We start from the raw sequence: 114,118 nt of genomic DNA on the forward strand, positions 1-114,118 counted from the left end.
CTGCCGAAGGATGCGCACAAGCTGGCGCACTTCTGCTCGATGTGCGGCCCGCACTTCTGCTCGATGAAGATCACCCAGGACGTGCGCGACTACGCCGAGGCCGGCATGAAGGAGAAGTCGGAAGAGTTCCGCGCGGCCGGCGCCGAGGTCTATCACCAGGGCTGACGTGTAACGGGTAGTGCCGGCCGCTGGCCGGCATTCCGTCGTGCGTGGGACCGGGGAGAGTGCCGGCCAGTGGCCGGCACTACCGCTCATCACGTCGCTCCCGGCTATCCTCCGCCCATCACCCTGGGGAAGGACGCCATGCCCGTTGCCATCACCACCCGCTGGCTGGCCATTGCCCGCCGCCATCCTTCGGCCTGGCTGCTGGGTGCCCAGTTGATCGCGGTGCTGCTGTATCCCGCACTTGATGACACCGCCGGCGGCCGTGCGGCACTGGGCATGTTCGGCATGGCGGTACTCGGCCTGGCGCTGTGGGTGGTCCAGCGCAGTCCGCTGGGCACCTGGCTGGCACTGCTGCTGGCCATTCCTTCGGTGGTGTTCTCGCTGGCCGGCGCACTGCTGGATCGCAGTGCGCTGCTGACCACCGCGCAACTGCTGGAAAGCCTGCTGTACTTCTATACGGCCGGTGCGCTCATCGCCTACATGCTCCAGGACCATAAAGTCACCCGCGATGAACTGTTCGCAGCAGGTGCGACATTCACGTTGCTGGCGTGGGCCTTCGCGTTTGCTTTCGCTGTGTGCCAGCAATGGTATCCGGGCAGTTTCCAGGGCACCGGTGGCGGCGCGCAGCGCACCTGGATGGAGCTTCTTTATCTGAGCTTCAGTTTGCTCTCGGGTGTTGGCTTGAGCGACGTTGTGCCACTGCATCCGCAGGCGCGCGCCTTGGTCATGCTGGAGCAGTTTTCAGGCGTGATGTACGTAGCTTTGGTGGTTTCGCGACTGGTTGGATTGACCATGCTGCGGCGCATGTGAAAATGAACGCCAGATAAAAATTTCGCGCCCCGAAGGGCGCGAATGGTGCTGCAGATTATGTGAATTCGTCGGCGAGAGAGAGCCTGGATGTCGACCACGCGATAGGCGAGGTAACCCGCATAGGCTAGTATTCGCCCGCTTCATTGTTTTTGCGGTATGCGCCGATGCTTTGTGCGGAGTCTGGCTTTTTGCTGTTCCCAGGACGGAAGGGTATCGAAGGCAAACGCTGCCCCGGACCTGTCTCTACTGTGTAGCGGAAAATGAACAGCAGTGAAAACCAGCCCCCCGGATTTGATCGGATCCGGATAGGAGAGTGCACTGTCACTCTGTCCTCGCGCGAAGTCGAGGTCGTGGGTGCGCGTCGCCCGCGTCGGCTGACGCCGAAGGCGCTGGGCGTGCTGCGTGTGCTGCTGCGCCAGCCGGGGCGTGTTGTCACCCGCGATGAACTGTTCGCGGAAGTCTGGCCGGACACGCTGCCGACCAATGATGTGCTTACCCAGGCCGTCACCCAGCTGCGCAAGGCGTTCAGCAACGACGACGACAACGGCCAGGCCTATATCGAGACCATCGCCAAGACCGGCTATCGCCTGCTGGTGCCGGTGCAGGTACTGGACGATGTCGAGCCGGCGCCGCCCGCGGGAGCCGATGACGAAATCGTGGACATGCAACCGGCGATGGCCATCGCCGAGATGATGCCGCCACACGTGCAGGCATCGCGCCGCCGCTGGCGCCACGTCCGCCGGCGCGTACTGCTGGTGCTGGGCGTGCTGATGCTGGCCACGGTGGTGGTGCTGACCGCGCTGCTGCTGCGGCGGGCACCGGCCAGCAGTTCAGCTGTGGACGCGGCCGTGGAGAACGGCACGCGCGTGATCGGCAGCCCGCAGCGTCCCTATCGGTTGATCACCGCGACCAGCGGCTTTGAAACCTATCCCACGCTTTCACCCGATGGTTCATTGGTGGCCTATGAGGGCGCCAACGAAGACGGGCAGGGCGGTGGCGCGATCAAGGTGCAGACCTCCGGCAACGCGCCTGCGCGGCAGCTGCTGGCTCCGCCGGCCGGCTCGGTCGATCGCTTCCCGAGCTGGTCGCCGGATGGACGCGAGATCGCCTTCGCGCGGTTCAGCAACAACGGCGGTTGCCAGGTGCTGATCGCCAGCGCGACCGGTGGTGCCCTGCGCCAGGCCACACGGTGCGATGGCACCGAGCTGCTCAGTTTCGACTGGACGCCGGACGGCCGTGGCCTGGTGTTCGGCAGCATGGTGGGGCGCTATGCCCATCGCGGCATCCGCAAGCTTGATCTGGCCAGTGGCCAATGGGAGGCGCTGGACTACGGTGTCGCCGAGGATGACTTCGACTATGCGCCGCGCTACTCGCCTGATGGCAAGTGGCTGGTATTCGTGCGCAATCCGCAGCTGGGCGACCTGTGGCGCATGCCGGCCGCAGGTGGCACGCCCGAGCAGCTGACCAACGAGGCCGCTGAACTGCGTGGCTGGGCCTGGTTGCGTGATGGCCGGACGATCGTGTTTGGACGCCGTGTCGACAGTGAGGTGCGCCTGTACTACCTGGACGTCGAGAGCCGCACGCTGCGCGACGCCGGGCTCGACGACGCACAATGGCCGGCGACGGCGCGCCGCGCGGGCATGCTGGCCTTCGTTCACCGCCGCGCGCAGTTCGGCATCTTCAAGGTGCCGATGGAGGGCGGTTCACCCCCGCAGCGCTTGTTTGCGTCCAGCGGCCGGGATGGGCAGCCGATGGCGGCGCCGGATGGACGCCAACTGGTGTTCACGTCCGATCGTTCAGGCAGCTTCGCGCTGTGGTGGGCGGACATGGAGCGCCCCGATTCGCTGCGGCCTATCGAAGGATTGCGGCCGGAGGCACGTCAGGCACCGGACTGGTCGGCCGACAGCCGGCGGTTGCTGGTGGTCGGGCGCGACGAACACGGACGCACGGTGGTCTATGAGATCGCCCCGCGTGACGAACGCGTCCAGCCGTTGCCGGTACCGTCGGAGCAGCCGCTGCAGGCACTGTACGGCGCAAACCCGGATCAGCTGCTGGTAGTCGAGCGCGATGACCAGCAACAGACCCGGCTGAGCCTGTTTGATCGAAGCGTGCAGCCTTGGCGCCGCCTTGCCAGCATCGAGGGCGTGTCTCAGGCGCGGTTCGATCGCAGCAGCGGGCGTGTGCTGTTCACCCGCCTGGCGGCAGGTGGCCTGTGGTCGGTGGATGCGGCGCTGGCGCCAGGCAGCGTGCAGCAGATCAGCGATGACCAGCCCAGCCGGTGGCGGTACCGGGCCTGGACCGTGGCCGGCAACAGTGCGATCGGCTATCTCGGTACGTCCACCCGCTGCGGTACGACACTGGTGCTGATCCAGGCCGGGCGCGAGGAACCGGAACGCTGCCTGGATGCGGAACGCCTCAGTGCCGGCAACGGGCTGAGTGCCGGCGCCGATGGGCGCACCCTGTTCGTGGCAATGGCGGTCAGCGACGGTGCCGACATCGGTGTGATGCGTTTGCCCGAGCGCTCGCCGACGCTGCTTCCGGCGTTCTCCAAGTTGTTGTTGTTCAACGGAAATGGGCCTTCGTAATTTCTTCGTGGCGACCTCGCCGCGAATTCGTGGCGATCTCGTCTGACTTTCCTGACGTGGTGCCGCCTGATTTGGCAAAACGGAGGCCTGTACTAGGCAAATCCGTGGTGCCCCCATGCGTCAACTCTCGCTGGCCGATCGCGGCCAAACCGTCTCTCTGGACCGGTCGCTCGACGATGCTGCGCCGACCTGCCTGGGCGTGGCCCGGCTCGGCAGCCTGCAGACCGCAGGCAGCAGCTTCACTGTGTGGATGCAGGTGCGCGGCAGCTCCTGGGTGGAAGCCAAGGAAGGACGCTTCCGCTTGCGCCAGGGCGAGTGGATCGCCTTCGAGAAGGAGTCGCGGCCGCTGGTGCAGGCCGGTCGCAACGGCTTGTGCGTTGGCCTGAACCTGACGGTCGAAGCGCTGCGCGTGCTGGCCGAGATGGCCGATTGCGGTCTGTATGCCGGGCGTGGCCGCATGAACCGTGGCGATGCCCGCGTTGCGCTGCGCCTGTGGCGCGATGCGCTTGCCAGTGGCCAGCCGGCACAGGCACTGCGCCCGCTGCTGCTGCACCTGGCAGGCCTGCAGCGTGGGCTGGCCGACAACGTGCAGCGTTGCCCGGGGCGCTCGCGCAGCCGCAAGCGCCAGGTGTTCGGCCGCATGCAGCGCGCCCGCCTGTACCTGGAAGGCAACAGCCACCGCGTGGTGCGCGTCGGAGAACTGGCCGAGCTGACCAACTTCTCCAGCTGGTATCTCTCCAAGACCTTCCAGAGCCTGTACGAGGAAAGCCCGCAGTCGCTTTCGGCGCGGCTGCGCCTTGAACGCGCTGCCGACCTGCTGCGTGACACTGACATGATGGTCGGCGAAGTTGCTGCAGCCAGTGGCTTCGACAACTGCTGCAGCTTCGCGCGTGCGTTCCGCGCCCGCTACGGCCAGTCCGCATCGCGCTTCAGGGAGAACGGCGGCTTGCTGCCGCCACAATCTGCAAAGTCTCCGGTTGGTTCGCGCAAATACAGCGCTGCAACGCAATCGTAACGTGCTGGGGTGTTTTAACACGCTGCTAACACGTACCTTGGAGAGATAGATGAACGTTCGTAATCCCGCAGTGCGGCTGGGCCTTCTGCCGGCTGGCATTGCGTTGGCGCTGACGCCCGCCTTTGCTTCTGCACAGGAAGCAAAGGATGCGACCACCCTGGATCGCATCGAAATCACGGGCTCGCGCATCCGCGGCGCCTCGATGGAGACCCAGCAGCCGGTCCTCACCCTGAGCCGTGAGAACCTGGAAAAGCAGGGCTACACCACCGTCGCCGATGTCCTGCAGAACCTGACCTCGGCAGGTTCGCCGGCCATTTCCCGTGCGGACTCGCTGTCCTCCGGCGAAAACGTTGGCGGCTACTACGTCGACCTGCGCAACCTGGGCGCGCAGCGCACCCTGGTGCTGATGAACGGCAAGCGCCTGGGCGCGACCACTGCCGGCTACCAGGATCTGAGCCAGATTCCGATGGCCGCCGTCGAGCGCATCGAAGTGCTGAAGGATGGCGCCTCCGCCATCTACGGTTCGGACGCCATCGCTGGCGTGGTCAATGTGATCACCCGCAAGCGCTTCGACGGTGCTGAAGCCAGCGTCTACGTCGGCCAGTACGGCCGCGGCGACGGCGACACCAACACCTACTCGTTCACCCTCGGCTCCGAAGGCGAGCGTGGCGGCGTGACCCTGTCGGCCGAATACTCCAAGCAGGATCCGGTGTGGGCGAAGGATCGTTGGTTCAGCCGCGACGGCGGCCTGGGCCCGAACACCACCTCCGGTGATTGGAGCCCGCTGAGCCAGAACAGCACCTGGTGCGACCCGCGCGTGTGGGGCGACTGCAAGCCGCGCGCTGCAGGCCAGCCGCAGCCGGAGTGGATGACCCTGAATCCGGGCGGTGACCCGAAGAATGCGGCCGACTACCACCAGCTGACCCCGGCCGAGTACTCCAATGCCAACCAGCAGATGATGGTGCAGACCGGCATCGAGCGTAAGTCCGTGTACGTCAACGGCAGCTATGATCTGGCCGACTCGATCACCTTCAATGCTGACGTGCTGTACAACCAGCGCACCACCGACCAGCAGATCGCGGGTTACCCGTACCAGTCGCTGTCGTTCGGTACCCCGCTGTCGAAGGACAGCGCGTTCAACCCGATCGGTCAGGACGTCGAGTTCCGTCGCCGCCTGTGGGAAGTGCCGCGTACCACCAAGAGCGACCTCAAGACCCTGCGCTTTGCGCCGAGCCTGAGCGGCTTCTTCGAATTCGCCGGCAAGACCTGGGATTGGGACGTCGGTGCGCTGTGGAACCGCAATGAGCTGACCAAGACCGGCTACGGCGACATGAGCCTGATCGCATCCGAGCAGGCACTTGGCAAGTCGTTCATCAACGGCCAGGGTGTTGCCCAGTGCGGCACCGCCGCCAACCCGATCCCGCTGAGCCAGTGCCGTCCGTGGAACCCGCTGCTGCCGTATGGCGTCAACGGCCAGGGCTCGCTTGCCGACCGTGATCTGCAGAACTTCCTGTTCCCGACCTACACCGACACCGGTGTGACCAAGACCACCAGCTACACCGCCAACCTGTCCGGTTCGCTGTTCGAGCTGCCGGCCGGTGACCTGGGCGTGGCCATGGGCTACGAGCACCGCAAGGAAGAAGGCCGCTTCGTGCCGGACGCCTTCCGTCAGTCGGGCCAGTCGACCGGCCTGGCGTCGACCACCACCTCGGGCAACTACTCGCTGGATGAGTTCTACCTGGAACTGAACGTGCCGATCCTGTCGGACCTGCCGTTTGCCAAGGAACTGACCTTCAACGTCGCCAGCCGCTACTCCGACTACAGCAACTTCGGTGACACGATCAACTCGAAGTTCGGCCTGGTGTGGCGCCCGATCGAAGAGCTGCTGGTCCGCGGTACCTACGCAGAAGGCTTCCGCGCGCCGACCGTCGACGATCTGTACGGCGGCACCAACTCGAGCTTCGAGCGTTACACCGATCCGTGCGGTTCGACCTCGCCGGGCAACGTCGCTGGCAATGCTGCCTGCGCCGGGGCTGGCGTGCCGGCCAACTACGTGCAGGTCGGCCAGGGCTTCGCGCCTTGCAGCACCTTCCCGTGCGCGACCCCGGACCAGTTCGTCAGCGGTTCGAATTCGGCTCTGAAGCCGGAAACCTCCAAGAGCAAGACGGTTGGCCTGGTCTGGAGCCCGCGTTGGGTGCAGGGCCTGGACATCTCGCTCGACTGGTACCGCTACGAGCTGAAGAACATGATCATCGCTGACAGCGTTGATCGCATCCTGCGTGACTGCTACGTGCTGGGCAACGCAGCTCGCTGCGAAGGCGTCACCCGTGCCGCCGATGGCCATATCGAGGCGCTGACCTACGGCCTGGCCAACCTCGGCTCGATGGAGACCGAAGGCTACGACCTGGGTGTCAAGTACCGCCTGCCGGAACTGTCGATCGGCAAGTTCAGCATCGACTGGCAGACCAGCTACCTGGCCAAGTACGACGAAGCCGGCCAGAACAAGAAGGGTGAGAACATCACCATCGGTCGCGTTGGTGAGCCGGGCCTGTTCCGCGTCCGTTCGAACCTGGGCGTGAACTGGGAGCTGGGTGACTTCGGTGTCAACTGGACTGCTCGTTACTACTCGGGCATGAAGGAAAGCTGCATTGACGACGCATGGTGCGACGCCCCGAACCACTACGCCAATGGTGAGCCGGATCCGCTGCGCCACACCGGCTCCAACACCTTCCACGACGTGCAGGTCAGCTGGAAGGCTCCGTGGGATGCCACCATCGCCCTGGGTGCGAACAACGTGTTCGATCACCGCGGTGCGCTGCAGTACTCGGCGCCGAACTCGAGCTTCGCCTACTACGGTGGCTTCGACGTCGGTCGCTTCCTGTACATGAAGTACACCCAGCGCTTCTGATCGTTCGAAGTGCGATAGCAATACCGGGAGGGCGGACCGCAAGGTCCGCCCTCTTTTTTTGTAGGGGAATTCCGAAATGTCGTGGAAGGTGAGCAGAGTCACGTTCCTGTCGTGTCGTAATCAACACAGTTGCTGGGTCCACTTGCGGACACTTGCACATGGAGAGAGCGATGAAGAGCACGCTGTTGCACAAACTGTCTGCTGCTGCACTGATCTATGCAACATTGGTGGGTGCGGTGTTCGCCCAGACCGGTGGCGTCTGTGGGGGCGGGCTGTACTGCGAAGAGCTGCGCCAGCAATGCCTGGCTGCAGGCAATTCGAAGGTCATGTGCGATCTGCAGTATCGCCACTGCGTGCAGGACGCCTGCGGCGCGCGCTGATGCAAAAAAAAGGCGCGCCTTTGGGCGCGCCTTCGAGGTTGTTCCTGCGTTGACAGCTCAGGCCTCGCTGGGTACCAGTCCCATCAACGCATTGGCATGCTCGCGCCACTGCGGCAGCCTGTTGAGTACACCTGCGCGCTGCAGGTAGTCCTCATCCACCGGATCGCCGTTGACCAGCGCCAGCGCCACATGCACCGCACCGGTCACCCAGAAGCTGCGCGTATTGGCGCGCTGCGGCTGCAGGTGGAAGGCAACCGCTTCGATGATCGGCATCGGCAGGCCCCACAGGCCCAGCAGGTAGGCGCCGGCCTCGGCATGGCCGGGGCGGGTGTCACCGGCCAGCGACGGTTCGCTGCGCTCGTTGCGTACGCCGGGCAGCAGCAGGCCGATGTCGGCCAGCAGAGCGGCGGTCGCGCCCAGTTCGGCACTGGATTCGGGCAGCAGGCGCGCGGCCAGGCGCGAGGCGAGCAGGGCGCGCTGCTGCAGCGAATTGCGTTCGGCGGTGGACAGCGTGGGTGCGGAAAACACCTCGCTGGCCAGCACCAGGTCGCGCAGCGTCGACAGGCCCAGGCGGGTCACGGCCGTGCGCAGGTCAGCGATGGTGCGTCCCTGGCTGAAGAACGCCGAGTTCGACAGCTGCAGCACCTTCGCGGCAATGGCCGGGTCGGCCGCCACCAGCTTGGCGACGTCGGCGCTGTCGGCGTCGTCGTCATGCTCCAGCGCCTGGGTCAGGCTCAGGTACAGGTGCGGCGGCGAGGGCAGCTTCTCGATACGGCCGATGGCATCGCGCAGGCGTGGGCTGTCCAGTACTTCGCGCAGCTCTTCCAGGCTGGTCAGCGCTTCCAGCAGCACTTCCGGTGCCAGTGGCAACGGCAGGAAACGGTGAGCGACACCGATCAGGCGTGCCGGCGGCGGCCGGTTGCCGTGCTGGGCATCGATCAGCGCGATGCGGATGGTTTCCGGGCGCAAGGTCCGGATCTGGCCCAGCAGCGTGGTGGCATTGAGATCCGGCAGCTGCGGGCAGACGATCACCGCATCCACGCCCTGCGTGGCCACCGCAGTCATCGCGGTCTGGCCATCGGTGGCGGTCAGCGGCTGCCAGTCTTCCCCAAGATCGGCAATGAATTCGGTCAGCTCGGCCGGCAGGCTGGCTGCATCCCCAACAAGCAGAATACGCACGACACATTCCCCTGGCTGTCTCGACGATGGATGTCGACGACGTGTGAAGTGACGCAATTTACCTAATACGGCGGCACGTGTGATGTGCCGTCGTCATGAAACGTGACCCGCATCGCTCCGGCGGGGTGCCGCCGGAGCGATCCGGTTCAGGCTCAGGCCTTGCTGTCGAGATGGCGCTGGTGCGCCTCGATCAGGATCTGCTTGGCCTCAGCGGCGCCGCCCCAGCCGTCGAGCTTGACCCACTTGCCCTTCTCCAGGTCCTTGTAGTGCTCGAAGAAGTGGCCGATGCGCTCCAGCCAGTGGCTGGACACCTGGGCGATGTCTTCGACGTGGGCATAGCCACTGAAGATCTTCGACACCGGCACGGCCAGGATCTTCTCGTCGCTGCCCGCCTCATCGCTCATCTTCAGCACGCCGACCGGACGGCAGCGCACGACCGAGCCCGGCACCAGCGGCAGCGGCAGCACCACCAGCACGTCGGCCGGATCGCCGTCGCCGCACAGGGTGCTCGGCACGTAGCCGTAGTTGCAGGGGTAGCGCATCGGGGTGGACAGGATACGGTCGACGAAGATCGCGCCGGTTTCCTTGTCCACTTCGTACTTCACCGGCTCCGAGTCCTTCGGGATCTCGATGATGACGTTGATTTCTTCCGGCGGGTTCTTGCCGGGCGAGACGAGTTCCAGACCCATGGTCGTGCTCCAGGTGGGGGATATAGACGGATAGCCCCCCATTTTATGCCTTTGCCGGGCGCTGTGCAGAGGGAGGGGCCGACGGCGCTGTGGGGCGGGGGCCTACCCGGCAGGCCGGTATTGGCTGATGGGGGCGGCCGGCATGGGAGCGCAGGCTGGTCCAACCTTCCCAAGGAGTCTGCCCATGAACGTGTCTGCCCTGCCGTTTGGCCTGACCTGCATGCTGCTGGTTGCGCCTTTGGCCCAGGCGTCCCCTTATGTCGACCTGATCGACTACCCGCATCAGGAGGCCAACTGGGACCGCTTCTTTGCCCTGGAAGGCCGTTTGCAGCATGGCTTCGATGCCATCTGTGGCGACACCTTCTGCGAGGGCGAATACAGCGATATCCGCGCCCTGCGCCTGCGCTGTTCGGTGGATGCGGTGCGGGGAACCGTGCATGAATGCCTGTGGGCATTCGCCGCCAGCGATCTGGAGGTGTCCCGCAACGATGGCGCGATCGTGGCCCGGCAACCGACCTGGTTGTGCCGCCTGCCGCTGGTGGCGGGAACCCCGGTGGAAGCCTTCCATGCCGCGCTCGCCGCGCGCAATCCACTGCATGACCCGCTGCCGGGGACCTGGCAGAGCGTCTATGACGGGCTGACCGGGTGCATCCATTGATGCGAACGTGACTGATTCTCATTAACGGAGTAGCATGCGCGGCGCCTTCCGTCTGTCGTCCCGGTTCCGCGCATGTCCTCCAATGCCGCCTCCCTCACCGAACTGCTGATCCGCGAGCGGCCCGCGCTGCTGCGCCGGGTGCAACGCATCCTGGGGGGCGACAACGGCGCCGAAGACGTGATCCAGGCGGTGTGGTTCAAGGCGCGCGGGGTCGACGACAGCCAGGCCATCGACAACCCGCGAGCCTATCTGTACCGGCTGGCCGCCAACCTGGCCACCGACCATGGCCGCGAATCGACCCGGCGCAACCGTCTGCTGGCCGACCACTACCTGTGGGGGCCGGACGAGGTGATCTCGACCGAGGAGCAGGCGATGGCACAGGACGAGCTGCAGCGGGTGCTCGACGCGGCGGGACACCTGCCGGAGCCGACCCGCACCATCTTCCGGCTCAACCGCCTGCAGGGCCTGACCCAGGCCGAGATCGCACGCCGTCTGGGTGTGTCGGTGACTACCGTCGAGAACCATGTGCGCACCGCGCTGCAACGCCTGGCCTGGGCGCGCAGCGGCCGATGATCGCCCCGGCTTGGGGCTGGCCCTCGCTGAAACGTCTTGATCACTGGACCGTGGATGCGGTCTAGTTCCTCCGCCCGCGCTTGAATGCGCCTGTCCGCCAGCCGATGAGCCCGCCGAACACGCTGCCCGCCGCCAATGACGATGCCCTGGCCGAACAGGCCCGGGGCTGGATCGCGTGGCTGGCCTCGGGTGACATCGGCGAGGGGCGCATGCATGAGTTCGAACGCTGGCTGGCACAGCCGGGGCACCGTCGGGCCTTCGAGCACGAGCGCGCGCTGTGGCGCAGCGTCGGACCACGCCCGCAGGCCCGGCCCGCCGAACGCCGGCGCCCGCGGCGGCTGCGCTGGGCAATGGCCGCTGCAGCTGCGCTGGCGATGCTGGTGGCATGGCCGGAGGCCTGGTTGCGGCTGCAGGCCGACCATCGCAGTACGCATGTCGTGCAGAACGTGCAACTGCCCGATGGCAGTCGCGCCGTGCTGGATGCGGACAGCGCGATCGCCGTGCGGTTTGATGCCGATGCACGCCGGATCGAGCTGCTGCGCGGGCGCGCCTGGTTCGAGGTCAGCCCGGATGCCCAGCGGCGTTTCAGCGTGCGCGCGGGCAATGGCGTGGTCGAGGACATCTCGACCGCGTTCTCCGTCGCACGCGACAACGATCAGGTGGAAACCCAGGTCGGACAGGGCAGGGTGCGCGTGGCCAGCCCGGCCGACGGTGGCTGGACCTACCTGCAGGTGGGACAGCGCGCGGTCTATGGCGAGCGCAGTGGCGTGACGCGTCTGCAGGATGTGGCGGCCGACAGTGTGGGCGCGTGGCGGCAGGGTGAACTGCTGCTGGAGCAGGCCAGCGTCGCCGAGGCCGTGCAATGGGTCGGGCGCTATCGCGCTGGCCCGACCTTCGTGCGTGGCGATCTGTCGCAGCTGCCGGCCGTCAGTGCAGCATTGCGCATCGATCGCCCGGAGCAGGCGCTGGATGCGTTGGCGGCAACAGCAGGTCTTCGGGTTACTCGTCTTCCATTCGGCGTCGCCATCGTGCAGTAGATCCACGCCATGCGTGGATGACCGTCCCTGTGCCGACCAACGGTCGGCACCCACCGCAGCAAGCAGCCGACCCACGGTCGGCACCTGCCGCGGCCGCAAATCGCTCTTGGGGTTGCCGCGCTTTCATCCGTCTTACTCCGCGAACGTACCCGCCGCCGCCAGTACGTCGCCGTGTCCGCCCGTGTTGCGGATGTCGCCGCGCCCGCGGCACCGATTACCTGACAGGTTCCCCCATGTTCGATCTCCATCGTCCGGGCCGCATGCCGCGCCCGTCCCGCCTGTGCATCGCCCTGCTGGCGGCCGGCCTGGCCAGCGCCGCGCCCTCCGTACTCGCGCAGGATGCCAGCGGTGACCACGCTGCCGTGCAGCGCTTCGATATCCCCGCGCAGCCACTGGACGAGGCGCTGCGCAGCTACATGCGCCAGTCCGGCGTGCAGGTCGTGTACCCGGCCACCCTGGCCCGGGGTGTGACCTCGCGTGCGGTCAGCGGCAGCCTGTCGGCCAGCGAGGCTTTGCAGCACCTGCTGCAGGGCAGTGGCCTGGCGGTGCGCCGGGTCAGTGCCGATGCGGTGACCCTGGAAGCGGCAGCGTCGGCGCAGGCCGACAGCGGTGTGATCGTCACCGATACGCTGAGCGTGGCCGGCGACCGTATCGACAGCGGCGCAACCAGCGACGAGGCGCGCCTGCTCGACGGCTATCGCAGCGTCGGCTCCACCGCCACGCTCAACCGCACGCACCTGGAGCGATTCCGCGGTACGTCCAACGGCGACATCGTCAAGGGCGTGGCTGGCGTCACCGCCGGTGATCCGCGCGTGGGCAACGGCTTTGACGTCAACATCCGTGGCATCCAGGGCCAGGGCCGTGTGCCGGTGATCATCGACGGTGGCCAGTCCAGCATGGATACCTACCGTGGTTATGCCGGCCAGTCGCAGCGCACCTACCTCGACCCGGACCTGATCTCCAGCCTGACCATCACCAAGGGCCCGAGCCTGCAGGCCAACGCCTCCGGTGGCATCGGCGGCGTGGTCGAGATGGAGACGCTGAAGATCGGTGACGTGCTGCGCGAAGGCCGGGACTTCGGCGTGCGCGTGCGTGGCGGCCTGGCCAACAACAGCGCCAACAACCTGCCGTCCTACAGCGCCGCGCCGCGTACCGACCGCACCGCCACCGGCAGCCAGTTCTTCAACGTGGCCGCTGCGGGACACTGGGATCGCTTCGATCTGGTTGCCGCCTACGCCTACCGCGACAACGGCAACTACTTCTCCGGCAAGCATGGCTACGATGACTTCCCGCAGACCCGGCGCACGCTGGCACCGCTGAATCCGCCGCGTACCGAGGTGTTCAATACCTCGGCGCGCTCGAAGTCGGCGCTGCTCAAGGGCACCTGGCGCATCGACGATGCACAGACCCTGGAAGCGGGCTACCGCCGCTACGAGGGCACCGCCGGCGAGATAATGGCCTCGCAGATCATCCGTGTGGATCGTGACCGCATTCCGCAATGGGACCCGGGCCACGTCGACATGGACAGCTACACCCTGCGCTATCGCTTCAACCCGGACAGCGAGCTGGTCGACCTGCGCGTCAACGCCACGTACACCGACACCGACAGCGTGATGTACAACAGCTTGACCGGCATCACCCCCTGGTACTTCGATCGCCGCACCGAGTGGTACGACGCGCCCAGCTTCAGTGGCGACCCCGGTTACAAGGATGCCTACCGCAATCCGCTGCGGCAGAAGCGCTTCGGCCTGGATGCCAGCAACACCTCGAAGTTCGATACACACGCCGGTGCATTCACCCTCGACTACGGCCTGTCCTACAGCGATGAGGACATTGCACCTGGCAGCTCGGGGCCGGTCATGCACGATGACCTGATCAACAACCGCTTCCTGCGCAACGCCGAGCGCAAGGAATACAGTGCCGTGGCCTCGCTGAAGTGGCAGCCCGATGAGCATTGGGAACTGCTGGCCGGCGGCCGCTGGAACCGCGTGGATGTGCATGACCGCAACCGCCTGGCCACGCCCGATGCCTACGAGGTGCAGGGCCAGTACCGCTACACCGAGCTGCTCAATGGCAACCCGGCGCTGCCGTCGTGGCGGGCCAAGCGCATCGCGCTGCTGAACTGGTATCCGGATGCCAACGGCAATTTCACCCAGGAATCGCTGCTGGCTTCACCGTACAAGAAGGGTACGGTGGGCGACATCGGTGGCTGGAACTTCTACGACGCCGGCAAGGCGCAGGACCTGGAGGTGCCGGTCAGCTGGAGCTGGTCGCAGCCGATCCGTCGCCGCGACACCGCGTTCTCGCCGACCGCCAGCGTGGCCTACCGCTTCAGCGAAGACACCATGGTCTACGTGAAGTATGCCGAAGGCACCAAGCTGCCGAGCCTGTTCGAGACCACGCTGGGCCTGTTTACCGCCGCCAAGCCGGTGGGCGAGCTGAAGCCGGAGCGTGCGCGCAGCTGGGAGATCGGTGCCAGCACCATCCGCTATGACCTGTTCACCGCCGGCGACCGCCTGGCGCTGAAGCTGGCGTACTTCGATACCCGCATCGACGACCTGATCACCCGTGACTACCGCACGCTCTCGGCCGGCCTGATCCGCAACGTCGACCAGTTCAAGGTCTCGGGCATGGAGTTCCAGTCCAGCTATGACAGCGGCAAGGTATTTGCTGATCTGTCCGCGCACTATTACTTCAAGGCCAAGACCTGCGCGCCGGACATCGCAGCCGAGCGCCGTGCCTATGGTGCACAGCGCAGGAACGATGAACTGGCCAACACGCCGAACTGCGTGGACGGCGGCTTCGAGGGCTCGTACACCAATACCCAGAACCCGCCGCGCTACATGGTCAACCTGACCCTGGGCTCGCGCCTGTTCGACGAGCGCCTGACCTTCGGTACCCGCGTGGTCCACAACGCCGGTCCGATCAGCAAGCTGGACAAGGATTGGAACGTGGGTCTGTCGGCGATCCAGCAGCTGTACCGGCCGACCACCCTGGTCGACCTGTTCGCCAGCTGGAGCTTCAACGACCAGCTGTCGGTGGAAGCCGGCGTGGACAACCTGACCGACCGCTACTACCTGGATCCGCTGGCCCTGGGCGTGATGCCGGCCCCGGGCCGCACCGCGCGCCTGGCGTTGACCTGGAAGTACTGATCGTCGGGGTCGGATCCCTTTCCTGCAGAAAGGGCTCTGACCCCAGCGGGAGACAACGGTAGCGCCGGGCCATGCCCGGCGCCTTCCTCCAGCCAGTTACAGCCCGGTCGCCGCCTTCACGGCATCTTCGTGCAGCGACTCGTTCAGCTCATCCACCACCGTGGTCCATGCCGCATCGGCCTGCAGCGACTCGGACAGGAACTGGCGCTGGGCATCGTTCCAGTACGGCGCTTCGACTACTTCCACATCGGTGGCCAGCTGGTGTTCGCGGATGAAGCGGGCGATGCCCTCGGCGCTGGCGTCCAGGCCCAGCTGCAGGAACAGGTTGGTCATGCGCGGTTCGGTGGTGATCATCGTCGGTTCCTGCGGGAAGAAGGGATACGCCATTATCGGTGCACATGGCCTTGGGGAAAGCCCCATGGCGGACGTCTACAGCAGGACGATCCCCTTGGCATCCCCCATGAACGCACACATCGCCCCTGAAGACAGCCGCAGCCTGCGGCTCAAGGCCGCCACCCGCGACAGCCATGGCGCGCTGGACAAGCGCATCATGGCCGGCGACATCTTCGCCGATCGCAGCAACTTCGCCCGTTTCCTGCGCGTGCAGTATCGCTTCCACCGCAGTATCGATGCGCTGTATGCCAACCCTGCGCTGGATGCACTGCTGCCGGACCTGGGCGAGCGCCGCCGCCTGACCCAGGTGGCGCGCGACCTGCAGGATCTGGAGCAGACCCTGCCGGGGGCCGACATCGCGGCGTTGCCGTCCGATCTGGAGCTACCCGCCGCATTGGGGTGGCTGTATGTGGCCGAAGGCTCCAATCTCGGCGGCACCATTCTGTACAAGATGGCTGCCAAGCTCGGCCTGGACCGCGATTTTGGTGCCCGCCACCTGGCCGCACACTCGGATGGCGCGGCGCGCCACTGGCGTGAATTCACTGCTGCGCTGGATGCGGTGCCGCTGAGCGCCGAGCAGGAGCAGCAGGTGATCGATGCGGCGGACGCCGCCTTCCGCAGCGTGCACGGCCACGTCGAAGTGGAATTCGCCTGATGCACGCCTCCCGCCTATCGGCGCAACGCTGATGCGCTGGCTCTGGTTCGCGCTGGGCTGGGTGATGGTCGGCCTCGGGGTGATCGGCGCGCTGCTGCCGGTGATGCCGACCACCATCTTCCTGATCCTGGCCGTGGGTTGCTTCGCGCGCAGCTCGCCGAAGTTCGAGCAGCGCCTGCTGGCGCATCCACGCTACGGCCCGTCGTTGCGGCTGTGGCGCGAACAGGGCGCGGTGTCACGCAAGGGCAAGGCGTTCGCCAGCGCCGGCATGGCCGTGGGCTTCGCGCTGTTCTGCTGGGGCGCGCACCCGTCCTGGCGCCTGCTGCTGGGCGTGGGCCTGTTCTTCGCGGTCAGCGCCGGCTACGTGCTCAGTCGGCCCGCACCGCGGCTGGAGCCCAATCCGGTCGTGGAAGTGGACGACGCCAATGATCCGCGCGCGGCCCGCCGCCGCGCAGCGACACCTGATGCTGATGGAAACCGAGACGATGCTGCCTGCTGACCTGGCCCCCGTGGCCGCCCCCGCATTGACCCCGTGGGGCATGTACCTGGCCGCCGACGTGGTGGTGAAGACGGTGATGATCGCGCTGGCACTTGCCTCGCTGGCCACCTGGACCGTGCTGCTGTCCAAGGGCTGGGAGCTGGCCCGGCAGGGCCGGCAGCTGCGTGCAGCGCGCGCGCTGTTGCTGCAGGCGCCGAGCCTGCCCGGCGGGAGCGCAGAGGCCAGCCTGCAGCAGGGCACCGCACTCACCATGCTGGACGCGGCGCGAACCGAGCTGCGCCTGTCGCAGGATCTGGACAGCCGCGATGGCATCAAGGAACGCGTTGCCTCGCGCCTGGACCGCATCGAACTGGAAACCGCGCGCGTGCAACGGCGCGGCATCGGCGTGCTGGCCAGCATCGGCGCGGTGGCGCCGTTCGTCGGCCTGTTCGGCACGGTGTGGGGCATCATGAACAGTTTCATCGGCATCGCCCACAGCAACACCACCAACCTGGCGGTGGTCGCGCCCGGCATCGCCGAGGCTCTGCTGGCGACCGCGCTGGGTCTGGTCGCAGCGATTCCCGCCGTGCTGGTCTACAACCACTTCAGCCGTGTACTGGCCGGCCTGCGGGGCCTGCTCGGTGATCTGTCGGCGGCCGTGCAGCAGCTGGTCTCGCGCGATCTCGATCGTGCCGTGCTGCGTACCGCAGCGGCACCGCTGCGTGCGGTTCACTGAGGCACGACGATGGCGATCAGGACCGCGTCCGACCGTGACGATGCACCGGAAGAAGCGCACGAGATCAACGTCACGCCCTTCATCGACGTGATGCTGGTACTGCTGATCATCTTCATGGTGGCCGCACCGCTGGCCACCGTGTCGGTGCCGGTCCAGCTGCCGGCCAGCAATGCCAGCGCCACGCCGCCGGAACAGGCGCCGGTGTACGTGACCGTGCAGGCCGATCTGTCGGTGCGCGTTGGTGAACAGGCCGTGGCGCGCGACAGCCTGGCGGCTGCATTGCAGGCGGCCACTCACAGTGACACCACGCAGCGCATCTTCCTGCGTGCCGATACCCGTGTGCCCTATGGCGAACTGATGGCCACGCTGGATGCGCTGCGAGCGGCCGGCTACCTGAAGGTGGCACTGGTCGGCCTGGAGCAGGGCGCACGATGAGTGGACTGCGGCGCTGGGCGACCAGCCTGGCGATCGTGCTGCTGGTGCATGCGCTGTTGATCGGCGCGGCCTGCTGGTGGGCGGCCCGTGCGCCAGCGCTGACGGCTGCGGTTCCGCCTGCGGCGCTGATGCTGGAACTGGCGCCGATGGCACAGGCACCGCCGGTGCCGCCGCGCGAGGTCGCGACCGGGCCGCTGCAGCAGCAACAACAGCGGCAGGCGCCGACGCCGGCCGTGCGTGAACAACCCAAGGCGCCGGTGCAGCCGCAGGGTGACCTGCCGCCGCCGCGTACACCGGAGCCGACGCCGTCGCCGGACACCGCTGACGTCAATGTCGCGCAGACCAGCGCACCGCCGCAGGTGGCGGCTGATGCGGCCACACGCTACACCGCACCGCAGACCACGGCGGGTGAGCGCAGTCGTGCCGAGGCGACCTGGGAAGGACGCCTGCTCGGGCACCTGCAGAAACACCGCCGCTATCCGCGCCAGGCCGAGCGGCTGCGCCAGCAGGGTGTGGTCTACGTGCGCTTTGCGGTTGCCCGCGATGGCGCGGTCTCGGGGTTGAAACTGGGCCGCAGCAGTGGCTTCGCGCTGCTCGACCAGGAGACGCTGGACACCGTGCAGCGGGCCAGCCCGGTACCGGCGCCGCCGGCCGAAGTGGCCGGCGACCCGGTGGAAGTGATGGTGCCGGTGTCGTTCTTCCTGCGCGGGCGGTGACCGCTTTGGTAGACCCGGCCCCATGCTCGACTGCTCTGCTCTTGCTGGCCTTGTAGAGTCGAGCTTGCTCGACTGCTCCTGCGGTGCGGGCCAGAAGCAGTCGAGCAAGCTCGACTCTACGGGTTTGCGCATGGTGTGGATCTACAGCAGCGGCACCAGCAGCAGCGCCACGATGTTGATGATCTTGATCAGCGGATTGATCGCCGGACCGGCGGTGTCCTTGTAGGGATCGCCAACGGTATCGCCGGTCACTGCCGCCTTGTGCGCCTCGCTGCCCTTGCCGCCGAAGTGGCCGTCTTCGATGTACTTCTTGGCGTTGTCCCAGGCGCCGCCGCCGGTGGTCATCGAAATGGCCACGAACAGGCCGGTCACGATCGTGCCGATCAGCAGGCCGCCCAGTGCGCGCGGCCCCAGCAGCAGGCCGACCACCACCGGCACCGCCACCGGCAGCAGCGAGGGCACGATCATTTCGCGGATCGCCGAGCGGGTCAGCATGTCCACCGCCTTGTCGTACTGCGGCTTGCCGGTGCCCTGCATGATGCCGGGGATCTCGCGGAACTGGCGGCGCACTTCTTCCACCACCGCACCGGCGGCGCGGCCGACCGCTTCCATCGCCATCGCACCGAACAGGTACGGAATCAGGCCGCCGATCAGCAGGCCGATGATCACCGTGTGGTCGCTGAGGTCGAAGCGGAATTCCTGCCCCGGATGTGCCGCCTGCAGGTTGTGGGTGTAGTCGGCGAACAGCACCAGTGCCGCCAGCGCCGCTGAGCCGATCGCGTAACCCTTGGTCACTGCCTTGGTGGTGTTGCCCACCGCATCCAGCGGGTCGGTGATGTCGCGGATCTCCGAGGGCAGCTCGGCCATCTCGGCGATGCCACCGGCGTTGTCGGTGATCGGTCCATAGGCATCGAGGGCGACGATCATGCCGGCCATCGACAGCATCGCGGTGGCGGCGATGGCGATGCCGTACAGGCCAGCCAGCGCGAACGCGCCCCAGATTGCCGCACACACCGCCACCACCGGTAGCGCGGTGGACTTCATGGAAATGCCAAGGCCGGCGATGATGTTGGTGCCATGCCCAGTGGTCGAGGCCTGTGCCACGTGCTGCACCGGCTTGTACTGGGTGCCGGTGTAGTACTCGGTGATCCACACGATCAGGCCGGTCAGCACCAGCCCGATCAATGCGCAGCCATACAGCGCCATCGGCCCATGCACGTTGTCACTCATCAACCCGGTGGTGATCGGGTAGAAGGCGATGGCGGCCAGAACGCCGGAGACGATCACGCCCTTGTACAGCGCCCCCATGATCGAGCTGCCCCGGCCACTACCCGGTTCGCCCACCTTGACGAACAGCGCGCCGATGATCGAGGCGATGATCGATACGCCGCCCAGCACCAGCGGATACAGCACTGCATTGGCGCCGGCCTCGGCCAGCATCAGGCTGCCCAGCAGCATGGTGGCGATGACGGTGACCGCATAGGTCTCGAACAGGTCGGCGGCCATGCCGGCGCAGTCGCCGACGTTGTCACCGACGTTGTCGGCGATCACCGCCGGGTTGCGCGGGTCATCCTCGGGAATCCCGGCTTCGACCTTGCCGACCAGGTCGGCACCGACGTCCGCGCCCTTGGTGAAGATGCCGCCGCCCAGGCGCGCGAAGATCGAGATCAGCGACGAGCCGAACGCCAGCCCGACCAGTGCATGCAGCGCCTGGTCCATCTGCAGGCCCATCCGCAGCAGCAGCGCGTAATAGCCGGCCACACCCAGCAGGCCCAGCCCTACCACCAGCATGCCGGTGATCGCGCCGCCGCGGAAGGCGACATCCATCGCCGCGCTGATGCCGTGGCGTGCAGCTTCGGCAGTGCGTACGTTGGCGCGTACCGACACGTTCATGCCGATGTAGCCGGCCGCGCCGGACAGCACCGCACCGATGGCGAAGCCGATCGCGGTGTACCAGCTGAGGAAGATGCCGACCAGCACGAACAGCACCACGCCGGCGACGCCGATGGTCAGGTACTGGCGGTTGAGGTAGGCACGCGCACCTTCCTGGATCGCGGTGGCGATCGCGATCATGCGTTCATTGCCGGTGGGTTGGCGCAGGATCCAGCGCGCCGAGACGATTCCGAACAGGATCGCGAGAATGGCGCAGCCCAGCGCCAGTGACAGCCCGTGACGTTCCAGCATTAGACCCCTCCGCAGAATGGATGTAGGCATCCAGTGGCGATGAACGGCACCACGAGGGGGACGACGGGCTGCAGCCTGGAACCAACCCGTACCGACCTTGATGGTCGTCCGACGTATGGCGGTGTTCAGCATTCCCTGGTGCCCGCAGTATGCGTGCCGCGCACTGTAGAGTCGAGCCGTGCTCGACTGGTTTTTACGAGCCCCGCCGCATGCCGCCAGTCCATGGGCGTGATTCGAAAGCCACAGGCCTTTGCACCCCGTTAAGCCAGCCTCTGCAAGCCTGCGCTCAGTCCTGTAGGAGATTCCCCATGCGCCTGTCCCTGTTGATGCTTGCCGCCCTGGTCCCGGCCGTACCGGCACTCGCCGCGGAAACCCCGGAGCTGCAGCGCGCCGTGGGTGCCCCCCAGGCCGTGGGCGCGGTGCACACCCTGCGGCAGATTCCCGAGGCCTGCGCGCGCCTGGAAGGTGCCTTCACCGGTCAGGCGGCCGAGCCGTATCGCTTCGCGCCGGTGCGGACCAGCGAGCAGTGCCAGCCGCGCGCGCGTTTCGTCGACTATGCCAAGGCGCAGCCGAGTGTGGACAAGGGCTGGAAGCTCAATGATGTGATCCGCGTGCCCAGCGCCGCCTGCCCGGCACAGCAGGCCGTGGTGCGCGTGTGGCGCCTGCCGTCGAGCAACAAGGTCGAGCTGGACGGGCAGGGCCAGTCGCGCATCTATCTGGAAGAGGCCAAGAAGCAGGCCGCCGCCGGCCAGATTCCGCAGGTGACGATGTTCGCCGCGCAGCTGCAGATGGAAGGCAAGGCCTGCAATTGAGGCCGTCCAGCAGCGCGCATCAACGCATGGCGTGGATCTACTGACGTGCCCGGCGCTGCGCATCCACGCACGGCGTGGATCTACTTCGCTGCGCACCGGTAGTGCCGGGCCATGCCCGGCGGGCAACCTGGTAGTTCCGGCCGCTGGCCGGCAACCCTGCAATCATCACTCCGCCAGCGTCGCCCCGCGCGCCACCAGCAGCTCTCGCAGGGCCCTGCGATGGCAATGCGCTTCATCCTCGCAGTAGCACCCCACGCTGATGTCGCTGTGCTGTGACATCGCGGCCAGAAGATCCAGCGCGTGGGCCGCGTCCGGCGCCTTCATCTCGGCCTTGTAGTGGCGGAAGAACGCATTCCAGTCGGCCGCGGTTTTCGCTTCGTGCGCCCGCTTTACCAGTTCCGCGCTGGGTGACAGGGTCGGGAACCAGACGTCGTACCAGTCCTGTTCCGCGAACTCACTGCGCGGCACGCCGCGTGGCGGCCGCCGCACGGTACCGATGCGCAGCCCTTCGCCGGGGTGGCGCGGCGTACCCAGTCGAACAACACGCAGTGCCATGATGACCTCCGGGCGGGGCATCCATCATCCTGCGATGCACGTGCGCCAGGTGTGAACCGCTGTGGAAACGAAAAGGCCCGGGCGCCTGCGCACCCGGGCCTTTTCCCATGCTGGCAACGATCAGTTGCCGCGGCAGTCCTTCAACCACAACACACGACCAATCTGGTCGTAGCTGTCGACCACGCCGGTCAGCGTCACCTTCTCGCGCGGGCGCAGGGCCAGCGCATACGCGGCCTGGTTGGCTGCAAACGAGCAGGAAATGGCCACGCGCTCAAAGTCGATGCTGCCATCGCTGGGCAGGTCAAAGCTGGTGTTGTAGGTGCCGCCACTGCGCAGCACGGAGGTGATGCGACCGGTGATGGCGTAGGTCTTGCCCTTGTAGCGCGGCTCGACCGCGGCCGGGTTGTCCTTGTTCTGGTTGCGCAGCTGGAAGCCGAAGCGGTCGGCGGCAATCGTTACCACCGACGCCTGCGGAGTGGCCTTGGCTGCCTGTTCGCCAGCCTTGCCCGGCTTGATCTGGTTGAGCAGCTTGCACATTTCTTCGCGCACGCCATCGGCCGAGGCAATGGCGCCCTTGTTGACCTTCACCACCATGCCGACGGTGCCCTGGCCGCCTTCGGAGGTGGCACTGATGATCATCGGAATCGGCTTGTGGGCCATGGATTCCGGCTCTTCGATCAGCATCGAGCCGCCTTCCACGTCCTCGCTGAGGACGTCCATGTTGGCGTTCTTGGCGATCACCCGCATCTGGCCGATGGCACTGGCCACGGTCAGGTCCGGATGGGTGACCGATGAGGTGAAGGTCGTGCCGACGAAGGGATTGCCCTTCTTCTGGAAGTTGCTTTCGCAGGTCGCAGCGAAGGCCGGCGCGGCGGCACCGCACAGCAGCGCGGCGATCAGGATCGGGTGCTTCATGGTTACAGTCCTTGTGAAATGGCAGCACAGGCCCGGGCCTTGAAGGCCGGGCAGCGTCGAATCTGGCTTGCGGCGGCCCCTTTGCCCCGGGCCGGAGCCCGATTGTGGGGTGCTTCGGCGGCCGCCGCAATGTGCCCTGCGCTCCGCACAGGGCTCAGCACAGAGGGGCGTATACGACTTAATCCCCTCCGTCCCCTTTTTCGGCTCAGCCCTCGAAGGCCGGCAGCTTCTGCTTCACGGCCACGTTCTTCAGCGTCACGTACTTCGGCAGGCCGTCGGTGCCGTACGGCAGCGGTGCTTCGCCCTTGATCAGCGGCGACAGGTAGGCCCGCGCCTTGGCGGTGATGCCGAAGCCGTCGCGGCGGATGAAGCCGGCGGGCATCTTCTTTTCATGATTGGCGATCTTCGACAGCGGCGCCGCTTCGATCTTCCAGCGATAGGGCGCATCGGTGCTGCGCACGATCACCGGCATCACGCCGTTCTGGCCCTTCAGTGCCAGCTGCACGGCGGCCTTGCCGACCGCCTGCGCCTGCTCCCAGTCGGTCTTGCTGGCCAGGTGGCGGGCCGAGCGCTGCAGGTAATCGGGCAGCGCCCAGTGCACCTTCAGGCCCAGCTGGTCCTTGACCCGGCCGGCCAGGTGCGCGGCCACGCCGCCCAGCTGCGAGTGACCGAACGAGTCCTTGCCGCCACCGGCGTCGGCGACGAAGCGGCCATCGGCGGCGGCGATGCCTTCCGACGCCACCACCACGCAGTAGCCGACGCGCTCGACCACCGCCTTGACCTTGGCCAGGAACGCCGCTTCGTCATAGGCGCGTTCGGGCAGCAGGATGATGTGCGGGGCCTCGTCATCGCCATTGCCGGCCAGGCCGGCGGCCGCAGCCAGCCAGCCGGCGTGGCGGCCCATGGCCTCGTAGATGAAGACTCGGGTGGAGGTCTCGGCCATTGCCGCCACGTCCAGCGCCGCCTCGCGCACCGACACGGCGGTGTATTTGGCCGCCGAGCCGAAGCCCGGACAGGTATCGGTCACCGCCAGATCGTTGTCGATGGTCTTGGGTACGCCGATGCAGGTCAGGTCGTAGCCGGAGGCCTTGGCCAGCTGCGAGACTTTCAGCGCGGTATCGGCCGAGTCATTGCCGCCGTTGTAGAGGAACCAGCGCACGTCGTGGGCCTGCAGCACCTGCAGCAGCCGGTCGTAGCGGGCGCGGTCGGCATCCAGCGATTTCAGCTTGACCCGGCACGAGCCGAAGGCGCCGCCCGGGGTATGGGCCAGCGCGCGGATCGCGGCGGCACTCTCTTTGCTGGTGTCGATCAGCTCCTCGCGCAGGGCGCCGAGGATGCCGTTGCGGGCGGCCAGAACCTTGATGCCCTTGGCCCGGGCCTGCTCGATCACCGCCGCCGCCGTGGCGTTGATGACCGCGGTGACACCGCCGGACTGGGCGTAGAGGAGAGTACCGTTGCGCATGCTTCTACCTGCTCGGGGGAGGGGACATTGCAGGGACATTACCCGGATGCGGTAAAGTGGCGCTATTGCGGTGCAGCGATACCGGTCCGTCCGGGACGCGAACCTTCTTTGTTTTCAACACGTTGGAGTCAGGTCAATGCGATTGGTTCTGTTGGGACCGCCCGGTTCGGGCAAGGGGACACAGGCGACGCGCCTGAAGGAAAAGCTGGGGATCGCCCACATTTCGACCGGTGACATGCTGCGCGCGGAAATCGCCGCGGGCACGGAGCTGGGCAAGCAGGCCAAGACGGTGATGGATGCCGGCAACCTGGTGTCGGACGACATCCTGCTGGGCATGCTGGAGTCGCGCCTGACCCAGGCCGATGTCGCCAAGGGCTTCATCCTCGATGGCTACCCGCGCAATGTGGCCCAGGCCAATGCGATGGACGGCCTGCTGGCCAAGATCGGCCAGCCGCTGGATGCCGTGGTGCAGCTGGACGTGGCCACCGAGCTGCTGGTCGAGCGCATCGCCGGTCGTGCCAAGGAACAGGGCCGCGCCGATGACACGCCGGAAGCGGTGCGCCAGCGCCTGCAGGTCTACAACGACCAGACCGCCCCGGTGGTCGACTTCTACGCCGGCCGTGGCACCCTGGCCCGCGTCGACGGCGTCGGTGAGCTGGACGAGATCGAAGCCCGCATCCTGGCGGCGATCAAGGGTTGATCCTGCAGGGCCGGTGCACTGCCGGTCCTTCGGGCGCAAAAAGCACAGGCCTGGTCCGCGAGGACCAGGCCTGTGTCGTTTGATAGGCGCCAGCAGAGGGCTTGCTCAGGGCCCCGCAGCATGAGCTCCCTTGGGGATGGCCTCTTGGGGAGTAGGACCGGTTCGGGTACTGCGGCTGGCAGTTCGAATTGTGTCCGGGTTCACAGAACATCGCTATCGGGATTTCCCTGACAGATGATTGGAGTTTTCTCACATCCTGTGTAGGACTTGTCTTACCCCGGATCGGACATTGGCCCTATACAGCCGTCATCGGTCACAATCCTCGGTCATGAGCAGCGTACATATCCTTGCAATTGCCGGCACCTTCATGGGCGGCGTGGCCGCCCTGGCGCGGGAACTGGGCCATACGGTCAGCGGCAGCGACCAGGCCATCTATCCGCCGATGTCGACCCAGCTCGAACAGCTGGGCATCACCCTGGACCAGGGTTACCGCGCCGACAGCGTGCCGGCCGGCACCAATGAGGTGGTGATCGGCAACGCGCTCTCGCGCGGCAACCCGGCCGTGGAGGCCGTGCTCGACGCCGGCCAGCGCTACATCTCCGGCGCCCAGTGGCTGTCCGAACAGGTGCTGCCGGGCCGCGACACCCTGGCCGTGGCCGGTACCCACGGCAAGACCACCACCACCACCATCCTCACCTGGCTGCTGGAAAGCGCCGGTCGTTCGCCCGGTTTCCTGATCGGCGGCGTCGCCGAGGATTTCGGCGTCTCCGCCCGCCTGGGCCAGGGCCGCGAGTTCGTGGTCGAGGCCGACGAGTACGACACCGCCTTCTTCGACAAGCGCAGCAAGTTCGTGCACTACCGGCCGCTGGTGGCCATCCTCAACAACCTTGAATACGACCACGCTGATATCTTCCCCGACGTGGCCGCGATCCAGCGCCAGTTCCACCATCTGGTGCGCACGGTGCCGGCGCGTGGCCGACTGATCGTCAACGGCGAGGATCAGCATCTGGCCGAAGTGCTGGCGATGGGCTGCTGGACGCCGGTCGAACGCTTCGGATTCGATCCGTCGCTGGAATGGCATGCCGAGCTGCTGGCCGCCGATGGCAGCGCCTTCCGCGTGCATCACCGCGGGCAGGCAATGGGCGACGTGCAGTGGTCGTTGCTGGGCCGCCACAACGTGCTCAACGGCTTGGCTGCGCTGGCCGCCGCGCATGCGGTGGGCGTGGCACCGGCCGACGTGATTCCTGCGTTGTCACGCTTCCGCAGCGTCAAGCGCCGCATGGAAGTGATCGGCCAGCATGACGGCATCACCATTTACGACGATTTCGCCCATCACCCGACCGCGATCGCCACCACATTGGAAGGCCTGCGTGCCAAGGTGGGTGATGCGCGCATCGTGGTCGCGATGGAGCCGCGCAGCAATTCGATGCGACTGGGCGCACACGCGCAGGCGCTGGCTCCGTCGCTGGCGCTGGCCGATGAAGTGGTGTTCCTGCATCGCCCGGAACTGGCCTGGGATGCCGCTGCGGTGATCGCCGCGGTGCGTGGCGAAGCGCACGCGGTGCCCGATACCGACGCGTTGCTGGCGCAATTGCAGGCCAGCGCGCGCAGTGGTGACCACGTGGTGTTCATGTCCAACGGTGGCTTCGACGGCGCGCCGCGTCGCTTCCTCGCCGCGCTGCAGGCCCGATGAGCGTCGACGGTTCGCTGCCGCTGTTTCCTCTGCACACCACGCTGGTGCCGGGTGCGGCGGTAGGCCTGCGCGTGTTCGAGCGCCGCTACCTGGATCTGGTCCGCGACAGCGGCCGCAGTGGTGAGGGGTTTGGTGTCTGTCTGATCCTCGATGGCGAGGAAGTCGGCGCACCAGCGACGCCGGCCGCCTATGGCGTGCAGGTACGCATCGAAGACTTCGATGTCGGCGCAGACGGCGTGCTGCAGTTGCGCCTGCGTGGCACCCGCCGCTTCCATGTCGAGCGCACCCGCGTACGCGACAACGGCCTGGTGGTGGCCGACGTGCGTTGGTGTGATGAAGACCCGGACGATGAGCTACGGCCGCAGCATGCGCTGCTGGCCACGGTGCTGGGGCACATCATCGAACAGGCCGGCGAGGCCTATGCGCCGGCCAACCCGGCGTTGCTGGACCAGGCCAGCTGGGTCGGCTGGCGGCTGGCCGAACTGCTGCCGCTGAGCGAGCAGCAGCGCCTGCAGCTGCTGCAGATGGATGACCCGCACCAGCGATTGCAGCAATTGCTGGGCTGGATGCCGTAACCGATAACCGCCAACCAAGGTTGGCCACTACCAGAGCGCAGCGGAACCGGGAAACGCCAACCAGGGTTGGCGACAGCCAGAGCGCGCCGGAACCGGGAAACGCCAACCAGGGTTGGCGACGGCCAGGGCGCAGCGGAACCGGGAAACGCCAACCAGGGTTGGCGACGGCCAGAGCGCGGCGGAACCGGGAAACGCCAACCAGGGTTGGCGACAGCCAGAGCGCGCCGGAACCGGGAAACGCCAACCAGGGTTGGCGACGGCCAGAGCGCGCCGGAACCGGTAGATGCCAACCTTGGTTGGCGGCCTTTTCCCGAAGAGCCAACCAAGGTTGGCATCTACCAGAGCGGGCGGTAGCGCCGGGCCGTGCCCGGCGGCGCCATCACGGCATGGTCTTCAACCGCAGCACCGGCAGCCCGGTTTCGCTGTGCACGTCTTCGCGCTGCGGCAGGTCCTGCACGGCGTCCTTCACCGCGTTCAACGCCGGGTCGACACCACGCAGCGGGTGCCACATGCCGATCCATTCGAAGTGGCGCTCGTAACGCAGAGTCTGTGCACTGCCCAGCCACAGCGGCGTGTTGCCCGGCTGCAGCTGCGCGGGTGCCGGCCACAGGCGCAGCACATAGCGCTCATCCGGCTTCGCACCCTGGCGCACCATCAGCAGTGCTTCCACGCGGGTATCCAGCGTGGCCGGCAACACCGGCAGCTCGTCGGCACCGGTGTTCTTGTCCAGCATCAGCAGCGCCTGCTGCCAGCCGGCCTGCTCTTGCCGCTTCCAGCCGCGGGCTTCCAGCTGCGCCTGCAGCGGCGCCAGCGGGCCCGCCACCTGCACGTCCAGCGGCCAGCGCTGGTCGTCGTCGAACTCGTTGCGGCGCGCCGGCAGCGTGGCCCAGTCGTGCTGCCACCAGGCTTGCGCATCCATCGCCTGCGGTGCCGGCAGGGTCGGCTCGAACCGCTCCAGCTTCACCGGAATGTGGCGCGGTGCGTACCACATCGCCGCCACGGCGAAGACGCCGTAGAACAGCCAGGCCACCGGCTTCACCCAGAACGAGCGGTTGAAGCGGCGGCGATAGGCGATGCCCAGCACCAGCAGCCAGAACGTGCCGAACAGCATGCCGCCGATCACATCGCTCAGCCAATGCGCGCCCAGGTACAGGCGCGAGAAGCCGATCAGGCTGACCACGATGCCCGACACCAGGTACGGCCAGACGCGGGTGCGACCGGGCATCTCGCGGGCGATCAGCACCGCGAAGAAACCGAAGGTGATGGTGGCCATGGTCACCGACACCGACGGGAAGCCAAAGCCGCTGCTGGCATCGACCGGGCGCACCACATCCACGGTGGCGCCGAGCAGCATGGTCAGGGCCAGGCCGAAGGCAAGCGCGGCCAGCCAGTGCGCGGCGGCCATCCAGCGCCGGCGCCAGATCAGATAGCCCATCGCCGCCGCGGTGGCCGGCAGCAGTACCTGCCAGGCGCCCAGCGATGCCAGCGCGGCCATCGGGTAGTCGGCCAGCGGATTGCGCAGCGCCAGCATGGCCTGGTGCACCAGCAGGTCGATCGCCAACGGTTCGCCATGGGCGACCACCACAGTCAGCAGCGCGAACCAGCCCCAGCCCAGTACCAGCAGCATCAACGCCAGCATTGCCAGCGGCACGGACTCACGCCGCTTCGGGTCCAGCACGCCAACGGTGTAGCGGCCCAGCGTCGGGTGACGGTTGGACCAGTCCAGCAGGCGCGCCAGCCAGTTGTCCATGCGCGCGGCCGACCAGCGATAGCCGTACAGAACGATGGCCCAGACCAGGCCGAGGATCACCGCCAGCAGGCCGACCACCACCACCAGTCGTCCGGCCACGGCGGCCACGGCGTCATACGCCTCGCCAAGAATCCAGCCCGGCGCCAGGAACAGCACGGCCCAGGAGATGCTGGCGATGCCGCTGGCCTGCACGTAGCGGCTGGCCGGCATCTTCATCATGCCGGCGATGGCCGGCACGAACGGGCGGATCGCGCCCACGTAGCGTGCGATCAGGATGCTCTTGAAGGCGTTGCGGCGGAACAGGTTCTCGCCGCGGTCGAGCAGCTGCGGGTAGCGGCTGAACGGCCAGATGCCGCGCAGGCGGTCGCCCCAGCGTCGGCCGATCCAGTAACTGATACCGTCGCCGGCAAATGCGCCCAGGGCTGCAGCCGCCACCGCGTACGGCCCGGAGATCTGGCCCAGGCCGATGAACACGCCCACCGCGAACAGCAGCGGCAGCGCCGGCACGATGGCGCCAAGAATGATCACCGCATCGCAGAAGGCGATGAGGAAGATAACGGCACCCGCCAGCACGGGGTGAGCGGCAATCCACGCGAGCGTGGCGTCGATCCATGAAGAGTCCATTGCCCGATTATAGGGGCGTGAAGGTGACTGGTTCCCAGCCGCTTCGTGACCGTTTGCAACCGGCGCCTTCGCCTAGAATGGCCCCATGCCGCATACGCCAGACGCTCCATCGCATGCTTTGAAGGCCGACAGCTTCGGCCAGATCCTTCTTGTGAAAGGGCCCGATGGCCCCTTCGTGCGCCGTGATCTGGGCGCCACGCCGCTGTGGCTGCGGCTGCCGGCCTGGTGGCTGGCCCGCCGCGAAGCACGCGCGTTGCAGCACATCCACGGCATGGCCGATGTGCCGCAGCTGCTGGCGTGGGATGGCCGTCACCTCGACCGCAGCTTCATGGCCGGCGATGCCATGTACCAGCGTCCACCACGCGGTGACCTGGCCTGGTTCCGCTCGGCGCGTCGGCTGCTGCAGCAGCTGCACCGCAATGGCGTGGCCCACAACGATCTGGCCAAGGAAGCCAACTGGCTGGTCACCGAAGACGGTCGTCCAGCGCTGATCGACTTCCAGCTGGCGGTGATAGGCAACCCGCGCTCGCGCTGGATGCGGCTGCTGGCCCGCGAGGACCTGCGCCACCTGCTCAAGCACAAGCGCATGTATTGCCGCGAGTCGCTCACCCCGGTGGAGAAGCGCGTGCTCAAGCGCACCTCGTGGGTGCGCGAACTGTGGTTCGCTACCGGCAAGCCGGTCTATCGCTTCGTGACCCGCCGCATCCTGCATTGGGAAGACAACGAAGGGCAGGGGCCGAAGCCGTGAGCAGTGCGTCCGTCGTGAGCAGGCCGCCAACTGCCTGCAGCGTGCTGCGTGCGCAGTTGCCCGGTGCCGACTTCGTGCACGCCTGCCAGGCGACGACCCGTCGCGATGGGCGCTCGGCCCTGCAGGCCTATCGCGATATGGCGGCGACCATTCCCGGCTGGTTCGATGGGCTGATGGCACTGCGCAATCGCGGCATGCGCCTGCTCGGCATGAAGCACCTGGGCTCGTTGCGTGCGGTGCAGGATGTTGAGGATCCTCAACCAGGCCAGCGGCTGGGCATCTTCACCCTGCAGTCGCTGGACGACGATGCCATCGTGCTGGAAGACGACGACCGCCACCTGCGTGTGCAGCTGGCGCTGCAGTGGCAGGGCGATGTGCTGGAAGTGGCGACCGTGGTGCATACGCACAACGCGTTCGGGCGTGTGTACATGCTGCCGGTCGCCCCGGTGCATCGGTTGATCGTGCCGCATCTGTTGAAAAAGCAGGTGCAGGCGTACCGGTAGATCCACGCCATGCGTGGATGCTGTTCGCAATTCAATGATTGCGCACAGACGCCAGATAATTGGCGCTGAAAACATCTTTCATCTGCTCGTGGTACTCACCTAGAATCGAGAGCGAGAGAGTCGCATGGAAGCGTCGTCGCGCCGCCCTGGCGCGGGTTCGCATGCGGACGCGAGGGGAATGCTGTGAGTCGATTTTCTACTTGGCAGTACCGCGCAGTTGCGGTACTGGTGCTGTGTGTGGGTGCGGGAACGGTCTCGGCGGTCCAGCCGTATCAGGAGTATCGCAAGCTCATCGAGTCCGCACAGAATCTGACCGCGCTGAAGGACGATCTCTTTGGTGAGAGTGTCAGCCTCTACAACGGCAAGACCGAATTTGCCGTGACCGATGTCAGCCTGCCCGGCAACAACGCACTGCCTGTGCAGATGCGGCGTCGCTTCAGCGTCGAGATGGATCTGGTGGGGGCTGGAAGCTTCAACGCCAACATCGAGGGAGTCGGCGGTTGGGAGGTGGACGTTCCCTACATTGTGGCGATGCTGCCGGGAGCCAACTCATGGGCCAATGATCGCTGCAGTGTAAATATGGTCCCGCGCGGTCCCATTACCTTCCGTCTCAACGAAGTCTGGCAAGGAAACGTCGTGCACGTGCCTGAGGGCGGCGATCGGACGATGCTGGGAATCTGGCAGAATCAGCCAGTGCCGAGTGATGGCATTGCCAGGAAATGGACCACGTCGCAACGGGACGCGATCGATTGCATACCGATGAAGTCAGGTCTGGCTGGTGAAGGATACCGGGTCAAGACCACTGCAGGGGTGAGCTATTTCTTCGATACTGCGTTCAGTCGTTACGGCGGGACGCTGGTGAAATCCGGCGGTCTGGGTGACCGCAGCCAGATCGCACGCATGCGGATGTATCTGATGGCAAGCCGCGTGGAGGATCGTTCCGGTAACTGGGTGCAGTACCAGTACAACGGCAATGGGCATCCTGTACGTATCTGGTCCAGCGATGGGCGCGAGATATCACTTTCCTATAATGGCTCGCTGTTGGCCTCTGTGACGGCAGCGTGGCGCACGTGGACTTATGCCTATGGGCAGGTTGAAGGGCAGAACCGCCTCAATCATGTCGCGCTGCCGGATGGAAGTGCATGGCGCTACTCGTATTCGAGTGCGTTGAAGGCGTTCGATGATATCGCATGGGATGGCAACAGCCGACCCGATTGCCTCGAACAGCCGCCGCCGCGCGATGGCCGGCTGATCATGACCATCCAGCATCCATCTGGTGCGACAGGGGAGTTCAGCTTCTCCAATGGGCGCCAGTACCGAAGCGGTCTGCACGCAAGCGAGTGTGTCCGGCGAATCTCCAACTCGCAGTACTACTACGAAGTCGCTATGCCCTACTTCTTCGATGTTGTCTCGCTTTATTCGAAGAAGATCTGGGGGCCAGGGCTGTCGAAAACCCTCCAGTGGCAATATGGCTATGGGGATGGATTCGAGGCGCTCTGGGGTGGGGCCGGAGGGCCGGCAATCTATCCGTGCACGAACTGCAAGCAGGAAAAGCAGGTTTCTGTAGTTAATCCTGACGGAACCCGCACGCTCTATCGCTATGGCTCGCAGTACGCCCTCAATGAGGGCCGCCTGCTGGGCAGTAGCGTAGTTGATGCGACCGGAAAAACGCTCAGAACATCGACGTCGGTTTACATGTCGAGCGATGAAGCCAAGAGTCAACCGTTTGTTCCGCTGTATGGAATCATCTACAGCGGTGACGAGCCCAGTACAGCCCAGGTGCGTCCAGTGGTGGCCGAAGCCATTCAGCAGGACGGCGTCAACTATCAGACCAGCATATTGTCCTTCGACGACCTGGCTCGCCCGTTGCGTGTCAACAGTTCCAGTCCTTTGGGAAACAGGACCGACGCGACCCAGTACGCGGACGACCGCAACAGGTGGATACTGGGGGCGACGGCGAAGATCACCAACGAAAACACTGGCGTGGTGGTTGAACAAACGGCGTTTGATGGTCTGATGCGGCCGGCCGAAGTGCGCTCCTATGGGGCTCTGAAGCAGATACTGACCTACAACGCGGACGGAACTATTGCCACGGTTGCCGATGGTCGCGGCAACCGCACCACGCTTTCCGGCTGGAAGCGCGGCACGCCACAGCAGATCCAGTTTGCCGACGGCGCTACGCAGTCGGCGGTGGTGGACGATAACGGCTGGGTCGCCAGCATCACCGATGAAAATGGTGCGGCTACCCAGTACAGCTACGATGCAATGGGGCGCGTCGCAGCCATTGATTGGCCAGCAGGTGATAGCGTTGCCTGGGCGCGTACGACGCAGCAGTTTGCTCCCATCAATGGTGATGAGTACGGTATTGCGGCAGGTCACTGGAGACAGGTCGTTGCGACCGGGAATTCCCGCCGCAGTGTCTTCTTCGATGCCTTCTGGCGACCGCTGCTGACGGAGGAATATGACGATTCCGCCCGTAGCACCACCCAGCGCTATCAGCGGTTCGCCTATGACGAAGCGGGAAGGCAGGTGTTCGCTTCGCACGTTGGTGGATCCGCGTCACTGAGCACGGGTACCTGGACGGGCTACGATGCGCTGGGGCGGCAAACCTCGGTTTCGGTCGACGGTGAGACAGGGATTTTGACCTCCCTGACCAGCTATCTGAACGGTGGTGGTTTGAAGGTGGTTGACCCGAAGGGCAACGCCACGGTGACCACATTCCAGGCCTTCGGTGCACCCTCGACAGAGGCGCCGGTATCGATCACCCACCCTGCGGGCACCTTTACCGAGATCGGGCGCGACATCTTCGGCAAGCCGCGCTCGATCGCGCGCCGCAGCCAGGACAGCAGCACCAAGATTGTCCGTAGCTACGTGTATGACGGTAATCAGCAGCTTTGCAAGAGCATAGAGCCGGAAACCGGTGCGACCGTCATGGGTTATGACGCAGCAGGCAATCTCGCGTGGAGTGCGGCAGGCCTGGATCTACCCAGTGCCACTGCTTGCGATTCCGGGGCGGCGAGCGTGGCGGCGCGTAAGGTCGTGCGTGGGTATGATGCTCGCAATCGGCTGTCGACGTTGGGTTTCCCTGACAAGAATGGCAACCAGAGCTGGATCTATACCAAGGACGGAAGGCCCGCGACCGTGACCACCGTCAACGATGGTGGGGCCACTCAGTCGATCAACACCTTTACGTATAACAAGCGTGGTCTGTTGACGGCGGAAACATCCAGTGACAGCACGCTTGGCATACAGGCGCTCGGGTATGCCTACGACACCAATGGTGCCTTGTCCGCACTTACCTATCCGAGCGGTCGCTTCGTTGACTATGCGCCCAACGCATTTGGCCAGCCCACCAAGGCGGGTAGCTTTGCATCCAGCGTCACCTACTATCCCAATGGCGGCATGAAGCAGTTCACCTATGGCAATGGCATCGTCCACACGATGGCTCAGAACCAGCGGCAGCTTCCCACCCGCGTCACCGACAGCAAGGGAGCCCTCGATAGCACATACGAGTACGACGCGAACGGCAATGTCGCTCGTATTGTCGACAATCTGGACGCCAAGCGGACCCGGACCATGGCATACGATGGCCTGGACCGATTGATCCAGGCTACGTCGCCGTCGTTCGGGGGCGACGGCGTCTATCGCTACACCTACGATGCTGTGGATAATCTGCGCTCGGCCAAGTTGGCTGGCGTCAAGGACCATGTCTACTGGTATGACGCCAAGAATCGATTGACCAATGTACAGAATAGTGGTGGTGCAACCACACTTGGCCTGAGCTACGACGTGCAAGGCAATCTGTCCAATCGTAGCGGCGTAGCCTACAGCTTCGACTTCGGCAATCGTCTGCGAACCGTGGCCAGTGCCGAGCGATATCGCTACGACGCTCACGGTCGACGCATTCTATCCACGGGGGCTGGCGAAAACTCGAACATCCGTTCGTTGTATGGCAACGATGGCGTGTTGCGTCGCCAGGAGAATGCCAGGGAAGGCCGCAACACCGAGTACATTCACCTCAACGGCAGCTTGATTGCTCAGGCTATCCAGATTGTGGCGCCGACTACACCGGTGCTGACCGCACCCGTCTTCAGCAGCAATGGTGCCTATGCATTGCAATGGACGGCGGTATCCTATGCTACGCGCTATGAGCTGCGTGAACAGAGCGGTTCGGGGGCTTGGGCTACTGCCTACACCGGTGCTGACCGCAGTTGGAATGTATCGGCGAAGGCAGAGGGGACCTTTGGCTACGCCGTTAGGGCCTGTCAGCAGAACAGTTGCAGTGGTTGGTCTGCTACGGCCAGCGTGGTGGTGCAGCGTGCTCCCACGGGAAAGGCCGTGGCCTCGGTGCCGGCAACCGCCTTCAACGGGAGCTATGTGGTGAGTTGGACGGAGGTGGCTGGCGCCGCCACCTATCGCTTGCAGGAGCGTGTCGGTTCGGGGGCTTGGCAGAGTGTGCAGGAAAGCGCTGTACGTAGCCGTGCAGTTTCAGGTAAGGCGGCCGGCAGTTATGGTTACCGCATCTATGGCTGCAATCCGGCTGGATGCGGTCCTGAATCAGCCATCGCTTCGACCACGGTGATCTATCCACCCGCTGCGGCTACATCAATCACTGTTCCGGCACAAAGCCTCAATGGCAGCTACACGATTTCATGGGGCAGCGTTGCAGGCGCAGCCCGCTATTCGCTTGAGGAGAACGTCAATGGCGGCGCATGGAAAGCCGTGGCTTCGGTCAGCAGTACAAGCCAGGGGTTCAGTGGCAAGGGGACCGGAAACTATGGATATCGGGTTCGCGCGGGCAACGATGCTGGCTGGGGCGTCTACTCGGCTTCTGCTGTCGTTTCTGTAATCCGACCGCCGGCCTCTCCCGTGATCAGCGCGCCAGCAGCGACGGCATCAGGTACTGCCGTGGTGAGTTGGAGTGCTGTTTCCATGGCAATCAACTACATGCTTGAAGAGCGTATCAACAGTGGCGCTTGGTCACTGGTCCAGAACGATGGATCGACACAGTCGAATCGCAGCGGTCTTGGCTATGGGGTTTACGGCTACAGGGTCAAGGCCTGCAATGTCTCGGGTTGCAGCGGGTACTCTGCGGTTGCCAGCATCAACTCCACACCGCCGCCAGCGACCCCGAAGATTACCCACTCGCTGCAGACCACGTGGCGACTCAAGCGTCTGCGACAACAGCGTTGTGAGGTTACATGGACCGCCAGCGCGGGCGCAGCCAGCTATCAGTTGCAAGTGCCTGGCGGTATGAAGCAGTACGACGGTCCCGCGACCGAAGTGTCGTCCAACGTCTCCTCATCGGCCTATTGCGCGCCTTCGCATGTCGTGCGGGCCTGCAACGCGAGTGGATGTTCTGCGTGGTCTGACCCGCCGTACGCACAGCCCATCTACGACCTGGGCGATCTGGATGAAGACGGCGGCGGGGTGCCGCGGTGATGAGGCGCAATGGAATGAAGATATTTGCTTCGTGTTTTATGTGGCTTGGCCTGATCCTGAGCGGACAAGTCGCTGCGCAGGAAATCATCCAGTACGTGCATACCGATGCGCTGGGCTCCCCGGTTGCCATTTCCGACGCGAGCGGCGCGATCATCGAGCGCACTGTGTACGAGCCCTATGGTGCGGTCGTAGGTGACGCGAAGGGAGACCTGCCGGGGTTCACAGGGCATGTGTCGGACTCGGCGACGGGGCTGACGTATATGCAGCAGCGGTACTATGATCCGTTGATCGGGATATTCCTATCGACAGATCCGGTCGACGTGGGCTTGAACAACGGGGCGCTGTTTAACCGATACATGTATTCGGCGTTGAATCCCTATACTTTCTTTGATCCAGATGGTCGCTGTACTGGGTCTAGAATCACGAATAGCGATGGTACATGTAAGAGTACAGGTGGGAATACGACGGCCACTGGGCCTACATCATCTGAATCGCCGATTCCGAGGGCGCCATCCTCAGGTTCATATCCGGGCTCAGTATCTGGAGGAGAATCAAATTCCAGCTGGCAGGAGATGAAATCGCGTCTTGGCTTGTCGGGAGATCTGACAAAGAATGGAAACATCTTTGATATCGGCGCCCTCTTTCATGATATCGCGATACCTGCAATGTACTCGCGAGGTGGTGGAGGGCTGGCTTCTGCTCCTGTTGCAATTCCAATGCTTGCTCGATTCAACTTTGCGGTACGAACAGGGCATGTATTTAGAAGCGCCACGGGACATGTAAACCCCGGCACACTTGCTTCACAGATGAGATTTGTTGGCCTTTTTCAGCGTGTTAGCGCAAACCCAGCGAACCTAAGGGTGGATGCCGTTGCCGCGCGGCTAATGACGCAAGATGCAGCCTCGGCTGGCGTCAGTACGTACACTCAGACGATGAGAGGAGGGGCGCAGGTTTGGGTTCATGTGCGGAACGGTGAGATAGTCAATGCAGGCGTTAATGTCGCCGGAAAGGTGAGATGATGATTGATTCTGATGAATTGGCTGATGTGGCTAAAACTATTGCTTGGTATAAGAGCAATTTCTTCGAAGGTTGTGAAGAGGACTTTGTTGCAGACTTTATGGTTTTTTGTTGGCAGGCGGTTGATCCCGGTCGCGTCGCTTTCCTGGATTTGGATGACGAAACTGTAGATGCATGCGCCAATATGCTCTCTGAGTTGAAGCTCTTTGTTGATGAGAAACGCGGGAAATGGGGGGTTTCTGCTTTCTGGAGGCGCTACATCGATTGGGCGGATTACGCCATAGATTTTCCGCTTGATGAGTGCAGGCGATTCATGCGAGAGACTGTTGGTTATCTTGAGCCCTCATTTTTCGTATTTACGGCCACCGGTGGTGCCGAGATGAGGTCCGAGGCAATGGCGATTTTTGCCGAGTACTCACAGTCCGGCAAGGCGCGGGCTACCTATGTTAGATCGGTAATTGAAAGCCGGTTGGCGACTGAATCATTCTATCGACGATCCCTTTGATTCTCTCCGTCGCGAAATATGAGGTACTGCCGCTCTGGTCGTCGTTCGGCTTTTGGTCAGGGGAAAGCCAATATCCACGGTCCGCTGGGTGTTGGGCGCGGGGCAGGCCCCGCCCACCACAGCATCGCGACGCTCAACGCCTTACGGCGTCGCCGGCACCACCTGCTGGCCAATGAAGTTGCGCTTGGCATCGAAGTCATAGGCGATCTGCAGCTGCCCCACGTCCGGGCAGGCGTGGCAGTCGCGCAGCGGCGTGCGGTACAGCAGGCGGATGCCGCCGTTATCCAATGGCGAAGCGCCGGCCGACTGCGCCGGTGCGAACGGCGTGGCTTGCGGGTTGGCCTTCAGCAGCTCCTGCACAGTGGGGTCGGCACGCAGGGTGTCGTCCAACTGCACGGCATCCACATCGATGCGCTTGCCGCTGGCATCGACCAGGCGGGTGCCTTCATTGGTGTTGGCGCGGAACGGATACTCGACCGTGGCAATGCCCAGTCCTTCGTTCTCGTGCCAGGCGGTCACATAGGCCAGCTCGCCGCCGCTGGACAACTGCTCGGCGGCGGTGATGGCATCGGCGCTGGCGCCACCCGCGCGCATCGCATCGCGCAGACAATCGCGGGTCGCGGCGTTCTCACCCTGGCGGCAGGCGTTGAGATCGCCATCCCAGACCACCGCCTCGCTCCAGCGCATCTTGCCGTCGGCGGCGGCCTTCTCCGCGCTGGGCGCGTCACCGGCGGGCGGCTCCTTTCCGGGTTCCGGCGAACGGCCCTGGCAGGCGGTCAGCAGGACAAGCCCCAGGGCAGGCAGCAACAGGCGGGAACGGCGCATGGCGTGGACCTCGTGCGTTGTCTGGAGGCCCAAGTATCGTCAAGGGCGGGTGAACTCCGCGTCGGCGCGGCATACTAGCGGCTCATTGCATACGCTGGAGTGTGGAACGTGGGCAGTCTGCAGGGCAAAACCCTTTTCATCACCGGTGCCTCGCGTGGCATCGGCCTGGCCATCGCACTGCGCGCTGCGCGCGACGGCGCCAACGTGGCCATCGCGGCCAAGTCGTCGGTGCCGAATCCGAAGCTGCCGGGCACGATCCATAGCGCGGCCGAAGCGGTAACGGCAGCCGGTGGCCAGGGCCTGGCCCTGAAGTGCGACATCCGCGAGGAAGAGCAGGTGCAGGCGGCGGTGGCGGCCACGGTCGATACCTTCGGTGGCATCGACATCCTGATCAACAACGCCAGCGCGATCTGGTTGCGCGGCACGCTGGATACGCCGATGAAGCGCTTCGACCTGATGCAGCAGGTCAATTCGCGTGGCAGCTTCCTGTGTGCGCAGGCCTGCCTGCCGTACCTGCTGCAGGCGCCGAACCCGCACATCCTCACCCTGGCGCCGCCGCCGAGCCTGGCGCCGAAGTGGTGGGCACCGCACACCGGCTACACGCTGGCGAAGATGGGCATGAGCTTCGTCACCCTGGGCCTGGCCGCCGAATTCGGTCCGCAGGGCGTGGCGGTGAATGCGCTGTGGCCGCGCACGGTGATCGCCACCGATGCGATCAACATGATTCCGGGCGTGGATGCGGCTGGCTGCCGCACGCCGCAGATCATGGCCGATGCCGCACATGCGGTGCTGGTGCGTGAAGCGGCCGGCTTCCACGGCCAGTTCCTGATCGACGATGAAGTGCTGGCACAGGCCGGTATCACCGATCTTTCCGGATACGCGGTGGATCCGTCGCGGCCGTTGTTGCCGGATCTGTTCCTGGATTGACCGCGCGTCGCTGGAAGAGGCCGAGGGCTGCGACCCTCGGCCTGCTGCGCTAGAATGCGTGGCTGTAATCGTTTTCAACAAGGATGTGAGCACATGTCACGCACTCTTTCCGTGGCGGCGCTGGCCGCTTCGCTGTCGTTGATCCTGACCGCCTGCGGTGGCAAGGCACCCGCAGCTGCGGGCGCCGCCGCTGCCTCCGGCACGCTGGACGCCAGCACGGCCCCGTCCGATACACAGCAGCAGTTGACCGCCAAGCTCAACGCCTACATCGGCTGCTTCAACGCGCTGGATTCGAAAACCCACGGCAGCATCCAGTCCTACACGCGCTGGATCAAGGATGTCGACGCTGGCCCGACCGGACGCGAGACGCACGTGTACGGCCCGTTCGAGATCAGCGACTACGACATGAAGCAGTGCGACGCTCCGGTGACCGAGGCGATTGCTGCCAAGCCGGCGCTGGCCGAACTCGATGCGGCTGCAGGTCACTACCAGCAGGCGCTGAAGGCACTGGTGCCGGTCAGCAAGGACGCGCATGACTACTACGATCGCCAGGACTACGAAGACGACCAGTTCGCCAAGGGCAAGCAGCTGCACGCGCCCTTGATGGCCGCCTTCAAGGATTTCGTGGCTGCCAGCGAAACGTTCAATGCCGAGCTGGAGCGCCAGAACGACGCTGCCCAGCGCGAGCAGCTCAAGGCGCTGGAACAGGCCGAGGGGCGCACGCGCGAGTACTACCGTCTGGCGATGATGCTGGAAGCCAAGGCCATCATGGATCTGATGAGCGAGGATGATTTCGATCAGGCCAAGGCCCGCGAACGCCTGGATGCCTTCAACCGCATTTCCGATGAAGCGCACGCCAAGGTTGCCGACCAGGAACCGGGCAAGTCGGACTGGGAAGGCTTCGAGCGTGGGGCCGAGAATTTCCGGCGCGAAGGCAAGGAGCGGCTGCAGCGCGTCAGCGAGAAAAAGCCTTACACCGATTTCGAACGACGCATGCTTGATTCGCCGTCGATGGCGCCGCGTGGCTCTGCCAGCAAGCTCATGCAGGAATACAACACGCTCGTTTTCCAGAGCAACCGCCAGTGACCGGCGCGCCAGCACCCATGCGAGAGACCATGACGACTTCCTGTCTGCGTATCGCGCCGCTGCTGCTGATCGGCGCTGTGGCTGGCCTGAGCGGCTGCAACAAACCGGCAGGGTTGTCGCTGGCCGACCCCAGCCTGGAGAAGGTGAACGCCTACATCGAGTGCTACAACGGCGTTGAACAACCCATTCACGAGGGTTTCCAGACCTACACCAGCTGGATGAAGGACCCTGAAGCCGGCCCGACCGGCAATGAAGCGCAACCGCGTTCGCCCGGGAAGGTGCTGTCGCACCGCGTCGAGTACTGCGGCCAGCCACTGACCGACGCGCTGGCGAAGACCCCGGCCTTGCCGATGGATGGCCCCGCGCGTGACTATCAGCAGGCCTTCCAGGCATTGAACACCCTGGTCGAGCGCACCGATGGATACTTCACCCGCGAGGATTATCGTCGTGATGGCGGTGAAGGGATGCGCAGCCAGCATGCCCCGCTGATGCAGGCCTATGCTGATTTCTTCAAGGCCAGCGAAGCGATGGATGTGGCGCTGGAAAAAAACGAGAACGATCGCCGTGCCGCGCAACTGAAGCAGATCGAGGAGAGCGAAGGGCGCTCGCTGGCCTACTATCACCTTCGCCTGCTGGGCGACGGCAAGCTACTGGCCACGGCGTTCCAGGACGACGCACCGGATGTTGCGGCGCTGCGCGTGCAGCTGGCTGACTATCAGGCACTGGTGACGGAAATCCAGAACGGCGGCGTCGGCAAGGACGACCCGATGTGGGGCCACGTGCAGCGTTCGGCGGACAAGCTGGTGCGTACTGCGGGACGTGGCGTCGAGCGCCTGGAGCAGCACAAGCCGATCACCGCCGAAGCACTGGCGGCAGAGCGGAAGGCGTCGGGCAGTTGGCTCACCACCGACCCGGAAGGAGCGCAGTCAACGATCCTCGCCGCATACAATGATCTGGTGACCACCAGCAACCGCATGCGGTGAGCAACGGCACACGCATCCATGCGTAACCGCCGAGAGGTAGTGCCGGCCGCTGGCCGGCATGTGCCTCAATGGTTGAACGCATCCGGCAGCTTGCCGCCGCACTTGCGGCAGTGCAGTGCATCCGGTTCATGGCCTTCCAGCCCACAGTCCGGGCAGCCGCGCGCATCGCGGCGCGCGGCCTGCTCGGCTTCACGCATGGTGCTGGCCAGTTCGGCGGTATAGATGCCGGTGGGCACGGCGATGATGCTGTAGCCGATCAGGATCAGCACCGAGGTGACGAAGCGGCCAAGCACGGTCTGCGGCACGATGTCGCCGAAACCGACCGTGGCCATGGTCACCACCGCCCAGTACATGCTGGCCGGGATGTTGGTGAAGCCGTGTTCGGGGCCCTCGATCACGTACATCAGAGCACCGGCGATGATGGTGATGGTGATCACCGTGAACAGGAACACCAGCACCTTGCGCCGGCTGCGCCACAGTGACGTCATCAATACGCCGCTTTCCTCGATGTAGCGGGTCAGCTTGAGGATGCGGAACACACGCAGGATGCGCAGCGCGCGCACCACCAGCAGGCTCTGCGCGCCGGGGATGAACATCGACAGGTAGGCGGGCAGGATCGACAGCAGGTCGATGATGCCCCAGATGCTCACCGCGTAGCGCAGCGGGCGCTTGACCACCGCCAGCCGCAGCAGGTACTCGGCGGTGAAGATGATCGTGAAGCCCCATTCCAGGATGTACAGGCCGGTGGACCATTCGGCATGCAGGTGCTGCACGCTGTCGATCATCACCACCAGGATGCTGGCGATGATCGCCACCACCAGGATCAGGTCGAAATTGCGCGAAGGCCGGGTGTCGTGGCGGTAGATGATGTCGAACCACCGACGGCGCCAGCCGGTCTCGGTGGCGGGGTTCAGCTGGGGGGCGGAAAACGGTCGCATGGGCGCATTGTGCCGCAGGGGTTCCGGCGCGAGAATGGGGATTCCTGAACCCTGCCGACTGCCATGACCGCCGCTACCGATCCGCTGATCTCCCTTTCGCACTATTACCTGCCGGTCTACAAGCCCCGCCAGGTGGTACTGGAGCGCGGCCAGGGCGCCCGCGTGTGGGACAGCCAGGGCCGTGAGTTCATCGACCTGGCCGCCGGCATCGCCGTGTGTGGCCTGGGCCACAACGACCCGGACCTGGTCGCCGCGCTGGTCGAGCAGGCCGGCAAGCTCTGGCACACCAGCAACGTGTTCTACAGCGCGCCGCCGTTGCACCTGGCCGAGGAGCTGGTGAAGGCCAGCCGCTTCGCCGAGCGCGTGTTCCTGTGCAATTCCGGCGCCGAAGCCAACGAAGTGGCGATCAAGATGGTCCGCAAGTGGGCCTCCAGCCAGGGCCGCCCGGCCGACAAGCGCGTCATCATCACCTTCCGCGGCAGCTTCCACGGCCGCACCATGGGCGCGGTGACCGCCACCGCTCAGCCGAAGTACCAGGAAGGCTACGAGCCGCTGCCCGGTGGCTTCCGCTACATCGATTTCAACGATGAGGTGCAGCTGGAAACCGCGATGGCCGCCGGCGACGTGGCCGCAGTGATGCTGGAGCCGATCCAGGGCGAGGGCGGCGTGATGCCGGCCAAGTCCGGTTTCCTCAAGCGCGTGCGCGAACTGTGCGACCAGCACAACGCACTGCTGGTGCTGGATGAAATCCAGGCCGGCATGGGCCGCACCGGCACGCTGTTCGCGCACTGGCAGGACGATGTGGTACCGGACATGGTCACCCTGGCCAAGGCGCTCGGCGGTGGCTTCCCGATCGGCGCGATGCTGGCCGGCCCGAAGGTGGCTGAGACCATGCAGTTCGGCGCGCACGGCACCACCTTCGGTGGCAACCCGCTGGCGGCCGCAGTCGCGCGCGTGGCGCTGCGCAAGTTGGCCTCGGCGGAGATCGCCGCCAACGTCAGCCGCCAGTCGAAGGCGCTGCGCGATGGCTTCGCCCGCATCAACGACGAGTTCGGTGTGTTCAGCGACGTGCGTGGCCGTGGCCTGATGCTGGGCGCGGTGCTGAGCAAGGACTTCGCCGGCCAGGCCGGTGCGATCCTCGACCACGCCGCCGAGCAGGGCCTGCTGACCCTGCAGGCCGGCCCGGACGTGCTGCGCTTCGTGCCGTCGCTGAACATCACTGACGAAGAAGTGGCCGAAGGCCTGAAGCGCCTGCGCGCAGCGATTGCTGCGTTCATCGCCGCGCGCTGACGCCGCGGCGCTGGGGTCGGATCCCTCTCCTGCGGAGAGGGCTCTGACCCCGATCAGCTCACCGCGTAACGCTTCAACACCTTGCCCAGCCCACGGCCATCACGCACGGTTTCCGCGTGCAGGCCGGCGGCGCGTGCGCCGCGCACATTGGCGAACAGGTCATCGACGAACAGCGTGCGCGCAGGTGCCACGCCGAGTACCTCAAGCGTGCGCAGGAAGACTTCCGGCGCCGGTTTGCGCAGGCCGAAATCGGCGCTGCAGAACACGCGGTCCTGCAGGGCAGGGAACAGTTCCGGCAGCAGGGTGGGCAAGGCCTGTTGCATCAGCGCGCCGTTGTTGGTCAGCACTGCCATCGGCAACTGCAGGGCCTGCAGCCGCTGCAACACGGCAGCCTGCGGATGGCTGGCGGCCCGCCGCGCCGCGGTCCAAGCAGTCACATCGACCGTCGTGCCTAGAAGCTCTCCCAGCTGCGCCAGATAGGCCGGGCCATCCAGCGTGCCATTGTCATGTGCCGCTTCCAGCCCGCTGTCGTACAGCGCGGCCTGCACGGTTTCCGGCACGACATCCAGCGCCTGCGCAAGGTACAGCACGCGCTGCGCGCGCTGGTACTGCACCAGCACGCCATCCACATCGAGCAGCAACAGGTCGATCCGCATTGGCCGAGCATGCCACTGCAGTGAGTGCGCGGGAAACCCTGGAGTTGGCATGCGACAGACGGTCGCAGACGCGGCCGCAGGGGCCTGCCTAGAATGGCGCTTGAATCCGCAGGAGATGCAACAATGAAGGCTTGGATGGTGGCAGTGGGACTGGGCGCGCTGATGCTGGCGCCGTCGGCGATGGCGCGGGTGTGTGCGGTGAGCATCGACAGCACCGACCAGATGAGCTTCAGCAGCCGCGAGATCAAGGTGGCCGGTGATTGCACCGCCGTGGATCTGACCCTGCGCCACACCGGCAAGCTGGCCGCTACCGCGATGGGCCATAACTGGGTGCTGACCCGCAGCGCGGATTACCAGCCGGTGGCGATGGCCGGCATGCGCATGACCCTGGCCGACAGCTACCTGCCGAAGGCCGACAAGCGCGTGCTGGCGCACACCAAGGTGATCGGCGGTGGCGAGACCACGCGCGTGCGCTTCTCTACCCAGGGCCTGCAGAAGGGTGGGGATTACACCTTCTTCTGCTCGTTCCCCGGCCACTTCGCGATGATGAAGGGCAAGTTCGTCTTCGGTTGAGCAGCCACGCATGGCGTGGCTCTACCAGGAAAAAAAGGGGACGGAGGGGATTAAGTCGTTTGTGCACAAACGACTTAATCCCCTCCGTCCCCTTTTTCGTGCAGAGCGGGCTCAGCCCTTGGCGGCCTTGAACGCCACGCGTGCGGCGGCCAGCGTGGCCTCGATCACGGCATCGTCGTGCGCACTGGACAGGAAGCCGGCCTCGTACGCCGACGGTGCCAGGAACACGCCCTGGTCCAGCATCGCGTGGAAGAAGCGGTTGAACGCCGGGATGTCACAGGCGGTGGCCTGCGCATAGGTCTCCACCTTCTCGCTGGTGAAGAACAGGCCGAACATGGCGCCCACGTGGGTGGTGGTCACCGCCACGCCGGCGTCGGCGGCGGCCGCTTCCAGGCCGGCACACAGGCGCGCGGTGCGCTCGGCCAGGTCGGCGTGGAAGCCCGGCTGCTGGATCAGTTCCAGCATCGCCAGGCCGGCGGCCATCGCCACCGGGTTGCCGCTCAGCGTGCCGGCCTGGTAGATCGGGCCGGCCGGGGCGATCTGCTGCATCAGCTCGCGGCGGCCGCCGTAGGCACCCACCGGCATGCCGCCGCCGATGATCTTGCCGAAGGTGGTCAGGTCCGGGGTGATGCCGTAGTGCGCCTGTGCACCGCCAAGGGCAACGCGGAAACCGGTCATCACTTCGTCGAAGATCAGCAGCGCGCCATGCTTCGTGCACAGGTCGCGCAGGTGCTGCAGGTAGCCTTCACGTGGCGGAATGCAGTTGGCGTTGCCGACCACCGGTTCGATGATCAGGCCGGCGATGTCGTCGCCCTGCTGTTCGAACAGGGCAGTAGCCGCTTCGAAGTCGTTGTAGGGCAGGGTCAGGGTCAGTTCGCTCAGGCCGGCCGGCACGCCCGGCGAGGTCGGCACGCCCAGCGTCAGCATGCCGCTGCCGGCCTTGACCAGGAACGAGTCGCCATGGCCGTGGTAGCAGCCTTCGAACTTGACGATGCGGTTGCGGCCGGTGGCGCCGCGCGCCAGCCGGATCGCCGACAGCGTGGCTTCAGTGCCGGAGTTGACCATGCGCACCATCTCGCACGACGGCACCAGTCGGGTGATGGTCTCGGCCATGGTCACTTCGGCCGCGCAGGGCGCGCCGAAGGACAGGCCATTGTCGATCGCCTTCTTCACCGCCTGGCGCACCGCCGTGTGGTTGTGGCCGACGATCATCGGGCCCCAGGAACCGACATAGTCGATGTAGCGGTTTCCATCGACGTCGTACAGGTAGGCGCCATCGGCGCGCTCGACGAAGAACGGTTCGCCGCCGACCGATTTGAACGCGCGCACCGGCGAATTGACGCCGCCCGGCAGCAACTGCTGGGCGCGGGAGAACAGGGCGTGGGACTGGTCGTGGTTCATGGGGCTTTCCTGGGCGTTACGCGAACTGGGCGAGGTAGGCGCGCTGGACCGCAACCGGGTCTTCGGCGGCGAACACGCTGCTGACCACGGCGACCAGATCGGCGCCGGCGTCGATGATGGGACCGACATTGTCCGGCGTCAGGCCGCCGATCGCCACCCGCGGCACGCCCAGTGCGGCGCTTTGCCGCAGCAGGTCGGTATGGGCGCGGCTGTTGGTGACCTTGGTGGTGGTCGGGAAGAACGCGCCGAAGGCCACGTAGCTGGCGCCGGCGGCAACGGCCTGCTCGGCATTGGCCAGCTGGTCGTAGCAGGAGGCGCCGATGATGGCCTCGGCACCAAGCAGCGCGCGCGCGCTGGGGATGTCACCGTCGGTGCCGCCCAGATGCACGCCGGCGGCGCCGACCGCCTTGGCCAGCGCCGGGTCGTCGTTGACGATCAGCGGCACGCCGTGTTCCGCGCACAGCGCCTGCAGGGCGAAGGCCTGCTCGCGCCGCAGCGAGTCGCTGGCGGTCTTGTTGCGGTACTGCAGCCAGGTGGCGCCGGCGGCCAGCAGCGGCGCGGTACGGGCCAGCAGGCGCGCGGTATCCGGCTCGTCCGGGGTGATCAGGTAGACGCCGCGGGGCGCCGGGGAAGCAGAAGTCATCGATGGCTACCGGTGAGTGGACCGCGATGGGACAATGGCGGCCCGTGAATCCAGCCTTGATTATCCGATGAGCGATGCCACCCCCACCACCTTGCGTACCTGGATGTGCGTGGTCTGCGGCTTCCTTTACAGCGAAGCGGAAGGCTTGCCGGAAGAGGGCATCGCGCCGGGGACGCGCTGGGAAGACATTCCCGAGACCTGGACCTGCCCGGATTGCGGGGTGACCAAGGCCGATTTCGAGATGGTCGAGGTCGATTGATGGCGGGGCCTGCAGGCCCTTCTGTGGGTGCGGACCGTTGGTCCGCACACCGGACAACCTCAATGCAGCCGCGGCACCGGCCCGCCGAGGTCGATCAGCTTCTCGCGCAGCCACTGCGCATCGCTGGCTTCCGGGTTGCGCTTCAGATACTGCCCCAGGTCGTGGCGGGCACCGGCCAGATACTCCAGCTGCAGGTAGGCCAGGCCACGGTCACGCAGCGCGTCGTCCTGCTCCGGGGCCAGCTTCAGCAGGCGGTCGGCACTGCGTGCGGCACGGTCCCATTCGCCCGCTTCGGCATACACACCGTGCAGGTTGCGCAGCATCCGCATCAGGATCGCGCGCGCAGGGGCCGGGTCGAGGATCTGCGCCAGCACCTGGTCGTCGGGCATCTGCCCGCCCAGGTGTGACTTGGCCCGCTCGCGCAGTTCGTCCACGTCCAGCGGGCGGCCGCCATTGAAAGGATCCATCACCAGCACGCCGTCGTCCACCGGCAGGCGCACCAGGAAATGGCCGGGGAAGGACACGCCGTCGAGCGGAATGCCCAGCCGGCGCGCGACTTCCATCTGCACCAGCGCCAGCGAGATCGGGTTGCCCAGGCGGCGCTCGAATACCTGGTTGAGGTAGCTGTTGCGCGGGTCGTAGTACTCGTCGTGGTCGCCGCTGTAGCCCAGCTCGTCGAACAGATGGCGATTGATCGCTGCCATCTTCAATGGGCTGTTGTCGATGCTGTCCACTTCCGAACGGAGGTGGTCGACATGGCTCTGGATCAGCGCGTCGTAGGTGGACGGCTGCAGATCGGGGTATTCATCGCGCGCGATCAGCAGCGCGGTCGGCAACAGTGGCAGCGCCTCGTCTTCGAGGTCGGCCAGTGCATCCCAGTCGGGGAGTGAGATCCGGTCCTGCATGACCACAGACTGGCGTCATTCGCAGGCGGTTTCAAGCGGTGCCGCGTGAAAAGAACATCGTCTTGGAAATGTCGTGTCGACCAAGGTCGACACCTACCAACAGCCGCCGGCCAACTGGCAGAGGTGGGGCGGTGTGGGCTTGCAGGACCGCAGGCGCCATGGATGGCGCCTACGAGCCCCCAGGGACGGGTTTACGGCGTGTCCTGCAAGTCCACACCGCCCCGCCATCCCTCGGTAACCCAGCTTTTGCCTTTGATGTTGATTCGGCGGGTGCCGGCCGCTGGCCGGCCGCATCGTTTACTACTCGATGCCCGGGCCGAAGGTCAGCTGGGTGCCGTCCTTCAACTGCAGCTTCTCGGCCTGGCCGGCGTTGAGCTCCAGCACATAGCGCGCCGGTCCACCGCTGGGGTAGGGCGGGCACATGTCGCCGGCCGAGCACGGCGGTACGTCGCGCTGCTGGCTGACCAGCTTGCGCTGGCTGTCGAAGTAAAGGATGTCCAGCGCGATCTTGGTGTTCTTCATCCAGTACGCCTGCATTTCCTCGCGGTCGTGGATGAACAGCATGCCGTGGTCGGCCGCCATCTGGTCGCGGAACATCAGCCCGCGCGCGCGGGTTTCATCGTTGGTGGCCAGCTCCACCTGGTAGCGGGCGCCGTCCAGCTCGACCCAATGGCGGGCCGCGTCGGTGGCGCAGCCGGCCAGGGCCAGCAGCGGAAGCATCAGCAGCGAACGCAACAGCGACATCGTCAGGATCCTTCGAAAGGGTCAGAGCACGACCGGCGGCTCACCACCGACGATCACCACATCGGCGCGACGGCGCGCGAACAGGCCGACGCAGACCACGCCGGGCAGCTGGTTGAGCTCGCGCTCCAGCTTTTCCGGATCGGTGATCTGCAGGTTGTGGATGTCCAGGATCTGGTTGCCGTTGTCGGTGACCACGCCTTCGCGCCAGGTCGGCTGGCCGCCGGTCATGTCGCGGATCTGGCGGGCGACCAGGCTGCGCGCCATCGGGATCACTTCCACCGGCAGCGGGAACTTGCCCAGCACCGGCACCTGCTTGCTCGGGTCGACGATGCAGATGAAGCGCTCGCTGGCCTCGGCGATGATCTTCTCGCGGGTCAGTGCGGCGCCGCCGCCCTTGATCAGGCACTTGTTGGCATCGCACTCATCGGCGCCGTCCACGTACAGCGACAGGTTGCCGCTGTGGTTCAGCTCGATCACCTCGATGCCGTGCTGCTTCAGGCGCGCGGTGCTCTGTTCGGAGCTGGACACGGCGCCCTTGATACGGTGCTGGATGCGGGCCAGGGCATCGATGAAATAGGCCACGGTGGAACCGGTGCCGACACCGACGATCATGCCGTCTTCTACGTACTCGATGGCTTTCTCGGCGGCCAGGCGCTTGGCTTCGGACATGGGAGAACTCTCAGGCAGGGAATCAGGATTTCTTTTCCAGCGACAGCAGCAGCTTCCACTGCGCGGCGGTCACCGGGAACACCGACAGGCGGTTGCCCTTGGCAACCAGCGGGAAGCCCTCGCCGAGTTCTTCGGCGTGCAGCTTGATCTCGTCCAGCGCGATCACCTGCTTGAGCTTGCGGTCGAAGGCCACGTCCACCAGCATCCAGCGCGGGTTCTCGCGCGTGCTCTTGGGGTCGTGGTAGTCGGATTTCGGGTCGAACTGGGTGTCGTCCGGATAGGCCGGGCTGGCGACCGTGGCCAGGCCGACGATGCCGGGCACCTTGGTATTGGAGTGGTAGAACAGGATGCCGTCGCCCACCTGCATGCCATCGCGCATGAAATTGCGCGCCTGGTAGTTGCGCACCCCGTTCCAGGGTTCGACCTTGACCTTGGCCAGGTCATCGATGGAGAAGGCGTCCGGTTCGGACTTCATCAGCCAGTAGTGCTTGCGGGCGGTCATGCGTTCACGGGGGCAGCGGAGGGGAACAGGGTGCCGTCTTCGGTGCAGATCGCATCCACCGGCACGTCCCACGACGCCACCGGCAAGGACTCGACCTGCTGCACCGCGAATGCAGCGCCGACCAGCCAGGGCGGCGCCGGCCGGTCGTGGCGGAAGGCGAAGCTGCGATCATACCAGCCGCCCCCCATGCCCAGCCGCCGGCACTGTGTGTCGAAACCCACCAGCGGGGTCACTACCAGCGCCATCTGCGCCGGTTCCAGGGTGTCTTCCACCGCCACGTCCGGCTCGGGAATGCCATAGCGGTTGCTGGTCAGCGGCTGCCCGGGGCGCCACGGTGCGAAGCGCAGCACGTCACCCGCCAGTACCGGCAGGCAGTAGGTCAGTGTGTCGGGTAGCTGCAACTGCCAGCGGTGCAGGGCGATTTCGCCATCCAGCGCCCAGTAGCCGGCCACGGCGCCTTCGCGCGGGGCGAACGGCAGGGCCAGCAGGGCATCGGCAAGCGATTCGGCGGCGGCAATGCGCTCAGCGGCGGAAAGGTCGCGGCGGCGTTGCCGCAGGTCGTGGCGCAGGGCCTGGCGCGGGTCGGTCATGGCAGCGTGCGGCAAGGATCAGCCGTCATTGTGCCGGAAAGAACAAGGGCGACGCCCGAAAACGCCGCCCTTGCTGGAATATTGCATTCTCCGCAATGTCGATGCATGCGAAACGACCTTGAACCCGGGGGCTCAAGTGGGAACGCTGGAGAACCATCGGGCTTCCCGCTACAAGGCGGACCTGCACTCCCGGCGCTGTCGCGCTCCCGGTGTCGTTCTTAAGGGACAAGGCGAATGTTTGCACATGCCGTCGAGTACCGCAGAGAACGCGTGGCCATTATAGCCAGCACGCAGGATCTGGATAGGCCGTTCGTCGGCAACAGTCCGTGCCAATTCAGATATGAGAAAAGGGGACGGAGGGGATTAAGACGTTTCCGGCACGGAAGGGGCGAATGCGCCTTGATTCCCTCCGTCCCCTCTTCTACGGGGTGCCGTCGATCGCGCGGTCCAGGCGCCGGTTCAGGTCGGCCAGCGTCTGCTGCAGGGCGACTGCCTGGCGGGCGTTCTCGTCGCGCAGCAGTTGCAGTTCATGGGCCAGGTTCAACGCCGCCAGCACGGCGACGCGGTCGACCGCGGCCATGCGGTTGCTGCCGCGGATTTCGCGCATGCGCGCATCGAGCAGGCGCGCGGCCGCCATCAGGCTGTCGCGTTCATCGCCGCCGACACCCACGGTGTATTCACGATCGAGGATGCGGACACTGACCGGTTCGGCGCTCATGTGTGCTGCTCCAGGGATTTGAGCCGGCTGATCATTGCTTCCACCCGCGAGCGTGCCTGCTCGTTCTTGGCCAGCAGCGTGGAACGCTCGGCCACCAGCTGTTCCTGCTGGTGGCGCAGGCTGCGGTTCTCCTCGGCCAGGCGCTGGTTGCGTTCAAGCAACGCTTCCACGCGGGCAGCGAAGTCCTGCAGCTGGGCAAGGGGATCGGCGGGTTCCATACGGGCACGATAGGCAAGCCGGGTAAGGGCGGTCAAGCGTTGTCGCAGCAAGGCCTGACGGTCGCAGAGAGGATGCCGTCGGGTTGCTACACTACGGGGTCTCACGGGCGCGCGCGTGCGCGCCCGGGTTTCCTTTCCGAACGAGCCGCACGATGACCGAACTTCCCTCCGTCGACGACGTTACCCGCGCCAGCCAGGAGCTGGGCCTGGGCGCCACCGCTGCCGAGCTGCACGGCGCACTGTGCGGCTGGCTGGCCGCCGGTGGTGCCCCCGGCAATGATTGGCCGGCGCGTGTGCTGGCCGACGACAACCTGCCGCCGGTGGCCGCCGACAGCGTGCTGGGGCAGCTGCTGCAGGTCACCATCAAGCAACTGGAAGACCGCGATTTCGCCTTCGAACTGCTGCTGACCGATGGCGACGACGTGTCCGCGCAGGCTGATGCCATGTTCAGCTGGACCCGTTCCTTCCTGGGCGGCTTCGGCCTGGGCAGCGGCGGCCGCCGCCCGACCCTGTCCGAAGAGGGCGAAGAAGCGCTGACCGACATGGCCAGCCTGGCGCGTGCCTCCAGCGAGGATTTCGAGGCCGGTGGCGATGACGATGACGAAGCCCTGTCCGAGATCGAGGAATTCATCCGCGTGGCGGTACTGCTGCTGCACGGTGACGTGGTGCTGGCCTCGCGCCATCGGCAGCGCCTGAACTGATGGACATCAAGCAGCGCACCGGCATCGCGGCCGGCGAATACAAGCGTCGGCGCCGCCAGCTGATGGACATGGCCGGCGAGGATGCGATCCTGGTGCTCCCCGCCGCGGCCGAGAAGGTGCGCAGCCTCGATACCCATTACCCGTTCCGGCAGGATTCGGACTTCCAGTACCTGAGCGGCTTCCCGGAACCGGAGGCGGTGCTGGTGCTGATCCCGGGGCGACGCCACGGTGAGGCCATCCTGTTCTGCCGTGAGCGCGACGCCGAGCGCGAAGCCTGGGACGGCAGCCGCGCCGGCCAGGAAGGTGCGGTGGCGCAGTACGGCATGGACGATGCGTACCCGATCGACGATCTGGACGACATCCTGCCGGGCCTGCTGGAAGGGCGTTCGCGCGTCTATTACCACTTCGGCCGCGACGCCGATTTCGACCTGAAGCTGATCGGCTGGGTCAACCGCGTGCGTTCGCAGGTGCGCCACGGCGCGCAGCCGCCGCATGAGTTCCTGGAGCTGGGCCACCTGCTGCATGAGCAGCGCCTGTTCAAGTCCGGCGCCGAAGTGGCGCTGATGCACCACGCCGCGCAGATCAGTGTACGTGCGCATCTGGCAGCGATGAAGGCGGCCAAGGCAGGCATCCACGAGTACGAACTGCAGGCGGAGCTGGAACGCGTGTTCCGCGCCAACGACGCGGTGCCGGCCTATTGCAGCATCGTCGGTGCAGGTCGCAACGGCTGCATCCTGCATTACCGCGACAACAACGCACGTTCGCGCGATGGTGAGCTGGTGCTGATCGACGCCGGTGCCGAATACCGCGGCTATGCCAGCGACATCACCCGCACGTTCCCGGTGAACGGCCGCTTCAGCGCCGAGCAGCGCGCGCTGCACGACCTGGTCGGTGACGCGCAGGCCGCGGCACTGGCCCAGGCCAAGCCGGGCGTGGCCTACGAGATGGGTCACCTGGCGGCGGTGCAGACCCTGACCGAAGGCCTGCTGCGGCTGGGCCTGCTGAAGGGCACGCTGGAAAAGAACCTGTCCGAGGGCCTGTACCAGCGTTTCTACCGGCACAAGACCGGGCACTGGATCGGCATGGACGTGCACGACGTGGGTGACTATCGCCTGGCCGGCGATTCGCGCCTGCTGGAGCCGGGCATGGCGTTCACCATCGAGCCGGGGCTCTACATCGGCGTGGACGATACGACGGTGGAACCGCGCTGGCGCGGTATCGGCATCCGTACCGAGGATGACGTGCTGATCACCGATGACGGGCATCGCGTGCTGACCGAAGGCCTGGCGCGCAGCGCCGACGAGATTGAAGCGGTGATGGCGGGGTAAGGGGTTTCGGCAGGGCTTGCAGCCCTGCACCTGCTGCAATCAACGGCAACGTCAAAAACCGAAGCGGCATTCCGTGGGAGGGCGGGGCACTGTGGGTTTGCGGGGACGCCGCAAGTACGTCCCTGTAGGCTTGGTCGCCGCATCCATGCGGCTCACACCCCGCAAACCCACAGTGCCCCGCCTTTGACAGGTTCAGGCGGCTGTTGGTGGGTGCCGACCGTTGGTCGGCACATCTGTCAGATATCGAATGAATCATCCACGCATGGCGTGGATCTACTGGCCACTGCGGCCGTTGGAACGCGCGGCTGTTGGTAGGTGTCGACCTTGGTCGACACAGAGCGAGCGCAGCGAGCGACCCGCTTCTGCTTTTCTTTTTTCTTTTCTGTGGTTGAACGCGGCAGGAAACTGTCAAAGGCCGGCTTTAGCTCCAAGCGCCCAACCACGAGGGGCTCAGCCGTTCGCCGCCGCAAACGCCGGCCGCGTCAGGTTGTCCGCCTCGCCTTCAGTGCACAGCACTTCGTCTTCAATGCGGATGCCGCCATACGGACGGAAGAAATCCACGCGGTCCCAGTTGATCGCATCGCCATGGCCGGCATCCTTCACTTCATTCAACAGCATGTCGATGAAGTACAGGCCCGGTTCGATGGTCACCACCATGCCGGGCTCCAGCACGCGGGTCAGGCGCAGGTACGGGTGGCCCGCCGGGCGCTCGATGCGGCCACCCTCGTCGCTGGCCGCGAAACCGGCCACGTCGTGCACCTGCAGGCCGATCAGGTGGCCGATGCCATGCGGGAAGAACGCGGCGCTGACGCCGGTTTCCACTGCGGTCTGCGGCGACACCTTGATCACGCCGAAGTCCTTCAGCACGCCCATCAGCGAAAGATGCGCGTCCACGTGCAGCTGCTTGTAGTCGAAGCCCGGGCGCACCGCTGCGCACATCTGCTGCTGGGCAGCGTCGACGGCGGCGATCATCGCCGCGAATTCGTCGTGGCCCTGTGCGGCGTAGGTGCGGGTGATGTCGCTGGCGTAGCCGTGCGCGCTGGCACCAGCATCGATCAGGAAGCTGCGCAGCGGCTGCGGCGCCTTGCGGCCCAGCTCGGTGTAATGCAGCACGGCGGCATGTTCGTTCAACGCCACGATGTTGCCGTAGGGCAGCTCGTTGGCGTCCTGGCCGACGGCCTGGCAGTACGCCATGTGGATGCTGAACTCGTCGGCGCCGTTGCGGAACGCGGCTTCGGCGGCGCGGTGGCCGCGCACGCCCAGCACCTGCGCCTGGCGCATCAGCGCGATTTCATACGGCGTCTTGCTGCCGCGGTGCCATTCCAGGTAGTTCACCACCGGCGCCGGGTTGTTCGGCACGTAGTTGCCCAGCGTGCTCTGCGGCTCGCCGAGGATCGCGCAGCGCGACGGGTCGGCCGGCAGCAGGGCCAGTGCCTCTTCGGGCTTGCGGATGATGTGGATGTCGAAGTGCTCCACCCACCAGCCACTCGGTGCGTCCGGTACCACGTGCCAGTAATCGAACGGCTGGTGGAAGATCACCGCCGGACGCTTGCCGGGGGTGAACACGATCCAGCTGTTGGGCACGCGGGTCAGCGGCAGCCAGGCCTTGAACTGCGGATTCACCGCATACGGGTAGTCGCGGTCGTCGAACACCTGGTAGTGCAGGGTGCCGCTGGGCACCACCAGGTGATCGAAGCCGCCGCGGGCCAGCGCCTGTTCGGCGCGTCGGCACAGCACGGCCAGGTGGTCGGGATACAGGGCGCCGGGGTCTTGCTGGATCATTGCGGTGGCTCGACACGGAAAACGGCCCTAGATTCTGCCGCATACCGCGAAAAACCGCTGTGCCGGAACCGGCACTCAGGCCGTCGAAACCGGTCCCTCGTCGCTGTCCTCGCCCACCCATTGGCGCAGCAGCTGCCGATGTTCGCGTGACAGGGTCAGGAAGCGGAAGCCGGTCCAGCTCTGGCCGGGTGCATGTGCGGGCTCGCTCCACAGCAGGTGCACGCCCACATCGATGGCCTGCTGACGGCCATCACCCAGTGGCAACGGGAAGCGCAGCTGGTACAACGCATCCTCGCGCAGCGGCACGCTGGCCAGCATCAGCATGCCGGTTTCGGAGACATTGCCGAGGCGCCCGACCACGCACTCGCGCATCTGGTCGGTGACCGGCACCAGGTCCGAGACCTGGCGGCGCGGCGCGCGGCGGGTGTCCTGCGGCGGTACGGCTTTCATGCGGGGGTCTCCTGTGCGCGGCCCGTGGCCAGTGCGCGCAGCGCACCAAGGCTGGCTTCCCAGGCACGGTCGACCAGCCGGCCCTTGTCTTCGGTGACCAGTTGCGCGCGCCCGGCACTGATCTGCCGTGCCAGCGTATCCAGGTCGGTATCGGTGATCTTCTGCCCGCGTGGATTGACGAACAGGGCGTGGCCGGTCAGCAGGCTGTACCAGGACAGGCGCTGGCGGCGCAGCGTGCCATCACCGGTATCGATGTCGAACCAGCTGCCGAACGGCAGCGTGGACAGCTGCTGGTAGGCGGCTTCTTCGGCACTGCTGCGGGGCGTTGCAGGCGCCGTGCCGGTGGGCGCGCCGGCGTGTTCGCCCAGTCGCGCACGTGCCTTCAGGCGGGCACTGAGTTCGGTACGCGAGGTGCTTTCATCCTCGCCACCGGGCGTGGCCAGCCTGCGCGCGACGGCGGCGGCTTCCTCTGCGTGGTAGCCGACCTGCAGCAGTGCGGCCTCCACGTCCGCTGCCAACGCGGTATCGGTGCCGCCGGGGGCGTCGATGGCCTGTGCGGTGATGGCAGCGATGCGCTCGGTCTGTTGCAGGCGTTCCTGCCACTGTGGTGAATCATCGCCATGACGCAGGCGGGTGAGGGTCAGTGCATCGGCCCAGGCCTGGCGCAACAGGGTCTGCACGAAGCGCGGTGGCGACTGCGTGTCGCAGCACTGGTCGATCTGTGCGGTGGCCTGGCGACGGGCCAGTTCCAATCGTTCCTTGCCGCGCGCGGCCTCCACGTGGCGGCGCTCGGCCAGTTCGGCACGATGGGCCGCCGCGCGCTGGTGCTGCTGCACGTCTTCGTTGGCAGCGGCGAAGGCTTCCGGCGCGCGTGCATCCTGGCCGAGCAGGCCCTGCACGCTCTGCGCCATGCGCTGCAGCAGCTGCGGGTCGACATCATCGTCGCCCAGCCAGTTGGCACCGACTTCGGCAATCTGGTTGAGCAGCTCACGCGCGGGATGTTCGTCGCGCACGAAGAAGCCCGGGTCGGCCATGGCCGCGCGTGCCAGGGGCACCTGCAGGCGGGCCAGCAGGGCGGCCGGCACCGGATCGGGACGTTGCTGCTGTTGCACCTGCTGCATCAGCATGCGCAGCAGGTCCAGGTTGTCCCGATCGTGACTGCCCAGCTGGGCCTGCGCACCATGCTCGCTGCGCAGTTGCGCGACCACGGCCGCCTGCAGGTCGGCCACGCCGGTTGCCGCGCTGGACTGAGCCTGCAGACGCGCGAGTACCGCGTCGACTGCCGCACTGGGCACTGCGCCGCTGTCCGCCGGGGCAGGGTTGGCGTGCCGGGCCTGCTGCAGCAGCTCATGCAAAGCACTGCCGGTGGATGTGGTCACGCCCGGCGTGGCGGGGCCGGCTGCGCCACCCTCGTGGAAGGCGTCCTGTACCAGGCTGGACCAGGAGCCGGCCGGTGCCGAACCGTTCCAGCCGGTCAGTGGGGCCGCGCTGCGCTTGGCCGGCTGCGTGGTGCGGCCGCCACCCACCGACTGGGTGATGATCCGCCGCGTGCTCGACGAGCGTGCCAGGTAGGGGGTGTAGACCAGCCCCGGCAGTACGCCGGACTGGGCCAGCAGGGCATTGGCACGGTCAAGGATATCGCCCAGCCGTTCCAGCACCTGTCGTTCGAAACTGCGATACAGCGCCAGCTGTACCTCGACGCTCAGCGCGTCCTGTTCGGCAATCCGGCGCACCATCGCGCACAGTGCCTGCGGTGCCAGCGGCAGGGTGTCGGCCTCGAAGGCCGGCGCCGCCGCCAGTACCCCCAGGCGTTGGCCGAGCAGGTTCAGTGTGTTGGTTGAACGCAAGGTTTCGCGCCGCACCATCTCGGTCAGCAGCAGGTCGCGATCCACTTCGTGCTCATCAACCAGCGACAGCCCGAGCATGCCCGGCAGCGCTGGCGGCGTAGCACTGGTGCTTACACCGTTGGCCGGTTCGCGCAACCGTGCGAGGGCGTCGGCAACGGCATCAAGCATGCGGTCGGCGAAGTGGCCGGCGAAGGCGTGCAGCTGTCCACGCTGGGCCATCAGCTCGGCCTGCTGCTGCGGATTGCGTGCGCGATCGGCGTCGTGCAGCAGGGTCTGCTCCAGCGCTTCGACAGTCAGGATCAGGGGCGCGGCCAGCGTCTGCCGGCACAGGCCGATCAGCGCGCCCAGCAGCTCACGTACCCGCGGTGGCAGGTCGCTGGCGGCCAGGCGGTTCTTGTCGGCAGGAGTGATGGAAAAGACAGCTGACATCGGCAGGCGGTATCCGGATTCCCGCGGATCGATCTGGTGAATCTACCGTGTCGGCCGCTGTCGGCGCTACTTTAGGGCGAATGTGCATCCCGTTCGCCAGGCATGGCCCGACCGATGAACGGTAGTGCCGGCCGCTGGCCGGCAATCCGCGCCGATCGAGCTGCCGGCCAGCGGCCGGCACTACCCCCTGTCAGGCGAGGATCACTCCTCCAGGAACAGGCTCACCACATCGTTGGTGAAACGGCGGCCCAGTTCGGTCGGATGCACATGGCCATCGGTCACGTCCAGCCAGCCGCGCTGCACGGCCTCGGCCAGCGGTGCATCCAGCACGCTGCGCGACAGCCCGGTACGCGACTCGAAATCGCGCAGGCCGAAGCCTTCGTGCAGGCGCAGCAGATTCAGCATGTACTCGAAGGGCAGGCGCTCCGGCGCGATCACATCGTCGCCGCCGAACGAGGCGGGCGTGCCGGCGCTGTCCAGGTAGGCCTGCGGGTGCTTCAGCTTCCAACGGCGCAGCACGTGTTCTTCGGCACCCGAGCTGATCTTGCCGTGCGCGCCAGCACCGATGCCCAGGTAGTCACCGAAACGCCAGTAGTTCAGGTTGTGCGCGCTCTGCCGGCCGGGGCGCGCATAAGCGCTGACCTCGTACTGGCCGAAACCAGCCTGTGCCAGCAATGCCTGGCAGTGTTCCTGCATGTCCCAGGCGTTGTCTTCATCGGGAATGCCCTGCGGTGGCCGCGCGAAGAACACCGTGTTCGGTTCCAGGGTCAGCTGGTAGTGGGAGATGTGTGCCGGCTGCAGCGCGAACGCGCGTTCCAGGTCGGCCTCGGCACCGGCCAGGGTCTGTTCCGGCAGCGCGTACATCAGGTCGATGTTGAAGTTGTCGTAGCCCGCGTCCTGCGCCATCTTCACCGCGCGCTCGGCTTCGCCACTGTCGTGGATGCGGCCCAGGCGCTTGAGCATGGCGTCGTCGAAACTCTGGATGCCGAAGCTGAGGCGGTTCACGCCGGCCGCGCGATAGCGGTCGAAGCGGCCATGTTCGGCGGTGCCCGGGTTGGTTTCCAGGGTGATTTCGGCGTTGGGCGCGAAACGCAGGCGTGCGCTGGCCTGTTGCAGGAAGCGGTCGATCGCCTCCGGCGGGAACAGGCTGGGCGTGCCGCCACCGAAGAACACGCTGTGCACCACCCGGCCCCAGACCAGCGGCAGGTCCTGGTCGAGGTCGCGCAGCAGCGCATCGATATAAGCGTCGAACGGCAGCTCGCCCTTGGCCTGGTGCGAATTGAAATCGCAGTACGGGCATTTGCGCACGCACCACGGCAGGTGCACGTACAACGACAGCGGTGGCGGCACCAGCCGCGGCGGGTTGTCGTGGTCGGCGGAGCAGGCTTCGCCGGGCAGGTGGTTGCAGTGGTCGTGGGCGTGCGGCATGGGCTTCATCGGTAGTGCCGGCCGCTGGCCGGCTTCCCTGGTTCGATCGGGTGGCGTCAGTACAGCGTCGCCAGTTGCTGCTTGAGCTGGTGCAGGGCAATGGCACGGTGGCTGATGGCATTCTTCAGTGCCGGCTCCATTTCCGCGGCGGTCAGGCCGTGGGTGGTGTCCAGGAACACCGGGTTGTAGCCGAAACCATTCGTGCCGCGCAGTTCGCGGATGATCTGGCCTTCCCAGCGGCCTTCGCAGATCAGCGGCTGCGGGTCGGTGGCGTGGCGCAGCAGCACGATCACCGCATAGAAGCGGGCGCTGCGCTGGCCGTCGGGAACATCGGCCATCGCGTCCAGCAGCTTGGCGTTGTTGGCCGCGGCGTTGGTCGGGTGACCGGCATAGCGCGCGCTGTACAGGCCCGGCGCACCGCCGAGTGCGTCGACGATCAGGCCCGAATCATCGGCCAGTGCCGGCAGGCCGGTCGCTTCGCAGGCCGCGCGTGCCTTCAGCAGCGCATTCTCGACGAAGGTCAGGCCGGTCTCTTCCACGTCGCCCAGGCCCAGTTCGGCGGCCGAGGTGATCTGCAGCGGCAGGTCGGCGAGGATCTCCTGCATCTCCACCAGCTTGCCGGCGTTGTGGCTGGCCAGTACCAGTTTCTTCATTGACGGGGCTCCAGCAGGTCCCAGGTGTTGCCATACAGATCGCGGAACACGGCGACCGTTGCATAGGGTTCTTCGCGCGGCGCTTCCAGGAACTCGACTCCCGCAGCAAGCATCGCCGCGTGGTCACGGTGGAAGTCGTCGGTGTTGAGGAAGAAGGCGACGCGGCCACCGGTCTGGTTGCCGATGCGGCTGCGCTGCGCCTCGTCGCTGGCACGGGCCAGCAGCAGGGCGGCGGCGCTGCCGTCGGTCGGGCCGACCACCACCCAGCGCTTGTGGCCCTGGTCGATGTCCTCCAGCAGTGCGAAGCCGAGCTTGCCGGTGTACCAGGCAATGGCTTCGTCATAGTCGGCCACCACCAGGGTGGTCAGGGCGATGCGCCGGTTCATGCCGACAGCGCCGCCTGCTGTGCGTCCAGCAGCTCGCGCACGCCCTTCTCGGCCAGGCCCAGCAGCGCGTCCAGCTCGTCGCGACGGAAGGCATGCCCTTCGGCGGTGCCCTGCAGCTCGATGAAGCCGCCACCGTCGTTCATCACCACGTTCATGTCGGTGTCGCAGTCGCTGTCTTCGGCGTAGTCCAGGTCCAGCACCGGGGTGCCGCGGTACACGCCCACCGACACCGCGGCCACTGCGCCCAGGATCGGGTTGCGCTTGATGTCGCCACGCTTCATCAGCACGTTCACCGCATCGACCAGGGCCACGTAGGCGCCGGTGATGGCAGCGGTGCGGGTGCCGCCGTCGGCCTGCAGCACGTCGCAGTCGAGGGTGATGGTGCGCTCGCCCAGCGCGTTGCGGTCCACGCACGCGCGCAGGCTGCGGCCGATCAGGCGCTGGATCTCCAGGGTGCGGCCGCCCTGCTTGCCACGGGCCGCTTCGCGGTCGCTGCGGGTGTGGGTAGCGCGCGGCAGCATGCCGTATTCGGCGGTCACCCAGCCTTCGCCCTTGCCGCGCAGGAAGCCCGGCACGCGGTTCTCGACGCTGGCGGTGCACAGCACACGGGTTTCACCGAAGCACACCAGCACCGAACCTTCGGCGTGGCGGGTGAAGCCGCGTTGGATGACGACCGGGCGGAGCTGGTCGGGCTGGCGGCCGCTGGGGCGGGAATCGGACATGGTGCGGGTTCCGTAATGGCGAGGGAGTACGCCGCCACGCCCGCGGCCTTCACGGGGCGGGCAAGGGGGCTCTGGTGAGGGCGCTAGGGTACCATTCCCCCTTTGCACGCACCGGACACAATCCATGATTCGAAGCATGACCGCCTACGCCGGCGGCGAGCGGGTCACCCCGTGGGGCACGCTGGGCTGCGAGCTGCGCTCGGTCAACCACCGCTTCCTGGAGGTCGGCACCCGCCTGCCCGAGGAACTGCGGGCGCTCGAGCCGCAGCTGCGCGAGCGTATCGCCGCGCGCCTGAGCCGCGGCAAGCTGGATCTGGTGATGCGCCTGCGCGCGCCGGAAGCGGCCGCCAACCTGCAGGTGGACGAGGCCCTGCTGGGCCAGCTGGGCCGCCTGGCGCACCGCCTGACCTCCGATTTCCCCAATCTGCAGGTCAGCTTCACCGATCTGCTGCAGCTGCCGGGCGTCACCCGTGGCGAGGCCACCGATGCCGCCGCCCTGCAGGTCGAGGCACTGGCCCTGCTGGACCAGGTGCTGGATGGCTTCGTCGAGGCCCGTGAGCGCGAAGGCGGCAAGTTGTCCGCGGCCATCAGCGAGCGCGTGGACGGCATCGAACGCATCGCTACCGAAGTGCGCACCTTGATTCCGGCCATTCGCGACGGCCAGCGCGCCAAGCTGGCCGCCCGCCTGGCTGACCTGCCGCACCCGGTCGACCCCGGCCGCGCCGAGCAGGAGCTGGTGCTGTGGCTGCAGAAGCTGGACGTGGATGAAGAGCTGGACCGCCTCGGCAGCCACATCGTCGAGATCCGCCGCGTGCTCAAGCAGCGTGAGCCGGTTGGCCGCCGCCTGGACTTCCTGCTGCAGGAGTTCAACCGCGAAGCCAACACGCTGGGGTCGAAGTCGGTGGACAGCCGTACGTCCAATGCGGCAGTGGAACTGAAGGTGCTGATCGACCAGATCCGCGAACAGGTGCAGAACATCGAGTGATAGGGCGTGGCCGGGCGTGCCGTCAGGTCATCGAAGATGCGTGCCCTGGCGGTTGGGACGAGCGCGTGATGGGTGATCATTGATCCGCCTGGGTACGCATTTGGGGGATATTCAACGTCTCCCCTTCGATGCGCGGGCTGCGCCTACCTCCCTAGCGCTGCAGCAGTTCGGTGTATTGCTTGTAGCTGAACTGCTGGTTCCGTTTCTGATTCCCGGTACCGACAAGGACGTCAACGCTTTGCAGGACTTTGACAGCCGCGCTGGCGGTGGGAAATGTCACCCCCAGCCTTTCAGCTGCAAATGTAATGGTGAAGCGCGGCATCGTAGGCAGCATTTCGAACAAGCGGATCGCCTGCACCGTGCCGTCTTTCGCAGCCATGACCTTTCTCCGGTCGGCTGCGATGAGTGAGGCGATGTCGATGATGTTTCTTTGGGCGTTCTCGGCGGCTTCGGTCGTGCAGTCGAGGAAGAAGCGGATCCAACTCTCCCAGTCGCCATCGGCGCGGATGGCCGACAGAAGCCGGTAGTACTCGTCTTGATGTTTCTTGAGTTCGCCAGAGACATAGAGCAGTGGCTCCGGCAGCAGCTTCCAGTCTTCCAGCAATGCTGCAATCAGCAAGCGGCCTATGCGCCCATTGCCATCAAGGAACGGGTGGATCGTTTCGAACTGTGCATGGATCAAGGCAATGCGGACCAGAGGAGGAAGGTCTGTCGTAGGCTCGTGGATATAGCGCTCCATCTCACCCAGCAACCGTCCGACTTCCATGTGAGGAGGGGGGACGTAAAGAGCATTGCCTGGCCGGGTACCTGCGATCCAGTTCTGGGAGCGGCGCACTTCACCAGGTAACTTCTGCTCGCCGCGCGCACTGTTCAAAAGGATGCTATGTGCTTCGCACAACAGGCGCGTTGAGATCGGCAGGCCCCAATCGTGTTTCAGCTGGTCTCGCACATACGCGAACGCTTGCAGGTAATTCGTCACGTCGCTGACGTCCGTGGTACTGGCCACGTCGATTCCGGATTCTTGATCCAGCAGATCCGTCAGTGTCGCCTGAGTTCCCTCCATCTGGGAGGTCAACAAGGCCTCCTTGCGGATGGAGCTGTAGATCAGCCATTCAGCAGAAGCGACCAAACCTGACATGGCGGAGAGCCGTCCCAGCGCCGCCTCGGCTGCCGCATTGGCCATGTAGCAAGCAGGATCAAGGGGCGGCATCGTGGGCGGCAATGGATGGGGCACGAAGGCCTTGACAAGCTCGCCGCCCGAATCGGTGGTGGTGTAAGTGCCGGTGGTCCTGGGCATTTGCGCTCCTGGCGAGGCGTTGTTAAAGGGATCTTTAAGAATCCCGGCCGCTATTAAAGCATGCTTTAATAGTGCTGAGGTTGCTCCCAGTGGCACGTTATCCGAGCAAACCGATGAAGTGGTGCCGCCGCCATGGCTGCGGATCTCAACGACGGGGGGTGCGCGCCCGAGGCAAGAACATCTCAAACCACCCTGACGCCCGCCGCTCCCTCGCTCAAGCGCCCCAGCACGGCCGCCTGGCCGAACCCCGCATCGTTGAAGCAGGCCAGCACCGCATCCAACGCTTCCGGCGCACAGGACACCAGCAGGCCGCCGCTGGTCTGCGGGTCGGTCAGCAGTGGCTGCCAGTGGGCGGCCAAGCCCTCGGCGAAGCGCACCTCGGCGCCATACGAGGCCCAGTTGCGGTTGGAGGCGCCGGTTACGCAGCCACGTTGCAGCAGGTCCAGGGTCTGCGGCAGCAGCGGCACCTGTGCACTGTCCACCTCGGCGGCCACGCCACTGGCGCGGCACACTTCCAGCAGGTGGCCGAGCAGGCCGAAACCGGTGACGTCGGTCATGGCATGCACGCCGTCCAGCGCGGCAAGGGGCATGCCCACGCTGTTCAGGCGGGTGGTCGACTCGATCATCTGCCGGTAGCCCTCGGCATCCAGCACTTCTTTCTTCAGTGCCGACGAATACACGCCCACCCCCAGTGGTTTGCCCAGCACCAGTACGTCACCGGCGCGTGCATCGGCATTGCGCTTGAGCCGTTGCGGATCGAGCACGCCGATCGCGGCCAGGCCGTAGATGGGTTCCACCGAATCGATGCTGTGGCCACCAGCCACCACGATGCCGGCATCAGCACAGGCGCGTTCGCCACCCTGCAGGATGCCGCGGATGGTGTCCTGCGGCAGGCTGTTGATCGGCATGCCGACGATGGCCAGTGCGAACAGCGGGCGCGCGCCCATCGCGTACAGGTCCGACAGCGCATTGGTGGCGGCGATGCGGCCGAAGTCGAACGGGTCGTCGACAATCGGCATGAAGAAGTCGGTGGTGGCGACGATTGCCTGCCGGTCATCGAGGCGATACACCGCGGCGTCGTCGCTGGTCTCGCGGCCGACCAGCAGCTCGGCCGGTGCCGGAAGCGCTGGAACGCCACGCAGCAGTTCGGTCAGCACGCCGGGCGCGATCTTGCAGCCGCAGCCACCGCCATGCGCGAGAGACGTCAGTCGTTGCGGGGCATCGGCCGTTGAAGGAGCGGGGGACTGCGCGTGCGTGGCCATGCCGACATCTCCTGCGGAAACACGAATGGCGGAAGGCAGCAGGAGTCGAACCTACCAGGGAACGATCGACGCTCCCTACTGGGTTTGAAGCCCAGCCGCATGCCCGGATGCGCATGCCTTCCGAAAGTACGGCGGTACCGGTGGGCTCAGTCGCGGGCCGCGTTCCACTGCAGGTCGCCGCGCGGCCGATGTTGGTCACCGACGCGTCGAGTGTAGCCAACGCGATTGAAGAACTCCAAGATCTGGATGCTGCGTTTGCGGCCCAGGCTGATGGCATCGCGGAACGCCGCCGCATCCACCGTGCCGCTGGCCTGTGACAGCTGCGCGACGATAGCAGCGAGTTCCGCAATGCGCGCGGGTGAATAAAACAAGTCCGGTACCACCTGGAACAGTTCACCACGTGCGGCGGCGCGGCGCAGGACGGCGCGGACCTCGTCTTCGGCCAGTCCGGCGTCGGCGGCCAGGGTGCGCACCCACGGTGGATCGAAGCCACCGGCATGCAGTTGCGGCAGCACGCGTTCCAGCAGAAGGCGTTCGCGTTCCGGAGGCGCATGGTCATGGCCGGGCAGGCGCCACCATGCGCCCACGCGCTGCACCGTGCCATCGGCCAGCAGGTCCTGCAGCAGTGCATTCCAGAGGCTCGCTGCAAGCGAGGGCAGGGTACTGCGCTGCAGGCGTCCGCTGTCGACGCCGGGTTCGTCGGGGCGTCGCTCGTGCCAGCCGCGCAGCGAGGTGATCACCTGCTCGCGCAGTGCTTGCCAGTGCGGTGCGAGGATGATCACCGTGTCATCGCGGGTAGCGATGCGTCGCGCGTCCTCGGGCAGGTCGATGCGGTCGGCGGCGCGTCGGCAATAGCGTTGCAACGCGGTGAGGGGAATGCCGGCAGGTGCCTGCTGCAGCAGCGGGACAACACCGGCACCGGCCGCCAGCTGCTCCAGTGCCCCCAGCCAGGCCAGCCGCGCAGGACTGCGCCGACGCCGCTGCGGAGGATCCGGATCGAGCACGACGCCACCGCCCAGTGTGTGGGTGGCTGCTGAATCACGGGCGATGAAACGATCGCCACACATCGCGCAGACCTCTGCATCGAACACCAGCTGCACCAACTGCCCATCGCCGTGGTCGTGGTCTTCCAGCAGCACTACATGGGCCTGCCGGTGCATCGTGCCCCAGTGGATGTGCAGCGGTGACCAGTCGCGCAACGGTGCGGCCAACGCGGGCAGCCGCAGTCGCACATCAACGCGGGTAGTGGCCAGCAGTGCGCGCGCGTCGGCAATCCAGTCGCCACGGCGGATGTCGTCGCGGGCGATGGCGGCCAGGTTCAGCGCGCAGCGTTGCCCAGCCATCGCGTGCTCGCTGGCCTGGTTCTGCGCATGGATGCTGCGCACGCGCACGCCGGTGGCGGTTGGCATCAGCTGCAGATGCTCACCCACTGCGGCGATGCCGCCATGTACCGCGCCGGTCACCAGCGTGCCGTGGCCGGGCAGCGAGAACACGCGATCCACCGGCATGCGGAACAGTTCGCTGCGCAGTTCGGCCTGGCGTGTGCTGGCATCGTCCGCCGCCCATGCGTGCAGCTGGGTACGCAGTGCGCTGATGCCGGCATCGTCGGGTGCGGTGCTGTTGCAGGCGAACAGAGGAGAATCCTGCAGCGGTGTCGCGGCCAGCAGCGCGGCAATCTCGATCTCGACCCGGGCGAGGCGTGCCGCATCCACACGGTCGATCTTGGTCAGCGCCACCGCGCCGCGATCCACGCCCAGCAGCTGCAGGATGGCCAGATGCTCGCGGGTCTGTGGCATCACGCCGTCGTCGGCAGCGATCACCAGCAGGGCGACATCGATACCCGTGGCGCCGGCCACCATCGTGTGCACGAAGCGCTCATGGCCAGGCACGTCGACGAAACCCAGCGTCGCAGCCGGGCCTTCGGCGTCCCTGCTTTCCACCGGGACATAGGCGTAGCCCAGTTCGATCGATATACCGCGCGTTCGCTCTTCCTGCAGGCGATCGGTTTCGATGCCGGTCAGTGCGCGTACCAGGCTGGTTTTGCCATGGTCGATATGCCCGGCGGTGCCGACGATCATGCCTGCAGCGTGCTCCACTGGGTGAGGAAGTGGGCTTCGTCGGCCGGTTCCAGGCAGCGCAGGTCCAGCCACAGCGCGTCATCGGCAATGCGGCCCAGCACGGGCCGCGGCAGCTGACGCAAGCGCTTGGCCAGGCGATCCAGTCCGCCACGGCGCGCGCTGGTAATGCGCAGTCCGGCGCTGGCCAGCTGCGCCTGTGGCTGGGCGCCGCTGCCGATCTGGCTCTGCATTGGTGACCGTTCAAGATCGTAGTCGGCCGCGAGCACGGAACGCATCGGCTGCAGCAGGCGCTGAGCCTGCACGTCGAGGTCCTCCTGCGTGCGTGACAGGGTGCGCAGGGTCGGCAGTCGCTGTGCCAGCAGCTCCGGCTCGCGGTACAGGGCCAGCACCGCTTCCAGTGCGGCCAGGCCCATCTTGTCCATGCGCAGTGCCCGCTTCAGCGGGTTGCGGTTGATCCGCGCGATCAGGTCGGCGCGGCCGGCGATGATGCCGGCCTGCGGACCACCCAGCAGCTTGTCGCCGCTGAACGAAACCAGATCTGCGCCGGCCGCCAGCGTTTCCTGCACGGTGGGCTCGTGCGGCAGGCCGAAGACCGCCAGATCGCACAGACTGCCGCTACCCAGGTCCACCACCAGCGGCAGGCCGTGCTCGTGCGCGATCGCGGCCATCGCCGCGGTGTCGACCTTGGCGGTGAAGCCGGTGATCGCGTAGTTGCTGGCGTGCACCTCCATCAGCAGCGCGGTGCGCGTGCCGATGGCATTGGCGAAGTCAGCCGGATGGGTACGGTTGGTGGTGCCGACTTCCAGAAGCCGCGCACCGGCACTGCGCATCACGTCGGGAATGCGGAAGGCGCCACCGATCTCCACCAGCTCGCCGCGTGACACCACCACGTCGCGGCGGTTGGCCAGGCTGTTGAGCAGCAGCAGGACCGCCGCCGCATTGTTGTTGACCACAGTGGCGGCTTCAGCGCCGGTCAGTTCGCAGATCAATGCCTGCACCCGTGCATCGCGGTCGCCGCGACGGCCGCGGCTGATGTCGAATTCAAGATCCACCGGCGCGGTCATCGCGCGGGTGACCGCGTGCACGGCGGCATCCGGCAGCAAGGCGCGGCCGAGATTGGTGTGCAGCACGGTGCCGGTCAGATTGAACATCGGCTGCAGATCCTGCCGTGCGTCAGCGGCCAGTGCGGCCTCGACTGCTGCCACCAGCGCCGGGCCGTCAACCGCTTCCTGCAGCTGCGTGGCCGAGAGCTGGCCGGCGCTGATACGGTCGCGCAGCACCTGCAGGTGCGAACGCAGCAGCTGGGTGATACGGCTGCGGCCGTGGCCCTCGATCAGTGCTGCCAAGGCAGGCAGACGCAGCAACCGGTCCAGCGAGGGCAGGGCGGAAACCGATGCCGGGGTGGGGGGCGTGGCTGTCATCGCCTCACTCGCCGTCGGATTGCCACAGCAGCGGATTCTGGCTGGCACGCGCATAGCCCTCCTCTGCCAGCAGCAGATCCAGCGCCAGCGTGCCGAGGTCATCGGCCACCGGCTCCAGCGACGGGTCTTTCTCCAGATACAGGATCTTGCGATAGCTGTGGCAGTGGTCGCAGGTCTCGGCACGGACCGCGCTCTCGCGCACCGCCTCGCCGCTGTCGCCGTCCACATCGGCCAGGGCGCGATAGGCGATGTCCTTGCCGGCGGCACCACACTGGCTGCACTGCACGCGGACGTAGTGCCACTGGCAGGCACACAGCGAGCACGACAGGTAGCGGTAGGAGGCATAGGGCGGCCGCGCCTGCACCACGCTGACCACCGGCAGGGTGCCGCACAGCGGGCACAGCCCCGGTGCATCGGCCAGCGGCTTCAGCTCGGTGGGCCGGAAGCTGTCCGCCAGCACCGTCCAGTAGACCTGCAGCGCGTTCATCACCAGCAGCGCAGCCACCGCATCCACCGACGGCGCGTCATCACGCTCCAGTACCGCATGCGCCTGCGCATCCAGCCACCCGTCATCGGCAGCAGCAACGCGCTGCAGTTCCTGGCGGGTTTCCGCCGGCAGGCCGGCTTCTTCAGCGCAGTGCTGGCATAGCGTGCGCAGCCAGCCGCGCCAGCGTCCATCCAGCTGAAGTGTGTTGGCGGGCCGCAACGGCATCCCGGCGCCGGCCGCCGCACTCGACTGCTGTGCACGCGCCTGTGCCTGAAGTTCCTCGCGTTGCTGCGGTGTCAGATCCTCCAGCAGCGCCTGCTGCGCATCGGCCAACGCCGCCAGCAGCTGCAGGTAACCACCGATGGCACTGTGTGCAGCCAGACTGCGCAGGCGGTCCGCACGTCCGGCAAACAGCGACGCGGTATCGGGCAGGATGATGCGCGGAACATCGCGCGAGGCCAGCGTCTCGATCTCACCGGGTTCAAGGATGCGTTGCGCCATGCAGGGCCAGCCAGAAGAACCAGGCTCCATCCTCGCCGTTGTCGACGCTGGCGTCCAGCGTGTCGAGGCAAAGCAGTCGAGCATCGCTCGACTCTACAAAAGCCGGCTTCGATCATTGCCATGTTCATCGTGTCGACCAAGGTCGACACCCACCAAAAGCACCGCGGACCTGTCGAGGGCGACCGGACCCACCCCGCCATTCCTCAGGAAACCCGCTCTTGACGTTGATGTTGACGTTGATCCAGCGGGTGCAGGGCCGCAGGCCCTGCCGCTAACCCTGTTCCCGCCGTCCGCGCAGGATGTCCCGGAACCACTGCCGGTGATGCTTGTACGCCCACCCGTAGGTCACCTTGCCCTGGGTCATCGCCCGCACCGAGCCCTTGATCCAGATCGCTGCATAGATGTGCACCACGATCGCGCACACCAGCACCCAGCCGAACAGCGCGTGGGCCAGCACCGAGAAGCGGATCACCCCGATCGGGAAGAAGTGGCTGAAGTACTGCCGCCAGATCACGAAGCCGGTCAGCAGCAGCGCCGACAAGCAACCGATGATCGCCCAGAACAGCAGTTTCTGGCCGGCATTGAAGCGGCCCACCGGCGGCAGCTTCTCGTCCTCGTTGCGCAGTACATCGCGCATGCCGCGCATCCACTTGCCATCGTCGGCGGTCGGCAGATTGTCGCGCCACATGCGGAACGCCAGCAGCGCAAAGCCGACGACCATGGCCAGGCCGATGAACGGGTGCAGGATGCGCGTCCATGGCCCACCGCCAAACAACTGGGTCAGCGGGAACAGGGCAGGGTGGAACAACGCCAGCCCGGACAGCGCGGTCAACACGAAGCAGATCGCCACAATCCAGTGATTGATGCGGGTCGGCGCGCGGTAGCGGATGATCTGCCGCGGGTGCGGGGCGTACTTCATGGCCGCTGCTCCTCTTCGATCTTCTTCGCCTCGTGCTCGGCTTCCTCTTCTTCCTCGTCATTGACCGTGTTGCGGCCGATGCCGATGTAATGCAGGAAGCCGGCGAAGGCGGTAGCGGCAATCGCCAGCACGCCCAGCGGCTTGGCCACGCCCTTCCACACCTCCACCATCGGGCTGATGCGCGGGTCCTTCGGCAGGTCGGCATACAGTTCCGGCTTGTCCACGTGCTGCAGCACGTACATCACATGGGTGCCGCCCACACCCTGCGGGTCGTACAGGCCGGCGTTCTCGTAGCCGCGCGATTTCAGGTCTTCCACGCGGCCGGCGGCATGCTCGGTCATTGCCTGCTTGCTGCCGAAGGTGATCGCGCCGGTCGGGCAGGTCTTCACGCAGGCCGGTTCCTGGCCCACCGCCACCCGGTCCGAGCACAGCGTGCACTTGTAGGCCTTGTGGTCCTTCTTGGATATGCGCGGCACGTCGAACGGGCAACCGGTCACGCAGTAGCCGCAGCCGATGCAGTTCTCTTCCTGGAAGTCGACGATGCCGTTGGCGTACTGGATGATCGCGCCCGGCGACGGGCAGGCCTTCAGGCAGCCCGGATCGCTGCAGTGCATGCAGCCTTCCTTGCGGATCAGCCACTCCAGCTTGCCCTTCTCGTCCTCGTACTCGCGGAACTTCATCACCGTCCACGACTGTTCGCTCAGGTCGGGCGGGTTGTCGTAGCTGCCAACGCAGCTGCCGACCTCGTCGCGCAGATCATTCCACTCCATGCAGGCGACCTGGCAGGCCTTGCAGCCGATGCACTTGCTCACATCGATCAGCTTGGCGACCTGGCCGGTGTGCGCGCCACGCGCCTCCGGCGAGGGCGTGGTGGTGGCCGAGCGGCGGATGATGTCCAGGGATTGCAGTGACATGGCGTGTCTCCTACACCTTCTCGACCTTGACCAGGATGCACTTCGATTCGGGCGTCTGCGAATTGCCGTCACCGATGGCGTTGGTCAGCGTATTGGCGATGTATCCGGGCTTGGCCGCACCGAGGAAGCCCCAGTGGATCGGCACGCCCACCTGGTGCACAGTTCTGCCATCAATCTGCAGGGCCTTGATGCGCTTGGTCACCATCGCCACCGCTTCGATATGCCCGCGCTTGGAACTGACCCGCACGCGGCTGCCGTTGTTGATGCCCAGTTCGTCGGCCAGGGCCGCGCCGATCTCGACGAACTGCTCGGGCTGGATGATGGCGTTCAACTTGCCGTGCTTGGTCCAGAAGTGGAAATGCTCGGTCAGGCGGTAGGTGGTGGCTACATGCGGGAACTCGTCCGGCGAACCGATCTGTGCGCGATCGCTGGCGAACACGCGCGCCGCCGGGTTGTTCAACGTCAGTGCCTGACCGGGGCTGAGCGGGTTGCTGCGCAGCGGTGTATCGAACGGTTCGTAGTGCTCCGGGAACGGCCCTTCGGCCATGCCGGCCTTGGCGAAGAAGCGGGCGATGCCTTCCGGATTCATGATGAACGGGCCCATGCCCCCGGCGGGATCTTCATCGGCCTTGAAGTCCGGCACGTCCACGCTGCCCCAGTTCTTGCCGTTCCAGGCCAGCAGCGTGCGCCGCGGATCGAACGGCTGGCCGGCCACGTCACACGAGGCGCGGTTGTACATCACCCGGCGATTGGCCGGCCACGCCCAGGCCCAGCCCAGCGTGTTGCCGATGCCGGTGGGGTCGCTGTTGTCACGTCGCGCCATCATGTTGCCGGTCGGGCCCCAGGCGCCGATGTAGATCCAGCAGCCGGAGGAGGTGCTGCCGTCGTCGCGCAGGTCGCCGAATGCCGCCAGCTGCTCGCCGGCCTTGCGCACCAGCTTGGTCGGGTCCTTCGGATCGAACACGTCGGCCAGTGCCTTGCCGTTGTATTCCATCGCCAGTTCTTCCGGCGTCGGCAGTTCCGGGTTGGAGTACTTCCAGGCCAGGTCGCGCACCGGCTCCCACCACGCACCGCCGTCCTTCTCGTACATCGCCTTGATGCGATGGAACAGCTCGGACATGATCTCGATGTCGCTGCGCGCTTCGCCCGGCGGATTGGCCCCCTTCCAGTGCCATTGCAGCCAGCGCGAGGAGTTCACCACCGCGCCGTTTTCCTCGGCGAAGGAAGTGGTCGGCAGGCGGAATACTTCGGTCTGGATCGTGCTCGGGTCGACGTCGTTCAACGCACCGTGGTTCTGCCAGAAGGCAATGGTCTCCGTCTCCAGCGGGTCCATGCTGACCATGAACTTCAGCTTGGAGAACGCACTGATCAGCTTGCCCTTGTTCGGCGCCGAAGCCAGCGGGTTGAAGCCCTGGCAGATGTAGCCGTGGATCTTGCCCTCGTTCATCAGCTCGTACGCCTGCAGCATGTCGTACGGCTTGTCGAGCTTGGGCAGATGGTCGAAGCACCAGTTGTTGTCGGCGGTAGCGGCGTCGCCCCACCACGACTTCATCAGGCTGACATGGAACTTCGGGTAGTTCTGCCAGAACGACATCTGGTTGGCGCGCAGCGGCTTCTGCGTGCGCTTGGCGATGTAGGCGTCGTAGTCCTGCTCGTCCTGTTTCGGCAGCGTCAGGTAGCCGGGCAGCAGGTCGGACATCAGGCCGATGTCGGTCAGGCCCTGGATGTTGGAATGCCCGCGCAAGGCGTTCATGCCACCGCCGGCCACGCCGATGTTGCCCAGCAGCAGCTGCACCATGGTGCCGGCACGCACGTTCTGCGCACCGATCGAATGCTGCGTCCAGCCCAGCGCGTACAGGATGGTCATCGCCTTGTCCTTGCCGGCGGTGGACGCGATCATCTCCCAGACCTGGCGGATGCTGTCCGCCGGCGTCCCGCAGATGCGTTCGACCATCTCCACGGTGTAGCGCGCGTAGTGCTGCTTGAGCAGGGTGTAGACGCAGCGCGGGTCCTTCAGCGTCGGGTCGCTGCGCACGAAGCCATCGTCACCGTAGGCGTAGTCCCAGCTGGAGCGGTCGTAGCTGCGCTTCTCTTCGTTGTAGCCCGAATACAGGCCGTCCTTGAAGGCGAATTCATCCTTCACCAGGAACGACATGTCGGTGTAGTTCAGCACGTACTCGTGCTGGATGCGGTCCTCGGTCAACAGGTAGTTGATCAGACCGCCCAGGAACACGATGTCGGTGCCGGTACGGATCGGCGCATACACGTCGGCCACCGCGGCCGAGCGGTTGAAGCGCGGATCGACCACGATCAGCCGGGCCTTGTTGTGTGCCTTGGCCTCGGTCACCCATTTGAACCCGCACGGGTGTGCCTCGGCGGCATTGCCACCCATGATCAGGATCAGGTCGGCATTCTTGATGTCGACCCAGTGATTCGTCATCGCACCACGGCCTAGCGTCGGGGCAAGACCTGCCACCGTCGGGCCGTGTCAGACACGTGCCTGGTTGTCGAATGCCAGCATGCCAAGGGAGCGCACGACCTTGTGGGTCAGCACCGCGGTTTCATTGCTGGTCGCCGAGGCCGCCAGCATGCCGGTGGTCAGCCAGCGGTTGACCGTCTGCCCGGCCTCGTTCTTCTGCACGAAGTTGGCATCGCGGTCTTCCTTCATCAGCCGCGCGATGCGGTCCAGCGCATCGTCCCAGCTCAGCCGCTTCCACTCGTTCGAGCCCGGCGCGCGGTACTCGGGGTAGAGCAGGCGTGACTTGCTATGGATGATGTCGGCCAGGCCGGCACCCTTCGGGCACAGCGTGCCGCGGTTGACCGGATGGTCCGGGTCACCCTCGATATGGAAGATGCTCGGCTCGGCGTTCTTGGCGCCATCGCCGAGGCTGTACATCAGGATGCCGCAGGCCACCGAACAATACGTACAGGTGTTGCGGGTCTCGGTCGCACGGGTCAGCTTGTACTGCCTGACCTCCGCGAGCGCGATGCCGGGCGCGAAGCCCATCAATGCCAGGCTGGAGCCGACCAGGGTTGTCCCGGTCACTTTCAGGAACTGGCGGCGGCTCATCGATGGCATGCCGTTCTCCTGGGATGGCGGGGAGGCGCAGGCCTCCGGGCTGTCGTTGGGTACGGCCCGGTTATAGCACAGGCCCCCGGATGCCCATGTGGCACAAGGCCCCGCGCCTGCCGGACGGGCGCGCAACGCGGCCGCTCTGGTAAAGTTGCGTGCCCGCACCCCGGGGAAGCGTCTGCCGGGCCTGGTTCCAGGATGTTCCGCGCAGCCCCCGCCGTCCTGGCGCGATCCTCCGCGCCGGATCTGGAACACCGAGGAAAAATTTTGCGAAATCAACCCGTTGGATCCCCCGCATGAGCGCCCCGTCGAAGCCGTCGGACGCCGTTGCGCGCGGCACGCTGTACATCGTTGCCGCCCCTTCCGGCGCCGGCAAGAGCAGCATCGTCAATGCCACCCTGGCGCGTGACCCGCAGATCGCCCTGTCGATCTCCTTCACCTCGCGCGCGATGCGCCCGGGTGAAGTGAATGGCCAGCACTACCATTTCGTCTCTGCGGAGAAGTTCGAGGAAATGATCGCCGCCGGCGACTTCTTCGAGCATGCCTGGGTGCACGGCGACTGGAAGGGCACCGCCCGCCAGTCGGTGGAGCCGCAGCTCGCCGCCGGCCAGGACGTGCTGCTGGAAATCGACTGGCAGGGCGCGCAGCAGGTACGCCAGCTGGTGCCGGGCACGGTCACCGTGTTCATCCTGCCGCCGTCCAAGCAGGCCCTGCAGGACCGCATGCGCAAGCGCGGCCAGGACAGCGAGGCGGTCATCGCCCAGCGCCTGGGTGCCGCCCGCGATGAAATGCTGCACTTCAACGAGTTCGACTACGTCATCGTCAACGAGGTGTTCGACACCGCCGTGGACGAACTGTGCGCCATCTTCACCGCCAGCCGCCTGCGCCGGGAGGCCCAGAAGGTCCGCCACGCTGGGCTGATCCAGGCCCTGTTGACCCCCGATCCGGGCGCAACTGACTGATTCCAAAAGAATCGGGTAGGGGTTGGCTTGATTTTGTCCAGCCCCTGCCAGTACACTCCGTCCCCTTTCCCTCATTCGACTGAGCGGCCGACCGGTCGCCGGGAGCCCGTATGGCCCGCATCACCGTAGAAGATTGCCTGGAAGTCGTTAACAACCGTTTCGAACTGGTCATGATGGCTTCCAAGCGTGCCCGCCAGCTCGCCAACGGCGTGCAGGCCACGCTGGACAACAGCGAGACCGAGGACAAGCCGACCGTGCTGGCGCTGCGCGAAATCGCTGCCCGCAAGATCGACAACGCGCTGATCGACGAAGTCGAGAAGGCCGAGCGTGAGCGCGCCGAGCGCGAAGCGCTGGAGTGGGCTGCCGCGGAAGTGGTCGCCGACGAAGACATGTCCAAGAACGACGATTGATCGCATCGATCAACGCAATCGTTGGATGTGCCGAACAGCCCGCCCCGTGCGGGCTGTTTCGCATTCAGGATTTGCCGTAAACGTCGCGCTGGAATAGGCTTCGGGCATGAACCCAGGCCCCACTGCCAAGGTCGCCGCAGCCCCCGCTGCCGCCGTACCCGACTACGTCCTCCAGCTTGAACGCGCCGCCCATTACCTGCCGCCGGAACAGCTGCCGCTGTTGCGCCGTGCCTGGGAAGTCGGAGCCGCCGCACACGCCGGGCAGACGCGCAAGTCGGGCGAGCCCTATATCACCCATCCGGTGGCCGTGGCCCAGGTGCTGGCCGAGCTGGGCCTGGACGTGGAAGCGCTGATCGCCGCGATCCTGCACGACACCATCGAAGACACCCCGCTGACCCGTGAGGCGCTGGCTGCCGAGTTCGGCGAAGCCGTGGCCGAACTGGTCGACGGCGTCACCAAGCTGGACAAGCTGAAGTTCCGCGACCGCCAGGAAGCAGCCGCCGAGAGCTTCCGCAAGATGCTGCTGGCGATGTCGCGCGACCTGCGCGTGATCATGATCAAGCTGGCCGACCGCCTGCACAACATGCGCACGCTGGGCGCGCAGAGCCGCGAAGCGCGCGGCCGCATCGCCCGCGAGACGCTGGAGATCTATGCGCCCATCGCCCAGCGCCTGGGCATGAGCCTGGTCAAGAGCGAGCTGCAGAACCTCGGCTTCAAGGCGCTGTATCCGTGGCGCCACGCGATCCTGGAAAAGCACATCCGCAGCCAGCCGGTGGTCCGCCGCGAAGCGCTGGCGCAGGTAGAAGTGCAGCTGTCGCAGCGGTTGGCGAAGGAAGGCATCGAGCACCGCCTGGTCAGCCGCATCAAGACCCCGTGGAGCATCTACAACAAGATGCGCGACGAGAACAAAACCTTCGACCAGGTGATGGACGTGTTCGGCTTCCGCCTGGTGGTGCGCAGCGTGCCCAGCTGCTACCACGCGCTGGGTTCGGTGCATGCCACGTTCAAGCCGCTGGATGGGCGTTTCCGCGATTTCATCGCCATTCCCAAGGCCAACGGTTACCAGTCGCTGCATACGGTGCTGTTCGGGCCGTATGGTTCGCCCATCGAAGTGCAGATCCGCACCGAAGAGATGGACCTGATCGCCGAACGTGGCGTGGCCGCGCACTGGACCTACAAGTTCGGCGGCGATTCACCGAACAGCGCGCAGAGCCGCGCACACGCCTGGATCGTTGAACTGATCGACTCGCAGCGTGCCGCCGGTTCCTCGCTGGAGTTCCTCGACAACGTCAAGGTCGACCTGTTCCCGGACGAGGTCTACCTGTTCACCCCGAAGGGCAAGATCCTGGCCCTGCCGCGCAATTCCACCGCGCTGGACTTCGCCTACGCCGTGCATACCGACGTCGGCAACATGGCCGTGGCCTCGCGCGTGGACAAGAAGCTGGTGCCGTTGCGCACCAAGCTGGTGTCGGGCCAGTCGGTGGAGATCATCACCGCACGCTCGGCCACGCCGAAACCGCAGTGGCTGGAATTCGTGGTTACCAGCAAGGCGCGCACCGCCATCCGCCACCAGCTCAAGCAGCTGGAGCACGAAGACGCCGTGCAGCTCGGCCACCGCATGCTGGACCGTGCGCTGGAAGCGATGGATTCCTCGTTGGAGCGGCTGCCGAAGGGGCGCCTGGATGCGTTCCTCGCCGAGCACCGCTTCCCGCGCCTGGAGGCGCTGCTGGCCGAGGTCGCACTGGGCAACTGGATGCCGACGCAGGCTGCACAGGCGCTGATGGCCTACGCCGAACTGCGTGGCGGCCCGCATTCGCGCCACCACTCGCAGGAAAAGATCCTGATCAACGGCAGCGAGCGCGGCGTGGTCACCTTCGCGGGCTGCTGCCAGCCGATTCCCGGCGACGAGATCATGGGCTACCACACCGCCGGCAAGGGCATCGTGGTGCACCGCATGGACTGCCCGAACCTGGCCGAGCTGCGCAAGTCGCCCGAGCGCTGGGTGCCGATCGGCTGGGACACCACTGTTTCCGGCGACTACGACACCTCGCTGGTGGTGGAAGTGGAGAACGGCACCGGCGTGCTGGCGCAGCTGGCCGCCGCCATCGCGCAGAGCCATTCCAACATCGAGCGGGTGGACTACCTTGACCGTGATTTCAATGCCGCCGTGCTGGCGTTCAACATCCAGGTGCGCGACCGCAACCATCTGGCCGAAGTGATGCGCCGCCTGCGCCGGCTGTCGGTCGTGCAGTCGGTACGCCGCCAGTAACGAGAACCCGGTAGTGCCGGCCGCTGGCCGGCAACTTCGCGGTGCTTCCGACGTTCATGGGTTTGCCGGCCAGCGGCCGGCACTACCGAAACGGCGCGGTAGATCCACGCCATGCGTGGATGCGCCCCCAGCCGGTACAATCACCGCTCTGTTTTCCCCCAAGCACCGGAGCGACCCATGTCCCGCCAGATCATCAACACCGAAAAGGCCCCCGCCGCCATCGGCCCGTACTCGCAGGCCGTGCGCGCCGGCAACACCGTGTACTTCTCCGGCCAGATCCCGCTCGACCCGGCCACCGGCGACATCGTCGGCGCCGGCGACGTCGAAGCACAGGCCCGCCGCGCCTTTGACAACCTCAAGGCCGTGGCCGAAGCCGCTGGTGGCTCGCTGGACAAGGTCGTGCGCCTGGGCCTGTACCTGACCGACCTGGGCGAGTTCGCCAAGGTCAACGCGGTCATGCAGGACTACTTCCAGGCCCCGTACCCGGCCCGTTCCACCATCGAAGTGTCCGGCCTGCCGAAGGGCGCCAACTTCGAGGTCGACGCGGTGATGGTCATCGACTGACCGCCACGTGGCACGCAAGGCGGCGGTCACCCCGGTCCTGTCACCGTCCGGCGAAGCATCCCTGGCGATGCTCGCGGGCGTCGGTCCGGCCGTGGCCGCCAAACTGCAGGCGCGTGGCCTGGCCACCCTGCAGGATCTCTGGCTTCATCTGCCGCTGCGCTATGAAGACCGCACCCGGCTGACCCGCATCGAAGACCTGCGCAACGGCGTACCGGCGCAGGTGGAAGGGCGGGTGGTCGCGGTCGAGCGCGGCATGCGCTACCGGCCGATGCTGAAAGTGGCGGTGGAAGACGAAGGGCGGGGCACTTTGGTGCTGCGCTTCTTCCACTTCCGCCAGCAGCAGGTCGGCCAGTTCGCGGTCGGCAACCGGCTGCGCTGCTTCGGCACGCCCAAACCGGGCCAGCTCGGCCTGGAAATCGTCCACCCCAGCTACCAGGTGCTGGGCCGCAACGACGATCCCGAACTCGGCGACCGCCTCGACCCGGTGTATCCCACCGTCGAAGGCGTTGGCCCGATGACCATGCGCAAGCTGATCGGCCAGGCGCTGGACCGCCTGCCCGAGGAAAGCGCGCTGGAACTGCTGCCCAGCGGCTGGCTCGATGGCCTCGGCCTGCCGTCACTGCGCAGCGCGCTGCTGACCGTGCACCGGCCGCCACCAGATGCCGATCTGGCCGCGCTGGCCGCCGGCACCCACCCGGCGCAGCGCCGCCTGGCGATGGAAGAGCTGCTGGCCCACCACCTCAGCCTGCGTCGCCAACGCATCGCGTTGCAGGCACACCATGCGCCGCCGCTGGCCGGTCCTGGCAAGCTGGCCAAGGCGCTGCTGAAGCAGCTGCCGTTCGCGCTCACCGGCGCGCAGGCGCGCGTGTTCAAGCAGATCCGTGAAGACCTCGCGCGGCCCAGCCCGATGCTGCGGCTGGTGCAGGGCGATGTGGGCTCCGGCAAGACCGTGGTCGCCGCGCTGGCGGCGATGCTGGCGGTGGAGCAGGGCAAGCAGGTTGCGTTGGCTGCGCCCACCGAGCTGCTGGCCGAACAACATCTCAACAACCTGCGCGGCTGGCTGGAACCGCTCGGTGTGCGCATCGCGTGGCTGGCCGGCAAGGTCACCGGCAAGGCGCGCGCCAAGGTGATGGAGCAGGTCGCCAGCGGCGAAGCGCAGGTGGTGGTTGGTACCCACGCGCTGATGCAGGAGGCGGTGGTGTTCCAGGATCTGGCGCTCGCCATCGTCGACGAGCAGCACCGCTTCGGCGTGCACCAGCGCTTGGCGCTGCGCGACAAGGGCGCGGGCGGCAACAGCGTGCCGCACCAGCTGGTGATGACCGCCACGCCGATTCCGCGCACGCTGGCGATGTCCGAATACGCGGACCTGGATGTGTCGGCCATCGACGAACTGCCGCCGGGCCGTACCCCGGTGCAGACCGTCGCGCTCAACAACGATCGTCGTCCCGAGCTGATCGAGCGCATCGCACTGGCCTGCCAGGAAGGGCGGCAGGTGTACTGGGTGTGCACCCTCATCGAGGAAAGCGAAGAACTGGATGCCACCCCGGCGCAGGCCACCTACGAATCGCTGCAGGCGCTGTTGCCGGGCGTGCGCGTGGGGCTGGTGCATGGCCGTCTGAAAGCCGCCGAAAAGCTGGCGACGATGGTGGCGTTCAAGGCCGGCGACATCGACCTGCTGGTGGCCACCACGGTGATTGAAGTGGGCGTGGATGTGCCGAACGCCTCGCTGATGGTGATCGAGAATGCCGAGCGCCTCGGCCTGGCCCAGCTGCATCAGCTGCGCGGCCGCGTCGGCCGTGGTTCTGCGGTATCGCGCTGCGTGCTGTTGTACCAGGCTCCGCTTTCGCAGATGGCGCGCGAGCGCCTGCAGACCATGCGCGAAACCAACGATGGTTTCGTCATTGCCGAAAAGGATCTGGAACTGCGCGGCCCCGGCGAACTGCTGGGTACGCGCCAGACCGGCCTGGCCGGATTCCGCATTGCCGATCTGGCCCGCGACGCCGGCCTGCTGCCCGGCGTGCATGACCTGGCCGAACGCCTGCTGGCCCAGCAACCCGCGCTGGCCGATCGCGTGGTGCAACGCTGGATCGGCACCGCCGTGCGTTACGCCTCGGCGTAAGTGGCGGGGTCAGACCCCTTTGCGCAGCAAAGGGCTCTGACCCAATCCCCGGGACGCTCATCCCCGCATGGCGTAGATCTACAGCGCCAAACGTTCCGACAGGCCGGGAAGCACGAGATACTCGGAGGCCTTCCCGACGCGCTCTTTGCTGACAAGCCCGGAAGCCACCAATCCGTTCAGATCCTTCAATGCGGTCGGATAGGTAATGGTGTGTGCCGCCTGGTGGCTGGCGACGGTGTAGGTCCGGTCAGGATCCTTCAGCGCGTTGGCCAGCAACGCGCGCTGACGATGATTGAGAGGCACACCGCCAAGCCGGGCGGTTCGCAGCACGCGTCGCGCTGCCTGATCCTCCGCATGCTTCCTGGCGATATAGGCATGCAAACCCTGGATCGATTGCTCAATCGCCTCCAGTTGTTGCGCCACGAAGTAGCCAAGATCCCGGTTGTCGCTTTCGGTGTAGAGGTAGGCCCGCATGTACTTGCCTGGGGACTTCTTCAAGACGCTGGAAATGGAGAAGTACTCGGTCATCCAATATCCGGCATTCATCATCGCCCAGTAGAACAGTGCGCGTGCCGTACGGCCATTGCCATCCACGAAAGGATGGTCATAGCCAATCTGGAAATGCAGTGCGATGGCTTTGGCGACAGGATGGATGAACGGTGTGCTTTCCTCATTGATGAACGTGCACAGCCGCTCCATCCGTGCGGGCACTTCCTCGGCCGGAGGAGGGATGTGCAGCAGCGTAGGTGGTGAGCCGCGATCGAAGATCGCAACGTTGTCTTCGGCGGTTCTGAAACGCCCGCTGTCGGTTGGAAGCTCCAGCGTGCCGTCGGTGAGGATGCTGTGCAGCTCCAGAATCTCGCCGGGAGTGATCGGGCGTATGCCGCGCTCGCGGATCACGTTCATTGCCACGTAGTTGTTGTAGATCATGCGCTCGGACTGGTCGCGCGGCGCACGGCCTGTGCTCAGCATTTCCTTTGCCACCGCCCGCGTGGTCGAGGCGCCCTCCAGCTGCGATGAGGTCATCGCTTCCTCGATCAGCGAGCGGATCAGGAACCGTCCTTGGCCGCTGGCAGCATCCACACCCTTCACCGAGCCTGCGGCCTCCCGATCAATGTAGTGCAGGTGCCGCTGCATTGAATCGGTAAGTGCCAGCTTGAAGGGTTGCTGCGTCTTGTCCAGCAACAGCGGTAGCGGCTTCAGCAATGCTGCGCGCGTCCACGTGATGCCCAGCCACCACTGCTCCGCGTTCAGGCCCGCCGGTGGCGCTCTGTGGCGGACTTTGTCCCAGTGCTCATAGGCGCCGTTCACCTCGGGCCCGATCCGGGCGTCCAGGATGGTACCGAGGGTCTCCATGTACTTCCGGGTGAGGGTTGCCAGATCGGGAGCTGGCGCGGGCAGCTTCATGGTTTTTTTCTATAGAATGTTCAACAGTTTTTATAGCAAATGATGTTGGGCGCTCCAAGCGAACCGAACTAAATCTGTTCATGTTCGTGAGTGCGTTGGGCGGGGGCGTTGGTGGGGGCAACGGATCCAACCCTCTCCACTACATCTTTGCCGCCGGGGCAGACCGGTATTGCAACGGTCATCATCCCGGTCCACACTTCGTTGCCGATCTGAAGACGGCAACGATGACCCACAAGATCCCCCTGTTGATCGACACCGACCCCGGTGTGGACGACGCCCTGGCCCTGCTGATGGCCTTTGCCGATGAACGGCATGACGTGGTCGCCCTGACCATCGCCGCCGGCAATGTCGGCCTGCAGTACACCGTCCGCAACGCCCTCAAGCTCTGCGACATCGTCGGCCGCACCGACGTACCGGTGTTTGCCGGCAGCCCGGATCCCCTGCTGCATCCCTCCGTTGACGCCGCCCACGTGCATGGCCGTGACGGCTACGGCGACGTGGACCTGCCGCCGCCGAGCCGCCAGGCTGAAGCCGAGCACGCCGCACTGGCCATCCTGCGCCTGTCGCACGAGCACGCCGGTGAACTGATGCTGGTGATGCTTGGCCCGCTGACCAACCTGGCCCTGGCACTGAAGCTGGACCCGACCCTGCCCGAGCGCATCAAGCGCATCGTGGTGATGGGCGGTGCGGTCACCTGCCACGGCAACATCACCCCGGCGGCCGAATTCAACATCGCGTTCGATCCGGAAGCGGCGCACGTGGTGTTCACTTCGTTCAAGCACCTGCTGGTGTCGGACTGGGAGGCCACCGTCGCCCATGGCCTGCCGCTGCAGGATGCTGAAAAGTGGCTGCAGGCTGATTCCGATCGCGCCCGTTTCTACGAGCTGATCTCGCGCAAGACCCGTGGCCTGTCCGAGGACAGCAAGGGTGGCCGCTGGTATACCGCCGATGCGGTCGCCATGGCCTGGGCGCTGAACCCGGAAGGGCAGCTGCAGGTCGAGTCGCGCCCGCTGAACGTGGAGCTGAACGGCACGTTCAGCCGCGGCGCCACCATCGTCGATTGGAACCGCCAGACCGGCCAGCCGGACAACTGCGATCTGCTGATGGCCTACGACCAGCAGCGTTTCGAGGCCCTGGTGCGCCAGGCCCTGGGTGCGGACTGACGTCGATTGACCGGCACCGGTTGCCCCGGGCGGCAACCGGTGCTTATAATGCCGCTCTTGACCACCAGCCCATTTACGGTGTGAGCCCATGAAGGCCGATATCCATCCGAACTACCGCGACGTCGTCTTCCATGACGTCACCTCCGATTTCAAGATCCTGACCCGCTCGACCATGGCGACGAAGGAAACCATCCAGTGGGAAGACGGCAACGAATACCCGCTGGTCAAGGTTGAAATTTCCTCGGCTTCGCACCCGTTCTACACGGGCAAGCACAAGGTCATCGACACCTCGGGCCGTATCGACAAGTTCCAGAAGCGCTACGCGCGCTGATCTGTCGATCCAGCTTCGAACCAACGGCCGCGCTCTGCGCGGCCGTTTGTTTTTCCCCAACGCCAACCCAACGGGCGTTTGGATGGGCGGAACACTGCGTTCGTGTAACAACGCTTTTGCCGATCCGGGCCGCTCAACGGCCGGTGTCTGGCTGCCTGTCGTATACGACTTCTGTCTAGCGCCGGGCAAATGCTGCTGTGCGATAATGACCTGATCCCCGGCACAGGCCGAGGACGTCATTCACGTGCCTGACCAATGCGCTTGGGCAGGCGCCTTCCCATGAAGGAGCGCACACAGTGTCCGATCTTGATCAGGTCACGCTCAACGCCGGCGACAAGTCGGTCGTTCTGCCCGTCATCAAACCCACCCTTGGCAACGACTGCGTCGACATCGCGAAGCTGACCAAGGAAACGGGGTTCTTCACCTACGATTCCGGCTTCACCGCGACGGCCAGCTGCAAGTCCGCCATCACCTACATCGACGGCGACAAGGGCGTGCTGCTGTACCGCGGCTACCCGATCGAACAGCTGTCGGAAAAGTCGAGCTACGTCGAAGTGGCCTACCTGCTGATCAACGGCGAGCGCCCGAGCGCCGAGCAGCTGAAGGCCTTCACCGATGAGCTGACCGCCGAAGCCAACGTCGATGAGTCGATCAACACCCTGATCGGCAGCTTCGCCAAGGATGCCCATCCGATGGCCATCCTGGCCGCTGCAATCGCGCAGCTGTCGGCCATCTACCACGACTCGCTGGACCTGTCCGACGCCGAACAGCGCCGCCAGGCTGCCGTGCGCCTGATCGCCAAGGTGCCGACCCTGTCGGCGCTGATCTACCGCCATGGCAAGGGCCTGCCGGCCAACAAGCCGGACACCTCGCTGGACTACGTCAGCCGCTTCCTGAAGCAGACCTTCGAGTCGGCTGACGGCCAGTACGACCTGAACCCGGACGTGGTGAAGGCGCTGGACCTGCTGTTCATCCTGCACGCCGACCACGAGCAGAACGCCTCGACCTCGACCGTGCGCCTGGTCGGCTCGACCGGTGCCAACCCGTACGCGTCGGTTGCCGCTGGCGTCACCGCGCTGTGGGGTCCGGCCCACGGCGGTGCCAACGAAGCCGTGCTGAAGATGCTGGAAGAGATCGGCAGCGCCGACAACGTCGAGTCCGCCGTGGTCAAGGCCAAGGACAAGACCTCCGGCTTCCGCCTGATGGGCTTCGGCCACCGCGTCTACAAGAACTTCGATCCGCGCGCCAAGGTCATCGGCGAGATGACCAGCAAGGTGCTCAAGCAGCTGGGCGTGCAGGATCCGCTGCTGGACGTGGCCGTGAAGCTGGAACAGGCCGCGCTGCAGGACGAGTACTTCGTTGCCCGCAAGCTGTACCCGAACGTCGATTTCTACAGCGGCATCATCTACAAGGCGCTGCAGATCCCGACCGAGATGTTCACCGTCATGTTCGCCCTGGGCCGTACCTCCGGCTGGGTCTCGCATTGGCTGGAACAGCAGGTTGATCCGGAAATGAAGATCGGCCGTCCGCGCCAGGTCTACACCGGCAGCGACGTGCGCGACTACCAGGGCTGATCGCCCGCGTAGATTGTGCCGAGAACGCCCCGCATCCGCGGGGCGTTTTTTTTTGCTTCGGCTCTGGTAGCTGCCAACCTTGGTTGGCACGCTTTCGACACTCGTGAAAAATCATCCACGCATGGCGTGGATCTACTTTGTCCTCGCCCTTGGTTGGCACGCTTCCCCATCCACGCATGGCATGGATCTACCGCGTTCCCGCTTTTTGGTAGGTGCCAACCTTGGTTGGCACGCTCTTCACCGCGCCAAGACCGCGTGATTCAAGGGTCTCGCCAGCTTCACAAGCGCTCGCGCAGCCTCAGGACGCCAGCTGCACCCGCAGCATCTGATCCGGAGCGTCCGTCCCATGAGTACCCGATTCGACCCACCCGAGCGCGGCCCGCTCGGCCCTGACGTCGGCACTGTCGTCGCCGCCCCCATCGTCGCCCCGCCAAGCGAAAGCGCCGTGTCCTGGGGGGCAATCTTCGCCGGTGCCGCCGCCGCCGCCGCGTTGTCCCTCATCCTGCTGATTCTCGGCGTGGGCCTGGGGCTGTCCTCGGTGTCGCCGTGGTCGTTCGAAGGCGTCAGCAAGGAAACCTTCGGTTGGTCCAGCATCATCTGGCTCACCTTCACCGCGCTGGCGGCTTCCGGTCTGGGTGGCTATCTGGCAGGACGCCTGCGTACCAAGTGGACGCAGATCCACGGCGACGAAACCTACTTCCGCGATACCGCACATGGCTTCGTGTCGTGGGCGGTGGCCACGCTGCTCACCGCCGGTCTGCTCACCTCGGCCATCGGCGGCGTACTCGGCACGGGCGCGAAAGTGGCCGGTGCCACTGCAGGCGCCGCTGCCTCCACGGCAGGCGTTGCCGCCGCGAGTGCCGGTAGCGCCGCCGCGGCTGCGCCGGAAGGCGACCTCAACTACTGGGTGGACTCGCTGTTCCGCAGCGCCACCAGCGCAGGGCCGTCTGATCCTGCAACGCCGCCTCCGCCGGGTGCGCCGATGGATCCGAATGCGGCCCCGCCGCCGCCGGTCGCAAGCGTCGGCCCGCGCGACGCGCGCTTGGCCGCACCGCCGCGTCCGATGCCGGGCAATGGCCCGGTGGCTGACCGCCGTGAAGTGCGTGCCGAGGTGAATCGCATCATCGTCAACAGTCTGCAGGGAGATGGCCTGGATCCGGCCGACACCCAGTACCTGTCCCAGCTGATCGCGCGCGAGACCGGCATGAGTCAGGCCGAAGCGCAGGCGCGCGTGACCGATGTGCAGACGCGCATGCGTGCTGCGCTGGAGAAGGCCAAGAACACTGCCAAGCAGGCGGCCGACGATGCCCGCAAGGCAGCAGCGTATGCCGCGCTGTGGCTGTTCATCACGCTGCTGATCGGCGCGTTCTTCGCCAGCCTCAGCGCCACCTGGGGCGGCCGCCGTCGCGACCTGTAACCCCCGTTCCATGCAAGGAGACCTGCCATGAAAATGATTCTGCTCTGGTTGTTGGGCGTACCGATTCCGCTGCTGATCCTGTACGCGATCTTCTTCTGATCACGCGCCAACGCGAAGTCCACGCATGCGTGGATGGGTATTTGTAGAGTCGAGCCGTGCTCGACTCTACAAAACCTTGCTTCAGGATCTGAACGAATTCTGACACTGAATGTCGCTTTCACATCTTTTCGGATCTATTGCATAGGCATCACATCCGGGGCGATAGAACCTGAGGGCACTTACTCAGCCATGGAGAACGCCATGAATCGACTGCTTGCCATTGCCCTCATCGCCACGCCGCTGGCCCTGTTGAGCCCGCACGCATCCGCGCAGTACACCGGCCCGGGTGCGGGCACCGCTGCCAGCTCCGTGGCCGATGCGCGCGCCCAGCGCGACGACCACCCGGTGGTGCTGCGTGGCACCCTGGTCGCCAAGCTTGGCCACGAGCGTTACCAGTTCCGCGATGCCAGTGGCCAGATCGAAGTGGAGATCGATGACGAAGACCTGCCACCGCAGACCATTGGTGCGGACACCGTGGTGGAACTGCATGGCAAGGTCGACACGCATCGGTTCAAGCCGACCGACATCGATGTTGATCGCGTCACCGTGGTGCCCGCAGGCTGAGGCTCACGCGCACAGCGCGAACAGCGCGAACAGCAGTCGAGCATGGCTCGACTCTACAAAAGCAAGGCAATGAGATTTGTTGCATTCAACGCATGAGGGAAATTGCATAGCCAGGGCCGGTAGATCCACGCCATGCGTGGATGGCCCACTGTAGAGTCGAGGCAATGGGGTTTGTTGTATTCAACGCGTGAGGGAAGTTGCATAACCTTGTCTGTAGATCCACGCCATGCGTGGATGAACCACTGTAGAGTCGAGCCATGCTCGACTCGCACGCACAGCGCGAACAGCAGTCGAGCATGGCTCGACTCTACAAGGGCGAAGCAATGAGATTTTTTGCATTTACCGAATGAGGGAAATTGCATAAGCCTGGAACGTTGAACTAATTCAAAGATTCTTCTTAACGCTCAACGTTTTAGGAATGCTTGAATGGCTTGCAGGACAATGGGTTTCTAACATTCTATCCGTCGCCCGCAACCACCTCTGCGGGCGGCGCCTCCCTCCCTTTCTCCTTAGGGGAGGGGGGCTTTCTCATTCCCCCTTGTCCGAGAGAGACAACCCATGCACGCCATTATCAAGAAGGCCACGCTCGCTGCAGCGTTGGCCACGGCTTCGCTGTCCGCGCACGCCGTGGAAACCAAGATCTCCGTCTACGCCGACGTCGACCCGACCCTGGCCCTGCTGCGCGACGATGGCAGCGCGCTGCCGGATCTGGTCACCCTGACCCACGACCCGGTGCGCGGCCTGCTGCCGAACACCCAGCGCGTTCGTATCCACTCCAACGATCAGACTGCCGATATCGAGGCAAAGATCGGCGGCGCGTTCGTGTTGGTCAGCGGCGATGGCAAGGTCACTGAGGCGATGACGGTCAGCCTCAACAGCCGCACGCTGGCGGTGACCCCGATTGAGTTCAAGGCCGCCGATCTGTTCACCGGCGCAGGTGCCACCCCGGGTGCTTCGATCTCGATGCCGCTGACCATCGCCCAGGCCACCCCGAAGCCGATCGCCACCAAGGGCACGTACACCGGCGTCGTCAACATCGTGCTGAACCAGAAAGCCGCCGCGCCGTAATCCCCGCGCCGGCCCGCACGCCGGGCCGGCTGCCTTTCCAGCGGTACCCCCATGACCCCACACGCCCCCGCTATCACCCGGCTGGCGGTCGCGCTCGCCCTGGCGCTGGCAACGCCGCTGGCGGCGGCGCGCGGCGTCCCGCCCGGCTTCGAGGATCTGGTTGAAGGCCAGACCGAACAACTCGACATCCAGCTGTTCGGCCGCTCGGCCGGGCTGTCGCCGGTGAGTGTGACCCTGGAGCACGTACAGCTGGAAGATCCAGCAAGCGTGCTGCAGGCGCTCGACCTGCCCGCCGAGGCGCAGGCCGCGCTGCTGCCCGCGCTCTCGCAACCCATGCCGCGCAACAGCCATCTGGCCTGCCGCTTCGGTGGCGCCACTGCCGGCTGCGGCTATCTCGACCCACCGGAAGACCCCGCCGCCGTGCGCGCGCTGTACGACGAAGGCGAGGGCGCGGTGCGCCTGTTCGTTGCCCGCCAATGGATTCCCGGCAAGCCGGCTGCCGAGCGCTTCCACACCGTCAGCGCCAACGCCGAGAACGCTTTCCTGCACCAGCAGGTGATCAATGTGAGTGGCAGCCGCGACTACCAGACGCTGTCCGCGCGTGGCACCGGCGTGCTGGGCCTGTTCGATCGCGGGCATGTCTCTGCCGAATGGAACTTCAACCAGCAGCGCTACCGCAGCCGCGGCAGTGACAGCGCGTTCCAGTTCGACAACGTCTACTACCGCCATGACCTGGGGCAGGCGCATTACCTGCAGGCCGGGCGCATGGACCGCCGCAACCTGTCCAGCCCGCAGGGCGGCACCTTCAGCTTCAGCATGCTGCCGCTGGACCGCCTGCAGGGCCTGCGCGTGGGCACCACCCAGGCCTATGTGGATGCCGATGCCGCCGTGCAGGCCACGCCCCTGACCGTGCTGCTGGCGCGCGACGCACGCGTGGATGCCTACGACGGCACGCGCCTGCTGCAGACCTATTACCTGCAGGCCGGCATCAACCAGATCGACACCCGCAACTTCCCGTTCGGCAACTACACCATCACCCTGCGCATCTACGAAGACGGCGTGCTGGTGCGCAGCGAAGACGCGCCGTTCGACAAGGGTGGCGACTGGACCAACAGCCAGTGGCAGTGGTTCGTGCAGGGTGGCAAGCGCAACGAGCGCCGCAGTGACCGCTTCGATGGCGAACGCGTGGCCGTGGCCGGCATGCGCGTGCCGCTGGGCCGCGACGTGGCGGTGGTGGCCGGCGCCGCCGACCTGGGCGGCTTCCGCTACGGCGAGGTGCGCGTGGACCTTCGCCGCCTGTATGCCACCCAGGAACTGCGCGCCAGCTTCGGTGGCATGCGCGGCAACGATGGCAGCACCGGCCAGCAGCACCAGCTCTCGTACCGCCGTACCGCGTCCTGGAACATCTACCAGCAGCGCATGCGTGGCAAGGCCTGCCAGTTCGAGGCCGACGCCCGCGACCAGTTGGGCTGCACCAATTCGCTCAGCGCCTCGATGGCGCTGCCGCTGGCCGGTGGCAGTGCCTATGTGGGCTACACGCGGCGGCAGACCTGGCGCGCCGGGCGCGAGCTCCCCGGTGCGGAGGGCGACCCGCTGGCCGGGCTGGACCCGCTGCTGCCACCGCCGCCGCCGTGGCAACCGCGCCGCGAGCCGCAACTCAGCCGCACCTGGCAGGCCAGCTTCAGCCGCAGCCATCGCTGGCAGGATTTCAGCGTCTCCACCCGCGTGGGTGTGTGGCAGCAGCGTGCCAGCGACAGCCTGCGCGGCAGTGACCAACGTGACCGCGGCATCTACTTCAACCTGAGCCTGACCCGCCTGCTGCGCGGTACCGCCGGCAGCGGCCAGCGCCGCTACAGCGTGGACGTGCGCCAGCCGCAGCATCAGCGCCCGGACATCAACTACAGCGTCGGCCACAGCCTGCGCCAGGAAGTCGATGCGCAGTACCGCGAGCTGTCAGCCGAACTGCGCGCCAACAACAGCGACCGCTACAGCGCCACGCTCAGCGGCCAGCTGCAGAACAGCCTGGGCCAGAGCGGCGCCACGCTGGCGCACTACCAGCAGCGCGGCCGCAGCGAGACCGCCTACAGCGGCATGCACAGCTCCGGTTTCGCGCTGGGCAAGCGCGGCTTCTACTGGAGCGGCAGCAACGGTGCCGACGCCGGCCTGGCCGTGCAGGTGGCCGACACCGACGACGTCGACCTGCGTGGCGTGGCGGCCGAACTGCAGGTGGGCGGCCTGCGCCGTCAACGCCTGCAGATCGGTGAGCGCCGGTTGCTGCCGTTGTCCTCGTACCAGTCGCACCGTGCCGAAGTACAGGACGCCAGCACGCTGGACAGCATCGCCGCCATCCGTGTGACCGGCGTGGGTGGCGCACGGCCGTTGTTCCTCAGCCCCGGACGGCTGATGCGCATGCCAGTGCCGATCGAGGTGACCTACACCTTCATCGGCAACGCCAAGGATCTAGCCGGAGCGCCGTTGGGTGGCGCCCGCATCCTCAACGCGCCGGTGCCCGGCACCAGCGCCAACGGCGGCTTCGTCGCCGACTTCCCGCGTCGCGAAACAACGCTGTACCTGCTGCAGGACGACCGCCTGCTGCACTGCCCGCTGCAGGTGCGCGAGCGCCGCCAGGTGGTGCTGCTGGTCGGCGCCGTGCATTGCGAGCCGCTGGCCGTGGCCCAGCTGCCGGCCGAGATCCGCCAGCAGGCCCGTGTGACCCGCCTGCTGCAGGAACGCGCGTTGATTGCCGCCACGCCCCAGACCGCTGCTGCAGGAGGAACGCCATGAACCGGCGTGTGTTGTTGGTGTTGATGCTGGTGTGCGCGCTGGTGGTGCTGGCGCCGAGGGCGTGGGCGCAGTGGCCGCCGGAAACGCATCCGACGGATCAGCACAGGGACATCGTGATGACCTGGGATCGCTCGGCGGTGCCGGGTGATGTGGAGCTGTGGGCGCCACGGACGGTGTTGGGATTCAGTCACGACCTGGCGATGAAGTATGGGCAGATCCATGTTGTTTGTGAGTCTGCTTCTGATAGTGAGTTTGGGAGGTGTCCGACGGACGGGGTTCCATCAATAGTTAGCGGGCCATCCGAAATTGTCCTGCGTCTTGTAGAAAGCCGAACAGGCCTGCATGCGGAGCTTCGGGTGCTCGGAAGCCTTCAGAGAGTCCTGAATGATTGGACTTGTAGCCCGGATTATTGGGATAGCAGTCAGCGGGCGCTCCATGAAGCGTTCTATTACACGTGTGGTATCGATCAGCCAATCGGTACGGGTTCTAGGCTCGCATTGCCATCATCCGAATTGACGCGTCTTGTTGCAGGCCATTGGAAGGCAACGATGCGCCTGAACATCAAGGCCGACCCAGCCGCCGCACCGGTTGCAACAGCCACCTTCAACTTCGACTTCACCGTCACCGACTACGACGCGATTTCAATCTACTTCCCCGGCTTCGACGGCGTTGCACCTCTGGTCAACATGGACCTGCGCTACGACCCGATTCGCAAGGTCGTCGCCGGGCGCAAGGAAGTAGACATGTGTCTGTACGACGGCGTGGGTTCGCAGAGCGAATTCCTCGGCGTCACCGTGCGCGACAGCGGGCCACGCCCACCGCCTGGGCGGGACTTCGCGGTCTGGCATCAGGATGGCGGCAGCGACGACACCCAGCGTCTCGATTACCAGGTCGGTCTGAACTACGGCGGCAATCTGCTGGCGATGAAGCATGGCGAAGAACAGCTGCTGCGTGGCATCGACAGCGCACAGCTGCGCATGGTGCTGCTGCCCGGCATCAGCCAACCCGTGTACTGCGTGCCCACTCCACTGACGCTGGAAACACCGCCCACGCCCATCGCCAGCAAACGCCCCGGTCTCTACGACGGCGAACTGACGGTAGAGCTGCGCGTGCCGACCGCTAAACCCTGATGCCCCGGAGGCTCATCATGAAGAAGCTGCTGTTTTGCCTGTTGCCGTTGAGCACACTGCTGGCCCCGCCGGCACAGGCCAATCTGTCCATTCATCCGATGCGCGCAACGGTGGATGCCAAGCACGGCACGAAGATCCGCGTGTACTCGCAATCCACCCAGCCGCTATACGTGCAGGCACGCCTGCTGCGCATCACCAAGCCGGCACAGGTGGGGGAGGAAGAGATCGAAGTGGATGCCGCCGATGCGGCGATTGCCATCACGCCTGGCAAGTTCGCGCTCAGCGGTGGTGGCAATCGTCTGATCCGGGTGATTCCGCTGCAGACCGTCGAGAAGGAGGCGGCCTACCGCATCTACTTCGAGGGGGTAAAGGGCCCCGACGGCACGATCCTGGAAGGCGATGAACAGGTGGCGCAGGCCAACGTTGGTGTCAGCCTGGTCTGGGGCGCGCTGGTGAACGTAGTGCCCGCCAAAGGCAGCGTGGATCTGCAACTGCAGGGCAACACCCTGCGCAACACCGGCACGCTGCGCGTGGGCATCACCGGTGCTGCCGAGTGCAATGTCGGTGGCGTGTGCACGCCGCTTGAGCTGTCCAGAAGTCTTTACCCCGACGCTGCGCTGACCTTGCCGTTCCAGCTCCAGCCGGGCAGCACCCTGCAGCTGCAGTACCGACTGTCGAACGACAGCTATCGCGATCACGTAACGACCCTGGCGCCGAGCACCTGACCTTAATTGCCCTGCGTAAGCGCGGGGCTTCATTTCCCTTGTCCTGTTAAGGAGAGAGCATGAACCATATCTATCGTCGTATCTGGAGCACAGCGAAGCAGTGCTGGGTGGTTGGCAGTGAACTGGCACGCACGACGGGGAAGGGCACTTCTGGACGGCGTGCCACTGTACTGATGGGGTGCCTGATTTCACTGTCATTCGCGGCTGGTTCCGCTGAGCTGGATTCAGACGGGGAGCAGTTGGATCTGGTTGAAACCACACAGACTCTCGCTTTCGCAGAACCTGCCCAAGAGGCGCCAACTGTGGGCATGGCTCCAATGTCGGCGCGTGCGGGCCAAAACGCAATTGAGCTTGGCTATCTGGCAAGCGCAAGTGGAACTGGTGGTATTGCTATTGGGCTTAGAGCGAAGAGCAACGAAGCCTGGAGTGTGGCCGTGGGCTCGGACAGTCACGCGGCGGCCACGAACTCTGTGGCGGTGGGAGACTCGGCCAAAGCGACTGCGCGTGCTGCGATTGCTTTGGGCAAGAGCGCCAGGTCACTCGGTGAGGGCGATATTGCCATTGGTGGAGCAGCGCAGACAGTGGGAGTTGATGCTGGTATTTCACGAATTGCGATCGGTGCAGGGGCTAAGGCTGGAACTCAAGGCCGCACTGGGGCAGTCGCTTTGGGGGGCGCGTCCACGGCCGAGTTCGATGGTGTTTCCATTGGCTACAACTCCAAAGCGTCAAAGGCAGGGGCAGTGGCGTTAGGAGTGCATTCCATAGCCGATGAGATGAACACGGTATCGGTGGGCAACAAGACCATGAAGCGCCGTATCGTCAACCTTGATGACGCCCGCTTGACCAGTTCCAGTACCGATGCAGTGACCGGCAAGCAGCTCTACGCAACCGAGCAGAAGATCGGATCATTGAATGGCATGCTGAAGGCGGGTTCGCACACCGATGCCTTCGTAATTGGGACAGGCTCTGTGTCCGCCTCGGCCAACACGGTGTCTGTTGGCAGCGCAAGCAAGAAGCGCCGCATCCAGTATCTTGCCGACGGCGTGATTGGTGCCGGCAGCACGGATGCCATGACGGGTAACCAGCTGCATGCCACCAACACGAAGGTGGCGGCTGTCGAGAAAACTGCCAATGCCGCGAAGACGGATCTTGTAGCGGTGCGCGAAATCGCGCAGAAGGCCGCCAATCGTATTGACGCGGCCACGCTGGCCCTGGGCAAGGGGGCCACTGCAGAGAACGGCAGCTACGGCGTCAGCACCGCACTCGGCAACAACGCAAAGGCGTACAACGGCCGCAGCGTAGCGCTGGGCGACGACGCGCGCGCTGGTGTGGATGCGGACGGCAACAAGGTGGCGAACCAGAACGCGGGCGTCTCGGTCGGTGCCGGAACCCGTAGCGCCAACGGCGCCGTTGCAACTGGCTTCCGCGCAAACGCAAGCGGCAACTTCTCTATTGCCGTAGGCGGTGATGCCAAGGCCGAGGCCGAGCACGGTACGGCGGTTGGTTATCTGAGCAAGGCCAGTGCCGGCCAGGCCACTGCACTGGGGCGTGGTAGCGAAGCCACTGCGCAGTACGCCACTGCCCTCGGCAATCTGGCCAAGGCAACAACAACCAGTGCTGTGGCCCTGGGTGATCGCGCTCAAGCCAAGCATGACAACGCAGTAGCACTGGGTGCAGGCTCGGTGACTGCCTCGTCCGACTCTGTTTCCGTGGGGAGCAGTAGCAAGAAGCGAAGAATCCAGTACATCGCAGATGGTGTGGTTGGGGCCGGTAGCACTGATGCAATCACAGGCAATCAGTTGCACACCACCAACCAGGCCGTGACCAAAGCCCAGACAGCAGCAGACGGCGCGACCACCACTGCCAATGCCGCAAAGGTGGAATCGGGCAAGGCGCTGGCCGAGACGGTCGTGCTGGGTGGCCTGGTCAACCAGACCGCTGCCAATGGCAGTGTTCGTCTGGGCCAGAAGAACAGTGGCACGCAGCTGGACGTGCGCAACAGCGCCAATGCGAACCGCAGGATTCTGGGCGTCGCCGACGGAGCCATCAACGCGACCAGCAACGAGGCCGTGACCGGCAAGCAGCTCCATGAAACCAACGCGAACGTGAATGCGGCACAGACGACAGCCAGCGCAGCGAAGGTCAGCGCGGACAAGGCGCTGGCCGACACCGGAGTGCTGAATGGCCTTGTCGGTCAAGTCGCTGTCAACGGCAACGTTCGTGTCGGCGAGAAGAACAGCGGCACCATGCTGGATGTTCGCAACAGCGCGAACGCGAATCGGAAGCTGAGCGGTGTGGCTGATGGAGTAGTCAGCGCCAGCAGCTATGAGGCCGTCAACGGCAGGCAGCTCAACGCCACCAATGACAAGGTGGCTACGGTGGAGGACATTGCCAGGACTGCGGGCACGGAAGCTGCCGTGGCAAAGGGGGATGCGGCCAAGGCGCTGGCCGAGACAGCGGCGCTGGGCGGGTTGGTGGCGCAGGTATCCGCGACTGGCAATGTGCGCCTGGGTGAGAAGAACAGCGGTACGACGTTGGATGTGCGCAATAGCGCCAATGCTGAACGGAAGATCAGTGGTGTTGCAGATGGGCTCTTGAGCGCAAGCAGTGCCGAGGCTGTGTCTGGGAAGCAGCTGTACTCAACCAATTCACGGATATCGGCTCTGGAAGGTGTGGGTCAGTTTCTGAGTATTGGCGAGGCTCCCATCAGTGAGCCTGCTGAGGCGGGAGCCGGAGGCGTCGCCATCGGTAACTCAGCCAAAACAGGTTCTGAAAGTGGGACCGCAGTTGGCACGCGGGCCAGAGCAATGGGTAGGAATTCAACTGCGATTGGAAGGGGAGCGACCGTTTTTGAGGAATCCGAGAATGGATTTGCAATGGGGGCAGGTGCTGAGGTGGGAGCGGCAGGCGGCGGCGCAAACGACGGTGTTGCTATTGGTGCGGGTGCAAAGATCGGGGTTGGAGCGCATGGGTCGCTGGCACTTGGAAGAGATGCTCAGGCAAATGAAGCTGGAGTTGTATCGTTTGGCAACAGTGGTATGCAGCGCCGGATAGTGAACATTGCACGAGGCACCGCCGAACACAACGCCACCACTGTCTCCCAGCTTAAGGATTCATTGGCCACCCTCGGTGGCGGAGCAGGCATGAACGCTAGCGGAAACATCGTCGCCCCGACCTACACGATGCAGGGCGGAACGCAGAACACCGTGGAGGATGCGCTGATGGCACTCGATGGCGCCGTCATCACCGCCGGCCGTCGCGCAGACAAGGTGGAAGGTCAGCTCAGCTCGATCTTCCAGGATTCACCCTCGGCCCGTGCCGACGGCATAAGCCAGATCGCGCTGAATGGCGTGAACGGCATGGTGCTGACCAATCTTGCCGACGGTCGAGTAGCCCCAGGAAGCCGCGATGCCGTTACGGGCAACCAGCTGTACGCCGCAGAGCAGAAGATCTCGCAGAATCGGAATGATCTGGACGCGATGCGCAAGGAGCGGGAGATGGGGCTGCAGGCAATTCGAAGGTTGGATGCGAACGGCCCGATCGACTTCGGTGGCGCGCGTTTGACTGGCGTGGCCGAGGGGAAGCTGTCGGCTGACAGTTCGGACGTTGTGCGCGGCAGTCAGCTCTATGAGACCAATAGCCGTGTGTCGGCCGTGGAAGGTATCAGCCAGTACGTTAGCGTGGGTGCAGCTCCAGGCTATGGCCCTGCTCAGGCTGGCCCGGTTGGTCTTGCAGTTGGAAACTTCGCCACGACCGGCAGCGATGGAGGAACTGCAGTGGGGACCCATGCTAAGGCACTAGGCAGAAATTCCGTCGCCATTGGTCGCGCTTCGGTCGTGCACGAGGATTCCGATAGTGGATTTGCACTAGGAACTGGAGCGGAGGTTGGCATTGCTGGAGGTGGTGCGCGAGGAGGCATTGCTATCGGTGCTGGAGCAAAGGTGGGCATAGGAGCGGATGGTTCGCTGGCGATTGGCGAAGGATCTCAGGCGAATGAGGCAGGAGTGGCCTCATTTGGAAGTGGAGCTACTTATCGTCGTCTGGTAAACATCGCCAACGGCATCGCCAACCACAACGCCGCCACGGTCGGCCAGCTGCGCGGTGCGCTTTCCGCTCTCGGCGGTGAAGTCGATGCCAACGGCAACATCGTCGGCCCGCGCTTCAACGTCCAGGGCCAGACACAGTCCACGTTGAATGGTGCACTGGAGGCGCTGGATGGTGCGGTCGTCACCAGCACCTCGCGTGTGGACAAGGTCGAAACCCAGCTCCGTTCCGTCTTCCAGGACACTCCCTCGGTCCGCGCCGACGGCGTCAACCAGCTCACCCTCGCCGGTGCCAACGGCATGGTCATCTCCAACGTGGCCAACGGCCTGATCGCGGCCGGCAGCCGCGATGCGGTCAACGGTGGCCAGCTGCATTCGATGCAGCAGCAGCTCAATGGCCGCATGGATGGGCTGGAGCAGCGCATCGACGATGCCCCGGCACCGCGTGCCCTGGCGTCGTCCTCGGTGCCGAAGCCGCAGACCGATGAAACTTCGGTGGTACCGGAAGGCAAGGATTCCCAGCAGGTCGCTTCGGTAGGCGAGGGCGACAAGCCCACACCACAGCCGAAGGCCAACAAGGACGACTCGCCGAAGCCGCAGGTCGATACCGCTGAGCTGGAGAAGATGCTGGCCCGCGCCAACGAGTACACCGATGGGGCGATCAGCAACTTCGAGCGCCGCCTGGACAAGATGGACAAGCGCTTCAACCGCATGGCGGCGATGAGCAGTGCGCAGACAGCGATGGCGATGAACACCGCCGGCCTGGCCACCTACAACCGCCTCGGTGCGGGTGTGGGCTACAGCGAGGGTGAGTCGGCGATGGCGGTGGGTTACCAGCGCGTGCTCAACGAGAAGGGCTCAGCCACCTTCAGCCTCAATGGGGCGTTCACCAACAGCGGTGAGCGCAGCATGGGCGTCGGTGTGGGCATCGGCTGGTAAGCCATGGAGCCCCGGCGTGACGCGCGTAATCCACCCCGCCGCGCCGGGGTCCTCGCCCAGGAGATGGCGATGTACAGATGGGTAAAGGGAATCATCAGCTATCGCACGTTCTATATCTGGCGGGCGCGCTATCGCTACTACACGCGGAACCTGGATCTGTGGACGCTGATGAGCGGGCTGTGCATCGCCGGTCTGTTGCTGGTGCTGTGGTACATGTGGCGGATGTTGAGCGTGCCGACGCCGCGCGTGCACCCGGAGACAGCGGCGCTGCGCATCGAGGGTGTCACCAGGGAGGCGATCCATCGCATCGTGCTGGTGCGCCACGCGGGCAGCACGCCGGGTGCCCCGTTTACTACGCCGGAGGAGGTACGGGCAAGCACGCTGCGCACGATGCGGGTACGGCAGGTGATGGACAGTGAAGTGGTGTGGCGGCTGAAAGCCGACATGCTGGCGGACATCGCTGACTACATCACCGCCACAGGTGGGTGCTTTCCCTACGATTGTCGGCGGGTGCTGGATCGGTTGGACTACGTGCGCCAGGCCGGTGTGGAGAATGCGCAGATCAACGCGGCGCTGGCGACGATCCTGGAGGTGTCGTTGGACCAGATGCCGTCGTTGGAGGCAGACGAGCATGAGCGGGTGAAGAGTGGTTGGTCGGATGGGTTCAACGACATCTACTACCAGTCCTGGGTGTTGCGGGACCTGCAGGCCATGCACGCACAGATGATGCGGGAGTATCCGCAGCGTGCCCCCGCACCGTGGTTGCCGCGGCTGCTCAGCGACCCGCTGCGCGATACCCGATTTGTCTGGTAGCAGGAGCAAGATGGGCATCATCTGCCAGAGCAGGTAACACCGCTTTTGTAGAGTCGAGCTTGCTCGACTGCTCTCCGCTCAGCCATCGAAATGCACGAAGCACAGTGCGGACCAGCGGTCCGCACCTACCAAACACGGGTGCAGCGCCCCTGTAGAGTCGAGCCATGCTCGACTGCTCTTCGGTCAGCAAGCGAGGTGCCTGAAGCACGGTGCGGACCAGCGGTCCGCACCTACCAAGACCGGCGCGGCTCCACCACGCCCGTCCCACACCGCTGCGCTCGCCAGCCATGGGCCGGCGCTACCGTCACCCGCCGATATACGCGGTGATCTCCGCTTCGGCCAGCACCTGCCGCAGCTGCGCCACCGACGCGCGCCGCATCGGCTTCTCATCCACAGGTGACAGCGGCGCCTGGCGCAGGGCGTCATACGGCAGCACGGCCAGGTCGAAGGTCAGCTCTTCGGCACTGAATACCCACACCGGCACGTCCAGGCAGCGCTCACGGTCCATGCGCAGGCGACGCGTCCGCGATTCGGCGGGAATGCCGTGTTCGTCCAGGAAGCGGTGCACGGCCTCCGGGTCGTCGCTGTGCAGGTGCAGCTGCACGGGGCTGTTGGCGTCGGCGGTGCCGTCCAGCACGGGACCGGCCAGGCGAGGGGCGAAGCCGTGCAGGAACTCCAGCGCGCGCATCGCGGCTTCACGGCGGCGCTGCAGTTCGTTGCCGTGCTGGGGCCCGGAGAACAGCCGCTGGTACTCGCGCAGGGCGTCCTCGATCTCGGTATTGCGGGGCAGGGAGGCATCGTCGTGGATGCCGAGCCGGCTGGCGGCCTTCAACTTGGCCTGGTGGTAGTCGCGGATGCCGCCTTCGGCCATCAGGCGGGCGGCTTCGTGGGCGAGGCGGTGGCGCCGCTCGCGGGTCTGGCTGGCAGCATGCTGGCGGGCGCGATGCATGCGATGACTCCCTGTTGCGACCTGGCTACAGACTAGCGCACGGATGTGACATCTGCGTGGGTATGGCGGATGCAACTGCTTTGGTGGGTGCCGACCTTGGTCGGCACGGGGCGCCAACCAAGGTTGGTAACTACCGGGGCGGCATCGGCGCCAACCAAGGTTGGCGGCTGCCAGAGGCGCATCGGTGCCGACCAAGGTTGGCCCCACCCACGCTTTGGTAGATGCCGACCTTGGTCGGCACAGGGCGCCAACCAAGGTTGGCAACTACCGGGCCGGCATCGGCGCCAACCAAGGTTGGCATCTACCAGAGCAGCATCGGTGCCAACCAAGGTTGGCAGCTACCAGAGCCGCATCGGTGCCAACCAAGGTTGGCATCTACCAGAGCGGCATCGGCGCCAACCAAGGTTGGCATCTACCAGAGCGGCACCTACCGAACCCTTCCTCAGAAGATATCGAACGCGGCGGCGTCGGCCTGCGGCGTATTGAGGTTCAGGTCGTAGTCGGTCAGGCGGTCCATGTCTTCCACCTTCACCCACTCGGTCGCGCCGTTGAGGGTGGCCTGGACCATGCCGCTGGGCGGGTCGTTCTGCGCGATCGGGGTGTCCTTCAGCGCGGTGCGCATGTAGTCGATCCAGATCGGCAGGGCGGCCTTGCCACCGTATTCGCGGTAACCCAGCGAGCGGAAGTCGTCGCGGCCCACCCACACGGTGGTCACGTACGGCCCGCCGAAGCCGGAGAACCAGGCGTCGCGGTGGTCGTTGGTGGAGCCGGTCTTGCCGCCCACGTCCTCGCGGCCGAGCACCTTGGCCTGCACGCCGGTACCGCGCTGGACCACGTCGCGCATCATCGACACCAGCTGGTAGGCGGTGCGGGCATCGATCGCGCGCGGGGCGGTGCGGGCATCCGGGTTGGCCGGTGCCGCCGGGGTTTCGACCTTGGCTTCGGCCTTGGCCGCGGCGGCCGGGTCCACCTTCGGGGCCGGAGCGCCGAAGTTGAAGCCGTCCACCACCTGGTTGACCGGCTGGTCGCTGCTGCCGGCGCAGTCGCGGCAGGCCAGCGCCGGGTTTTCCTTGAACACCAGGTTGCCGTCGCGGTCATTGACCTGGTCGATCAGCCAGGTGTCCACGCGCGAGCCGCCGTTGGCGAACACGGCGTAGCCGCGGGCCACCGACAGCGGGGTCAGCGAGGCGGTACCCAGCGACATCGACAGGTTCGGCGGCAGTTCCGATTCGGCGAAGCCAAACTCGCTGATGTACTTGCGCGCATAGTCCACGCCCATGCCATCGAGCAGGCGCACCGAGACCAGGTTGCGCGACTGCACCAGCGCTTCACGCAGGCGCATCGGGCCGCGGAAGCCGCCACCGTCGTTCTGCGGGGCCCAGGTCTTGCCGCGGCGGTCGCGGAACACGACCGGGGCGTCGAGCACGATCGAGGCCGGGTTGTAGCCCTTGTCGAAGGCGGCGGCGTAGACGAACGGCTTGAAGCTCGAACCCGGCTGGCGACGGGCCTGGGTGGCGCGGTTGAACTTGTTGCCGGAGAAGCTGAAGCCACCCACCAGCGCCTTCAACGCGCCGTTGTGGGCATCCAGCGAGACCAGTGCGGACTGGCCGCGCGGGATCTGGTCCAGCAGCCACTCACCTTCCTTGGCCCCGGCGCGCACGCGCACGATGTCGCCGCGCTGCACCAGCTTGCCCGGGGTCTTGTTGGTCCACTTGGCGGCGCCGGCCGGCAGCACGATCTCGCTGCGGTTTGCCAGCACCACCGTTGCGCTGCCATCGGCACCGGTGCTGGCGACGATGGCCGGCAGCAGGCCGGCCTGGCCGTACATGCCACGCAGGTGCTCGGCCAGGGCAGCGGCGTCTTCGCCGGCACCCACCTGCACCTGCTTCTCCACGCCGTGCCAGCCGTGGCGGTGGTCGTACAGCAGCAGGCCGTCGCGCACCGACTGGTTGGCGGCGGTCTGCAGGGTGGCATCGATGGTGGTGGTGACGTGGTAACCCTTGTTGACCACATCGCCGCCGAAGCGGGCGATCATTTCCTGGCGCACCAGCTCGGCCACGTAGGGGGCATCGACCTGCACCGGCGGCTCATGTGCGGTGGCGTGCATCGGCACGGCCTTGGCCGCGTCGGCCTCGGCCTGGCTGACGAACTTCAGGTCGGCCATGCGCTGCAGCACGTAGTTGTCGCGGCGCTGGCGGGCACGTTCCGGGTTGGAGATCGGGTTGCCCGAAGACGGGAACTTGGGGATGCCGGCCAGCGAGGCCATTTCATCCAGGTCCAGCTCGTTCAGCTTCTTGCCGTAGTAGAACTCGGCGGCGGCGGCCACGCCGTAGGCGCGGTTGCCGAAGAAACTCTTGTTCAGGTACAGCTCGAAGATCTCGTCCTTGCTCAGCTCGGACTCGATCTTCCGCGCCAGCAGGATCTCGGCCAGCTTGCGGGTGTAGCTGTACTCGGAACTGAGGAAGAACTGGCGGGCGACCTGCTGGGTGATGGTGGAGCCACCCGGCACGCGCTTGTCGTTGGTGGTGGCCAGCAGCCACACCGCGCGGCCGATGCCCATGTAGTCCACGCCGCCATGCTCGTAGAAGCGGGCGTCCTCGGTGGCCAGGAAGGCCTGCTTCAGGCGCTCGGGCACGTCCTTCATGGTGATGGGGGTACGGCGGGTCTCGCCGAACACCGCCATCAGCTTGCCGTCGGCGGCATAGACGTACATGGGCTCCTGCATTTCCACGTCGCGCAGGGTCTGCACGTCGGGAAGCTTGGAGGACACGGCGTAGTACAGACCGCCCACGGCGGCCGCGCCGATCAGCGCCAGGACCAGGACAATCAGGAAGATCCAGCGCAGCCAGCGGCGGAGTCGAGTCATCGGGTTCAGATTCCGATTGCGAATTTCGTGGTCGCAGAGTATAGATTACGCAAGGTGGCGGCTGGGGTCGGCACCGGGGAGCGCAAGGGGAACAGTCAGGGGCTGCATGGTGAATCCGTGAAGGACTTCACAGCAGGGCCGTTGCCATTTGCTAAGAATACGTTATTAATGCTCGGGCGCAGGTCTTGCGTCCAAGTGCCCGTCGGCAGGGGAGAAACCGTGGGGCTCATCCCAAAAAGTCAGTCGCCGCTTGTAGGCGTCGACATCAGTTCGACTGCGGTAAAGCTTTTGCAGCTGTCCCGCAGTGGCAATCGTTTTCGTGTGGAACATTACGCTGTGGAACCTCTTCCGCCGAATGCGGTGGTGGAGAAGAACATCGTGGAAGTGGAGGCCGTGGGTGAGGCCATCCGCCGCGCGATGAACCGCTCGGGGAGCAAGGCCAAGCTGGCCGCTGCCGCCGTCGCTGGGTCGGCGGTGATCACCAAGGTGATCCCGATGCCGGCCGAGCTCGACGAGAACGACATGGAAGCCCAGATCGAGCTGGAAGCGGTCAACTACATTCCGTACCCGATCGAGGAAGTGAACCTGGACTTCGAGGTGATCGGGGCGATCCCGAACAACCCGGAGATGGTCCAGGTGCTGCTGGCCGCGTCGCGTTCGGAGAACGTGGAACTGCGCCAGTCGGCGCTGGAGCTGGGTGGCCTGCAGGCCAAGGTGATGGACGTGGAGGCCTTCGCGGTCGAGAACGCCTATGCCCTGGTCGCCAGCGAGCTGCCGGTATCCATCGAGGGTGTGGTCGCGCTGGTCGACATCGGTGCCACCATGACCACCCTCAATGTCCTGCGCGGCGGCCGCAGCCTGTACAGCCGCGAACAGGTGTTCGGTGGCAAGCAGCTGACCGACGAGATCATGCGCCGCTACGGCCTGAGCTACGAGGAAGCCGGACTGGCCAAGCGCCAGGGCGGGCTGCCGGAAAGCTACGAGATGGAAGTGCTGGAGCCGTTCAAGGAAGCCACGGTCCAGCAGATCAGCCGCCTGCTGCAGTTCTTCTACGCAGGCAGCGAGTTCAACCGCGTTGATCACATCGTGCTGGCCGGTGGCTGCGCCGTGCTGGGCGGTCTGCCGGAAATGGTCGAGGAACAGCTGGGCGTGCCGACCGTGGTCGCCAACCCGCTGGCGCAGATGACCCTGGGGCCGAAGGTGAACGCGCATGCGCTGGCCCAGGATGCCCCCGCGCTGATGATCGCAACCGGTCTGGCGCTGAGGAGCTTCGACTGATGGCACGCATCAATCTATTGCCCTGGCGCGCCGAGCGGCGCAAGCAACGCCAGCGCGAGTTCTACGCAATGCTGGGCATGGCCGCGATCGGTGGCCTGCTGCTGTCGCTGGTGATCTGGTTCTACTACGACCGCCAGGTGAGCGGCCAGATGGACCGCAACGCCTATCTGGAAGCCGAGATCGAGAAGGTCAAGGAACAGAACAAGGAGATCGACCGCCTCGACGCGCAGAAGGAACGCCTGCTGGCCCGCAAGAAGGTGATCGAGGAACTGCAGGCCAAGCGCTCGCAGATGGTGCACCTGTTCGATGCGCTGGTGCGCACGATTCCCGATGGCCTGGTGCTGACCGCGCTGAAGCAGGAAGGCGACGTGCTGACCCTGGAAGGCCGTACCCAGTCCAATGCCCGTGTTTCGGCTTACATGCGCAATCTGGAGACCTCCGGTTGGATGACCAACCCGGAACTGTCGATCATCGAAGCGCGTGATCCCGAGAAGGACAAGGACGGCAAGGTGGGCCCGCTGGCCGACATCAAGGCGCTGCCCTATGTGTTCGTGGTCAAGGTGAAGCTGCCGGCACAGAGTGAGGAAGTGGCCGGTACGCCAGGCCTCAACGCCGATGGTTCGGTGGCAACGCCGGCTCCGCCCGCAGTGGCACCGCTTGCAGCCGGCCCGGATGCAGCGGCACCTGCTGCACCGGCCGCCGGCCAGCCTGCTGCTGCACCGGCTGCACCCGCTCCCGCCGCCGCGCCGGTCAACGCACCTGCTGCCACCCCGGCCCCGGCTACGCCGAACCAGCCGGCAGCCCCAGCTGCAAAGCCTGCGCCGAAGCCCGAGGGCAGCCGCCTGGCGCAGCCGCCGCAGGCCTTCAACGCCCCGCTGCAGGGGGATCGCGCATGAGCCAGAAAATCGATCTGAAGAACCTGGATTTCAACGACATCGGCAATTGGCCGCAGAAGGCCAAGATCGTCTTCTGCTCGCTGTTGGCGCTGGTGATCATGTTCGTGGCGTGGATGCTGCTGATCAGTGGCAAGCGCGAGGAACTGGCCGGCCTGGAATCGAAGGAAGTCGAGCTGCGTTCGGAGTTCACCAAGCAGCAGGAGCGTGCGGTGAACCTGGCGCCGCTGAAGCAGCAGCTGGCACAGATGGAACAGGTGCTGCAGCAGATGCTGCGGCAGCTGCCCAGCAAGACCGAAATGCCGGACCTGATCATCGACATCTCGCAGACTGCGCTGTCCAGCGGCCTGACCAACGAGCTGTTCGAGCCGGAGCAGGAGCAGGTCAAGGAGTTCTACGCCGAAAAGCCGATCAAGCTGCGCATGGTGGGCAGTTACCACCAGTTCGGTGCCTTCGTCAGTGGCGTGGCGTCGCTGCCGCGCGTGGTCATCCTGACCATGCACGACATCAACCTCAAGCCCAAGGACAAGACCAGCGGCAACGCCCGCAGCGGTGCGCTGGAGCTGTCCGGCACGGTCAAGACCTATCGCTATCTGGATGAGACCGAGGTGCAGGCACAGCAGGCGGCTGACGCCGGCAAGGAGGAGAAGAAGTGATCCGTTCCCTCTTTGCGCGTTGTGGGATGGCTGCCGTCGTGCTGATGCTGGCCGCGTGCGGCCGCGATGTGACCAGCACGCCGGGTGATGCACCGAATCTTGAAAAGTGGGTGGAAGGCGAGCGTGCCCGGCCGGCGCAGCCGCTGGAGCCGCTGCCGGTGATGCAGCAGTTCGAAACCTTCGAATACTCCGCACAGGGTCTGCGCGACCCGTTCACCGATGCCTGGACCAATCCGCAGCAGGGGAATGGCGGATTGCGTCCGGATCCGAACCGGCGCAAGGAGCCGCTGGAAGGCTTCCCGCTGGACGCACTGGACATGGTCGGCACCATCGGCACCGGAGCCGCCACCGTGGCGCTGGTGATGGGGCCGGACAAGGTGACCTACCGGGTACGCCCGGGCGGCTACCTGGGGCAGAGCGACGGGCGGGTCACGGCGGTCTTCGAAGACCACGTGGAGCTGATCGAACTGGTGCCGGATGGCGCGGGTGGCTGGCTGGAACGGCCGGCAACGCTCTCGCTTGAAGATCAATGATCGTTTACTGGGGATAGCACGATGACCTTTCACCAAGCCAAGGGGCTGCGTCCCATCCGGCGCTTTACCTTGAACCGTGTCAGCGCGTTGGGAGTCGCGCTGATGCTGGCCTGCGCTCCGGCGCTGGCCGCCGCACCGGCGGAAAAGCCGGTGGGCGCCACCGTGGCACCGGCGGCAGCGCCGGCCGGCCTGTCGGTGGCCAAGATCGATTTCAAGCGCGGCGATGATGGCGCCGGGCGCCTGATCGTCCAGTTCGACGGCCAGGGCGCGGTTCCGGACCTGCGTACGCAGGGCAACAGCGTGGTGGTCGATGTCGGTAACGCCCGACTGCCGGCCAACCTGCAGAAGCCGATGAACGTCATCGACTTCGCTACGCCGGTGCAGCGCATCGACGCCAAGCCGTCCGGTGCCGGTACCCAGCTGGTGCTGAGCACCGGCGGTGCGGTCGAATCACTGGCCTACCAGAGTGGCAACGAGTACGTGGTGGAGATCAGCCCGCGGCAGGCGCCGGCCGCCGTCGGTGCCGTCACCGCTGGCAGCGTCACCCAGGCTGCCAAGGCCGTCGGCCAGCGCGGTTTCACCGGCAAGCCGGTGACCTTCAACTTCCAGGACGTGCCGGTGCGCACCGTGCTGCAGCTGATCGCCGAGGAATCCAATCTCAACGTGGTGGCCTCCGATTCGGTACAGGGCAATGTGACCCTGCGCCTGGTCAACGTGCCGTGGGACCAGGCGCTGGACATCGTGCTGCGTGCCAAGGGCCTGGACAAGCGTCGCGATGGCAGCGTGATCTGGGTCGCTCCGCAGGCTGAGCTGGCCAAGTTCGAGCAGGAGAAGGAAGACGCGCGCATCGCCATCGAGAACCGCGAAGACCTGGTCACCGATTACGTCCAGATCAACTACCACAGCGCCACGCAGATCTTCAAAGCGCTGACCGAGGCCAAGGGCATCGGTGGCGGCAGTGGTGGCGGCAATGGCGGTGGTGGCGGCTCGTCGCAGGAGGAGAGTGGCTTCCTGTCCGGGCGGGGCCGCATCGTCGCCGACGAGCGCACCAACACGCTGATGATCAGCGACATTCCGAAGAAGATCGCGCGCATGCGCGAGCTGATCAGCGTGATCGACCGCCCGGTCGACCAGGTGCTGATCGAAAGCCGCATCGTCATCGCGACCGACACCTTCGCCCGCGAGCTGGGTGCGAAGTTCGGCATCAGCGGCAGCCGCGACAACGTGTACTTCAGCGGCAGCCTCGCTGCCAACGAGGAAACCCGCAAGTCGCAGGTCGATACCGCACTGGCCAACGCCAAGGCGGTCCGTGAGTGGCAGGCCGGTGGCAGCGTCGGCCCGGCGCCGGTTCCCAGCGGCCCGACCATCAAGCGTGGCCTGAACTGGAACCTGCCGGTGGCTACGGCCAGCAATCCGGGTTCGCTGGCGCTGTCGATCCTCAACGCAGGCTACCTGCTGGACGTGGAGCTGTCGGCCATGCAGGAAGAGTCGCGGGGTGAGGTGATCTCCAACCCGCGCGTGGTCACCACCAACCAGCGCGAGGCGATGATCAAGCAGGGCAAGGAAATCGGCTACGTCACCATCAGTGGCACCGGTGCTGCCGGTGGCGCCGGTTCCACCCCGAACGTGCAGTTCAAGGAAGTGGTGCTGGAACTGCGGGTGACCCCGACCATCACCAACGACAACCGCGTGTTCCTCAACATGCAGGTGAAGAAGGACGAAGTTGACCGCCTGATCGAACTGCAGGGCTACGGCACGGTACCGTCGATCAACCGCCGTGAGGTCAACACCGCGGTGCTGGTCGAGGATGGACAGACCGTGGTCATCGGTGGTGTGTACGAGTTCACCGACCGCAGCAGCATCAGCAAGGTGCCGTTCCTGGGCGACGTGCCGTTCCTGGGCAACCTGTTCAAGAAGCGCGGCCGCAACAAGGACAAGGCCGAGCTGCTGGTGTTCGTGACCCCGAAGGTGCTGCGCGTGGCCAAGCAGAACTGAGCCCGCGCCTCCGCGAAACGCAGAAGGGCCGCCCTGCGCGGCCCTTCTGCGTTTCCGCCAGTAGATCCACGCCGCCCATGTCCAGTAGATCCACGCCATGCGTGGATGGGCCGTTCAGCCGTTCTTGATGCCATTCGCAGGGCACCCTGCGATGATGTCGGGAACCCGTGCCGTCCCGCGCCGGTCAAAGGCCCCCATGAACCTGCCACCGCCGATGCCCGAAACCGTCTCGCCGCCGTCCGCGCCGGCCACCTCCCGCCTGCATGCCGCTTTCAGCCAGCTGCGCGACGCATTGTCGGCCGAGATCGTCGGCCAGGCCGCGCTGGTCGAACGCCTGCTGATCGCGCTGCTGGCCGATGGCCACCTGCTGGTGGAAGGCGCTCCGGGCCTGGCCAAGACCACGGCGATCCGCGCGCTGGCCTCGCGCCTGGAGGCCGACTTCGCCCGCGTGCAGTTCACCCCGGACCTGTTGCCGGCCGACCTGACCGGCACCGAGATCTGGCGCCCGCAGGAAGGCCGCTTCGAATTCGTACCCGGCCCGATCTTCCATCCGATCCTGCTGGCCGATGAAATCAACCGCGCGCCAGCCAAGGTGCAGTCGGCACTGCTGGAAGCGATGGGCGAGCGCCAGGTCACCGTGGGCCGCCACACCTACGCGCTGCCGCCGCTGTTCCTGGTGATGGCCACGCAGAACCCGATCGAGCAGGAAGGCACCTTCCCGCTGCCGGAAGCGCAGTTGGACCGTTTCCTGATGCATGTGCGCATCGGCTACCCGGACCAGGCCGCCGAATCGGAGATCCTGCGCCTGGCTCGCGAGCGAGCCCGTGGTGCGTTGGGCGAAGCCGCACAAGCGCCGGAAAAGCTGCCGATGCAGGATGTGTTCGATGCCCGCCGCGAAGTGCTGGACCTGCACATGGCGCCGGCGCTGGAACGCTACCTGATCGAGCTGGTGCTGGCCTCGCGTGATCCGTCGCGCTATGACGCTGGCCTTGGCCGCCGCATTGCATGGGGCGCCAGCCCGCGCGGTTCCATCGCGCTGGAACGCTGTGCACGCGCGCGCGCCTGGTTGGCTGGCCGCGATTTCGTCACCCCCGATGACGTGCGTGCGGTTGCCGCCGACGTGCTGCGCCATCGCGTGCTGCCCAGCTATGAAGCCACCGCTGAAGGCTGGGATGGCGAACGCCTGGTGCAGGAGCTGCTGGCCCGGGTGCCGGCACCCTGAGCCTGCGCATGACCGATCCATCCCTGCACCACGCCTCCTCCGTCAGTGACGGTGACGGGCTGCGCCCGCAACTGTCCGAACTGGTGGCGCTGCGCCGCCTTGCACAGCGACCGCCGCCGCCACGCCGTGGCCGCGCCGGCAACGCCGGGCAGGCGCCGTCGCCGCTGCGCGGGCGTGGCATGGAATATGCCGAGTCACGCGAGTACGTGGCCGGTGATGATGCACGGCATATCGACTGGCGGGTGACCGCGCGGACCGGACGTGCCCATACCAAGCTGTTCCAGGCCGAACGCGAGCGGGTCAGCCTGATCGTGGCCGATACCTCGCCGGCCCTGTACTTCGGCACCCGCGTGCGCTTCAAATCGGTGCAGGCTGCACGCGCGGGCGCCGTCGCCGCGTGGTCGGCGCAGCGTCGTGGCGATCGCATCGGCGCCCTGCGTGGCAGCGACCGTGAACCACCGATTGCACCGGCAGGCGGCCCGCGCGGCGTATTGCGTGTGCTGGACGCGCTCACCCGCTGGTATGCGCAGCCCCCGGCCGATGACCTTGGCCTGGAACGTGCGCTGGACCATGCCGGTCGCGTCCTGCGCCCGGGTGCACGTGTGCTGGTGCTGGCCGATCCGCAGCAGGCCATCCGTATTCCGCCGGCGCGCTGGAGTGCGCTGGCCCAGCACCACGACCTCAGCCTGGTGCTGCTGGTGGATCCATTGGAACTGCAGCCTCCGTCAGCCGCGCTGCAGTTCCAGACCCTGCAGCAGCGCATCGGCCTCGACCTGCGCCGCAGCGAGGTCCAGGCCCATTGGCAGGCGCATTTCGTTGAACCGCTGCAGGAGCTGCGGCGCCAGCTGGGAGCGCGCCGCGTCGATGTGCAGGTGCTGTCCACCGACGCGCCCAGTGATGCCTGGCTGGCGCCATCCCCGACCGAGGTGCCGGCATGAGCGCGAACCTGCCGCTGCGCGATGTGCAGGTGCCACCCGCTCCATCATGGTGGCCGCCGGCACCGGGCTATCTGATGATCGGCGGCGTGGTGCTGCTGTTGCTGGTGGTGGCGGTGGCGGCCTTCTTCTGGTGGCAACGTCGCCGTCGCCGCCAACGCTGGTTGCAGCTGTTCGATCAGGAGCTGGCATCTACCGCCGATGCTGCTGCGGAACTGGCAGCCATCGCCGGACTGCTGCGTCGCGCCGCACGCCAGGCGCAGCCCGGCAGTGAATCCCTGCGCGATGATGCCTGGTGGCAGCGCGTGGATCTGCAGGGCACATTGCCGGAAGCACGCCGAAGCCTGTTGGCCGAAGGTGCCTATCGCCCACGGGTGGACGTCAACGAGGTGGCCGCAGTACGCCGCTGGGCGCGCGAGCGCTATCTGGCCATGCTGCTGGAGCGGCGCCGATGAATCTGCTGGCAAGTTACTGGCCATGGCCGGACCTGCAGCTGGCGTGGCCGTTGGCCCTGCTGGCGCTGCCGTTGCCGTTGCTGATGCGCTGGTGGAAGCGTCGTGCCGATCCCGGTGCTGCGCTGCGGGTGCCCTATGCGGCGACGGAACTGGAAGCGCTGGCCGGTGGCGGCCGCGTTGACGTGTCGTGGCTGCGCACGCTGCTGTTGTGGCTGGGTTGGTGCGCGCTGTGCGTCGCACTGGCTCGCCCGCAACAGCTGGGTGAAGCGATCACGCCGCCGCAGGAGGGCCGGCAGATGATGCTGGCGATGGACGTGTCCGGCAGCATGGGCGAGGGCGACATGGTGCTGGGCGGGCAGGCGGTGGATCGCCTCACTGCCGCGAAGGCGGTGCTGGCCGACTTCCTCGATCGCCGCGCCGGTGATCGCATCGGCCTGCTGATCTTCGGCGACCGCGCCTACACGTTGACGCCGCTTACGGCCGATCTGGCCAGCGTGCGCGACCAGCTGCGCGACAGCGTGGTCGGCCTGGCCGGGCGCGAGACCGCCATCGGTGATGCCATCGGCCTGGCGGTGAAGCGCCTGCGCAGCCAGCCTGAAGGCCAGCGCGTGCTGATTCTGCTGACCGACGGCGTCAGCAATGCCGGCGTGCTGGAACCGCTGCGTGCCGCCGAAGTCGCGCGTGCCGAGGGCGTGCGTATCCACACCGTCGCCTTTGGCGGTGATGGCAGCATGCGCCTGTTCGGTATTCCCATTTCCGCCGACCAGGATCCGGTCGACGAGGCTACCTTGAAGAAGATCGCGAGCATGACCGGCGGCCAGTTCTTCCGCGCCCGCGACACTGCACAGCTGGCCGGCATCTATGCCGAACTGGACCGGCTCGAGCCGATCGCTGCGAAGGGACCAAGCCTGAGACCGCGCGAGGAACGCTATGCATGGGCGCTGGGCCTGGCCTTGCTGCTGGGCGCATTGGCCTGGCTGTGGCCGGAGCGTCGCCGATGATCGCGCTTGCTTCGAATCTTCCCGACTGGAACGCGCTGCACTTCCTGCGTCCGGAATGGCTGTGGGCGTTGCTGGCGCTGCCGTTGATCATCGCTGTGGCGTTGTATCGGCAGCGGCGCAGCGACGTGTGGCGAACAGCGGTGGATGCCCACCTGTTGCCGCATCTGCTGGCTGCGGGCACGCGCCGCCGTGCACGCCTGCCCTGGGCCGTGCTGCTGGGCTGGATCCTGGCAGCGCTGGCCATGGCCGGGCCGAGTTGGCGGCAGCAGGCGCAACCGATGTTCCAGGCCAGCGCACCGCTGCTGGTCGTGCTGGATCTGTCCAGCCGGATCAATGCCACCGATCTGCCGCCGTCGCGCCTGCTGCAGGCTCGGGCGAAAGTGGGCGAGCTGCTGCGTGCCCGCCAGGGGGGCCAGGTGGGCCTGGTGGTCTATGCCGAGGATGCCTACACCGTGGCACCGCTGACCGACGACGGCAGCAACGTCGCGTTGTATCTGGACGCGCTGTCGCCGGATGTGATGCCGCGCGACGGACAACGCGCCGACCGTGGCATCGACTGGGCGACGCGGTTGATGCGCCAGATCGGGGCATTGCGCGGGCAGATCCTGCTGGTCAGCGATCAGGCGGATGATGAAGCGGCACTGGCCGCAGCGCAGGCGCGCAGCCTCGGCATGCAGGTGTCGGTACTGGGGCTGGGCACATCTGCCGGTGCGGCGTACCGGGATGGCACTGGGCAGATCCGCCAGGCCGCGCTGGATGAAGGCAGCCTGCGTGCGGTGGCGACCGCAGGCGGAGGCCGCTATGCCCGCATCGCCACCGATGACAGTGATCTGCGTGCGCTGGGCGTACTTGATGCACGCGAGGGTACTGCGGCGCAGCGGCCCGGCGAGGGCAAGCAATGGCGTGATGAAGGGTTCTGGCTGCTGCCACCGGTGATGCTGCTGGCGCTGCTCGCTTTCCGTCGCCGCGCGCTGCTGGCGGCGGTGCTGGCGGTGGGCCTGCTGCCATGGATGAGTGATGTGCAGGCGCAGGCGCCTGCGGTGCCGGCCGCACCGCCGGCGCAGGGCACGCTGTGGAAGCGCGCCGACCAGGTGCAGCACCAGCGTCTGGCCGAAGGTGCGCAGGCTTACCGCAACGGTGATTTCGCCAGTGCCCGCAAGCAGTTCGAGGGCATCGACAGCGATGCGGGCTGGTACAACCTGGCCAATACGCTGGCCCGCCAGGGCAACTACGACGAAGCCATTGCCGCCTACGACCGCGCGCTGGCACTGCATCCCGGCATGGCCGATGCGGTCGCCAACCGTGCCGTGGTCGATGCCGCGCGCAAGCGCAAGCAGTCGGGTGGCAAAGGCCAGGATCAGCAGAAGCCACCGCAGAACGGGCAGCAGAAGCAGCAGAACGATTCACAGGGCCAGCAGAATCCGCAGGGCCAGCAGCCGCAGCAGGGCCAGCAGAATCCTGGTCAGGGACAGTCGCAGTCGGGTCAGCAGGGCCAGCCCAATCCCGGTGACGACAAGAACCAGTCGAGCCCGCAGCCCGGCGAGCGTGGCCGCGATGGACAGCAGGCGCCACCACAGGTGGAGGATGCCAAAGCGCAGGCCCAGGCTGATGAGCAGCAGCGCCAGCGCATGCAGCAGGCCATGCAGCAGGCACGTGAGGGCAAAGGCGATCAGGATGGCAAGCCCGTGCCAGGCAGCGACGGCACCACCCCACGCCAACGCGAGGAGCAGCAGGCGGTGGAGGCGTGGATGCGGCGCGTGCCGGATGATCCGGGCGCATTGCTGCGGGCCAAGTTCCAGCTGGAAAACGAACGCAGGAAGAGGGAAGGGCGATGACGCGGGCGATCAACATGCACGGGCACTGGCCCCGACAGGTACTGGCGGCGCTGCTGCTGTGGCTGCCGCTGCTGGCCTGGGCGCAGCCGCGTGCGTGGCTGGACCGCGACCGCATCGCGATGGGTGACACGGTCACGCTCAATGTCGAGAGCGACCAGGGCGCCCCTGACTTCACACCGTTGCGCACCGACTTCGACCTCAGCGGGCAGACCAGCAGCCGCCAGGTAGCGTGGAGCAACGGCAGCATGCAGCAGCGCAATCTGTATGGCGTGGCACTCACGCCACGGCGTAGCGGTGCACTGGTGGTGCCGGGCCTGCAGGTGGGCAGCGTACGTACCGCACCGTTGACCCTGCAGGTGGATGCCGCTGCCGTGGCCGGTCCCGACAGCAATGCGGTGGCGTTCATCGAAACCGTTGTCGATGACGAGACACCGTATGTGCAGCAGAGCGTAGGCGTGGTGGTGCGGTTGTATTTCGCCT

General features: G+C 65.9%; 98 protein-coding genes, 1 tRNA gene and 1 other RNA gene (2 of these 100 only partly in view). 60 read left to right on the forward strand and 40 right to left on the reverse strand.

Going from position 1 to position 114,118, the window contains the following annotated elements:
• The 6 genes from thiC to ACMZ91_RS10870 form a co-directional block, all read left to right on the forward strand.
• Positions 1-165, forward strand: partial view of a phosphomethylpyrimidine synthase ThiC gene (gene thiC, locus ACMZ91_RS10845; RefSeq protein WP_032128403.1) — the 3' portion only. 1,680 nt of this gene lie to the left of the window's left edge; the window shows 165 of its 1,845 coding nt (coding positions 1,681-1,845); the start codon falls outside the window, past its left edge; the stop codon is at positions 163-165.
• A 138-nt stretch (positions 166-303) separates the two neighbouring features.
• Entirely contained in the window at positions 304-975 is a 672-nt protein-coding gene (locus ACMZ91_RS10850) for an ion channel (protein ID WP_032128402.1), read from the forward strand.
• Between the two features lie 260 nt (positions 976-1,235).
• Positions 1,236-3,560 (forward strand): winged helix-turn-helix domain-containing protein, encoded by a 2,325-nt coding sequence (locus tag ACMZ91_RS10855; protein WP_107431606.1) that lies wholly within the window; start codon positions 1,236-1,238, stop codon positions 3,558-3,560.
• Positions 3,561-3,675: 115 nt separating this feature from the next.
• Positions 3,676-4,575: a helix-turn-helix transcriptional regulator gene (locus ACMZ91_RS10860; RefSeq protein ID WP_414576965.1), complete on the forward strand. Its 900-nt coding sequence runs from the start codon at positions 3,676-3,678 to the stop codon at positions 4,573-4,575.
• Between the two features lie 49 nt (positions 4,576-4,624).
• Complete coding sequence (locus tag ACMZ91_RS10865) at positions 4,625-7,483, forward strand: TonB-dependent receptor (RefSeq protein ID WP_049400560.1); 2,859 nt, start codon at positions 4,625-4,627, stop codon at positions 7,481-7,483.
• Between the two features lie 170 nt (positions 7,484-7,653).
• The gene (locus tag ACMZ91_RS10870; RefSeq protein ID WP_032128398.1) at positions 7,654-7,863 is read left to right on the forward strand and encodes a hypothetical protein; all 210 of its coding nucleotides are present in this window, start codon (positions 7,654-7,656) and stop codon (positions 7,861-7,863) included.
• A 57-nt stretch (positions 7,864-7,920) separates the two neighbouring features.
• On the opposite strand, the gene ACMZ91_RS10875 is transcribed toward ACMZ91_RS10870, so the two are convergent.
• Both ACMZ91_RS10875 and ppa read right to left on the reverse strand, forming a co-directional pair.
• Positions 7,921-9,042, reverse strand: a complete 1,122-nt coding sequence (locus ACMZ91_RS10875) for an HDOD domain-containing protein (protein WP_032128397.1) — start codon at positions 9,040-9,042, stop codon at positions 7,921-7,923.
• 152 nt (positions 9,043-9,194) lie between these two features.
• Positions 9,195-9,731, reverse strand: coding sequence for an inorganic diphosphatase (gene ppa / locus ACMZ91_RS10880; RefSeq protein WP_005410935.1), 537 nt, complete (start codon positions 9,729-9,731; stop codon positions 9,195-9,197).
• A gap of 184 nt (positions 9,732-9,915) precedes the next feature.
• Here ppa and ACMZ91_RS10885 point away from each other — a divergent pair, with 184 nt between their 5' ends.
• The 4 genes from ACMZ91_RS10885 (at position 9,916) to ACMZ91_RS10900 (ending at position 15,151) form a co-directional block, all read left to right on the forward strand.
• Entirely contained in the window at positions 9,916-10,389 is a 474-nt protein-coding gene (locus ACMZ91_RS10885; RefSeq protein WP_414576962.1) for a hypothetical protein, read from the forward strand.
• A 72-nt stretch (positions 10,390-10,461) separates the two neighbouring features.
• Positions 10,462-10,962: an RNA polymerase sigma factor gene (locus ACMZ91_RS10890; RefSeq protein WP_014038389.1), complete on the forward strand. Its 501-nt coding sequence runs from the start codon at positions 10,462-10,464 to the stop codon at positions 10,960-10,962.
• 104 nt (positions 10,963-11,066) lie between these two features.
• Positions 11,067-11,999, forward strand: a complete 933-nt coding sequence (locus ACMZ91_RS10895) for a FecR family protein (RefSeq protein ID WP_049461390.1) — start codon at positions 11,067-11,069, stop codon at positions 11,997-11,999.
• 233 nt (positions 12,000-12,232) lie between these two features.
• On the forward strand, positions 12,233-15,151 hold the full coding sequence (locus ACMZ91_RS10900) for a TonB-dependent receptor (RefSeq protein WP_414576960.1): 2,919 nt from the start codon (positions 12,233-12,235) through the stop codon (positions 15,149-15,151).
• 96 nt (positions 15,152-15,247) lie between these two features.
• Here the strand turns inward: ACMZ91_RS10900 and ACMZ91_RS10905 are convergent, their stop codons facing one another.
• The gene (locus ACMZ91_RS10905; RefSeq protein WP_006390068.1) at positions 15,248-15,505 is read right to left on the reverse strand and encodes a DUF2789 domain-containing protein; all 258 of its coding nucleotides are present in this window, start codon (positions 15,503-15,505) and stop codon (positions 15,248-15,250) included.
• Between the two features lie 106 nt (positions 15,506-15,611).
• Here ACMZ91_RS10905 and ACMZ91_RS10910 point away from each other — a divergent pair, with 106 nt between their 5' ends.
• The 5 genes from ACMZ91_RS10910 to ACMZ91_RS10930 are packed head-to-tail and all read left to right on the forward strand — an operon-like array spanning position 15,612 to position 18,564.
• Positions 15,612-16,199, forward strand: coding sequence for a biliverdin-producing heme oxygenase (locus ACMZ91_RS10910; protein ID WP_414576958.1), 588 nt, complete (start codon positions 15,612-15,614; stop codon positions 16,197-16,199).
• A gap of 31 nt (positions 16,200-16,230) precedes the next feature.
• Positions 16,231-16,698 carry a YbaN family protein gene (locus ACMZ91_RS10915; protein ID WP_253145186.1) on the forward strand — a complete coding sequence of 156 codons (468 nt, stop codon included), beginning with the start codon at positions 16,231-16,233 and terminating at the stop codon, positions 16,696-16,698.
• Complete coding sequence (exbB, locus tag ACMZ91_RS10920; RefSeq protein WP_049462874.1) at positions 16,685-17,413, forward strand: tonB-system energizer ExbB; 729 nt, start codon at positions 16,685-16,687, stop codon at positions 17,411-17,413. Before ACMZ91_RS10915 ends, exbB begins: the two co-directional genes overlap by 14 nt.
• Before the next feature lie 9 nt (positions 17,414-17,422).
• Positions 17,423-17,848 (forward strand): TonB system transport protein ExbD, encoded by a 426-nt coding sequence (gene exbD, locus ACMZ91_RS10925; RefSeq protein WP_414576956.1) that lies wholly within the window; start codon positions 17,423-17,425, stop codon positions 17,846-17,848.
• Positions 17,845-18,564, forward strand: coding sequence for an energy transducer TonB (locus ACMZ91_RS10930; protein ID WP_414576954.1), 720 nt, complete (start codon positions 17,845-17,847; stop codon positions 18,562-18,564). The genes exbD and ACMZ91_RS10930 overlap by 4 nt, the downstream gene beginning before the upstream one ends.
• Positions 18,565-18,705: 141 nt before the next feature.
• On the opposite strand, the gene ACMZ91_RS10935 is transcribed toward ACMZ91_RS10930, so the two are convergent.
• Positions 18,706-20,748, reverse strand: a complete 2,043-nt coding sequence (locus ACMZ91_RS10935) for a sodium-translocating pyrophosphatase (RefSeq protein ID WP_414576952.1) — start codon at positions 20,746-20,748, stop codon at positions 18,706-18,708.
• A gap of 308 nt (positions 20,749-21,056) precedes the next feature.
• Between ACMZ91_RS10935 and ACMZ91_RS10940 the strand changes: the two genes are divergently transcribed.
• Entirely contained in the window at positions 21,057-21,560 is a 504-nt protein-coding gene (locus ACMZ91_RS10940; protein WP_277778979.1) for a hypothetical protein, read from the forward strand.
• 165 nt (positions 21,561-21,725) lie between these two features.
• On the opposite strand, the gene ACMZ91_RS10945 is transcribed toward ACMZ91_RS10940, so the two are convergent.
• The 3 genes from ACMZ91_RS10945 to ACMZ91_RS10955 all read right to left on the reverse strand — a co-directional run bounded on the left by ACMZ91_RS10945 (position 21,726) and on the right by ACMZ91_RS10955 (position 24,492).
• The gene (locus ACMZ91_RS10945) at positions 21,726-22,115 is read right to left on the reverse strand and encodes a DUF488 domain-containing protein (RefSeq protein WP_032128407.1); all 390 of its coding nucleotides are present in this window, start codon (positions 22,113-22,115) and stop codon (positions 21,726-21,728) included.
• 120 nt (positions 22,116-22,235) lie between these two features.
• Entirely contained in the window at positions 22,236-23,030 is a 795-nt protein-coding gene (locus ACMZ91_RS10950; protein WP_049400701.1) for a hypothetical protein, read from the reverse strand.
• A 205-nt stretch (positions 23,031-23,235) separates the two neighbouring features.
• Positions 23,236-24,492: a 6-phosphofructokinase gene (locus ACMZ91_RS10955; RefSeq protein WP_414576950.1), complete on the reverse strand. Its 1,257-nt coding sequence runs from the start codon at positions 24,490-24,492 to the stop codon at positions 23,236-23,238.
• Between the two features lie 136 nt (positions 24,493-24,628).
• Between ACMZ91_RS10955 and ACMZ91_RS10960 the strand changes: the two genes are divergently transcribed.
• From ACMZ91_RS10960 to ACMZ91_RS10970, 3 genes are all read left to right on the forward strand, one after another.
• The gene (locus ACMZ91_RS10960) at positions 24,629-25,192 is read left to right on the forward strand and encodes an adenylate kinase (protein WP_032128385.1); all 564 of its coding nucleotides are present in this window, start codon (positions 24,629-24,631) and stop codon (positions 25,190-25,192) included.
• Between the two features lie 328 nt (positions 25,193-25,520).
• The gene (gene mpl, locus ACMZ91_RS10965) at positions 25,521-26,885 is read left to right on the forward strand and encodes a UDP-N-acetylmuramate:L-alanyl-gamma-D-glutamyl-meso-diaminopimelate ligase (protein ID WP_180838357.1); all 1,365 of its coding nucleotides are present in this window, start codon (positions 25,521-25,523) and stop codon (positions 26,883-26,885) included.
• A complete protein-coding gene (locus ACMZ91_RS10970) occupies positions 26,882-27,460 on the forward strand; it encodes an LON peptidase substrate-binding domain-containing protein (protein WP_032128383.1) in 579 nt (192 codons plus the stop codon). The genes mpl and ACMZ91_RS10970 overlap by 4 nt, the downstream gene beginning before the upstream one ends.
• 379 nt (positions 27,461-27,839) lie before the next feature.
• Here ACMZ91_RS10970 and ACMZ91_RS10975 read toward each other — a convergent pair whose 3' ends face one another.
• Positions 27,840-29,834: a bifunctional DedA family/phosphatase PAP2 family protein gene (locus ACMZ91_RS10975; RefSeq protein WP_134951654.1), complete on the reverse strand. Its 1,995-nt coding sequence runs from the start codon at positions 29,832-29,834 to the stop codon at positions 27,840-27,842.
• 85 nt (positions 29,835-29,919) lie between these two features.
• Here ACMZ91_RS10975 and ACMZ91_RS10980 point away from each other — a divergent pair, with 85 nt between their 5' ends.
• From ACMZ91_RS10980 to ACMZ91_RS11000, 5 genes are all read left to right on the forward strand, one after another.
• Complete coding sequence (locus ACMZ91_RS10980) at positions 29,920-30,582, forward strand: serine/threonine-protein kinase (protein WP_071228174.1); 663 nt, start codon at positions 29,920-29,922, stop codon at positions 30,580-30,582.
• 14 nt (positions 30,583-30,596) lie between these two features.
• Positions 30,597-31,085, forward strand: coding sequence for a DUF2867 domain-containing protein (locus tag ACMZ91_RS10985; RefSeq protein ID WP_414576947.1), 489 nt, complete (start codon positions 30,597-30,599; stop codon positions 31,083-31,085).
• A 183-nt stretch (positions 31,086-31,268) separates the two neighbouring features.
• Positions 31,269-36,527 carry an RHS repeat protein gene (locus ACMZ91_RS10990; protein ID WP_414576945.1) on the forward strand — a complete coding sequence of 1,753 codons (5,259 nt, stop codon included), beginning with the start codon at positions 31,269-31,271 and terminating at the stop codon, positions 36,525-36,527.
• A gap of 14 nt (positions 36,528-36,541) precedes the next feature.
• A complete protein-coding gene (locus tag ACMZ91_RS10995; protein WP_414576943.1) occupies positions 36,542-37,546 on the forward strand; it encodes an RHS repeat domain-containing protein in 1,005 nt (334 codons plus the stop codon).
• Entirely contained in the window at positions 37,543-38,049 is a 507-nt protein-coding gene (locus ACMZ91_RS11000; RefSeq protein ID WP_336685645.1) for a hypothetical protein, read from the forward strand. The genes ACMZ91_RS10995 and ACMZ91_RS11000 overlap by 4 nt, the downstream gene beginning before the upstream one ends.
• 141 nt (positions 38,050-38,190) lie before the next feature.
• On the opposite strand, the gene ACMZ91_RS11005 is transcribed toward ACMZ91_RS11000, so the two are convergent.
• Positions 38,191-38,874: a hypothetical protein gene (locus ACMZ91_RS11005; RefSeq protein ID WP_032128378.1), complete on the reverse strand. Its 684-nt coding sequence runs from the start codon at positions 38,872-38,874 to the stop codon at positions 38,191-38,193.
• A 108-nt stretch (positions 38,875-38,982) separates the two neighbouring features.
• On the opposite strand from ACMZ91_RS11005, the gene ACMZ91_RS11010 reads away from it, so the two are divergent.
• The 3 genes from ACMZ91_RS11010 to ACMZ91_RS11020 all read left to right on the forward strand — a co-directional run bounded on the left by ACMZ91_RS11010 (position 38,983) and on the right by ACMZ91_RS11020 (position 41,870).
• Positions 38,983-39,801 carry an SDR family oxidoreductase gene (locus ACMZ91_RS11010; protein ID WP_134951480.1) on the forward strand — a complete coding sequence of 273 codons (819 nt, stop codon included), beginning with the start codon at positions 38,983-38,985 and terminating at the stop codon, positions 39,799-39,801.
• 93 nt (positions 39,802-39,894) lie between these two features.
• A complete protein-coding gene (locus tag ACMZ91_RS11015; RefSeq protein ID WP_414576940.1) occupies positions 39,895-40,887 on the forward strand; it encodes a YiiG family protein in 993 nt (330 codons plus the stop codon).
• Between the two features lie 17 nt (positions 40,888-40,904).
• On the forward strand, positions 40,905-41,870 hold the full coding sequence (locus ACMZ91_RS11020; RefSeq protein ID WP_277778974.1) for a YiiG family protein: 966 nt from the start codon (positions 40,905-40,907) through the stop codon (positions 41,868-41,870).
• 65 nt (positions 41,871-41,935) lie between these two features.
• Here ACMZ91_RS11020 and ACMZ91_RS11025 read toward each other — a convergent pair whose 3' ends face one another.
• A complete protein-coding gene (locus ACMZ91_RS11025; protein ID WP_032128376.1) occupies positions 41,936-42,808 on the reverse strand; it encodes an ion transporter in 873 nt (290 codons plus the stop codon).
• Between the two features lie 63 nt (positions 42,809-42,871).
• Between ACMZ91_RS11025 and ACMZ91_RS11030 the strand changes: the two genes are divergently transcribed.
• Complete coding sequence (locus ACMZ91_RS11030; RefSeq protein WP_006467246.1) at positions 42,872-44,098, forward strand: acetylornithine transaminase; 1,227 nt, start codon at positions 42,872-42,874, stop codon at positions 44,096-44,098.
• A 53-nt stretch (positions 44,099-44,151) separates the two neighbouring features.
• On the opposite strand, the gene ACMZ91_RS11035 is transcribed toward ACMZ91_RS11030, so the two are convergent.
• Positions 44,152-44,754, reverse strand: coding sequence for an HAD-IA family hydrolase (locus ACMZ91_RS11035; RefSeq protein ID WP_293795510.1), 603 nt, complete (start codon positions 44,752-44,754; stop codon positions 44,152-44,154).
• A gap of 123 nt (positions 44,755-44,877) precedes the next feature.
• Here ACMZ91_RS11035 and azu point away from each other — a divergent pair, with 123 nt between their 5' ends.
• Positions 44,878-45,327: an azurin gene (azu, locus tag ACMZ91_RS11040; protein WP_414576937.1), complete on the forward strand. Its 450-nt coding sequence runs from the start codon at positions 44,878-44,880 to the stop codon at positions 45,325-45,327.
• A 111-nt stretch (positions 45,328-45,438) separates the two neighbouring features.
• On the opposite strand, the gene hemL is transcribed toward azu, so the two are convergent.
• Positions 45,439-46,728, reverse strand: coding sequence for a glutamate-1-semialdehyde 2,1-aminomutase (gene hemL / locus ACMZ91_RS11045; RefSeq protein ID WP_414576935.1), 1,290 nt, complete (start codon positions 46,726-46,728; stop codon positions 45,439-45,441).
• A 16-nt stretch (positions 46,729-46,744) separates the two neighbouring features.
• Positions 46,745-47,371 (reverse strand): thiamine phosphate synthase, encoded by a 627-nt coding sequence (gene thiE, locus ACMZ91_RS11050; RefSeq protein ID WP_414576933.1) that lies wholly within the window; start codon positions 47,369-47,371, stop codon positions 46,745-46,747.
• A gap of 34 nt (positions 47,372-47,405) precedes the next feature.
• Here thiE and ACMZ91_RS11055 point away from each other — a divergent pair, with 34 nt between their 5' ends.
• A complete protein-coding gene (locus ACMZ91_RS11055) occupies positions 47,406-47,630 on the forward strand; it encodes a rubredoxin (RefSeq protein WP_080291769.1) in 225 nt (74 codons plus the stop codon).
• 59 nt (positions 47,631-47,689) lie between these two features.
• Here ACMZ91_RS11055 and ACMZ91_RS11060 read toward each other — a convergent pair whose 3' ends face one another.
• From ACMZ91_RS11060 to ACMZ91_RS11095, 8 genes are all read right to left on the reverse strand, one after another.
• Complete coding sequence (locus tag ACMZ91_RS11060; RefSeq protein ID WP_010484022.1) at positions 47,690-48,535, reverse strand: SirB1 family protein; 846 nt, start codon at positions 48,533-48,535, stop codon at positions 47,690-47,692.
• Between the two features lie 300 nt (positions 48,536-48,835).
• Positions 48,836-49,279, reverse strand: a complete 444-nt coding sequence (locus tag ACMZ91_RS11065; RefSeq protein ID WP_414576930.1) for a DUF192 domain-containing protein — start codon at positions 49,277-49,279, stop codon at positions 48,836-48,838.
• A gap of 21 nt (positions 49,280-49,300) precedes the next feature.
• Positions 49,301-49,948, reverse strand: coding sequence for a ribose-5-phosphate isomerase RpiA (gene rpiA / locus ACMZ91_RS11070; RefSeq protein WP_006389802.1), 648 nt, complete (start codon positions 49,946-49,948; stop codon positions 49,301-49,303).
• 22 nt (positions 49,949-49,970) lie between these two features.
• On the reverse strand, positions 49,971-50,450 hold the full coding sequence (locus ACMZ91_RS11075; RefSeq protein ID WP_414576928.1) for an EVE domain-containing protein: 480 nt from the start codon (positions 50,448-50,450) through the stop codon (positions 49,971-49,973).
• Positions 50,447-51,040 (reverse strand): 5-formyltetrahydrofolate cyclo-ligase, encoded by a 594-nt coding sequence (locus ACMZ91_RS11080; RefSeq protein WP_107431543.1) that lies wholly within the window; start codon positions 51,038-51,040, stop codon positions 50,447-50,449. The genes ACMZ91_RS11075 and ACMZ91_RS11080 overlap by 4 nt, the downstream gene beginning before the upstream one ends.
• Before the next feature lie 83 nt (positions 51,041-51,123).
• Positions 51,124-51,309, reverse strand: a non-coding RNA gene (ssrS, locus tag ACMZ91_RS11085) — 6S RNA.
• 152 nt (positions 51,310-51,461) lie between these two features.
• On the reverse strand, positions 51,462-51,758 hold the full coding sequence (locus tag ACMZ91_RS11090; protein ID WP_005410899.1) for a cell division protein ZapA: 297 nt from the start codon (positions 51,756-51,758) through the stop codon (positions 51,462-51,464).
• The gene (locus tag ACMZ91_RS11095) at positions 51,755-51,976 is read right to left on the reverse strand and encodes a TIGR02449 family protein (RefSeq protein ID WP_005410898.1); all 222 of its coding nucleotides are present in this window, start codon (positions 51,974-51,976) and stop codon (positions 51,755-51,757) included. Before ACMZ91_RS11095 ends, ACMZ91_RS11090 begins: the two co-directional genes overlap by 4 nt.
• 152 nt (positions 51,977-52,128) lie before the next feature.
• Here ACMZ91_RS11095 and ACMZ91_RS11100 point away from each other — a divergent pair, with 152 nt between their 5' ends.
• The gene (locus tag ACMZ91_RS11100) at positions 52,129-52,677 is read left to right on the forward strand and encodes a YecA/YgfB family protein (RefSeq protein WP_032128368.1); all 549 of its coding nucleotides are present in this window, start codon (positions 52,129-52,131) and stop codon (positions 52,675-52,677) included.
• A gap of 5 nt (positions 52,678-52,682) precedes the next feature.
• On the forward strand, positions 52,683-54,005 hold the full coding sequence (locus tag ACMZ91_RS11105) for an aminopeptidase P N-terminal domain-containing protein (RefSeq protein WP_100437673.1): 1,323 nt from the start codon (positions 52,683-52,685) through the stop codon (positions 54,003-54,005).
• A gap of 450 nt (positions 54,006-54,455) precedes the next feature.
• On the opposite strand, the gene pepQ is transcribed toward ACMZ91_RS11105, so the two are convergent.
• From pepQ to rph, 7 genes are all read right to left on the reverse strand, one after another.
• Entirely contained in the window at positions 54,456-55,787 is a 1,332-nt protein-coding gene (pepQ, locus tag ACMZ91_RS11110) for a Xaa-Pro dipeptidase (protein WP_414576926.1), read from the reverse strand.
• A 75-nt stretch (positions 55,788-55,862) separates the two neighbouring features.
• Positions 55,863-56,237 carry a PilZ domain-containing protein gene (locus ACMZ91_RS11115; RefSeq protein ID WP_049400720.1) on the reverse strand — a complete coding sequence of 125 codons (375 nt, stop codon included), beginning with the start codon at positions 56,235-56,237 and terminating at the stop codon, positions 55,863-55,865.
• On the reverse strand, positions 56,234-58,513 hold the full coding sequence (locus ACMZ91_RS11120; protein ID WP_277778968.1) for a DUF1631 family protein: 2,280 nt from the start codon (positions 58,511-58,513) through the stop codon (positions 56,234-56,236). Before ACMZ91_RS11120 ends, ACMZ91_RS11115 begins: the two co-directional genes overlap by 4 nt.
• Positions 58,514-58,714: 201 nt before the next feature.
• Complete coding sequence (gene hemW / locus ACMZ91_RS11125; RefSeq protein ID WP_134951124.1) at positions 58,715-59,941, reverse strand: radical SAM family heme chaperone HemW; 1,227 nt, start codon at positions 59,939-59,941, stop codon at positions 58,715-58,717.
• 56 nt (positions 59,942-59,997) lie between these two features.
• Complete coding sequence (gene rdgB / locus ACMZ91_RS11130) at positions 59,998-60,594, reverse strand: RdgB/HAM1 family non-canonical purine NTP pyrophosphatase (RefSeq protein ID WP_414576923.1); 597 nt, start codon at positions 60,592-60,594, stop codon at positions 59,998-60,000.
• Positions 60,591-60,980, reverse strand: coding sequence for a VOC family protein (locus ACMZ91_RS11135; protein WP_414576921.1), 390 nt, complete (start codon positions 60,978-60,980; stop codon positions 60,591-60,593). Before ACMZ91_RS11135 ends, rdgB begins: the two co-directional genes overlap by 4 nt.
• Complete coding sequence (gene rph / locus ACMZ91_RS11140) at positions 60,977-61,702, reverse strand: ribonuclease PH (RefSeq protein WP_012512000.1); 726 nt, start codon at positions 61,700-61,702, stop codon at positions 60,977-60,979. Before rph ends, ACMZ91_RS11135 begins: the two co-directional genes overlap by 4 nt.
• Positions 61,703-61,826: 124 nt before the next feature.
• Between rph and ACMZ91_RS11145 the strand changes: the two genes are divergently transcribed.
• Positions 61,827-62,687: a YicC/YloC family endoribonuclease gene (locus tag ACMZ91_RS11145; protein WP_019661992.1), complete on the forward strand. Its 861-nt coding sequence runs from the start codon at positions 61,827-61,829 to the stop codon at positions 62,685-62,687.
• Between the two features lie 151 nt (positions 62,688-62,838).
• Here the strand turns inward: ACMZ91_RS11145 and ACMZ91_RS11150 are convergent, their stop codons facing one another.
• The 9 genes from ACMZ91_RS11150 to fdnG form a co-directional block, all read right to left on the reverse strand.
• Positions 62,839-63,984 carry a Fic family protein gene (locus ACMZ91_RS11150; protein WP_071228189.1) on the reverse strand — a complete coding sequence of 382 codons (1,146 nt, stop codon included), beginning with the start codon at positions 63,982-63,984 and terminating at the stop codon, positions 62,839-62,841.
• 182 nt (positions 63,985-64,166) lie between these two features.
• On the reverse strand, positions 64,167-65,246 hold the full coding sequence (gene selD, locus ACMZ91_RS11155) for a selenide, water dikinase SelD (protein WP_414576919.1): 1,080 nt from the start codon (positions 65,244-65,246) through the stop codon (positions 64,167-64,169).
• Positions 65,247-65,272: 26 nt separating this feature from the next.
• Positions 65,273-65,368 (reverse strand) — tRNA-Sec (locus tag ACMZ91_RS11160).
• Between the two features lie 24 nt (positions 65,369-65,392).
• Positions 65,393-67,324, reverse strand: coding sequence for a selenocysteine-specific translation elongation factor (gene selB, locus ACMZ91_RS11165; RefSeq protein WP_414576917.1), 1,932 nt, complete (start codon positions 67,322-67,324; stop codon positions 65,393-65,395).
• The gene (selA, locus tag ACMZ91_RS11170) at positions 67,321-68,745 is read right to left on the reverse strand and encodes an L-seryl-tRNA(Sec) selenium transferase (RefSeq protein ID WP_164081175.1); all 1,425 of its coding nucleotides are present in this window, start codon (positions 68,743-68,745) and stop codon (positions 67,321-67,323) included. The genes selB and selA overlap by 4 nt, the downstream gene beginning before the upstream one ends.
• Before the next feature lie 4 nt (positions 68,746-68,749).
• Positions 68,750-69,733, reverse strand: coding sequence for a formate dehydrogenase accessory protein FdhE (fdhE, locus tag ACMZ91_RS11175; RefSeq protein ID WP_414576915.1), 984 nt, complete (start codon positions 69,731-69,733; stop codon positions 68,750-68,752).
• Between the two features lie 271 nt (positions 69,734-70,004).
• Positions 70,005-70,652, reverse strand: coding sequence for a formate dehydrogenase subunit gamma (locus tag ACMZ91_RS11180; protein ID WP_014038337.1), 648 nt, complete (start codon positions 70,650-70,652; stop codon positions 70,005-70,007).
• Positions 70,649-71,566 (reverse strand): formate dehydrogenase subunit beta, encoded by a 918-nt coding sequence (gene fdxH, locus ACMZ91_RS11185; protein ID WP_012481154.1) that lies wholly within the window; start codon positions 71,564-71,566, stop codon positions 70,649-70,651. The genes ACMZ91_RS11180 and fdxH overlap by 4 nt, the downstream gene beginning before the upstream one ends.
• Before the next feature lie 10 nt (positions 71,567-71,576).
• Positions 71,577-74,645, reverse strand: a complete 3,069-nt coding sequence (gene fdnG / locus ACMZ91_RS11190) for a formate dehydrogenase-N subunit alpha (protein ID WP_157355529.1) — start codon at positions 74,643-74,645, stop codon at positions 71,577-71,579.
• A 290-nt stretch (positions 74,646-74,935) separates the two neighbouring features.
• On the opposite strand from fdnG, the gene gmk reads away from it, so the two are divergent.
• From gmk to recG, 5 genes are all read left to right on the forward strand, one after another.
• Positions 74,936-75,601 carry a guanylate kinase gene (gene gmk / locus ACMZ91_RS11195; RefSeq protein ID WP_014038334.1) on the forward strand — a complete coding sequence of 222 codons (666 nt, stop codon included), beginning with the start codon at positions 74,936-74,938 and terminating at the stop codon, positions 75,599-75,601.
• 110 nt (positions 75,602-75,711) lie between these two features.
• Complete coding sequence (gene rpoZ / locus ACMZ91_RS11200) at positions 75,712-76,011, forward strand: DNA-directed RNA polymerase subunit omega (RefSeq protein ID WP_005410877.1); 300 nt, start codon at positions 75,712-75,714, stop codon at positions 76,009-76,011.
• 106 nt (positions 76,012-76,117) lie between these two features.
• Positions 76,118-78,280, forward strand: a complete 2,163-nt coding sequence (locus ACMZ91_RS11205; protein WP_019661980.1) for a RelA/SpoT family protein — start codon at positions 76,118-76,120, stop codon at positions 78,278-78,280.
• A 177-nt stretch (positions 78,281-78,457) separates the two neighbouring features.
• The gene (locus ACMZ91_RS11210) at positions 78,458-78,844 is read left to right on the forward strand and encodes a RidA family protein (RefSeq protein WP_005410875.1); all 387 of its coding nucleotides are present in this window, start codon (positions 78,458-78,460) and stop codon (positions 78,842-78,844) included.
• Positions 78,845-78,851: 7 nt separating this feature from the next.
• Positions 78,852-80,963, forward strand: coding sequence for an ATP-dependent DNA helicase RecG (gene recG / locus ACMZ91_RS11215; protein ID WP_171956635.1), 2,112 nt, complete (start codon positions 78,852-78,854; stop codon positions 80,961-80,963).
• 78 nt (positions 80,964-81,041) lie between these two features.
• Here the strand turns inward: recG and ACMZ91_RS11220 are convergent, their stop codons facing one another.
• Positions 81,042-82,370: a Fic family protein gene (locus ACMZ91_RS11220; protein ID WP_065428848.1), complete on the reverse strand. Its 1,329-nt coding sequence runs from the start codon at positions 82,368-82,370 to the stop codon at positions 81,042-81,044.
• A gap of 224 nt (positions 82,371-82,594) precedes the next feature.
• Here ACMZ91_RS11220 and ACMZ91_RS11225 point away from each other — a divergent pair, with 224 nt between their 5' ends.
• From ACMZ91_RS11225 to ACMZ91_RS11275, 11 genes are all read left to right on the forward strand, one after another.
• Complete coding sequence (locus ACMZ91_RS11225; protein ID WP_049461738.1) at positions 82,595-83,533, forward strand: nucleoside hydrolase; 939 nt, start codon at positions 82,595-82,597, stop codon at positions 83,531-83,533.
• A gap of 88 nt (positions 83,534-83,621) precedes the next feature.
• Positions 83,622-83,864, forward strand: coding sequence for a type B 50S ribosomal protein L31 (locus tag ACMZ91_RS11230; RefSeq protein ID WP_005410871.1), 243 nt, complete (start codon positions 83,622-83,624; stop codon positions 83,862-83,864).
• A gap of 296 nt (positions 83,865-84,160) precedes the next feature.
• Positions 84,161-85,438, forward strand: coding sequence for a citrate synthase (locus ACMZ91_RS11235; RefSeq protein WP_005410870.1), 1,278 nt, complete (start codon positions 84,161-84,163; stop codon positions 85,436-85,438).
• 346 nt (positions 85,439-85,784) lie between these two features.
• Positions 85,785-86,855, forward strand: a complete 1,071-nt coding sequence (locus ACMZ91_RS11240) for a hypothetical protein (RefSeq protein WP_049461739.1) — start codon at positions 85,785-85,787, stop codon at positions 86,853-86,855.
• A gap of 300 nt (positions 86,856-87,155) precedes the next feature.
• On the forward strand, positions 87,156-87,518 hold the full coding sequence (locus tag ACMZ91_RS11245) for a NirD/YgiW/YdeI family stress tolerance protein (protein WP_049461740.1): 363 nt from the start codon (positions 87,156-87,158) through the stop codon (positions 87,516-87,518).
• 558 nt (positions 87,519-88,076) lie between these two features.
• Positions 88,077-88,586, forward strand: a complete 510-nt coding sequence (locus ACMZ91_RS11250; RefSeq protein ID WP_049461741.1) for a CS1 type fimbrial major subunit — start codon at positions 88,077-88,079, stop codon at positions 88,584-88,586.
• A 51-nt stretch (positions 88,587-88,637) separates the two neighbouring features.
• Entirely contained in the window at positions 88,638-91,370 is a 2,733-nt protein-coding gene (locus tag ACMZ91_RS11255) for a TcfC E-set like domain-containing protein (protein WP_414576911.1), read from the forward strand.
• A complete protein-coding gene (locus ACMZ91_RS11260; RefSeq protein ID WP_414576909.1) occupies positions 91,367-92,500 on the forward strand; it encodes a CblD like pilus biogenesis initiator family protein in 1,134 nt (377 codons plus the stop codon). The genes ACMZ91_RS11255 and ACMZ91_RS11260 overlap by 4 nt, the downstream gene beginning before the upstream one ends.
• Before the next feature lie 17 nt (positions 92,501-92,517).
• Positions 92,518-93,225 (forward strand): pilus assembly protein, encoded by a 708-nt coding sequence (locus tag ACMZ91_RS11265; RefSeq protein ID WP_414576908.1) that lies wholly within the window; start codon positions 92,518-92,520, stop codon positions 93,223-93,225.
• Positions 93,226-93,284: 59 nt separating this feature from the next.
• The gene (locus tag ACMZ91_RS11270) at positions 93,285-98,207 is read left to right on the forward strand and encodes an ESPR-type extended signal peptide-containing protein (protein WP_414576906.1); all 4,923 of its coding nucleotides are present in this window, start codon (positions 93,285-93,287) and stop codon (positions 98,205-98,207) included.
• A 69-nt stretch (positions 98,208-98,276) separates the two neighbouring features.
• Positions 98,277-99,020, forward strand: coding sequence for a hypothetical protein (locus ACMZ91_RS11275; RefSeq protein WP_107432127.1), 744 nt, complete (start codon positions 98,277-98,279; stop codon positions 99,018-99,020).
• A gap of 304 nt (positions 99,021-99,324) precedes the next feature.
• On the opposite strand, the gene ACMZ91_RS11280 is transcribed toward ACMZ91_RS11275, so the two are convergent.
• Both ACMZ91_RS11280 and ACMZ91_RS11285 read right to left on the reverse strand, forming a co-directional pair.
• Complete coding sequence (locus tag ACMZ91_RS11280) at positions 99,325-99,969, reverse strand: hypothetical protein (protein WP_012511978.1); 645 nt, start codon at positions 99,967-99,969, stop codon at positions 99,325-99,327.
• A 442-nt stretch (positions 99,970-100,411) separates the two neighbouring features.
• Complete coding sequence (locus tag ACMZ91_RS11285) at positions 100,412-102,835, reverse strand: penicillin-binding protein 1A (RefSeq protein WP_049461748.1); 2,424 nt, start codon at positions 102,833-102,835, stop codon at positions 100,412-100,414.
• 219 nt (positions 102,836-103,054) lie between these two features.
• Here ACMZ91_RS11285 and ACMZ91_RS11290 point away from each other — a divergent pair, with 219 nt between their 5' ends.
• The 11 genes from ACMZ91_RS11290 to ACMZ91_RS11340 all read left to right on the forward strand — a co-directional run.
• Positions 103,055-104,113 (forward strand): pilus assembly protein PilM, encoded by a 1,059-nt coding sequence (locus ACMZ91_RS11290; protein ID WP_010484061.1) that lies wholly within the window; start codon positions 103,055-103,057, stop codon positions 104,111-104,113.
• Positions 104,113-105,009 (forward strand): PilN domain-containing protein, encoded by an 897-nt coding sequence (locus ACMZ91_RS11295; RefSeq protein WP_049422632.1) that lies wholly within the window; start codon positions 104,113-104,115, stop codon positions 105,007-105,009. Before ACMZ91_RS11290 ends, ACMZ91_RS11295 begins: the two co-directional genes overlap by 1 nt.
• Positions 105,006-105,662 carry a type IV pilus inner membrane component PilO gene (locus ACMZ91_RS11300; RefSeq protein WP_049400744.1) on the forward strand — a complete coding sequence of 219 codons (657 nt, stop codon included), beginning with the start codon at positions 105,006-105,008 and terminating at the stop codon, positions 105,660-105,662. Before ACMZ91_RS11295 ends, ACMZ91_RS11300 begins: the two co-directional genes overlap by 4 nt.
• Before the next feature lie 26 nt (positions 105,663-105,688).
• Positions 105,689-106,195 (forward strand): pilus assembly protein PilP, encoded by a 507-nt coding sequence (locus ACMZ91_RS11305; RefSeq protein ID WP_010484064.1) that lies wholly within the window; start codon positions 105,689-105,691, stop codon positions 106,193-106,195.
• 21 nt (positions 106,196-106,216) lie between these two features.
• The gene (locus ACMZ91_RS11310) at positions 106,217-108,190 is read left to right on the forward strand and encodes a type IV pilus secretin PilQ (RefSeq protein WP_049400745.1); all 1,974 of its coding nucleotides are present in this window, start codon (positions 106,217-106,219) and stop codon (positions 108,188-108,190) included.
• Between the two features lie 196 nt (positions 108,191-108,386).
• The gene (locus ACMZ91_RS11315; RefSeq protein ID WP_032127852.1) at positions 108,387-109,412 is read left to right on the forward strand and encodes an AAA family ATPase; all 1,026 of its coding nucleotides are present in this window, start codon (positions 108,387-108,389) and stop codon (positions 109,410-109,412) included.
• Positions 109,413-109,420: 8 nt separating this feature from the next.
• Positions 109,421-110,350: a DUF58 domain-containing protein gene (locus tag ACMZ91_RS11320; RefSeq protein WP_049461750.1), complete on the forward strand. Its 930-nt coding sequence runs from the start codon at positions 109,421-109,423 to the stop codon at positions 110,348-110,350.
• On the forward strand, positions 110,347-110,802 hold the full coding sequence (locus ACMZ91_RS11325; protein ID WP_277778961.1) for a DUF4381 family protein: 456 nt from the start codon (positions 110,347-110,349) through the stop codon (positions 110,800-110,802). Before ACMZ91_RS11320 ends, ACMZ91_RS11325 begins: the two co-directional genes overlap by 4 nt.
• Positions 110,799-111,803: a vWA domain-containing protein gene (locus tag ACMZ91_RS11330; protein WP_154264293.1), complete on the forward strand. Its 1,005-nt coding sequence runs from the start codon at positions 110,799-110,801 to the stop codon at positions 111,801-111,803. Before ACMZ91_RS11325 ends, ACMZ91_RS11330 begins: the two co-directional genes overlap by 4 nt.
• On the forward strand, positions 111,800-113,638 hold the full coding sequence (locus tag ACMZ91_RS11335; RefSeq protein WP_414576902.1) for a tetratricopeptide repeat protein: 1,839 nt from the start codon (positions 111,800-111,802) through the stop codon (positions 113,636-113,638). Before ACMZ91_RS11330 ends, ACMZ91_RS11335 begins: the two co-directional genes overlap by 4 nt.
• Positions 113,635-114,118, forward strand: the 5' end (the start) of a protein-coding gene (locus ACMZ91_RS11340; protein WP_277778959.1) for a BatD family protein. Its footprint extends 1,232 nt past the window's final position; only the first 484 of its 1,716 coding nucleotides appear in the window; its start codon is at positions 113,635-113,637; the stop codon falls past the right edge of the window. Before ACMZ91_RS11335 ends, ACMZ91_RS11340 begins: the two co-directional genes overlap by 4 nt.

Origin of the sequence: Stenotrophomonas sp. FR024 (assembly GCF_047500745.2) — a bacterium.
Lineage (GTDB): Bacteria > Pseudomonadota > Gammaproteobacteria > Xanthomonadales > Xanthomonadaceae > Stenotrophomonas > Stenotrophomonas maltophilia_A.

What these genes read in the sequence shown, in the direction of transcription:
- ACMZ91_RS10850 (WP_032128402.1), top strand. Translation starts at nt 304, where the DNA reads ATGCCCGTTGCCATCACCACCCGCTGGCTGGCCATTGCCCGCCGCCAT.
- ACMZ91_RS10855 (WP_107431606.1), top strand. Translation starts at nt 1,236, where the DNA reads ATGAACAGCAGTGAAAACCAGCCCCCCGGATTTGATCGGATCCGGATA.
- ACMZ91_RS10860 (WP_414576965.1), top strand. Translation starts at nt 3,676, where the DNA reads ATGCGTCAACTCTCGCTGGCCGATCGCGGCCAAACCGTCTCTCTGGAC.
- ACMZ91_RS10865 (WP_049400560.1), top strand. Translation starts at nt 4,625, where the DNA reads ATGAACGTTCGTAATCCCGCAGTGCGGCTGGGCCTTCTGCCGGCTGGC.
- ACMZ91_RS10870 (WP_032128398.1), top strand. Translation starts at nt 7,654, where the DNA reads ATGAAGAGCACGCTGTTGCACAAACTGTCTGCTGCTGCACTGATCTAT.
- ppa (WP_005410935.1), bottom strand. Translation starts at nt 9,731, where the DNA reads ATGGGTCTGGAACTCGTCTCGCCCGGCAAGAACCCGCCGGAAGAAATC.
- ACMZ91_RS10885 (WP_414576962.1), top strand. Translation starts at nt 9,916, where the DNA reads ATGAACGTGTCTGCCCTGCCGTTTGGCCTGACCTGCATGCTGCTGGTT.
- ACMZ91_RS10890 (WP_014038389.1), top strand. Translation starts at nt 10,462, where the DNA reads ATGTCCTCCAATGCCGCCTCCCTCACCGAACTGCTGATCCGCGAGCGG.
- ACMZ91_RS10895 (WP_049461390.1), top strand. Translation starts at nt 11,067, where the DNA reads ATGAGCCCGCCGAACACGCTGCCCGCCGCCAATGACGATGCCCTGGCC.
- ACMZ91_RS10900 (WP_414576960.1), top strand. Translation starts at nt 12,233, where the DNA reads ATGTTCGATCTCCATCGTCCGGGCCGCATGCCGCGCCCGTCCCGCCTG.
- ACMZ91_RS10905 (WP_006390068.1), bottom strand. Translation starts at nt 15,505, where the DNA reads ATGATCACCACCGAACCGCGCATGACCAACCTGTTCCTGCAGCTGGGC.
- ACMZ91_RS10910 (WP_414576958.1), top strand. Translation starts at nt 15,612, where the DNA reads ATGAACGCACACATCGCCCCTGAAGACAGCCGCAGCCTGCGGCTCAAG.
- ACMZ91_RS10915 (WP_253145186.1), top strand. Translation starts at nt 16,231, where the DNA reads ATGCGCTGGCTCTGGTTCGCGCTGGGCTGGGTGATGGTCGGCCTCGGG.
- exbB (WP_049462874.1), top strand. Translation starts at nt 16,685, where the DNA reads ATGCTGCCTGCTGACCTGGCCCCCGTGGCCGCCCCCGCATTGACCCCG.
- exbD (WP_414576956.1), top strand. Translation starts at nt 17,423, where the DNA reads ATGGCGATCAGGACCGCGTCCGACCGTGACGATGCACCGGAAGAAGCG.
- ACMZ91_RS10930 (WP_414576954.1), top strand. Translation starts at nt 17,845, where the DNA reads ATGAGTGGACTGCGGCGCTGGGCGACCAGCCTGGCGATCGTGCTGCTG.
- ACMZ91_RS10935 (WP_414576952.1), bottom strand. Translation starts at nt 20,748, where the DNA reads ATGCTGGAACGTCACGGGCTGTCACTGGCGCTGGGCTGCGCCATTCTC.
- ACMZ91_RS10940 (WP_277778979.1), top strand. Translation starts at nt 21,057, where the DNA reads ATGCGCCTGTCCCTGTTGATGCTTGCCGCCCTGGTCCCGGCCGTACCG.
- ACMZ91_RS10945 (WP_032128407.1), bottom strand. Translation starts at nt 22,115, where the DNA reads ATGGCACTGCGTGTTGTTCGACTGGGTACGCCGCGCCACCCCGGCGAA.
- ACMZ91_RS10950 (WP_049400701.1), bottom strand. Translation starts at nt 23,030, where the DNA reads ATGAAGCACCCGATCCTGATCGCCGCGCTGCTGTGCGGTGCCGCCGCG.
- ACMZ91_RS10955 (WP_414576950.1), bottom strand. Translation starts at nt 24,492, where the DNA reads ATGCGCAACGGTACTCTCCTCTACGCCCAGTCCGGCGGTGTCACCGCG.
- ACMZ91_RS10960 (WP_032128385.1), top strand. Translation starts at nt 24,629, where the DNA reads ATGCGATTGGTTCTGTTGGGACCGCCCGGTTCGGGCAAGGGGACACAG.
- mpl (WP_180838357.1), top strand. Translation starts at nt 25,521, where the DNA reads ATGAGCAGCGTACATATCCTTGCAATTGCCGGCACCTTCATGGGCGGC.
- ACMZ91_RS10970 (WP_032128383.1), top strand. Translation starts at nt 26,882, where the DNA reads ATGAGCGTCGACGGTTCGCTGCCGCTGTTTCCTCTGCACACCACGCTG.
- ACMZ91_RS10975 (WP_134951654.1), bottom strand. Translation starts at nt 29,834, where the DNA reads ATGGACTCTTCATGGATCGACGCCACGCTCGCGTGGATTGCCGCTCAC.
- ACMZ91_RS10980 (WP_071228174.1), top strand. Translation starts at nt 29,920, where the DNA reads ATGCCGCATACGCCAGACGCTCCATCGCATGCTTTGAAGGCCGACAGC.
- ACMZ91_RS10995 (WP_414576943.1), top strand. Translation starts at nt 36,542, where the DNA reads ATGAAGATATTTGCTTCGTGTTTTATGTGGCTTGGCCTGATCCTGAGC.
- ACMZ91_RS11000 (WP_336685645.1), top strand. Translation starts at nt 37,543, where the DNA reads ATGATGATTGATTCTGATGAATTGGCTGATGTGGCTAAAACTATTGCT.
- ACMZ91_RS11005 (WP_032128378.1), bottom strand. Translation starts at nt 38,874, where the DNA reads ATGCGCCGTTCCCGCCTGTTGCTGCCTGCCCTGGGGCTTGTCCTGCTG.
- ACMZ91_RS11015 (WP_414576940.1), top strand. Translation starts at nt 39,895, where the DNA reads ATGTCACGCACTCTTTCCGTGGCGGCGCTGGCCGCTTCGCTGTCGTTG.
- ACMZ91_RS11020 (WP_277778974.1), top strand. Translation starts at nt 40,905, where the DNA reads ATGCGAGAGACCATGACGACTTCCTGTCTGCGTATCGCGCCGCTGCTG.
- ACMZ91_RS11025 (WP_032128376.1), bottom strand. Translation starts at nt 42,808, where the DNA reads ATGCGACCGTTTTCCGCCCCCCAGCTGAACCCCGCCACCGAGACCGGC.
- ACMZ91_RS11030 (WP_006467246.1), top strand. Translation starts at nt 42,872, where the DNA reads ATGACCGCCGCTACCGATCCGCTGATCTCCCTTTCGCACTATTACCTG.
- ACMZ91_RS11035 (WP_293795510.1), bottom strand. Translation starts at nt 44,754, where the DNA reads ATGCGGATCGACCTGTTGCTGCTCGATGTGGATGGCGTGCTGGTGCAG.
- azu (WP_414576937.1), top strand. Translation starts at nt 44,878, where the DNA reads ATGAAGGCTTGGATGGTGGCAGTGGGACTGGGCGCGCTGATGCTGGCG.
- hemL (WP_414576935.1), bottom strand. Translation starts at nt 46,728, where the DNA reads ATGAACCACGACCAGTCCCACGCCCTGTTCTCCCGCGCCCAGCAGTTG.
- thiE (WP_414576933.1), bottom strand. Translation starts at nt 47,371, where the DNA reads ATGACTTCTGCTTCCCCGGCGCCCCGCGGCGTCTACCTGATCACCCCG.
- ACMZ91_RS11055 (WP_080291769.1), top strand. Translation starts at nt 47,406, where the DNA reads ATGGCGGCCCGTGAATCCAGCCTTGATTATCCGATGAGCGATGCCACC.
- ACMZ91_RS11060 (WP_010484022.1), bottom strand. Translation starts at nt 48,535, where the DNA reads ATGCAGGACCGGATCTCACTCCCCGACTGGGATGCACTGGCCGACCTC.
- ACMZ91_RS11065 (WP_414576930.1), bottom strand. Translation starts at nt 49,279, where the DNA reads ATGTCGCTGTTGCGTTCGCTGCTGATGCTTCCGCTGCTGGCCCTGGCC.
- rpiA (WP_006389802.1), bottom strand. Translation starts at nt 49,948, where the DNA reads ATGTCCGAAGCCAAGCGCCTGGCCGCCGAGAAAGCCATCGAGTACGTA.
- ACMZ91_RS11075 (WP_414576928.1), bottom strand. Translation starts at nt 50,450, where the DNA reads ATGACCGCCCGCAAGCACTACTGGCTGATGAAGTCCGAACCGGACGCC.
- ACMZ91_RS11080 (WP_107431543.1), bottom strand. Translation starts at nt 51,040, where the DNA reads ATGACCGACCCGCGCCAGGCCCTGCGCCACGACCTGCGGCAACGCCGC.
- ACMZ91_RS11090 (WP_005410899.1), bottom strand. Translation starts at nt 51,758, where the DNA reads ATGAGCGCCGAACCGGTCAGTGTCCGCATCCTCGATCGTGAATACACC.
- ACMZ91_RS11095 (WP_005410898.1), bottom strand. Translation starts at nt 51,976, where the DNA reads ATGGAACCCGCCGATCCCCTTGCCCAGCTGCAGGACTTCGCTGCCCGC.
- ACMZ91_RS11100 (WP_032128368.1), top strand. Translation starts at nt 52,129, where the DNA reads ATGACCGAACTTCCCTCCGTCGACGACGTTACCCGCGCCAGCCAGGAG.
- pepQ (WP_414576926.1), bottom strand. Translation starts at nt 55,787, where the DNA reads ATGATCCAGCAAGACCCCGGCGCCCTGTATCCCGACCACCTGGCCGTG.
- ACMZ91_RS11115 (WP_049400720.1), bottom strand. Translation starts at nt 56,237, where the DNA reads ATGAAAGCCGTACCGCCGCAGGACACCCGCCGCGCGCCGCGCCGCCAG.
- ACMZ91_RS11120 (WP_277778968.1), bottom strand. Translation starts at nt 58,513, where the DNA reads ATGTCAGCTGTCTTTTCCATCACTCCTGCCGACAAGAACCGCCTGGCC.
- hemW (WP_134951124.1), bottom strand. Translation starts at nt 59,941, where the DNA reads ATGCCGCACGCCCACGACCACTGCAACCACCTGCCCGGCGAAGCCTGC.
- rdgB (WP_414576923.1), bottom strand. Translation starts at nt 60,594, where the DNA reads ATGAAGAAACTGGTACTGGCCAGCCACAACGCCGGCAAGCTGGTGGAG.
- ACMZ91_RS11135 (WP_414576921.1), bottom strand. Translation starts at nt 60,980, where the DNA reads ATGAACCGGCGCATCGCCCTGACCACCCTGGTGGTGGCCGACTATGAC.
- rph (WP_012512000.1), bottom strand. Translation starts at nt 61,702, where the DNA reads ATGTCCGATTCCCGCCCCAGCGGCCGCCAGCCCGACCAGCTCCGCCCG.
- ACMZ91_RS11145 (WP_019661992.1), top strand. Translation starts at nt 61,827, where the DNA reads ATGATTCGAAGCATGACCGCCTACGCCGGCGGCGAGCGGGTCACCCCG.
- ACMZ91_RS11150 (WP_071228189.1), bottom strand. Translation starts at nt 63,984, where the DNA reads ATGCCCAGGACCACCGGCACTTACACCACCACCGATTCGGGCGGCGAG.
- selD (WP_414576919.1), bottom strand. Translation starts at nt 65,246, where the DNA reads ATGGCCACGCACGCGCAGTCCCCCGCTCCTTCAACGGCCGATGCCCCG.
- selB (WP_414576917.1), bottom strand. Translation starts at nt 67,324, where the DNA reads ATGATCGTCGGCACCGCCGGGCATATCGACCATGGCAAAACCAGCCTG.
- selA (WP_164081175.1), bottom strand. Translation starts at nt 68,745, where the DNA reads ATGACAGCCACGCCCCCCACCCCGGCATCGGTTTCCGCCCTGCCCTCG.
- fdhE (WP_414576915.1), bottom strand. Translation starts at nt 69,733, where the DNA reads ATGGCGCAACGCATCCTTGAACCCGGTGAGATCGAGACGCTGGCCTCG.
- ACMZ91_RS11180 (WP_014038337.1), bottom strand. Translation starts at nt 70,652, where the DNA reads ATGAAGTACGCCCCGCACCCGCGGCAGATCATCCGCTACCGCGCGCCG.
- fdxH (WP_012481154.1), bottom strand. Translation starts at nt 71,566, where the DNA reads ATGTCACTGCAATCCCTGGACATCATCCGCCGCTCGGCCACCACCACG.
- gmk (WP_014038334.1), top strand. Translation starts at nt 74,936, where the DNA reads ATGAGCGCCCCGTCGAAGCCGTCGGACGCCGTTGCGCGCGGCACGCTG.
- rpoZ (WP_005410877.1), top strand. Translation starts at nt 75,712, where the DNA reads ATGGCCCGCATCACCGTAGAAGATTGCCTGGAAGTCGTTAACAACCGT.
- ACMZ91_RS11205 (WP_019661980.1), top strand. Translation starts at nt 76,118, where the DNA reads ATGAACCCAGGCCCCACTGCCAAGGTCGCCGCAGCCCCCGCTGCCGCC.
- ACMZ91_RS11210 (WP_005410875.1), top strand. Translation starts at nt 78,458, where the DNA reads ATGTCCCGCCAGATCATCAACACCGAAAAGGCCCCCGCCGCCATCGGC.
- ACMZ91_RS11220 (WP_065428848.1), bottom strand. Translation starts at nt 82,370, where the DNA reads ATGAAGCTGCCCGCGCCAGCTCCCGATCTGGCAACCCTCACCCGGAAG.
- ACMZ91_RS11225 (WP_049461738.1), top strand. Translation starts at nt 82,595, where the DNA reads ATGACCCACAAGATCCCCCTGTTGATCGACACCGACCCCGGTGTGGAC.
- ACMZ91_RS11230 (WP_005410871.1), top strand. Translation starts at nt 83,622, where the DNA reads ATGAAGGCCGATATCCATCCGAACTACCGCGACGTCGTCTTCCATGAC.
- ACMZ91_RS11240 (WP_049461739.1), top strand. Translation starts at nt 85,785, where the DNA reads ATGAGTACCCGATTCGACCCACCCGAGCGCGGCCCGCTCGGCCCTGAC.
- ACMZ91_RS11245 (WP_049461740.1), top strand. Translation starts at nt 87,156, where the DNA reads ATGAATCGACTGCTTGCCATTGCCCTCATCGCCACGCCGCTGGCCCTG.
- ACMZ91_RS11250 (WP_049461741.1), top strand. Translation starts at nt 88,077, where the DNA reads ATGCACGCCATTATCAAGAAGGCCACGCTCGCTGCAGCGTTGGCCACG.
- ACMZ91_RS11255 (WP_414576911.1), top strand. Translation starts at nt 88,638, where the DNA reads ATGACCCCACACGCCCCCGCTATCACCCGGCTGGCGGTCGCGCTCGCC.
- ACMZ91_RS11260 (WP_414576909.1), top strand. Translation starts at nt 91,367, where the DNA reads ATGAACCGGCGTGTGTTGTTGGTGTTGATGCTGGTGTGCGCGCTGGTG.
- ACMZ91_RS11265 (WP_414576908.1), top strand. Translation starts at nt 92,518, where the DNA reads ATGAAGAAGCTGCTGTTTTGCCTGTTGCCGTTGAGCACACTGCTGGCC.
- ACMZ91_RS11270 (WP_414576906.1), top strand. Translation starts at nt 93,285, where the DNA reads ATGAACCATATCTATCGTCGTATCTGGAGCACAGCGAAGCAGTGCTGG.
- ACMZ91_RS11275 (WP_107432127.1), top strand. Translation starts at nt 98,277, where the DNA reads ATGTACAGATGGGTAAAGGGAATCATCAGCTATCGCACGTTCTATATC.
- ACMZ91_RS11280 (WP_012511978.1), bottom strand. Translation starts at nt 99,969, where the DNA reads ATGCATCGCGCCCGCCAGCATGCTGCCAGCCAGACCCGCGAGCGGCGC.
- ACMZ91_RS11285 (WP_049461748.1), bottom strand. Translation starts at nt 102,835, where the DNA reads ATGACTCGACTCCGCCGCTGGCTGCGCTGGATCTTCCTGATTGTCCTG.
- ACMZ91_RS11295 (WP_049422632.1), top strand. Translation starts at nt 104,113, where the DNA reads ATGGCACGCATCAATCTATTGCCCTGGCGCGCCGAGCGGCGCAAGCAA.
- ACMZ91_RS11300 (WP_049400744.1), top strand. Translation starts at nt 105,006, where the DNA reads ATGAGCCAGAAAATCGATCTGAAGAACCTGGATTTCAACGACATCGGC.
- ACMZ91_RS11305 (WP_010484064.1), top strand. Translation starts at nt 105,689, where the DNA reads ATGGCTGCCGTCGTGCTGATGCTGGCCGCGTGCGGCCGCGATGTGACC.
- ACMZ91_RS11310 (WP_049400745.1), top strand. Translation starts at nt 106,217, where the DNA reads ATGACCTTTCACCAAGCCAAGGGGCTGCGTCCCATCCGGCGCTTTACC.
- ACMZ91_RS11315 (WP_032127852.1), top strand. Translation starts at nt 108,387, where the DNA reads ATGAACCTGCCACCGCCGATGCCCGAAACCGTCTCGCCGCCGTCCGCG.
- ACMZ91_RS11320 (WP_049461750.1), top strand. Translation starts at nt 109,421, where the DNA reads ATGACCGATCCATCCCTGCACCACGCCTCCTCCGTCAGTGACGGTGAC.
- ACMZ91_RS11325 (WP_277778961.1), top strand. Translation starts at nt 110,347, where the DNA reads ATGAGCGCGAACCTGCCGCTGCGCGATGTGCAGGTGCCACCCGCTCCA.
- ACMZ91_RS11330 (WP_154264293.1), top strand. Translation starts at nt 110,799, where the DNA reads ATGAATCTGCTGGCAAGTTACTGGCCATGGCCGGACCTGCAGCTGGCG.
- ACMZ91_RS11335 (WP_414576902.1), top strand. Translation starts at nt 111,800, where the DNA reads ATGATCGCGCTTGCTTCGAATCTTCCCGACTGGAACGCGCTGCACTTC.